Here is a 115,343-nt window from a genome sequence, read left to right on the forward strand (position 1 = left end):
GTGCTGGCGCCCGTACCGCCGGTGGTGCTGGCGCCCGTACCGCCAGTAGTGGAGGCCCCGGTATCGCCGGTGGTGCTGGTTCCTGTGCCGCCGGTGGTGCTGGTGCCCGTGCCGCCGGTAGTGGTGGTGCCGGTGCTGCCGGTGGTGCTGGTGCCCGTGCCGCCGGTGGTGCTGGTGCCTGTACCGCCAGTAGTGGAGGCCCCGGTATCGCCGGTGGTGGTGGTGGTGCCCGTACCGCCGGTGGTGCTGGTGCCCGTAGCGCACCACCATGTCGTCACGATCGTTGATGGCGTCATAGCCGGCACCGAGGTGGGTGCTGATCTGCGACTCAGGCGAGAGCGCGTAGTTGAGGCGGGTTTCCACGCCCAGCACCAGCGCTTGCGCAGTCTTGCCCTCGACCTGCAGGTTCAGGGCATCGGCCCCCTTTTCCGTGTACGCACGGCTTTGCAGTCGCGTGTAGTCGAGTTGCAGGGCGGGAACCAGGCTCAGCTCCTGCGTCAGCGGCAGCGCCTGTGACAGGCTGGCTCCGGCGTGCGTGCTCAGGCTGCCGTAGTCCGCGCTGGCACTGCGGTTCAAGCCACCGAAGCGCAACTCCCGCTGGCTGCGGCTGACGTTCCAGCCGGCATCCACCTGCAAGCCCAGCGTCATGCTCTGCACCGGCAGGCTGGCGTACAGGGCGACGACATTGGATTCGATGCGCGACTTGCTACCGGTGCCGGATAATGCAGTGTTGCCACTCACGTTGGTATTGCCGTAGGCATAGGACAGGCCCAGGCGTGCCATTCCCAGATCACCTTCGATGCCACCGGCCAGGCCCCAGGTATTGGCGCTGAAGCCGGCCGAACCATCGCGGTCGCCCTGGTTGACGCGGGCGTCGAAGGGCATGATCCAGGCTTGACGGTCCGCCGATTCACCGGAAGACAGGCCCGAGGCCGGACCGCTTTGCGCGACCGTAGCCGGTGCGAAACGGCTGGCGACGATACGGTTCTCCACATGCAGGTCCAGCGCATCGGCGCCCCTTTCGGTATAGGCGTTGCTTTGCAGGCGCGTGTAGTCCAGCTGCAGGGCCGGTGTCAGGCTCAGGCTTGGCGTCAGCGGCAGCACCTGTGCCAGGGCGGCGCCGGCATGCGTGCTCAGGCCACCGTAATCGCCAACGGCGCTGCGGTTGAGTCCACCGAAACGCAATTCACGCTGGGTGTGGCTGAGATTCCAGCCGGCATCCAGTTGCAAGCCCAGCGTCATGCTGCCCACCGGCAGACTGCCGTAGAGACCCAGGATGCTGGCGTCGATGCGCGATCGGCTGGCAGTGCCGGCCAGGGCCGTGTTGCCGCTCACGCTGGTATTGCCGTAGGCGTAGGACACGCCCACGCGCGCCTCCCCGATCGGCGCCTCGATGCCACCCACCAGTCCCCAGGTATTGGCACTGAAACCGGCGCTCCCTTCGCGGTCGCCCTGGTTGACGCGGGCATCGAAGGGCATGATCCAGGCCTGGAAATCTGCCGATTCGCCGGAGGAAACACCCGACGCCGGGCCCCCCTGTCCCGCTGCAGTCGGCGCGAAGCGGCTGGAGACAATGCGGTTCAGCGAGGACAGGCTGCCCATGATGGCCGCGGTATTGGTATTGCGCGGCAGGGTCTGGCTGGTGGCACGGGCCACGCTGGCCGCATCGGGCAGGTGCCCCATGGCGGAGATCACGGTGGCCATGTCGCTGAGAGGCGTTCTGCCGACCAGGCGGATCTGATTGTCCAGCGCGGTGGCCGCAGCATTGGCAGCGCCACGCTGGCCATCCTTGACCACCTGGCTGATGCTGACACCATCGACGATATCCAGACTGACCGCGTTGCCGCTGATGACCGCCTTGAAATCGAACAGCAGCGAGTTGTCGCTCACGCTGAAGCTGCTGGCGTCCAGCGAGCCGGCGCTGATCACGGTATCCAGCGTCTGCCCCTTGCCGAGCGTGTTGATGCGGGCCACATCGACTGCCAGCTTCGCTTGCGGGACAAAGCTGGCACGGCCCTTGACCTGCAGCTTGCCGTAGCTGACATCGCTGAACGCGCCAAAGCGCAGGGTCTGGTCCGCCGTCTGCCGGTAACTGGCCATGGCGAGGGTGCCTTCGGCGATGGTGGTGTTGCCGGAGTAACGTGGAGCACCGGTCAGGGTCAACCTGCCCCGGCCGCGCTTGGTGAGGCTGCCGGCGCTGGCACCATCGCTGATGGCACCGGAGAGCGTCATGTTGTAGGCCTGGGTGTCGATATTGCCTGTGCCGCTGAGGCTGAGCGCATTGGCCAGCGCAAGCCCATCGGCAGCGGCGCGCAGCGTGGTGCCATCCGACATGGACAGCGATCCGCTGCCCAGCGCGGTGTTGGACCCCACGCCCAGCGTACCGCCCTGCAACAGGGTGCCGCCGGAATAGCGGTTATCTCCCGTCAGCGTCAGGCTGCCAGCGCCGCTTCGGAGATGTTGTTGCTCCAGGTATCTTCGGCGCCGGCAGGAAGATGCGCATTGAACCGGCCCAGCAACTGCGCCGGACCGTTCAGGGCCTTGCCCAGGTCGGGGATGCCCCAACCAAAGACCTCGTTGGGCGCATCGGCTGCTCCCTTGCCCAGGTGCTTGGCGGTGGTGAGCAGGATGGTGCGGATGGCCTGGTTGTCCAGGGTGGGATAGCGTTCCATCAGCAGGCCGAGCGCGCCGGTCACATGGGGCGCGGCCATCGAGGTGCCGTTCTCGCTGTCGTAGGCAGTGTCGGATTTCCCTCCCAGGCTGTTGATTGCCGCCCCCGGGGCCGACACGCACCAGTACTTGGCCAGTCCGCAGCGATTGCTGAAGCTGGGCTGCACCAGTTCCTTGGTCAAGGCAGTGACTGTCAGCCAGTTCTGCTCCAGGTCCGGCTGGAAGTACGGCAGCGCCGAACGCACGTTGACGTTGTCGCGTCCGCTGTTACCGGCCGCCCAGACATGTAGCACATTGGTCTCGCGCGCCACATCGGCGGCGGCTTGCAACCAGGATTTCTTGTCGCTGCCCATCAAGCGCAGATGGGCGGCATAGACGCCGGCGACGGTGTTGACGTCGTCGCGTGCATCGGGGTTGCCCCAGCTACTGTTGATGACCCGCACACCGGCGTCGGCCAGGTTGCCGTAGGCCGCCCTGAAGTAGTTGTAGTCCATGTTGATGCCATACACGGAGGCATCGGTGCCGTTGCTGTTGGTGATGTGGTAGTCGCTCTCGAAGGCCACGCCCATCATGCCCACGCCGTTCCTGGCGGCGGCAATACTGCCCGACACATGGCTGCCATGATTGTCGTTGCGCGACGACTTGGCACCGGTCGTGTTGAAGGCATCGCCGGCTCTCCAGGCTTGTCGCCCACCGGACATCTGGAAGCCATCGTTGGCGTAGATGCCGCTCACGATCAAGGCCTTGACATTGCGTTTGGCGAACTCCTGGTGAGTCAGCGAGAGGCCGGAGTCCACGGCGCCCAGCTTGATACCACGGCCACTCAAGCCCGCTGCATAGGCCTGCTGCGCATTCATGGCGCTCAGGCCCCAGTCGCTCTTGAATTCGTCGGCGGCGGCCCAACTGGCCGCGGCTGCGTCGCGGTCGTTGCTGCGCGTTGCGTCGTAGTGGACGAAGCTCTGTGCGCTGGCCGGCAGCACCAGTGCCGGGGCCAGCGTCATCAGCACGGCGCAGTACAGTTGATGTCTGCGGAAGATGGGCGCGGCTGCACGCGCACGGGCTCTGCCCGCGTTTTTCTTGATATTCATTCCCTGCCCTGAGGTATTTTTTTGATCGAGACTCACTCGCCGCAGAAGGCCGCGACGGCTGTCCTTGTTATGTGATGGGTCTGGTGGCCAGGTGGCTGGCGAGCAGGCGGCGGCGACCGGCAGCCGACGGCATCGGGCCTGTCGGTCCAGGCGACATGCCGCGGCGCCTTTGATAGGACGCATCCCTCTCTCATGGAGTCTCCCTGACGTCCTGATTTCTGGTTTTCCGGGAACGCGATATGCAGCGGCCCGATGGTTTTTTGGGAGGGGATTGTCCGGTTGTGATCCGATTCTTAATATTGTCCGATGGTGCAGGGCGGACGATGTGCCGGGCTTGCGCCAGCGCTGAAAAGCAGCCGAAGAGCGACACCGCGACTGTCATGCATGACGTCGCGTCTATTTCCAGGGTCGATGCTCAGAACAATAAAAAGTGAAGTGTTGTGCAGAGGAAGAACAGCGGACGCACATGCCCGCCGGCACACAAGGAAGGAAGGTGAAGAACTGCGCGGAAGTTCTGCAGAAATGGAAAGGACGGCGGCGCGGTGAGGGAGAAATGCAGCGGAGACAGGGGCTGCGAGGGACTGCGAGGGATTGCGAGGGAGACGGAACGAGGCCACCGCGCCCCGTCCCCCTACCGCGCAGGATCAGTGCGCGGGATCAGCTTTCGGCCTCTCCCCAGCCCAGTCCCAGGGCTTTCTGGATGCCGACGAAACTGCGCGTCAGGTTGGCCTCGGCCTGCAGCAGGTTCTGCTGTGCGCTGATCTGCTGACGCGTGGTATCGAGCACCTCGATCAAGGTGCCGGTGCCGGCCTGGTAGCGTTGCCTGGCCAGCTCCAGCGCACGGTCGGCGGAGGCCTTGCTGCGCGCCAGGGTGGCGACCGTGATGCGGCCGTAGCGGAAGCGCGAGAGCGAATCCTCGGCGTCGCGCAGGGCTTCCAGCACGGCCTGGCGATACTTCATCTCGGCTTCGTCGCGCACCTGTTCGGCTTGCGTGACGCGTGCCTTGGCACGGCCGAAGTCGAGGAAATTCCAGCTCAGCATCGGCGCGCCCAGGGCCACGAAATCATCCAGCCGGGTCAGATCGGAGGGATGGGTACCGCCCAGGCCGATCACGCCGAAGAGCTTCAGGCTGGGATAGCGCGCGGCCTCGGCCTGGCCGATCTTGGCGGTGTCCGCGGCCAGGGTGCGTTCGGCAGCACGCACGTCGGGACGCCGCCGCAGCAGCGCGACCGGATCGCCGACCGCGACCTGTTGCGGTGGCAGGGGCAAGGGTGAGGCCGCGTTCAGTTCGGCATCCAGCGTGCCGGGCTCCTGTCCCAGCAAGGTGGCCAGCTGGTTGAGGTAGGCCTCGCGTTCGGCCTGCAGCGGCAAGAGCTCGGCGCGGGTGGCGTCGAGCTGGTTCTGCACGCGGATCTGGTCCAGCGAGGATGCGGTGCCGCGCTGCACGCGCTGGCCGGTCAGGGCGAGCATGTCCTGCTGGGCCTGTACCGATTGCTCGCCCAGGGCCAGGCGCTGCTGGCGGTCGCGCAGGTTGATGTAGGCGTTGACCACTTCGGCGGTGAGGCTGACCTGGACATCGGCCAGCGAGGCTTCGGCGGCCTGCGCGCTGGCACCGGCAGCCTGGATGGCACGACGATGGGCGCCGAAGAGGTCGGCCTCCCAGCTGGCGTCCACGCCCAGGTTGTAGAGATTCACGCTGGAGGCGGACGAACCGCCGGAGCTGGAACCGCCGGTCAGCGCACCCAGGTTGGCCGGTGGCAGGCGCGCGTGCGCGGCCAGTGCGGAGGCGCCGACGCTGGGGGCGGCGTTGGCCTGTTCCAGGTCGAGATTGGCACGCGATTGCTGCAGCCGGGCGCGGGCGCTACCGAGGCTGGGATTGGCTTGCAGGGCTTGCTGCACGAGGCGGTTGAGCTGGGCGTCGTTGAGCGCTTCCCACCAGCGGTTCAGCGGTGCGGCAGCATTGGCGAGATCGCCGGCGCGCACGAACTGCCCGCTGCGCTGGGCCTGCGGCGCGGCGTCGGGTGGGCCGGCGTATTCCGGCCCGAGGGCGCAGCCAGCCAGCAGGGCGGCAGCGGCCAGGGCGACCAGGCGTACGGGAGTAAAGAGAGGGAGAGTCTTTTCCATGTTCATCATCAATGAGAAGCCACCGGCGCGGCATGGGTGGGCAAGGGGCGCAGGAACAGCACCAGCGGCGTGACGCAGAGGATGGCCACGCCCAGCATCCAGAACAGGTCGGCATAGGTCATGGTCAGCGCCTGGGCCTGGATGGTGGAGCCCAGCAACTGGATGGCGGCATCCTGGCCGCCCAGCAGTTGGGCTTGCGCGCCGATGCCGGATTGCACCAGGTCGGAATTGGCAGAAAGGCTTTCTTCCAGGCGGCGGCTGTGCAGCCACAGGCGCTGGTCCTGGATCACCGCGATGGCGGCCAGCGCCAGCGAGCCGCCCAGGTTGCGCGCCGCGCTGTAGAGACCGGAAGCGTCGCCGGCCTGCGAGGCCGGCACCGAGCGGATCGCCGCCTGGTTCAGGAACAGCATGGCCAGCACGGTACCGACACCGCGCATCAGTTGCGAGGCCACGAAGGAACCGCCATAGGACAGCGGGCTGAGATCGGTCTCGATGAAGGCCGACGCCGCCAGCAGCAGGAAGCCGGTACCGACGGCGATGCGGATATCGACCAGCCGCATCAGCAGCGGCGTGAACGGCATCATCAGGATCATCGGCACCCCCGAGAGCAGCACGATCCAGCCCGACTGCAGCGAGTTGTAGCCGGCAATCCCGGAGAGGAACTGCGGAATCACATAGGCCGTGCCGTAGAGCGCCACGCCGACGATCATGGCCATCATCACCACCGAGCCGAACTGGCGGTCCCGCAGCAGACGCAACTGGATCACCGGGTGGCGCGAGCGGATCTGGCCGATGGCCAGCAGGAGGAAGCCCAGTAGCGAGGTGGCCGCCAGCCAGCGGATGTCGGGCGAGGAAAACCACTGCTCGCGCTCGCCCTCTTCCAGCACCACCGTCAGGCCACCCAGGCCCAGCGCCAGGCCGGCGATGCCGAACCAGTCGGCCTGGGCCAGTTGCTCGAAGCGGGGACGCTCATAGGGAATCGCCACCAGCAGCAGCGTGATCAGCGCCGCGCCCACCGGCAGGTTGATGAAGAAGGCGTAGTGCCAGCTGACGTTCTCGGTCAGCCAGCCGCCCATCACCGGCCCCAGCACCGGGCCGAGAATGGCGGTGGCGCCGAACATGGCATTGCCCACCGGCTGCTGGGCGCGTGGCAGGCGGGTGGCGATGATGGTCATGGCGGTGGGGATCAGCGCGCCGCCGGTGAAGCCCTGCCCTACCCGCCCGACGATCATCATCGGTAGCGTGGTGGACAGGCCGCACAGCACCGAGAACAGGGTAAAGAGACTGGCCGCCGTCAGCAGCAGCACGCGCAGGCCAAGCAGGCGTTCCAGCCAGGCCGACATGGGGATGATGACGATCTCGGCCACTAGGTAGGCGGTGGCGATCCAGGTGCCTTCGGTCCCGGAGGCGCCGATCTCGCCCTGGATGGTGGGCAGCGAGGAGTTGACGATGGAGATGTCCAGCGTGGCCATGAGCGCGCCCAGGGTGCCGGCGGCCACGGCCAGCCAGGCGCCGGCGTCGGCCTTCTCCGGGTTGGCACCATTGGCCTTCACCGCAGGGGTGGAGGCGGCGCTGCTCACTGCGGCTCCTTGCGGGTGGCGTTGGCTTCGCTGGTGCGCTCGCGCAGCGCGCGCAATTCATCCTTGGCGGCGATGGTGTTGACCTCCACCGTCACCGACAGGCCGGCCACGAAGGAGCGGGTTTCTTCCGGGGTGGCGTCGATGGCCACGCGCACCGGGACGCGCTGGACGATCTTGGTGAAGTTGCCGGTGGCGTTTTGCGGCGGCAGCAGCGAGAATTGCGCGCCGGTACCGGGCGAGAGGCTTTCCACATGACCGTGGAATTCCACGCCGGGCAAGGCATCGACCTTGATGCTGGCCGGCTGGCCGATGCGCATCAGGCCGATCTGGGTTTCCTTGAAGTTGGCGGAGACGTAGAAGCGGGTCGGCACCACCGTCATCATGCGCGTGCCGGCCGAGACGAACTGGCCGACGCGCACCTGCTTGTCGCCGATGCGGCCATCGACGCTGGCGCGGATTTCGGTATAGCCGAGGTTGACGCTGGCGGCGTCGTACTGGGCCTTGGCGGTTTCACCCTGGGCCTGGGCCTGGCGTACCTGGGCCTGCAGCGAACGCACCCGCAGCTGGGCTGCATCCAGGGCGGCACGACGCGCCGCCACCGTGGTGCGGGCCTGGGCCTGCTGGTTGCGCAGGGTGGTCAGGCGTTCGCGGGTTTCGGCGCCGGAGGCGGCCAGGGGGGTGTAGCGCTCCACTTCGGAAGAGGCAAAGCGCGCATCCTCTTCAGCGGCGGCCAGTTGCGCCTTGGCCTGGGCGATGGCGGCCTGCTGTTCGGCCAGTTGCGCATTGGCCGCTTCCTGGCTGGCACTGGCGGCGTCGATCTGGGCCTTGGCTTGCGCCGCCTGGGCGGAATAGTCGCGGGCGTCGATGCGTACCAGCGGCTGGCCGGCCTTGACGATCTGGTTGTCGGCCACCAGCACCTGGTCCACGTAACCGGTGACCTTGGAGGATACGGTCACGCTATCGGCATGGATGAAGGCATCGTTGGTGCTTTCCAGGTACTTGCCGCGGAACTGGTAGTACAGCACCCAGGCCACGACCACGACCAGCACCACCAGCCCGAGGGCGCGCAGGATGAAGCGGGCGCGCGGGCTCATGCGCTTCTTGGGTGGGTTGTTCTTGTCGCCGTTGGTGTTGGCGTTGGGGTTGGTATTGGCATTGGCGCCGGGGGCGGAGGTGGATGGCTCCGCTTGCTGCTGACTGGGCTGCTGGTTTGACTGCTGACTGCTGGGTGTGGCATCGGTCATCTTTTTTATCCTAATATCGGGGCGATGATGGCGTGGAGTGACGTTGGGGAATTGCCGGGGACTTCAATGTGGCGTCATCAAGATTTCTGATCAGCAACACTACGCTTCACTTTTTGTGAGCGAAAATATTAATGAGGTACCATATGATATGGTATCCAGGAAAATCATGTCTACAGGCTTTTCAAACGATTACAGCGGGGCCGCCGAGGCGCTGCGCGACTTCTACATCCGCTCGCACCGCACGCTGGACAAGCTCATGGCCGGCGAAGGGGCTTCGCTGGCGCGCAACAAGATGCTCGGCCACATCGAGCGCAACAGTCCGGTGCGGGCGGCCGACCTGGCCACGGCCTTCGGCTTCGCGCCGCGCACCATCACCGAGGCCATCGATGCGCTGGAGCGCGACGGGCTGGTACAACGAACCGGCGACATCAGTGACCGGCGGGTCAAGCACATCGCTTTGACAGCCGCCGGCAAAGAAGTGCTGCGCGCCTCGGAGCCGGTCAAGAAAACCTTTATCGATGGCTTGTTCGCGGCGCTGGAGGAAGAGGAAATCGCCACGCTGACGCGGGTGCTGGGCAAGCTCAACGGGCGGCTGGCGGAACTGGAGGAAAGTTATTCGGCACAGGCTGCCAGCGCCGCCACCGTGGCCGGCGCCACGGATGAGCCAGCCGGCAAGCGCGGCCGCAGGAAAGACTGAGGCGTAAAAAAAGCGCTCCCCGTGAAAGGGAGCGCTTGCCGCCGCGCAGGTTGGAGGGTCTGCCGGTCCGCCGGTCCGCCGATCAGCCGCCGGCGAAGCGGTCGGTGGCGGCAACCAACTGGTCCAGGATGCCGGGTTCGTTGTAGGCGTGGCCGGCGCTGTCGATCAGGTGCAGCTGCGAGCCGGGCCAGGCCTGGTGCAGATCCCAGGCCGACCTGGCCGGCGTGGCGAGGTCGTAGCGCCCTTGCACGATCACGGCGGGAATACCTTCCAGACGCGACACATTGGCCAGCAACTGGCCCTCTTCCATGAAGCCCTTGTGGAAGAAGTAGTGGTTCTCGATGCGGGCGAAGGCCAGTGCGAACTGGGCATCGTTGAAGGAGTCGATCAGGCGTTCATCGGCCACCAGCGTGATGGTGCTGGCTTCCCAGCGGCTCCAGGCACGTGCGGCCTGCAGCTTGGCGGCTTCATCGTCGCCGGTCAGGCGCTTGCGGTAGGCATGCACCAGATTGCCGCGCTCGGCGGCGGGGATCGGCGCGAGGAACTCGTCCCAGCGGTCCGGCACCATCCACGATGCGCCCTCCTGGTAGTACCAGTCCAGCTCGGCCTGGCGCAGCAGGAAGATACCGCGCAAGACCATTTCGGTCACGCGCTGCGGATGGGTCTGGGCATAGGCCAGTGCCAGGGTGCTGCCCCAGGAACCGCCGAAGACCTGCCAGCGCTCGATGCCCAGCATCTCGCGCAGGCGTTCGATATCGGCCACCAGGTCCCAGGTGGTGTTGGCTTCCAGGTTGGCGTGCGGCAGCGAGCGGCCGCAACCGCGCTGGTCGAACAGGACGATGCGGTATTTCTCCGGATTGAACAGGCGCCGGTGCGACGGGCCGCAACCGCCGCCGGGGCCGCCATGCAGAAACACCACCGGCTTGCCGGCCGGGTTGCCGCACACTTCCCAATAGATCTGGTGACCGTCGCCGACATCCAGCAGGCCGTGATCGTGGGGCTCTATCGGGGGGTAGAGGCCGCGCAAGGAGGTGCTGGAGGTGGAAGTGGTCGAGGTCATCGGGAATCCTTGAAGGTGAATGCAAGACGGGAACAACGTTCAGACGTGAAACGCAAAGGTGAAGAAAGGTGAAGTATAGGACTGGAATCGAGATCCTTCATTCGACCACGAGTTCCGGATTGTTCTTCACCTCGTTGAGGACGAAGAAGGAACGCAATTGCCGCACACCCGGCAGGCGCAGCAGCGTATTGGCGTGCAGCCGGTTGAAGGCCTGCAGGTCCTTGACCCGCAACTTGATCCAGTAATCGAATTCACCGGCCAGCAGCAGGCACTCCTGCACGGCGGCGATATCGCGCACTGCCTTTTCGAATTCGGCAAAACTCTCCGGCGTGGAGCGGTCCAGCACCACGCCCACCGTCACCAGCACCGGCAGGCCCAGTTTTTCGGGGTCCAGGATGGCGCGCACTTCCTTCACATAGCCCTCGTCCATCAGGCGTTTGGTGTGGTTCCAGCAGGCCGTGGCGCTCATGCCCAGCTTCTTGGCCAGCTCGGCATTGCCGATGCGGCCATCCTTCTGCAGCGCCTTGAGGATGCGCTTGTCCATGCGATCTAGCGTCATGATGATTATTCCGATAATTCCTGCAAAGTCGAATGGATATTTTCACGAAATAATTTACGTCACTTCTTTCGACCGAATCATGCCATAAATTCGGAAGCACCATTTAAATGAGGCGGCGTAAAGTTGATCCCGGCGATTCGATGTGAATCGGACCACTTTTCCTGAATCCACCTGAACCGGAGCAACCCCATGCTGGCACTCGACAAACTCTTCCCGCGCAAGACGCTGGGCTTCTTCCCCTCCCCCATTCACAAGCTGGAACGACTCTCCGCCATGCTGGGCGTGGAAGTCTGGGCCAAGCGCGATGACGTGTCCTCGGGCCTGGCCTTCGGCGGCAACAAGATCCGCAAGCTGGAATGGCTGGTGGCCGATGCCCTGGCCAAGGGTTGCGACACCCTGGTCTCGATCGGCAACATCCAGTCCAACCACACGCGCCAGGTCTGTGCGGCGGCGGCCGCAGTCGGCATGAAGTCCTATACGGTGCAGGAAACCTGGCTGGAATGGGATGACCCGGTCTACGACAAGGTCGGCAACATCCTGCTGACCCGCATCATGGGCGGCAACCCCATCATGGGTGGCTACGGCTATTCGACCACCGAGAAGGACACCTGGGCCCGCGCCCTGGAAGAAGTGCGCGCCAAGGGCGGCAAGCCCTACGCGATTCCGGCCGGGGCCTCGGATCACCCGCTGGGCGGCCTGGGCTATGCCAACTTCGCCGACGAAGTGGCGATGCAAGAGCAGCAGCTGGGCATCTTCTTCGACAACATCGTGGTGGCCACCTGCACCGGTTCCACCCAGGCCGGCATGGTGGTGGGCTTCGCCGCGCAGGAAAAGCGTCGCCGCGTGATCGGTATCGATACCGCCGACGACGAAGCCATGACCCGCCGCGCCGTCACCAAGATCGCCAACGACACCAGCGAGCTGATCGCCTCCAAGGGTGGCCAGCGCGTGGTGGTGCGCGATACCGACATCGAGATCATCCCCGACTACAGCGGCCCGGCCTATGGCCTGCCGAGCGAGCAGACCATCGCCGCCATCCGCACCGCGGCCGAGATGGAAGCAATGCTGACCGATCCTGTCTATGAAGGTAAATCCATCGACGGCCTGATCGACATGGCCAAGAAGGGTCATTTCAAGGGCCAGCGCGTGCTGTATGCCCACCTGGGCGGCGCACCGGCACTGAATGCCTATTACAAAGCCTTCGAAGATCCGGAAAACCTGACCAAGCTGGCCCGCGAAGCCCGCTTCAAGGAGTAAGCCCGGGCGCGGCCTGCGGGCCGTACGCTATCCTATGGCCGTCAACAGCCCGACCTGTGTATGCAGGTCGGGCTGTTGCGCTTGCTGTCATGCTTAGTGTCATGCTTTATGTCACTCTTTCGTGACTCTTTCGTCACTCTTGCGCCCGCAGATCTGCTGTTTCCACACCTTGTGCCGACCCGCTTGATCGGCATCAAAGCCCGCCAGCCGCTTCACGCGTACCTTTCGCACATCCTCACTCGACAGGTAAAAACCGTGAAAAAAATCGTCACAATCACTGCCGCCGTGGCAGCCCTGGCATCCTCGTTTGCCGCCCCCGTCTTCGCACAGGAAGCCCAAAGCCCGTGGCTGGTGCGCGTACGCGCCGTCAACCTGAGCCCGGAAAACAAGTCCGACCCCGTGCTTGGACAAGGCGCCTCGGACCTGATCACCATCAACAACAAGGTGATCCCCGAATTCGACATCAGCTATTTCTTCACCCCGAACATCGCCGCCGAGCTGGTGCTGACCTATCCGCAAAAGCAGGACGTGCGCCTGTCCGGCACCAAGATCGGTACCTTCAAGCATCTGCCGCCGACCCTGACCCTGCAATACCACTTCATGCCTGAAGCAGCCTTCAGCCCCTACGTCGGCGCCGGTATCAACTACACCCGCATCTCCAGCGTCAATATCGACGGTGGCCTGCGTCTGGACAGCAGCAGCGTGGGCGGTGCCCTGCAGGTGGGCGCGGACTACAAGATCGACAAGAACTGGGTGCTCAACTTCGACGTCAAGAAGGTGCAGATCTCCAGCGACGTGAAGACCGCCTCCGGCACCAAGATCAGCAACGTCAAGATCGACCCGTGGCTGATCGGCGTTGGCGTGGGTTACCGTTTCTAAGGTATTCTTGCCGCACCCAAACGGCGCGATCCGTCATCCCTGATGACCGGTCGCGTTGTTTTTTGGGATCAGCGCTAACGTCCCCGCCATCGGTCCCGAGCCGAACGCCCACACCTTTGCAAACGCCATCCGCCATTTGCAGCGTTAGCAGGAGCAGTCTCATGCGGCATGCTCCCCCGTCCACCGTTTGAAAGTAGGAAGAGGTAAATTCGATGTCGACGACTTCGCACCCCAACACACCGGTCGCGCCAGGCGCACCGATGCCCCATCGCAAGATCATCCGATCGTGGGTGATCCCGATCAGCCAGCGCAGCACCGCCATTGCGCTGGCGCTGTCGGTACTGGATTTCGGCCTGTTCGGCGCCAGCCTGGCGGCCGTGATCTGGGTCCCCTGGCTGCTGGCCAAGATCGCGCTGGGCGTGGTCAATGGCTTCATCATCGGGCGCCTGTTCATCCTCGGCCACGATGCCTGCCACCAGGCCTTCACGCCCAACCGCAAGCTCAATACCTGGCTGGGCCGCATGCTGTTCATGCCCTCCCTGACCCCCTACAGCCTGTGGGCCGTCGGTCACAATGTGGTGCACCACGGCTATACCAACCTGAAGGGTTTCGATTTTGTCTGGCAACCGCGTTCGCTGGAAGAGTTCCGCGCCCTGCCGCGCTGGCGCCAGCGCCTGGAGCGCATCTACCGCAGCGGCTTCGGTCCCGGCCTGTACTACATGATCGACATGTGGTGGAAGCGCATGTACTTCCCCTCGAAGAAGCAGATGCCCACCCGTCGCGCCGAATTCATGTGGGATGGCGTGCTGGTGACCATCGTGGCCGCCGTCTGGGTCGGCGGCCTGGCCTGGGCCGCGCAAGCCACCGAGCAATCCTTCTGGACCTTGCTGGTGACCGGCTTTGCGATTCCCCTGCTGTTCTGGAAGGCCATGATCGGCTTCGTGGTGTATGTCCACCATACGCATACCTCGGTGGCCTGGTATGAAGACAAGATCACCTGGGCCGCTGCCCAGCCCTTCGTCTCCACCACCGTGCACCTGACCTTCGGTCGCTACTGGGGCGCGCTGCTGCATCACATCATGGAACACACCGCGCACCACGTGGACATGAGCGTGCCGCTGTACCGCCTGAAGCAAGCCCAGAAGAAGCTGGAAACCATGCTGCCGGGCCGAATCGTGATCCAGCGCTTCTCGTGGCGCTGGTACTTCGATACTGCTCGCCGCTGCAAGCTGTACGACTTCAAGCGCCTGTGCTGGACCGACTATCGCGGTCGCCCCACCAGCACCCCGCTGCCGCTGCCGGACATGAGCAAGAGCACGGCAGAGGCGTGATCGGCAATCAATGGCACTGCCTGTGCCATCCGTTCAGGTAGCCACGATGTAGCTGAAGCTTCAATAACAAGACGGTCGCATGGAAGGGCATTCGCGGGTCCCCGGTAACCCCGCGATACCGCCCACTTTCCCCCATCAAGGCCGCTCCTCCCTTCTTGCACTTCTCACGCCAAAAGCAGACAACTGTCGCTTTTCAGCGGAGTTCCAGCCCGCAATGCCCGCCTTGCAGCCCGATGCGGCGATTAGAACTCATTTCATAAATAGTCGCGAGATGCGTTCTGCCCAGAAAGGGCGCTGGCAAGGCGCGCGACGCGTCGTGTGGTGGTGCCACACGCAAGGAGCGCAACGCGGCCAGCGCCCTTTCTGGGCAGAACCCGGAGGGAGCGGCCCGTTTGGGCGAATTGCTGCGTTACGAATTTGGGTCAAGACGCCCAGTCTTGACCCAAATTCGCGCCTTGCACTTCATCCCAAACGGGACTCGCTCGCACTCGCGCCTATTTATGAAATGAGTTCTACTTTGTTCATGTTTGATCTGGGACAAGAAATGCCGTCTGATTCGGGAATACTGTGCTGCTTATCTTGTTCCGCGCACTTAAAATCGAGTCATTCGATTGCCACATGTCCGCCGGGAACATCGTATGAACCAGTCTTGTCACTCCGCTCCACTTTCCGCATCGGCCAATGCCGCTGCTCCCCTGTCCCAGTGTTCGTCGTTGACGGCTGCACGTGAAGCGGCCGCCAGCTCGGCACTGCGTAGCTGCACCGCATGCGGCATGCACCAGCTGTGCCTGCCCATGGGCCTGGACGAATCCGACATGAAACGCCTGGACAAGATCATCGGTCGCCGCAAGGTGGCCCGCGATGATTTCCTCTACCGCATTGGTGACCAGTTCACGGCCTTGTACGCAGTACGCGTGGGCCACTTCAAGACCTATCAGGAAAACCTCGACGGCGATCGCCAGATCACCGGCTTCCAGATGCCTGGCGAACTGCTGGGCATGGATGCGATCAGCACCGAGACGCATCAATGCGATGCGGTGGCGCTGCAGGACAGCGAAGTCTGCGAGATCCCGTTTGCCCGCCTGGAACAGCTGTTCGGCCAGATCCCGCACCTGCTGCGTCACTTCCACCGGATGATGAGCCACGAGATCACCAGTGAACAGAACGTCATCATGCTGCTCGGTAATATGCGTGCCGAACAACGCTTTGCCGCCTTCCTGGTCAACCTGTCTTCGCGCTATGCAGCCCGTGGGTATTCGTCCACCCGTTTCCAGCTGCGCATGACACGCCAGGACGTGGGCAACTATCTCGGCCTGACCATCGAAAGCATCAGCCGACTGATCTCCAAGTTCCGCAAGCTGGGCTTGCTGGCCGTGGAGCAACGTGACGTGGAAGTGATCGATCTGCCGGCCCTGAAGCGCCTGGCGGCCGGGGTGGAGTCTTCCACCCCCGCACCTGCCGCGACCGCACGCGCAGCGGTCTAGGGGTCTAGGCCCGACCTCGTCCGGGGCGTTCAGCCCTGGACGAAATGACGCAGGCGCTCGCGAGGCAGCGCCCGGGTCAGCCGTACGGCCAGCAGGCCGCACACGGCAAAACTCCCCCAGAAGCAGAAGAAACCGACCGTGTAGGCGCCCATCGCTTCCCATTCATGGCCTGAGACCATGGCCAGCTCGTCCGGGTTGAACAGGGAAAAGAACACGCCTTCGGCCGCGATGGCCATCAGAAAAGCCACCCAGAGGACGATGGCGATATTGCGTTGCTGTTTGCGCATGGCTGTCTCCTTCAGTTATTTCATCCGTAGACTGACCGGTCTTGCAGCCGGTTTGATTGCAGCTTAGCGCATTATTCGGCCGGTGCGTAGGCCTCTGCATTCATTTCGATGCTGCGCTGTTGCGGCCACACCCAGTTGCCGTGCAACCGCCAGGCATGGCCGCCATCTTCGGCCACCAGGCGCCAGCGCGCCTGCTCCAGCTCCGCCAGGGGAACCGAGAACGTTCCGTCGGCGGCAGGACGGACCATCAGGGTCCGGTCCTTGGAAGGCTGGGTCGGATGCACCAGGCTGATGATCAGGGTCTGCCCTTCCTGGCCGACCACCGGCACTTCGCGCATCTGCAGACGGCCGCGCAGCACGGCAGCCGCCGGGTCGTAGCCGATGCCAATGGCCGCGCCCAGGCGCTGCGCCTCATGGTCACGACGCAGGTCCTTGTTGATGGCCTTGCCCTGCTTGTAATAGTCGTCAGCCACCAGCGCATCGGCGCGCGAGATGGCCAGCCAGGCGGTGAAGATGCCGGCGACCACGACCACGGCCGGACCGGACATCAACAGCCACGGCCAGCGATGACGATACCAGGGTGTGGCGGGGGCCAGCTTGGGGGATAAGGTTTGCATGATTTCCTCTCTACTCTCTGAACGGATGGGGACAGGTCTTGGCTCAGCGTCGCGGCACCAGGAACACGGCCTTTTCGCTGACCTGCACTGACGGCTGGTCTTCCGCCTGCAGGGCGATGCGAATCTTGTTGGAGCCGACTTCACCCGCGCCATGCGGCGCCCGCACGCGGATCGGTACCATCAAGGTCTGGGTGGCGGCCATCTCGATGGGTTCAGCCGGATCGACCGTCAATCCATCGATGCCGCTGGCGCTGATGCGGTAGCGATGGCCGCGTTCATCGGTGTTGATGACCTGCAGGCGGTAGACGTTCTCGATGATGCCGTCTTCCACCTCACGCCCCATGGAGCCACGATCACGGATCACATCCAGCTTCAGCGGCGTGCGTATCCACAGCGAGCTGGCAAACAAGGCAATCACCACGCCCAGGATGGCGGTGTAGATCAGGATGCGCGGACGCAACAGGCGACGGCGGATTTCCGAGGTCGAGAAGCCCTGCTCGACGGCGTTTTCGGTGGAATAGCGGATCAGGCCACGCGGGCGCCTGATCTTGTCCATCACGCTGTCGCAGGCGTCGACGCAGGCGGCGCAACCGATGCACATGTACTGCAGGCCCTGCCGGATATCGATGCCGGTGGGGCAGACCTGCACGCACATCGTGCAATCGATGCAGTCGCCGGCCTTGCTGCCAGTCTCCAGCTTGGCAGCCCTGGCTGCCGGCATGCGCGGCTCGCCGCGGGCGGCGTCGTAGGTGATGATGAGTGAATCGCGGTCGAACATGGCGCTCTGGAAGCGTGCATAGGGGCACATGTACTTGCAGACCTGTTCGCGCATCCAGCCGGCATTGCCATAGGTGGCGAAGCCATAGAAGCCGATCCAGAACATCTCCCACGGTCCCAGGGCCAGGCTGCCGATCTCCGGCAGCAGGTCACGGATGGGCGAGAAATAACCGACAAAGCTGATGCCCGTCCACAGGGCCAGCGCGCCCCAGGCCAGATGCTTGGCCGACTTGCGCCACAGCTTGTCGAACGACCAGCCCTGGCGGTCCAGGCGCATGCGGGCGCTGCGATTGCCTTCGATGCGGCGCTCGATCCAGAGGAAGATTTCGGTATAGACCGTCTGCGGGCAGGCATAGCCACACCAGACACGGCCGGCCACGGCCGTAAACAGGAACAGGCTGAATGCACAGATGATCAGTAATGCGGCCAGCCAGATGAAGTCCTGCGGCCAGAGCACCAGGCCGAACAGGTAAAACTTGCGGGAAGCGAGGTCGAACAGCACGGCCTGGCGCTCGTTCCAGTTGATCCACGGCAGCCCATAGAACACCAGCTGCGTCAGGAACACGCAAAGCCAGCGCAGGCTGGCAAACCGTCCCTGGATCTCGCGCGGGTAGATCGGTTCACGCGCGGCATACATGCGTATGACGGCGTATTCCTCCTTGCCATCCTTGCTGTCGGCGCTCTGGGGTGGCAGGTCCCCCTCCTTGTCCTGCCCGGGTTTCGTTACGGCCTTGTCCATGGTATTGCCTGATCTGCTTTCACTCTCTGTGCGCTTCCAGACTGTGGTGAGAAGCGCCTTTCACGAAACCGCCGGGAGCGCGCAGATCTTTGTCTGCGTCAGTCCCGGCGGCGGATGACGTCACGTCGTCAAGACGGCTTACTTGGCGGCTGCATTGCTGGGCTTGTTGGACAAGCTCCACACATAGGCGGCCAGGACATGCACCTTGGGTTCGCCGAGGAACTCGCCAAACGATGGCATGGTGTTGTCACGGCCCTTGTTGATGGTTTCCTTGATGGTGTCGATGCTGCCGCCATAGAGCCAGATCTTGTCCGACAGGTTGGGCGCGCCCAGCGCCTGGTTGCCCTTGCCGCCGGGACCGTGGCAGGCCATGCAGGCGGCGAACTTGGACTTGCCCAGTTCAGCCTTGATCGGGTCATGTGCCGAATCGGACAGGCTCAGCACGTAGTTGGCCACGTTGTCGACATCCTTGTCGCTGCCCACTGCGGCGCCCATCGGAGGCATCACGCCATGGCGACCCTTGAGGATGGTTTCCTTGATGATCTCCGGGGTACCGCCATGCAACCAGTCGTTGTCGGTCAGGTTGGGGAAGCCCTTGTTGCCGCGGGCATCCGAACCGTGGCACTGCGCGCAGTAGGTCAGGAACAGGCGCTCGCCGATGGCATGGGCTTGCGGATTGGCGGCGACCTCTTTCAGGTCCTGCTTCATGAAGCCCTCGAACAGCGGACCGTACTTGGCCTCGGCGGCCTTGACGTCGGCATCGTGCTCGCCGGTCGAGCGCCAGCCCAGGGTACCGGGCAAGTTGCCCAGGCCCGGATAGGCGACCAGGTAACCGACCGAGAAGAAGATGGTCAGGTAGAACAGCCACATCCACCAGCGCGGCAGGGGGTTGTTCAGTTCGCTCAGGTCTTCGTCCCAGACGTGGCCGGTGGTGGACCCGGCGACCGGCTGGTCGCCCTTCTTGACCTTCCAGTTGGACTGCTGCCAGAGCAGCAGCGCGCAACCGGCAATGCCCAGCACGGTCAGGACGATGATCCAGATATTCCAGAAACCATTGGTGAAATCAGCCATGGCGCACCTCCTTGTCGACGCCTTCCGCAGCCGGCTGGCCGATATCGCCGTCGGCAAAGGGAATCATCTCGGCTTGCTTGAAATCGGCGGGCTTGTGGCCGACGTAGGTCCACCACAGGATGCCGGCAAAGGTGATGAAACTGATCAGCGTGATCAGGCTGCGTGGATCGGTAATCATTTCAATCATGGTCTTATCTCTCCGCCTTGATCAGGATGCCCAGGCCCTGCAGGTAGGCGATCAGCGCATCCTGCTCGGTCTTGCCGACCAGTTCGGCCGGGGCGTTCTTGATGTCTTCTTCGGTGTACGGGTCGCCGATGCGCTTCAAGGCCTTCATGCGCGAGACGATGTCGTAGTTGTCCAGCTTGGTCTGTTCCAGCCACGGGTAGGCCGGCATGTTGGACTCCGGCACCACGTCACGCGGGTTGTGCAGGTGGGCACGATGCCATTCATCGCTGTAGCGGCTGCCGACGCGGGCCAGGTCAGGACCGGTCCGCTTGGAACCCCACTGGAAGGGATGGTCGTAGACCGATTCGCCCGCCACGGAATAGTGGCCATAGCGCTCGGTCTCGGCGCGCAGCGGGCGGATCATCTGCGAGTGGCAGTTGTAGCACCCCTCGCGGATGTACACGTCGCGGCCCGCCAGGCGCAGCGCCGAGTAGGGCTTCAGGCCGGCGATCGGCTCGGTGGTCGATTTCTGGAAGAACAGCGGCACGATCTCGGCCAGGCCGCCGACGCTCACCACCAGCAGCACCAGGCCGATCAGCAGCCAGGGGTTCTTCTCGATCCATTCATGCGAAAACTTCATATTTCCCCCAAATCAGTGCGCAGCGTTGGTCACGGCAGGAATCGGTGCGACGGCCAGTTCGGTGCCGCGCATCGTGCGCCAGGTGTTGTAGGCCATCACCAGCATGCCGGACAGGTACATCAGTCCACCCATCAGACGGATGACGTAGTACGGATAGGTCGCCTTGACGCTTTCCACGAAGGTGTAGGTCAGGGTGCCGTCGCTGTTGACGGCGCGCCACATCAGGCCTTGCATGACACCGGCGATCCACATCGCGGCGATGTACAGGACGATGCCGATGGTGGCGACCCAGAAGTGGATCTCGATCAGGTCCTTGCTCCACATCTGGGTCTTGCCCGACAGACGCGGAATCAGGTAGTACATCGCACCCATGGTGACGAAGCCGACCCAGCCCAGGGCACCGGAGTGCACGTGGCCGATGGTCCAGTCGGTGTAGTGGGACAGGGCATTGACGGTCTTGATGGCCATCATCGGACCTTCGAAGGTCGACATGCCGTAGAAGGACAGCGACACCACCAGGAACTTCAGGATGGGATCGGTGCGCAGCTGGCTCCAGGCGCCCGACATGGTCATCATGCCGTTGATCATGCCGCCCCAGGACGGTGCCAGCAGGATCAGCGAGAACACCATGCCCAGCGACTGGGTCCAGTCAGGCAGTGCGGTGTAGTGCAGATGGTGCGGACCGGCCCACATGTAGGTGAAGATCAGCGCCCAGAAGTGCACGATCGACAGGCGGTAGGAATAGACCGGACGGTTCACCTGCTTGGGGATGAAGTAATACATCATGCCCAGGAAGCCGGCGGTCAGGAAGAAGCCCACCGCATTGTGCCCGTACCACCACTGGATCATGGCATCCTGCGCGCCGCTGTACATGGAGTAGGACTTGGTCATGGTCGCCGGCATGGTCATGCCGTTGACGATGTGCAGGATGGCCACGGCGATGATGAAGGCACCGTAGAACCAGTTGGCCACGTAGATGTGTTGCACCTTGCGCTTGACGATGGTGCCGAAGAACACCACCGCGTAGGCGACCCAGACCACGGCGATCAGGATGGTCAGGGGCCATTCCAGTTCGGCGTATTCCTTGCCACGGGTGAAGCCCAGCGGCAGCGAGACCGCTGCACCGACGATGACCACCTGCCAGCCCCAGAAGGTGAAGGCGGCCAGGAAGTCGGAGAACAGTCGTACCTGGCAGGTACGCTGCACGACGTAGTACGAGGTTGCCATCAGCGCACTACCGCCGAAGGCAAAGATGACAGCGTTGGTATGCAAGGGACGTAGCCGGCCGAAGCTCAGCCAGGGAATCCCCATGTTCAATTCGGGCCATGCCAGCTGGGCGGCGATGAACACGCCGACCAGCATGCCGACTACGCCCCACAGGATGGTCGCCACGCTGAACTGGCGCACAACCTTGTAGTTGTAGCTATTTTCTTTGCTCACGAAACTCTCCCCACTATGTTGAGTACTGATCAACGCGAGCTTACGGGGCGAGTTCCCCTGGGGCATTGACGTGTATCAAAGCGGGGAGAAGCATGAAAACAAAGACGGATAAACAACAGGAAAAACGCAGGAAAAAGACGATATCTGCCCCCAGGTACAGGCTTGAAGGAAGGACTCAGGGCGCGCCTGGAGCATCCTTGCCGGGGACGGCATCGTCGTCATGGAGGATGCGCATGGCCGGACCTTCCAGGTCATCGAACTGACCACTATCGGAGGCGCGGAAGAAGATCCAGATCGCCACGAACACCAGCAGGGTGCTCAAGGGAATGAGCAGGTAGAGCGCTTCCATCAGACACCTCCTGCCAGTGCCGGCGCGGGCGCGGCGACGTCGCTGGAGGCCTCGTCGACAACGCGCCCGGAGCCGCGTGCGCAGCGGCTCAGACGCAGGGCATTGCCCACCACCAGCAGCGAACTGAGTGACATACCCACCGCTGACATCCACGGATCGAGCAGGCCGAAGGCAGCGGCCGGAATGGCCAGGAAATTGTAGAGGGTGGCCCACACCAGGTTCTGCCGCACGATGCGCATGGTCCGCTGCGCCATGCCGGCGCAATCGGCCACGGCCTGCAGGTGGTCGCTCATGATCACGGCATCGGCACTGATCTGCGCCAGCGCCGCGCCCTTGCCCATGGCAAAGGAGACATCGCCGGCACGCAGCATGGCCGCATCGTTAATGCCATCGCCGACGATGGCCACCACCGCCCCGCCCTGCTGCAACTGACGCACGTAGTCCAGCTTGCCTTGCGGCGTACATCCGGCGACCACGTCGCTGATGCCTGTTGCGGCAGCGACGTCGTTACACACCTCGGGCTGGTCGCCGCTGAGAAGAATGGTGCGCAACCCGAGCCTGCGGAACGCGGCCACGGTGGCCACGGCATCGGGCCGCAGTGCATCGGCCAGGTCGAAGCGCGCCAGCCAGCCGGCACTGCTGCCCAGGTACACCGCGCCGGCACCGGCTGCCACCGGCTGATTCAGTGCACCGGGCAGGGCGTCACCCGCGATGTCGGCGACGAAGCGGCGCGCGCCGATGCGGTGGATCACGCCGTCGATCTGGCACTGCATGCCGGCGCCGGTCACCGATTCCAGCATGGTGACGTCGACCGGCCGGATCTGTTGCTCCATCGCTTCCTGCACCAGCGCGCGCGCCAGCGGATGCAGGCTGCCACGCTCCATGGCGGCGGCCATCGCCAGCATCCGCGACTGCGGCCCTTCACTCCAGAAGGCGGTGAGTTGCGGCCGCCCCTGGGTCAGGGTGCCGGTCTTGTCGAAGACGATGGTATCGGCGCGTTGCAGGGCTTCCAGCACATTGCCGCGCACCACCAGCGTGCCTTCGCGCAGCAGCCGGTCGGTCGCCGCCGCCAGCGCCGAGGGCGTGGCCAGCGACAGTGCGCAGGGACAGGACACCACCAGCACCGCAATGGCCGTGGCCCAGGCGCGCGAGGGATCGATCAGATGCCAGGCAAGGAAGGTCGCCGCCGCCAGCAACAGCAGGGCGACCACGAAGCGCGAAGCCACCAGGTCCGCCCACTGCGCCAATGCCGGCTTGCCCTGCCCGGCCTGTTCCGCCAGTCGCGTGAGGGCGGCCAGGGTACTGTCGCGGGTAGTGCGCACCACCCGCAGCAACACCGGCTGGCTGAGGTTGACGGCGCCACCGGGGGCCTCCTGGCCAGGCTGGAAAGATTGCGGGCGACTCTCGCCGGAGAGCAGCGCCAGGTCCAGTTCGGTCTCGCCTTCGATCAGGCTGGCATCGGCCGCGATGGTGTCACCCGGTCGGGCCAGGATGACATCGCCGGGCTGCAGTTGCGCGGCTGCCACCAGCGTGGTGTCGCGTTGTTGCGGATAGCCACCCAGCACCAGGGCCGACGCCGGAAAGGCTTGCTGCATGCGTTCCAGCGCCGAAGCCGAGCGACGCCGCGCCGCCGTCTCCAGATAGCGGCTGGCCAGCAGCAGGAAGATGAACATGCTCACGCTGTCGAACCAGATCTCTCCCTCGCCGCGCCAGGTGGCGATGGCGCTGCCAGCGAAGGCGGCGGCGATGCCGATGGCCACCGGCAGGTCCATGCCCGGTGCGCGCGCACGCAGGCCGGCCCAGGCACCGGTGAAGAAAGGCAGGGCCGAATAGAACACGGCAGGAATGGTCAGGAACAGGCTGGCCCAGCGCATCAGCGACATCATGTCGGGATCAATGCCTTCATGCGTCATGTAGACCGGCACGGCGTACATCATGACCTGCATCATCGACAGCCCGGCGATGAACAATTGCCGGAACAGGCGACGCGAGGCGCGCCTGGCCTGCTCGCCCTGGCGCAAGGGGTCGAAGGGATAGGCGGTGTAGCCCAGGCCACGCAGGCCGCGCAGGATGACGGAGGTGGGGCACAACGCCGGATCACGGCGGATATGCAGACGGGCGCTGGCGACGTTCATCTCGGCCATATGGATGCCGGGCAGACGCGCCAGGTATTTTTCGATCAGCCAGACGCAGGCCGAACAGCGCAGGCCATCAATGGAGAGCACCAGTTCTACGGCCTGGTCCTGGCTATCGGGGGCGTCGTGATGCTGCGCCTGCAGGGGCAGGTCCACCAGCGCCAGTTCCGGTGGCAGCAACTGTTCAGGATCGACGCGTGCCGAGGGCACCGTGCGACGCAGGTAGAAATCTTCACACCCGCTATCGACGATCAGACGGGCCACGCTCTGGCAACCCACGCAGCACATCGCGCGCGTATGGCCACCGATTGGCAGCGGCCAGGTCTCCCCGGCCGGTACCGGCTGACCGCAGTGGAAACACGGTTTCCCCTCCCCGCTCCCGTCGCCCTTATCGCTGCCGTTCATGCTCAAGCTCCATGTCCTGGCGTGATGCAGAACACATCGATCCAGCCACGGGCGATGCCCATGCCGCCGATCTCGGCGGCACGCAGCAAGCCCAGTATGCCGAAAGCCAGCACGATCACGCCGGCCGCGCGGCGGACTGCCGGCCGTGACGCCAGTTGCCACAGGCGTGCCCCGGACAAACCCGCCGCCAGCAACATCGGTAGTGTGCCGGCGCCGAAGGCCAGCATGGTCAGCGCACCCTGCACGGCGCTACCGGCCATCAGGGCAGTGAGCAAGGCGCTGTAGACCATCCCGCAAGGCAACCAGCCCCACAGGCTACCCAGCAGCAAGGCCTTCCGGGGCGTATCGACCGGCACCAGGCGTGCCGCATGCGGACGCAGGCGCACCCAGAGGCCGCTGCCCAGCTGTTCGATGCGGGTCATGCCCGTCCACCATTGGGTCAGGTACAGCCCAAGCAGAACGAGGACGAGATTGGTCATCACATAGGCGGCCGTCTGCGCCGGTGCCAGCCAGCCGAGCACGTCCGCACCCCGCAAGAGCCCGGCTGCGATGCCACCAGCCAGGGCACCTGCCAGCGCATAGCTGGAGAGGCGACCGAGGTTGTAGCTCAACACACGTACCAGGTCCTGCGTGAAGACCGGGACGGTGCCAGTGCTACCGCCCGCAATTTGGATGGGAATGACACGGCGAAGAGCCCCGGGCTCAACCGCGCCGAGTGCGGAGGCCGACAGCGTGACCGGTGTACGCGCCGACGCGGCCCGGCCCGGACCTGCCGAACTGAGCGCACCGACGATGCCGCCGCACATGCCGATGCAATGGACGCTACCCATCAGGCCCACCAGGAAGATCGGTAGCAGGTTCACGTCGACTCCACTCAGACCGTCTGCGAATAGCGCTGTGGTGCGTCCTTGTTCTGGCTCGCGGCCTTCTCGCGATCCTGCGTCAGGTAGCGGTCGAAGACCATGCAGATATTGCGGATCAGCAGGCGGCCCTTGGGTTCGACGGTGATCCACTCGGGTTCGATCTTGATCAGACCGTCTTCTTCCAGCTGCTTCAGCTTTTCCATCTCGGTAGCGAAGTATTCGCGGAAGACGATGGGATAGGCGATTTCCAGCGAATTGATCGACAGCTCGAAGTTGCACATCAGGCGCTGGATGATCAGGCGACGCAGCACATCGTCCATGCCCAGCTGGATGCCGCGGGCGATGGGCAGGGTCGAGTTTTCCAGACGAGCGTAGTAGTCGTCCAGGGTCTTTTCGTTCTGGCTGTAGCTGCCGCCAACGGCGCTGATGGCCGAGACGCCGCAGGCCACCAGGTCGGTTTCGGAATGGGTGGAATAGCCCTGGAAGTTGCGGTGCAGACGCCCCTGCTGCTGGGCGATGGCCAGGTCGTCGGTCGGCTTGGCGAAGTGGTCCATGCCGATGTAGACATAGCCGGCTGCCGTCAGCTGGCGGATGCACAGGGACAGCATGTCCAGCTTGCTGTCGGCGCTGGGCAACTCGTCTTCCTTGATCTGGCGCTGGGTCTTGAACAGCTGCGGCATGTGCGCGTAGTTGTAGACGGCGATGCGGTCGGGGCTGGCGGCGATCACCTTGGAGAGCGTGCGCGACATCGACATCACGTTCTGCCTGGGCAGGCCATAGATCAGATCGATGCTGACCGAACGGAAGCCGGCGTCACGCGCGGCCTGGATGATCTGCAGCGTCTGTTCTTCGGATTGCACGCGGTTCACCGCCAGTTGCACTTCCGGATCGAAATCCTGCACACCCAGGCTGACGCGATTGAAGCCCTGCTGGCGCAGCTTGTGGATGCGTTCCACCGACACGGTGCGGGGATCGATTTCGATCGAGTATTCCCCCACGTGATCAGGTGCCAGAGCGAAGCAATGACGAATGTGGTCCATCAGGTCCGACATCTGTTCGTCCGAGAGATAGGTCGGCGTACCGCCGCCGAAATGCAGCTGCTCGACCTGGTTCATGCCCGAGAACAGCGAGCCCTGCATGCTGATCTCGCGCTTGAGGTAGCTCAGGTAGAGCGCCGCCTTGGAGCGGTTCTTGGTGACGATCTTGTTGCAGGCGCAGTAGTAGCAGATGGTGTCGCAGAACGGAATGTGCAGATAGAGCGACAAGGCGCGCCAGGCGCTCATGCTGCGACGGTCGGAGACCGCATGCAGGTAGTCAGTCACGGCGAAGTCGTTGGAAAAACGATCGGCCGTGGGATAGGACGTATAACGCGGGCCACGCTGGTCCATTTTGCGCAGCACGCTCTTGTTCATGCCGGCGAGACTGGCGGAAGGATGCAGGGTGGACGGATGGGCGACTTGCATGCGATGCTCCTGGCCGGCCGCCACGCCGGACTGACGCGGCGCGCACATGCGCTGGGCCGCGAGCCCACCGGGCGAGCTGGTATTGACTGGAGCTTGCAGGATAGTCACTTCATACCCGGACTACATTGATATGCATCAAAGGGCTGGCCGGGTCCTGCTTCTCCCCTCTCTTTCTGACGTGGCATGGCCACGGGTTATCATCCTGCCCAGCATAGTATCGCCCTGCAATCACGATAGGGCACAGACCAAGGAGACTCCATGACCACCCCTTCGCTCGCCGCTTCGCCCACCTGCTCCCCCCTACCGTCCGGCCTGCCGGCCACCCCCTACGAACATTGCGATCCCCGCTTTTCCGGACTGATCGTCCCGAGCGCCCGCCTGGACTGCCTGCACGGGGGCAGTCGCTGGACCGAGGGCCCGGTCTATCTGCCGGCCACCGATGAACTGATCTGGAGCGATATCCCCAACAATCGCCTGCTGCGCTGGTCGGAAGGCGCAGGGGCCGGCGTGTTCCGCCAGCCCTCGGACTACAACAACGGCAATACCCTGGACCGCGAGGGCCGCATCGTAGGCTGCCTGCATGGCGCGCGTGCCGTGGTGCGCACCGAGCACGATGGGCGCCGCACGGTGCTGGCCTCGCACTGGCAGGGCAAGCGTCTCAATTCCCCCAACGACGTGGTGGTCAGGTCGGATGGTTCGATCTGGTTCACCGATCCGGCCTATGGCATCGACAGCGATTACGAAGGCCACAAGGCCGACAGCGAGATCGGTGGCTGCCACGTCTATCGCATCGACGGCCGGAGCGGTGCGCTGACGCTGGTCAGCCATGATTTCGAGCGCCCCAACGGGCTGGCCTTCTCGCCCGATGAAAAGCGGCTCTACATCGCCGACACCGGCCGCACCCATCGCGCCGACGGGCCGCACCATATCCGCGTCTTCAACGTCGGCGACGATGGTCAGCTCAGCGGCGGCCGTGTCTTCGCCACGATCACGCCCGGCCTGGCCGACGGCTTCCGGGTCGATGCGCTGGGCAATGTCTGGACCAGCGCGGGCGACGGCGTGCACTGCTACGCGCCGGACGGATGCCTGCTGGGCAAAATCCGGGTGCCGGAGGTGGTATCCAATGTCTGCTTCGGCGGGCCGCGTCACAATCGCCTGTTCATCACGGCCACGACCTCGCTGTATGCGATCTACCTGGCCGTCAATGGCGCCCGCCGGCCGGGTTGACGAAGCGACATCAAGCCGGGGTGAAGCGAGCCCGCACTGTGGCGTAAAGGGAACGCGACCGTTTGCCGGGGCCTCCCTTTCATTGCTTTTCGGCACTGTCGCGCTTTACACCCTCTCCCCCTCAACCATAGGCTGCGATGGTCAGGTCTGCATCTGCCTGAACCATCACTTTTCTATTATCCCGGGGGATTCTTCGTGCACCGTCTTCATCTTTCCTGTGCTTGCCTCATCGGACTGGGCGCCGCCAGCCTGGGCAGCGTTCATGCCGCCAACATCGGCCTCAGCGGCGAGGTCGGCACCACCGGCGTGGGCGTTCACCTGAGCGTCCCGCTGGCCCAGCAGCTCAATGCGCGCTTCGGTGTCAACTACTTCGATTACTCGTTCAATTCCAGCACCAATGACGTCAATTACGACGCCCGGGCCAAGCTGCGCACCTTCGATGCCTTGCTGGACTGGTTCCCGTTCGACAACGGCTTTCGCCTCTCGGGCGGCGTGATCTACAACGGCAACAAGATCGACGCCACCGGCAAGCCCAAGGCCAACGGTATCTACACCATCAACGGCAATGTCTATACGGCGGCCCAGGCCGGCCAGGTGGATGGCCGCATCGATTTCAAGAAGTTCGCGCCCTACCTGGGCCTGGGCTATGGCAATGCCGCAGCGCCCAACCGCGGCTGGGGCGTGACGGCTGATCTGGGGGTCATGTTCCAGGGCAATGCCTCGACCTCGGTCAGCAACTCGGGATGCAACGCCACCGCTGCCCTGTGCGCCCGGCTGGCCACCGACGTCGCAGCGGAAAACGCAGAACTCAGCGACAAGGTGCACGGCTACAACCTGTATCCGGTCGTCCGCATCGGCGTGAGCTACAGGTTCTGATCCGGACCTAGGCCACACCAGCCTGGCTGCGCGTGGCCCGCCAGCACAGGATGGAACCGGCACAAACCAGCGCCGCGCCGACCCAGAACGAGGCCGGCAGCGGTGCCTGCAACAGCAGCGCCGACAGGGCCGACGACAACACCGGGATGAAATAGGACGCGCCCGCCAGCACCGTCACCTTGCCGTGCAGGATGCCGACGTTCCACGCCGCATAGCCCAGTCCCATGGCGGCCGCCGCCAGCAGCAGGTAGACCAGCGCCGGCAGGCTCAATGACATCTCCCCGCCATGACCGCCCAGCAGGAACTTGCCCCACAAGGCAAGCGCCACCAGCATGAAAAACGGCGTCACGCCGTTCTGGCCGCCGGCCATGCGGGTCGTCACGGTGCAGTAGGCGGCCCAGATGACAGCGCCGGCGAAGGCCAGGCCATAACTGAGCGGATTGTCCTGGATGTTGACCAGCATGCCGGCCACGTCCAGCCCCTGGTCGCCACCCAGCACCCAGCAGATCCCCAGCATGGAAAGAAGAAAGCCCGGCACCACCAGCAGGCTGGCCCGCTGCCCGCCGAACAGGATGGCCGCAATCATGGTGAAGGTCGGCCAGAGATAATTGACCATGCCCACCTCGATGGCCTGGCGCCCGCTATGGGCGTAACCGATCGACAGTGACAGGCATAACTCGTAGGCCACGAACAGCACGCTACCCCACAGCAGGTATTTGCGTGGAAAGCTGGACAGGCGCGGAAAACCCACAGACACCAGCAGGATCACCGAGGCCACCGTATAGATCGCTGCCGCCCCGCCGGTGGCGCCCAGATGTTCGCTCACGCCACGGATCAGGCCGACGATGGCGCTCCAGAGAACGACGGCGGTCAATCCGATCAGGGTTGCCTTGTTGCTGTTCATTGCACCTGCCCAAAAGCGCAGAAGTGTACCTCAAGCGCGCCGCCATGCGGCCAGGCCGGCGGGCAGAGGCGGCACTATGCTAGAATCTTGCCCCTTCCGTGTCTGGTTCAGCCGTTTTAATTTAGGGCCAGGCCCCTGTTCCATGGGTTCCCTCACCCCCATCCATCAAAAAGGTTCTGATGACGACTCTCGACTTGCGCCGCCACGCGGCCGTGCTGACCTGGCTTTCGCTGTTCCACCTGCTGGTGATCACTTCCAGCAATTACCTAGTGCAATTGCCGGTGTCCATTTTCGGGCTGCACACCACCTGGGGTGCGTTCAGCTTTCCCTTCATCTTCCTGGCCACCGACCTGACGGTTCGCTTCTTCGGCGCTGCCCTGGCGCGTCGCATCATCTTCGCGGTGATGCTGCCGGCGCTGTTCATTTCCTACGGCATCTCCGCGCTGTTCTACATGGGCCAGTGGCAGGGTTTCGGCGCGCTGGCGCACTTCAACGTATTCGTCGCACGCATCGCGGCAGCCAGCTTCATGGCCTACGTGCTGGGCCAGGTACTGGACGTACAGGTCTTCAACCGCCTGCGCGCCTCGCGCCACTGGTGGCTGGCGCCGTCGGTGTCGATGATCTTCGGCAATGCCAGCGATACCGTCGCCTTCTTCTCGATTGCCTTCTGGCGCAGCAGCGATCCCTTCATGGCCACGCACTGGGTGGAAATCGCGCTGGTCGATTACGGCTTCAAGATCGCCATCAGCCTGTTGTTCTTCCTGCCCGCCTATGGGGCACTGATGTCGGTGTTGAAGCGCTGGTTCGCCCGTCCGCTGGCGGCCGATCCGGCGTGAGTCCTGCAGGCGATCCCATAGGACGGTAAACTGGCGGCTTTGCGCGACCTCCACGTCGCGCCCTTTCTTCACCCCTCCCACCTGGAATGCGCATGAACTGGCCCCTGTTTGCCCTTGCTGTTGCCGCCTTCGGCATCGGCACCACCGAATTCGTCATCATGGGCCTGCTGCCCGACGTGGCACGCGACCTGGGCGTATCGGCGCCCGCAGCCGGCATGCTGGTGTCAGGCTATGCTCTGGGCGTGGCGGCCGGTGCGCCGATCCTGGCCATCCTCACGGCAAAATGGCCGCGCAAGCAGGCGCTGGTGGGATTGATGTGCCTGTTCATCCTCGGCAACGTGCTGTGCGCGGTCGCCCCCAACTATGTGTTCCTGATGGTGGCCCGGGTGGTCACGGCCTTCTGCCACGCGGCCTTCTTTGGCATCGGCTCGGTGGTGGCGGCCGAACTGGTTTCGCCGCAGAAGCGGGCGCAGGCGGTGGCGCTGATGTTTACCGGCCTGACCGTGGCCAATATCCTGGGCGTACCGCTGGGAACAGCCTTCGGCCACGCAGCCGGATGGCGTTCCACCTTCGGCGTGGTGACCGGCATCGGCGTGCTGGCCGCCATCATGCTGTGGACCATGCTGCCCAGGAAAATCCCCATGCAGGGTGGCAATATCTTCCAGGAGTTCCGCTCCATCATCGATACCCGCGTACAGCTGTCATTGCTGACCTCCACGCTGGCCTCGATCAGCATGTTCAGCGTGATCACCTACATCGCCTACATCCTGCTGGACGTGACCGGCTTCACCACGCAACAGGAGAGCTGGGTGCTGCTGCTGTTCGGCGCCGGCATCACCGTCGGCGGGCTGGTCGGCGGCAAGCTGGCCGACTGGAAACTGATGCCGGTCATGTGCGCCGTGTTCCTCTGCATCGCCATCGTGCTGGGCCTGTTCTCCTTCACCAGCAATTACAAGTGGCCCACGCTGGTCACCATGTTTGCCTGGGGTGCATTCGCCTTCGCAGTAGTACCGGGCGCGCAGATCCGGGTGCTCGATACCGCCCGCGGTGCCCCCAATCTGGCCTCGACCCTGAATCAGGGTGCCTTCAACCTGGGCAATGCCACCGGTGCATGGGTGGGTGGCCTGGCGATCTCGGCCGGCCTGCCGCTGACCGACCTGCCCCTGATCGGCTCGGTCTTCGCCTTGCTGGGTCTGGCCACCGTGGCCTTCTCCGCCTCGCTGGACAAGCGCGTGCGCACCGCCACCTGAGCACGCTCGCCACGCAAAAAAAGCGCTTGCCCACCGGGCCAAGCGCTTTTTTTTCGACGATGCCGGATGGTTCAGACTGGCGCCAGATGCGCTGAAGCGATGAAGTTGTCGAAGAAACTCTCGCAACGCGCCAGTTGTTCCAGCGTGACGAATTCATTGGGCTTGTGGGCATGGACGATGTCGCCCGGCCCGCAGATCACCGCCGGCATCCCGGCCTGGCCGAACAGGCCGCCTTCGGTCCCGAAGCCCACCTTGCGCGCCCGCTCGCTGCCGAGGATGCTCAGCGCCGAGGTCACCAGGGGATCATCGGCCGGCGTACTCATGCCGGGATAGGCGGTCAGGGTCTCGAACTCGATACGCCCCTGCGCGCCTTCGATATGCATCTGCGGCAGCACTTCCTGCTCGGCATAGCGCTTCACTTCGTCGAAGACCTCGGCCGGATCGATGCCCGGCAGGAAGCGGTGCTCGAAGACGAACTCGGCCTTGTCCGGGATGATGTTGGGCGCATTGCCGCCATTGGACAGGGTGGTCACGATGGAGGAATACGGCACATCGAAGTCGTAGTCCTGCACCTCGGAGTTGCGCACCCGCAGGGCGATTTCACGAATCTTCAACTGCATCATCGCGGCGTAGTCGATGCTGTTGATGCCCAGATGCGGACAGGACGAATGCGCCGCATGTCCATGCACGCAGCAGCGGTAGGAACGCTTGCCCTTGTGCGCGATGACCGGCTGCATCATGGTCGGCTCGCCAATGATCACGCCAGTGGGCTTGATGTCATTCTGCTGCAGGTCGGCCAGCAGTTCGCGCACCCCCAGGCAGCCCACCTCTTCATCGTAGGAGAAGGAAAAGTGCAATGGCGTCTGCAGGCGGCCCTGGTCGATGGCGGGCAGGCGTGCCAGGCAGACGGCGATGAAACCCTTCATGTCACACGCGCCGCGACCGAACAATTTGCCATCCGCGACGTGTACCACAAAGGGATCGGTATCCCAGTTCTGCCCCTTCACCGGCACCACATCGGTATGCCCGGAAAAGACGGTCCCGAAGCGGCCTGGCCCGGCATCGCCAATGGTGGCGAAGAGGTTGGCCTTGCGCCGTTCGGCGTCGTAGGTCAGGCGGGTGACGGCGCCGTGGCGTTCGAGGTAATCGCGGACCCATTCGATCAGGCCCAGGTTGGATTCACGACTGATGGTATTGAAACCGATGAGGGTCTTGAGGATATCCAGCGTCTGCTTCGTCGGTTCCGAAGCGGCTGTTTTCAATGGTGCGTTCATGATGATGTTTTGCCTGTTCAAATCCGGAACACCGGGCTGCCTGCAGGAAGGACAAGCGGCCTCCGGCGTCCCATTGAAATGCAGCAAGCCCCGTGCCACCACGGGCCGCCACTGGTCCGGCGCCCTGCGCACTGGAGCCGGGGCGTTTGCGCCACACCGCGCCTCCCATAGCATGGGACTGGCTTGATCGACGCAATCGTGAGGCGTCGCTGCTCGGAGCGAACAGCTTACACTGCAATCGCGGCCTTGGCTCGCCACCCGAACATCCTCGCTTTCCCACAAGCCGGGAACCACGCGGCACTGGTTGGCCAATGTCATCGCAGCGACAGAGACGCCTCATCAGGAAAATCATGATATGAGTTTCCCTTCATCTTTGTCAGACTGCAGTTGAAGTTAGACGCCAGGAGAAACGCCCGCAGAGGCAACCATCATTCCTTGGCGCAGCAACGGTGATCAGGGTCACTTGCAGAGAAGGACGAGATCATGAAACCGCCGATCATACTGATGATAGAGTCGAACGGCGAAGCAGTAGAGCTGGCGCGCTTTGCGCTCTGGCGCAACAATTTCCATTGCGTGCTGCAATGGTATGACGAGGCCGACGCCGCCATCGAGCGCCTGTTGTCGGGCGGCCGACGGGAAAGTGACCGCGTACTGCCGGGCATGATCTTCCTCGACCCGGCCATGATGGAAAACAATGGTCTGGATTTCATCCTGGCCATGAAGTCGGGGCGGGCGACCCGCGCCGTACCTATCGTGGTCTTCCCGGACAGCGACTACCCACCCGGAATGCCTGACCTGATCGAAGCCGGCGCCGTCGAATACCTGCTCAAACCCGAGACCAGCCAGCAATACATGGAAGTCGTGGTTGACCGCGCCCGCCGCTGGAGCAAGCGACGCCGACGGCGCTCCACCCCGACCTGCAGTGCCAGGGAAGATGATGCGCTCAAGTCCTGAATCGGACCAAGGCAGAAACGAAAACGCCGTGACGAGGTATTGTCACGGCGTCCGTCTGGGCCAGGCCTGGCTGCGCAGCTTGGCGCAGGAGTCAGCTTATTTCTTCACACGCGAACTGATGTGCGCATCGAAGTCACGCTGCGCCGCTTCCAGCTTCTTCAGGGCTTCCTGCCAGGGCTGGTAATCCTGCTCGGTCAACCACGAACCGCCGGGATTCTGCTTCCACTGTTCGAGCTTGACCGTCATCTGTTCATATTCCTCAAGCTGCGCCACCAGCAGCGCTTCCATCTGCGTCTTGAGCTCTTCGGCGCGGGTGATCCAGGGATCCTGTTCCGACATGGACATCTCTCTTTCGTGAAGAATGAAGGTTAAGGCATGCTAACACGAACATGAAACACCTCACTGCACGGGAAATGCAATCCGGGATTCTTTGCGTTACCGAATTCCAAAAGTCTGACTGGCCACCCGACCTCTGCTTTTGCTGAAGGGAGCAGTTCATCATCACTTCGACGGTGGTGCCGCAACCGCCTTTCTCGCATTGCAGCTCGCCATCAGATCAGGAAATGGAGTGATGACGTTTCAACCATCCGCTTGAAATACTGAAAGTAGCTTCACATCCAAGCTTCCACTATGATGTGCGCTTTATTGTCAGTCATCTTCATAGATTGCTATGCAAAAGCGAATAGAATTTTTGGACGGTCTGCGGGTGTTCGCTTTTGTCAGTGTCCTGATTGGTCACAAATTCTACGGACAGCTTGAACTAGCTTCAGCCAACCTTAACATCCACGCGACAATCCGCTTTGTGATCGATCTCATCCGGCCGTTGGCGTGGAGCGGTGGCGCCGGCGTCGTGGTCTTTTTCCTTGTTTCAGGCTACATCATCAGTCACGTATTACAGACTGAAAATACGCCAACATTCTTGATCAAGCGGATATTCCGCATTTATCCGCTTTATATGTTTGCAGTGCTGGCAGAAGTCGGAATGAGCCACTGGGTCGCACAGACTCCGTTCCCGCCCTATCCGGTCCTGCTGCAGCGCTTGTTGTTGATTGGCGACTTGTTTTCCACACCGTATGGTCTGGGGGGCGTCGAATGGACGCTCAGACTGGAGATGTCTTTTTATCTGCTCATGGGTTCGCTCCGCCTCCTCAATTTGCTCAAAGACACAACGCGCCTTCCCCTGATCTATTTCATTCTTACCTTGGCAATCCAACTGGCACCGGCATTTCCCCGGACAGGTGCGTTTACCGATGGTTACCTGACTTTATTCTTTCCCTTCCTGTTCATTGGCTCAAGCATCTATTTGATGGAGCATCAACTTGCAAGCCGGCCTGCCTGCTGGGGATATGTACTGTATGCGATCGTTTCCACCCTAGCGCTGTGGCCGGGCCTCAACCCTGCCAATAAAGATACCCACTTTCAGATTCTGGGCTTCCTGCTTTTTGCTTCCGTATGGGGCCTTCGAAATCATATCAAAGCATCATCAACCGTAACTTTGCTCTCAAACCTGACGTATTCCGTTTATCTGTTTCACAACTGGATCTGGGCCTATCTGCTGGCTGCGGTATCACGCTGGCATGCAATCCGCCCGGAGCACCGCTGGATGGCCATCCTGATGCTCTTGTTCCTGATCTGCCTGGCCACGCATTACACAGTGGAAAAATGGGGAGTCAAGCTTGGCGCAAATATCATCAAAAAGTTGAAGAGACTGCGAGACGCAGGACATTTTCAGAAGGTTGCGTGAGCGCTTTGTGACAGCGGCAAAGCCAAGCACCGAAACGGTGTCAAATAACACGCCGTGCGAATCATCGTTAGCCATGAGTTACCCACCGTGCAGATAAGATAGCCTGCAACTTATATCTTCATCAGACGCGAACTAACGGGCCGTCATCTCCTGCTTGGCACCCGGTCTGACAGTGTCATGTTGTGCGCCAGGATCTGCTCGATGGCACCCCTGACCTGAGACGAATTTTGTAGCCACTAGATAAGTGAGTTCTTTATGCTAACGCCAAGGAGAACTCAATGAAGAAGCGATTTACGGACGAACAGATCATCAGCATCTTGCGAGAGGCAGAGAGCAAGGAGATTGCGACGGTAGATCTGTGCAAGCGCCACAACATTACTGAGCAGACCTTTTACCGCTGGAGAAACAAGTTTGGCGGTATGGATGTCCCGGACGCCCGGCGGCTCAGAGAGCTTGAATCCGAGAACGACAAGCTCAAACGCATGGTGGCGGAGCAGCTGCTGGTGATTGATGGCTTGAAGGAGTTAAGCCGAAAAAAATGATGACCTCCGCGGGCCGGCGCGAAGCGCTGGAAGTCCTTACTCGTCGGGGGCTGTCGCAACGCAAGGCATGTCGTTATCTGGAACTGCGCCGGCGGGTAGCGGGTTATCAGTTGCTACAACCTGAAAAGGATCGGAGCCTGACGCAGCAGCTCATCGCGGCATCGCAAGAGGTCCCTCGCTTCGGCTATCGGCGTATGTCTGCCTGGCTGGCCTTGGGCGAGTCCCGAGTGCGACGGCTCTGGAGCGCGCTCAAACTGGGCATTCCACGAAAGCGGCCCCGCAGGCGTCGATGCGGCAATGATATTCGGTTACCTGGAGCAACCAAGCCTAATTCAGTCTGGAGCTACGACTTTGTTCATGACCAGATGGTGGATGGACGCTCGTTGAAGATGCTGTGTGTGATCGACGAATACACCCGGGAATGCCTGGCCATCGAAGTTGCTGCCAGTTTGCGCTCCCAGGATGTCATCCTGACGCTCTCGCGATTGATGCGGTTACATGGAAAGCCGGCCTACGTTCGGTCGGACAATGGAGCCGAGTTCACAGCGGCCAAGGTCATGCGCTGGCTGCGGGATGCCTCAGTTGGTCCGGCCTTCATTGCGCCAGGCAGGCCGTGGCAGAACGGATTCGTGGAAAGCTTCAATGGCAAGCTGCGTGACGAACTGCTTAACCGGGAGTGGTTCCGCAGCCGGGCAGAGGAAAAAGTGCTGATTGAAAGATGGCGTCAGTTCTACAACGAGCGCAGACCGCATAGCGCACATCAGTACCAACCTCCAGCTACGATCCGTCGAGCCTGGCTGGAATCGAATATGATCGACAACCGACTCACTGCCTGACTGGCTACAAATTACCGACGCAGGTCACCCCGACTCAGCTTGTCGGTCTTCCAGATGAAGATGGGGCGGATCCGGTTATCGTTGTTGTCTGCGATAGCGGGCGCGCCAGCAACAGAGGGGATTTACGCGTTCAGTCATTTCGCAACCGCTACTCAGGATCAGCAGCGGGCATAGCAGCAATCACGTTTTGCGTGTTTTCTGGCTCTCCTGCGGCCTGGGTGGCCTTCCCGGCGACGGTTTCAACCAGGCCGCGCACCTATAGAAAGATCTTGAACCGCAACGCAATCATTCGGGACTTCGGATTCGGATGGTGACTGGCGCGGCATTGGTGCGCGGCTTGGCGAAGAGCGGTTGAAGGCGACCTTGCTCACCCTCTTGGTGGTGACCTGAGACCAAGCTGCAGGAGGAATTTCAGCGTCGTTTCCTTTCTCAGCCTGATCCGGCGTCTTTAGCTATGCCGCGCCACAAAACACACAAGAGTGCTTCCGGCGATACCCTGCCCTATACAGATCGGCAAGGTACTGCCCGGGCCTAGGGCGGGCCAAAGTTGCATTTCACAAAAGATATCTACCAAAACTCCTTTACAATCCGTGATTCACGACGGGGAAGCACTAAGCATGAGAATAATGAGTGCGACGAGGGCAAGTTCTACGAACGTTTGGTCCGCAACAGACTATTTGAAGAGAAAATTTGGTCTAGATGAGACGCGATTGGGAGGTCTGGATGGCCTCAGGGCGATCGCGCTTCTTATGGTCTTTAACGTCCATTTTTTCGGCTTTTACACCGGAACGAATTTCTTTTCAGAGAAGACCTCGCTTTTCTACCAAGTAATCTCAGTTTTACGCGCTGGGCATCTCGGAGTTGATCTGTTTTTCGTCGTCAGCGGCTTCCTGATAATTCGTTCCATGCAGGGCACGCGCCCAAGCGCGAGCTTCTTGAAGAAACGCGCTTACCGGCTAGGGCCAATGCATTTTTTCGGCGTATTTCTATATATTTTTGCGGTGAGCGCGTCTCCATCCGTCATAGACATGCTGGCCAACTTGTTTTTGTTAGCGCCGTTGATCAAGAACATGCCCGTGTATGGCCTGATATGGACACTTACCTGGGAATGGATCTTTTACCTATTTATATTCCTGATCGCCCGAGTTGCATCAGGTCAACCACTTCGCGCAGCACTCCTATTGACAGTGCTTACGGTCTTTTCGTGCGTCGCTATGCAAAACGTGACTAGTGTTAAATGGATTGAGCCTGGGCGATTTTTTGGATTCGTTATAGGAATCGTCCTTTTTGCGGAAATGAATCGCGCTGTTGGGCAATCAAAAAAAACATCAATGTCCAAATGCTGGTCAGATATGGCCGCCGTGGCTGCAATAATCGGCATCGTCGCAATGCAAGTGATCTGGAGCCGATATGCATTAACCATCCTTGATTTGCCATTACAAGGTGGATTTTATGTTCTGGTAGATATTTTTTTCGCGCTGTTGATTAAAGCGAGCTTTTCCACAGATGGCATCATTGCGAGGCTCCTTTCCTCACCGTTTTTACGATTCCTAGGGAAAATCAGCTATTCCTTCTATCTTGTTCATATCTCTCTTAATTGGCTTCTGCTCAACTGGCTTGCGCCTGTCACTTCCAAAATAGGAATGTTGGCCTATTACGCAATAACACTAACTTGCTCAATCGTGGTTTCTTCGGTGACCTATCTTCTCTTGGAACAACCGTACTTCAATAAAAAAGCGAATATCCGTCAGTGACAGATTTCATATTGCGTTGCGGAGACTGACTTCCCGGGCTTTTTGCGGTCTTGAGAAGGAAGTCATACGCACCGCAGCGGTCAGGTACATCCGAGGGGCTTTGATCTGAGGCATAAGGTGGCTCACGTGGTAAGCACACCGCCCGAAAAGCAAAAAACCGCTATCGGCTTTCGCTGATAACGGCTTTCTGGTATTTGGTTGCGGGGGCAGGATTTGAACCTACGACCTTCGGGTTATGAGCCCGACGAGCTGCCAGACTGCTCCACCCCGCGTCTGAAGAAAACAATTATAGGGCAGGTAAAATCGGAATGCAAACATTTTCTGCAATCTTTTTACAGTGATACACTCCTAACCGCATTGGCACTCCTCCCGCAGCAGTTCCAGCAGACCGCCCGGGGCGCTGCCGATGCCACGGGATGCCGCTGCCGGCGCTATACATACCTATATATACAGACACCAGAACCGAGCCTCTATGAAATTCTGTTCCGAATGCGGTCAGACAGTATCCCAGCAGATTCCTCCCGATGACACGCGCCTGCGCTATGTCTGCGGCAATTGCGGGGCGATCCATTATCAGAATCCCAAGATGGTCGTCGGCTCGATCCCGGTCTGGGAACAGGACGGTGAGGTCAAGGTGCTGCTGTGCAAGCGCGCCATCGAGCCACGCCTGGGTTACTGGACGCTGCCGGCGGGTTTCATGGAAAACGATGAAACCACCGAAGACGCCGCCCGCCGCGAGACCGAAGAGGAAGCCGGCGCCCGCATCCAGCTGCATGAACTGTTCTCGCTGGTGAACGTGCCACATGTGCACCAAGTGCACTTGTTCTATCGCGCCACCCTGCTGGACCTGGATTACCAGGCCGGTATCGAGAGCCTGGAAGTCGATCTCTATACAGAAGAGCAGATCCCCTGGCAGGACATCGCCTTCCCCACGGTGGAGTTCACCCTGCGCGCCTTCTTTGCCGATCTCAAGAAGCTGCGCAGCGGTGAAGGCAGCTTCACGATGCACACCGAAGACATCCGCCGCCGCATGATCTGATCCGCAGGAGCACACGGATGATCGCCTGGCTGGATCCCGATACCCCCTTCCCCGATGTCTCGCGCGCCCTGGCCGATCCGCCGGGCCTGCTGGCAGCGGGCGCCGACCTGTCGCCGCAACGCCTGCTGGAGGCGTATCGCCACGGCATCTTCCCCTGGTTCTCGGAAGGCCAGCCCATCCTCTGGTGGAGTACCGATCCACGCATGGTCTTATATACAGATCGCTTCGTCGTCTCCGACAGCCTGAAGAAGACCCTGCGCCGCATTGAACGCAGCCGTCACGGCGACGGGCTGTGGCAGGTCAGCTTCGACACGGCCTTCGAACAAGTCATGCAGGGTTGCGCGGGGCCGCGACGACATGAGCATGGCACCTGGATTTCCCCGGAGATCATGCAGGGTTATACCGGCTTGCACCGCGCCGGCTACGCCCACTCCTCCGAGGTCTGGCTCAATGGCGAACTGGTCGGCGGGGCCTATGGCGTATCGATTGGCCGCATGTTCTATGGCGAATCGATGTTTGCCCGGGTCAGCGATGCCTCCAAGGTGGCGTTGGCGCATCTGGTGTTCTTCTTGCGCAGCCACGGCGTGGACATGATCGACTGCCAACAGGAAACGTCACATCTGGCCTCCCTGGGCGCACGTCCGATCGCCCGCAGCGACTTCCTGCGCCACCTGCGGGCGGCCATCCAGTGGCCGCAGATTCGCGGCTGGACGCCTCTGGACCTGCTGGAAAGCGGCATCCCCGCGACGCGACGCGATTGAGCCGGTCGCGGCTGTTCACTGTAGCCGGCAAAATAGTGTAAATTGGAACCTGACTCCAGGGACCGGCCGGCTGTCGCCACTGCGCCGCCGCTTCCCGCAAGACAGGACAGGACGCACATGACGCATCTCAAAGACTTGCCGTTCTCCACGTTGCAGTTCTATGCAACCGCGCCCTATCCATGCAGTTATCTCGATGACCAGCAGGCCCGCTCGCAAGTGGCCACCCCCTCCCACCTGATCAATGCGGATGTCTATTCCGAACTGGTGAAGACGGGTTTTCGCCGCAGCGGCATCTTTACCTATCGCCCTTACTGCGACGGCTGCACGGCCTGCACGCCGGTGCGCATCCGGGTCGCCGATTTCCAGCGCAACCGCAGCCAGCGTCGCGCCTGGGAGCGCAATCGCGGCCTGCAGACCCTGGTCACCAACCTGACTTACGCCCACGAGCATTACGAACTCTACCTGCGCTACCAGTGTGCCCGTCACGCCGGCGGCGGCATGGACCAGGACAGTCGGGACCAGTACGCGCAATTCCTGCTGCAGAGCAAAGTGAACACCCGCCTGGTCGAATTCCGCGAAGCCGATGGCACCTTGCGCATGGTCAGCATCATCGATGTGCTCAGTGACGGGCTGTCATCGGTGTACACCTTCTTCGATCCGGACATGCCCTCCGCCTCCTTGGGTACCTATAACATCCTGTGGCAGATCGAACAGGCACGCCAGCTGGACATGCCCTATGTCTATCTGGGTTACTGGATCAAGGAAAGCCCGAAGATGGCCTACAAGACCAACTACCAGCCGCTCGAAGCGCTGCAGGATGGTCAATGGCAGCCACTGGAAGGCTGACCTCAATGTGGTGCAAAGCCCGCAAACCCGCGCTTAGGGCGGCAAAATCGGGCTGGAAAAGCGCCTGATTCGAGGAATTGACAGGCTGGCGCGTTAGAATAGCGGCACTTTTTCATCGCCATCCGCCCTCTTCCATCGTGTCCGACAAATTCCTCTACGCGCTCGCGCGTCCGCTGCTCTTTTCCCTGGAACCCGAAACCGCGCACCACCTGGTGCTGCCGGCGCTGCGCTGCGCTGCGCACTACAGCCTGACCGACTTCATCACCCGCCGTCCGGCCGCTGATCCACGCACCGTGATGGGCATCCAGTTCCCCAATCCGGTGGGCATGGCGGCCGGGCTGGACAAGGACGGCGCCTATATCGATGGCCTGGCGGCACTGGGCTTCGGCTTCATCGAAGTGGGTACGGTCACACCGCGTGCGCAGCCGGGCAATCCGCTGCCGCGCATGTTCCGCCTGCCGGCCGCCAATGCCGTGATCAACCGCATGGGCTTCAACAATGGCGGTGTGGATGCCTTCGTGGCCAATGTGCAATCCTCGCGCTTCTTCCAGGAGCGCCAGGGCGTGCTGGGCCTGAACATCGGCAAGAATGCCGACACCCCCATCGAGCGTGCGGCCGAAGATTACGTGCATTGCCTGGAAAAGGTCTATCCCTATGCCAGCTACGTGACCGTCAACATCTCGTCGCCCAATACCAAGAACCTGCGCCAGTTGCAGGGCGCCTCGGAACTGGATTCCCTGCTGTCGCAGCTGAAATCGGCCCAGCGTCGCCTGGCCGATCGCCACGGCCGCTACGTGCCGGTGGCGCTCAAGATCGCGCCGGACATGGACATGGAACAGGTCAAGAATGTCGCCGACGCGTTGCTGCGCCACCAGATCGATGGCGTCATCGCCACCAACACCACCATCACCCGCGACGCCGTGCAGGGCATGCCGCATGGCGAAGAGGCCGGTGGCCTGTCGGGCAAGCCGGTGCTGGAACTGTCGAACCAGGTGATCCGCGGCCTCAAGGCCGAAGTGGGCGATGCCCTGCCCATCATCGGGGTGGGTGGCATCTTCAGTGGCACCGATGCGCGCGCCAAGATCGAGGCCGGCGCGTCGCTGGTCCAGCTCTACACCGGCCTGATCTACCAGGGACCAGCGCTGGTGCGCGAATGCGTCGAGGCGCTGCGCGTGCCCGAGGTCGCAGCGGCTCACCACTGACCTGCGGAACCGTACCGATTGTAGAAATGAAAACGGCAGGCCCTGTGCCTAATGCCGTTCAGTTAAGCTTGTTACCAGCCCGAAAACCTGCTCAGACTTTGCTTGCGCCACCGCTGACCGTTCGTCCTGAGTAGCGGCGTAGCCGCGTATCGAAGGCGCGCCACAAGCTGAGCAGCGCCCCTTCGACAGGCTCAGGACAGGCTTCGATACGGCCCTAAAGGGCCTACTCAGTCCGAACGGTTTCAAATGGTTTGAAGAGAACCAAGCAAAATCGCCGCGCCAAAGTCATCTGGCGCGGCGATTTTTTCTTAACTGAACGGTATTAAGGCCCGGTGCCTGCTGTTTTCATTAGTGCGCGCCGAACGGACGCGGCCAGCCCCGCGTCTTGGTGCGCGCTTATTGCTTGGAAGACTCCTTCTTCAAATTGAAGATCCGGCGCGCATTGGCATCGGATTCGGACTTCTTTTCGAAATCGGTCTTTTCGCAACCGGCCAGCACTACACCGACGACCAGCGTCAGCAGCATGACGACGACACGCATGATATTCCCCTGAAGATTCAGATGCGCCCTGGCAGCCAGCCCGTGCGGGGCCCGGGCCAGGGTCAACGCGGCGCGAGCCCCCGCCCGCTGCCAATAGGCGCCATTTTATGCGCAAATGCCGACAGCGCGACCAGTTGGCACGGAAAGATTTCGCCCGCATTCGCCTCTATAATGGCAGGCTTCGGCCGCTTGGCGCGGCGCTGCAGCCAGTCCCATGTCCGTCAATACCATCGCCCTCAACCGTCAGATGAGCCATTTCGATGACCACGCCAGTGTCTGGCTGTTCGGTTATGGCTCCATCATCTTCAAGGCCGACTTTCCCTATCTGGAACGTCGGCCGGCCCACATCAGGGGCTGGGCGCGCCGCTTCTGGCAAGGCTCGCACGATCACCGCGGCACGCCCGATGCGCCGGGACGCGTGGTCACGCTCATCGCGCAGGAGGACGCTGTCTGCGCCGGCATGGCCTACCTGATCACGCCGGAAGTCTTCGCCCACCTGGATCACCGCGAAAAAAACGGTTACCTGCGGCTGGCCACGCCGATGTTCTTCGACGACGGGCAGCAGACCGAAGGGCTGATCTACATTGCCGCCGAAGACAACCAAGCCTTCGCCGGCCCGGCCAGCGAATCCGACATCGCACGCCAGATCGCGCATGCAGTCGGACCGAGCGGCCGCAACAGCGAATACCTGCTCAAGCTGGCCCAGGCGCTGCGCGAGCTGGAGGTCGATGACGACCATGTCTTCGCCATCGAACGCCATCTGCTGCAACTGGACCCACAGGCCGCCATGCTATCGTCTGCCCGGCGCGCCTGAAGTCCACGCCATTCACGACACACAATAAGGATGAGGAACATGATCAAAGCCCTTGCAGCAAGCCTGACCGTCGCCCTGGCCCTGGCGGCCTGCGCAACCCCGGTGCAACGTACCGCCACCGGCGACATCCCGGCCTCGCGCGTCTATATCAAGAGCATGACCGAACAGGCTGCCGGCCTGTCGCAGATCGAATTCACCCGCGTGGCCGGCATGCTCAACAACGAAATGCTGGAGCTGTCGATCAACGACGTGGTCCTGGCGCAGATCACCGGGGGCGAACATCTGTCGATCTGGCTCAAGCCGGGCAGCTACGACTTCAGCATCAAGCGGGTCCATACGCTGACCTCGGCCGGCCCCAATCCGCAGGACCGCCTGACAGTCCAGGTGGCGCAAGGCGGTGCGTACAAGGTACAGATCACGACCGAATTGCGCGGTCTGAATATCCAGCTGGTGAAGTAACAAGCCGTCAAAGCGGCGCGAGGCCAACGCCTGCGCATGCCTCTTTCATCAAAGCCCCTGTCGTACGGAAGACACACCGTGCGCCAGGGGCTTTTTCCACGAGAGGCCATCAAATTTGTTAAGTCATTGATTTATAAGGATAAACACCAGAAACCACCCCTCAGGTTGCGCAAAAACACCAAGTTATTCACGAAAGAGATAACTGGTATTGGGATTCAAAAGTGGAAGCGTCGCGGTGAAGCGAATATATTGCAATGCAACAGATCAATTTTTCCTCACGGAGCTCACCATGAACATCGTCGCCGACATCCTCCCGTACACCCTGCTCATCGGCGCCATGGTCGCGCGCTACCTGATTTCGGTCAAGTAAGCAGCCCTCCTGGCCGGGTTGTCGCCAGCCCCTTGCGGTATTGGCAGACACGAAAGCAGCAGTCCTGAAAAGCGGTGATTGTCGCGTTGCAACGCTGACAAGCCGCTTTTTCTTTTTGTCCCTCCTCCGTGCATCCAGGTCCATTTTTGGGCATGGTTTTGCACCATTATCATCATTGTTGATATCTTCCCGCCGTCGATAAATGGCTGCCCCGGCACTTTCCGGCAGCCGACGCGGCAGCGCCGCCTCACTTGCAAAGTGCTCGCAGCCCATTACACTCGCAAGCTTTGCCAACGGAACGAAAGTGAAGCATGAAGCGTCTCGCCTCCCTCCTAGCCGCCTCCTCCCTGCTGCTGGCCGTGCAAGGCTGCGCCTGCGCGCCGGGCTTCGTCGGGTTCGATAGCCGCTGTCAGTTCAGCAACGTTCCCAGCGGTCAGCCCTGAACGCAAAAAAGCGTCGCACCCTTGCCTCATCGGGCTGGCTGCGACGCTTTACAGACGTAATTCCAGGTTAATTTTCCCACCCTCGGGCAGCCTGCCGATGCTCGTTTCAGGCAGCGCGCCCCCGGCACTCTTCAGTCGGCGGCTGGCAACTGCGCCAGCCAGGCACGCAAATCGTGCATGACCTGCTCACGCAGCCCGACTTCCTCGTTGAAAATCTCATGATAGGCGGCGCCATACCAGTGCAGGGTCTTCTGCGGCCCCGGCAAGGCATCGAAGAAGGCACGACTGCCACGCGGAGCGACGAAAGCGTCGTCTCCGGCCACCTGCAACAGCACCGGCCGGGTGAACTGGGCCGCATCGCGGGCCACCTGGTGCATCGCATCGAGCATGAAATTGAGCATGCGCGGGGCGATCTTGCCGTGGTTGAGCGGGTCCCGGCCGTAGGCCAGGACCTGGTGCGGATCGTGCGAAATGCGGCTGGCCGGCAGGGCCGTGGGCAGCGCCAGGCCAGGGGCGATGGCCGAAGAGACCTTCAGCAGCAGCCTTTGCCAGCCGCTCAGGTCCAATGCCAGCGCCGGGGACGACAGCGCCAGCGCGCGCACCGGGCTATAGCCACCGGTAGCGAAGCGCGCTGCCACCAGACCGCCCATGCTGTGACCGAACAGCAGCGGCGTGCACTGGGTGCGGCGGCTGAAATCATCGAAGCTTTGCTTGAGGTCGCGCAGCAGGTCGTCCGCCTGGATCAGGCTGCCCTGGCGGCCGCCGGAATTCCCGTGACCGCGATGGTCGCAGATGCGCACCGACATGCCCGCCTCGTTGAACAACTGCGCCAGCGCCGCATAGCGCCCGCCATGTTCGCCCAGCCCATGCACCATCTGCACGGCCGCCGTGGCGCCCGGTACCAGCCAGTCGCGGCAGAACAGCCGGGTCCCGTCGGCGGCATCGATCCAGTGCTCCTGCACGGGGACGAGTGCGCTCATGATTGCCCGGAACCCGGGTTTTCGCGCTCGGCATAGCGGCGCCGTGCGCGCCAGCCCTGGCGCAGGCGGCGGCTCTGGCGCAACGCCAGCTGCAGCGAGGCCGCCCAGGACAGCGGGCGCGGGTGCACCACGGCGCGCAGGGCGCGGGCATAGTCCAGCACCATGCCGGGGGTCCAGGCCATGGTCACGGCGCGTTTGCGGATCTGGCTGGCGACCCAGATTTCGGGGGTGAACATCATCCGCACCGCATTGAACCAGTGACGGTCGCGACCACCCATGACGCCTTCCAGCGCCGCCTCCAGGGCATTGGCCACGGTGCTGGAGCAATTGCGGTGGGTCAGGTTGTAGATTTCGGTGCGGCGATAGTGCTGCCAGAAGCGATCCAGCGAAGCCCGGCGATAGTCGCGGAAGACGATCTTCTCGGTCGATTCGCACCAGGCCGCTGCTTCGCTGGCGTAGTCGGTCAGGTAGCGTCCCTTGACGTCGTTCTCGGCGGTGGCCCGCAACAGGCGCGCAAACTGGTCTGGCGAGCGGTCGATTTCCTCGGCCGGATAGAGGCTGATGTAGAGATCGGGCTGAATCTCCAGCGCCGCATGGCCGGTGGAGATGACGCCATTGAGGTCGACGGCGGCGATGTAGCGGTCGATCACCGGCTGTCGCCGCGCCGGTCCCTTGGCGCTGCCGGTCGGCGTCCAGACGTGTACGGTCAGGGGGGCCAGCGGCCCGGCCTGGGGCGCTGGCACGCTAGACGGACGCAGGCGCGACTGCAGGTCGGCCGCACCGTCATGCAGCCCGGCGTCGAAGGGTCGGTCGTCGCCGCTGTTGCGCTCCACCAGCACATCGGCCGAGGCCTGCTGCGGCAGCATGCGGCTGCGCAGCGCCAGCCAGATCATGTTCCAGCCGCCGAAGATCAGGCCCAGCGCCAGACAATAGGGTACGGTCCCCTTGTAGTGGGTGGGATAGGGCTGGAAAAAGAAGATCGCCAGCACGATCTGCACCAGTCCCCCCAGCATGGCAGTTCGCCAGCGCGGGAAACGGACCACCAGTGCCGAGGTGATCTGCAGCGAGCCGCCGATGGTGAAGGCGATGCCGAACAGCATGGCCAGCGCCATGTTGCTGGCCTGGTGCTGGGTGATGACCAGGATGGCAATGAGCAGGAACAGGGTCCCCTTGACGTAACGCAGGGTCTTCTGCGCCCCCATACCGCTGTTGGCCACCCACAGCGTGACCAGGCTCTCCAGCAACAGCAGGTAGCCGAACAGGGTCAGCGGAAAATTGAGCACGCCGTCCAGGGCATCGATCATCAGCGATACGCCGATGGCACCCCAGGCCAGGCCGGCCACAGCCAATGCATGCCAATTGCGGCGGATGAAATCCGCCCCCAGCAACAACAAGACGAGTCGTATCACGGCGTTCCCCGGGGCGCATGCCCTTCCCTTTAGCGATCCCGCATTTTCAGGGATTACGTGCCGCGAGGCAAATTGTGCATTTTCAGCGACGGCAACACAGGTGACGCGGGGCTGCACAATGCCGCACAATGCGCGCTCATCCTGCTTTGCGTGCCGCCCATGTCCTTTTCCGTCCTGCTCTCGGCCGTGGCCAGCAGCCTGCTGCTGCCACCGGTCTCCCCCCTGCTGCTATGCCTGGCCGGCTGGCTGTGGCGGCGCCGGGCACCGCGCGCCGGCGCGGCGCTGGTGCTGTTGGGGGTGGCCAGCCTGCTGGTGCTCAGTACCCGGATAGGCGCGCTGTGCCTGATCGCCCCGCTGGAAAACCAGTACCCGCCGCTGGCAAGTGTGGGGGATGCCCAGGCCATCGTCATCCTCGGTTCCGGCCGGATCGACCAGGCGCCGGAATACGGCGGGCTGGACGACGCCACGCCGATCGGCATGAAGCGGCTGCAATACGGTGCCGCCCTGCATCGCCAGAGCGGCCTGCCCATCCTGGTCACCGGGGGCAGTCCGGACGGCTCGCCGCAGAGCGAGGCCGAACTGATGGCGCGGGTGCTGCAACGCGATTTCGGCGTGCCGGTGCGCTGGCAGGAGCGCCATGCCGACACCACCGCCGACAACGCCACCCTCTCGGCGGCCATGCTCAAGGCGGAGGGTATCGAGCGCGTCCTCGTCGTCACCGACAGCATCCACATGCCGCGTGCCATGCGCGCCTTCGCCCGCACCGGGCTGCAGGCCAGGGCTGCGGCCACGCTGTTCCTGGTGCCGGCACGTGCGCGCGTGACCGATTACCTGCCCGGCGCCAGCCACCTGCAGATGGCCAGCTACGCCCTGCGCGAGTGGATAGGCCAGGCCTGGTATCGCCTGCGTACTGCCGTCAGCCCATGAAGTGACCCCCCTTCCGCCTCCTGTTCGCGCCTTCGCCCTTGTCATCCATCGGTAAAGTAACAAGGTCACCCAGGCTGCTGCGGTTTCGCCGTCCGGATGAGTTTCAGGGTGTCATTGTTCTTATCGTGCTCACAGAAAGTGATGTGTCCGGGGCCAGCGTCCCGATGCAATCGCTCCGGCGCAAGGATGCCGGGGAGCCTCCACCAACCAATGGGAGATCTACATCATGGGCCAGTTGTCCTTCAGCAAGAAACTTTGGCTGCCGCTCGTACTGAGCCTCATCGCACTTCTGGCCATTTCCGTCTTCAGCGCCTTCATGGTGCGTCAGGTCCGTCTGGAAGAACGCAAGGCCGACCTGACCAACATCGGCCAGACCGCGCTGTCGCTGGTCAAGGGCTACGGCGCCCTGGCCGAGGGCGGCACCATGAGCAAGGAAGAAGCACAAAAGCGCGCCAAGGCCGCCATCAAGAGCCTGCGCTATGGCAGTGATGGCTACTTCTCGATTTCCACCTCGGCCCAGATCATCGTCATGCACCCGATCAAGCCCGAACTGGATGGCAAGGACCTGACCAACTTCAAGGACCCGGCCGGCAACAACCTGTTCGTCGAGATCACCAAGGCCGGCAGCCAGCCCAATGGCGGCTTCGTCCACTATCTGTGGCCCAAGGTCGGCGCGGCCGAACCGGTGGCCAAGACCTCTTTCGTGATCTCCTATCAGCCCTGGGACTGGCACCTGACCACCGGCGCCTACATGGATGACATCAATGCCGCCTTCATGCGCAGCCTGTGGCAGATGGTGATCCTGTTCGCCGTGGTGGCTGCCGCGCTGGTGGGCCTGGTGATCGTGATCAACCGTGGCATCCTGCGTACCATCGGCGGCGATCCGGCCAAGGCAGCCGACGTGGCCAACCGCATCGCCCAGGGCGACCTTACGCCCAACATCGAGACCGCGCCGGGTGACCGCAGCAGCCTGCTGTTTGCGGTGCGCAGCATGCGTGATTCGCTGCTCAATACCATCACCAATATCAAGACCTCGGCCGACACGATTGCCACCGCCTCGCAGGAAATCGCCAGCGGCAACCTCGACCTGTCCGGCCGCACCGAACAGCAGGCCGGCTCGCTGGAAGAAACCGCCTCGGCCATGGAACAACTGACGGCCACCGTCAAGCAGAACGCCGACAACGCGCGCCAGGCCAACCAGTTGGCCGAATCGGCCTCGGACGTGGCCATCCAGGGCGGCAGCGTGGTCAGCCAGGTCGTGCAGACCATGGAAGGCATCACCGACAGTTCACGCAAGATCGCCGACATCATCGGGGTGATCGACGGTATCGCCTTCCAGACCAATATCCTGGCCCTGAACGCGGCGGTGGAAGCAGCCCGTGCCGGCGAACAGGGACGCGGCTTTGCGGTGGTGGCTTCGGAGGTGCGCTCCCTGGCCCAGCGTTCGGCCTCGGCGGCCAAGGAGATCAAGGCCTTGATCGATGACTCGGTCGCCAAGGTCGATACCGGCAGCAAGCTGGTCGAACAGGCCGGCGCCACCATGACCGAAGTGGTGGCCAGCGTACGCCGGGTGACCGATATCGTGGGCGAGATCAGCTCGGCCAGCCAGGAACAGAGCGCCGGCATCGCCGAGGTGGGGCGCGCCATTACCCAGATGGACGAGGGTACCCAGCAGAATGCTGCGCTGGTGGAACAGGCTGCCGCGGCCGCCCAGTCGCTGCAGGATCAGGCGGCGACCCTGGCCGGTCTGGTGGGCGGCTTCCACATCGACGGCAGCCATGCCCGCGTGGCGCAGACTGCGCCGGTCGCTCCCAGGGCGCCGGTGCGTCCGGCCGCACCGGCAAGTACGCCGGCCTCTGCGGCTACCCCTCCCAAACCGGCTGCAGCCCGACCGGCAGTACCCGCCCCCAAGGCTGCCGCGCCTAAGCCGGCCTCACCCAAGCCGGCCGCACCGAAGGCGGCTGCACCCAAGCCCGCAGCCGCCAAGGCCGAGGCGCCCGCGTCCAAGGCGGCAGGCGGCAAGTCGCCTTCGCGCCTGCCGGCCGGTGAAGATGAGGGGGATTGGGAGACCTTCTGAACCCCGGCGCCTGACGCACGGTTCACGGTTCACGGTTCACCACCAGCCCGCGCCCTGCGCGGGCTTTTTCATATCGGCGTCAGGCGATGGCCGCCAGGTTTTCACCGACCAGCCGCCCGATCAGTGCGCTGTCGGGCGCCACTGCCAGGGCACGGGCCGTATCCTGCCGGCCGGTGGCGACCAGTCCCTGGTCGTGGGCGGCAATGGTGTATTCACTATGGCAGGCCGGGCAGTACAGGGTATCGCCCGCCACCGCGTGGCGCGGACGCACCACCACCGGACCGCACGACACGCAGCGCTGCAGGGGGATACCCTCGTCGCTGTGGCCGACGATATGGGCCAGCTCGGGATGCTGTTGCAAGCCGATGAACAGCGTCCCCAGGGCCGCGTCGAATTGCCGGCCCAGCTCACCCTGGATGATCTCCATGGCCCGCGCAATGGGCATGCCGCTGCGATAGGGCCGCGTGCTGGTCATGGCATCGAAGGCGTCGCAGATGCCCACGATGCGGGCTGCCAGCGGAATGTCCTCGCCACGTCGTCCGAAGGGATAGCCCCGACCGTCCGGCGTTTCATGGTGCAGCAGCACCGCATCCTCGGCCAGCGCCGCCAGCGGATGTCCGGCCAGCATGCGATGACCGATTTCCGGGTGGGTCTTGATGACCGCGTATTCGGTATCGTCCAATTTGGATTTCTTGCCCAGTACCGCGTCGGGAATGCCGATCTTGCCCAGGTCATGCAGGAAAGCGCCGATGGTGATGCGCGCTACCTGCCCCTGGTCCAGCCCGGCCGCTTCGGCCAGCAGCCGCGACAACCGCGCCACCCGCCACAGATGCCCGCCGGTATAGGGATCACGCGCTTCCACTGCCCAGGCCAGCAGGAACAGGCTGGTGAGCAAGGGCGCGTCGTCGGCAGCGTGACGTGCCGGGGTCTTGGGGGTGGCGCGTCGCCACAGGTCTGACAGTCGCATGTTCCTGGTTTCTCCGTTTTTCCGGCTTGTTTTTCAGATCACTTTTCAGCTTGCTTTCCGGCCTACCAGCGCAACAACCGCGGTCCCAGCAACAGACCGGCAAGCGCCGGCACCAGCATGCCCAGGAAATACCACAGGCCCCAGAAAGGCGCCTCCATCTCCGGGCAATGCAGGCAATACACCATGGTCGCCGCGGCCCCTGCCAGCAGCCCGGCCACCGCACCGGTCAGGCGCAGGCGGGTTGGCGCCATGCCGCGCACGGCCCAGAAGATGCCGATGAACAGCGGGACCGACAGCAGCGCGATATTGAAGGGGCAGCTGCGCCAGGTGCTGCCCATGAGCAGCGGCAGGCGTTGCGCCGCCGGACTGGAAAGCAGCACCAGCGCACCACCGGCCCAGATCGCCAGGCTGGGCAAGGCGATGCCGGCCCAGGTGGCGCCCACCCGCAGGCCCGGGCGCACCAGGCGCCGCAGCACCAGCATGGCGCCCACGGCCAAAGCGCTCGGGAAGGCCAGCTTGATCCAGAACATCGGCACTTCCAGCATCACGCCCAGGTCGGGCCGCAGGCCGTAGATCTTCAGCATCAGCAGCAGCGACAACACCGCGCCCAGCGTCAGCGCCTGCACCATCTGCCGCAGCGGCAGCCGGCGGTCCACGGGTGCCACGCCGCTGGCCATCATGGCAATGAGTTCATCGGTCTTCATGCTTGCAATTTCTCCCTGATCTTGAGTGCTAGCGCCTTGAGGCCACGGTGGATACCGACCTTCACGGCCGACTCCGACATCCCCGTCAGTTGCGCCGTCTCGGCCACCGACAGGCCTTCCAGCTTCACGTGCAGGATCGGCAGGCGCTGCTTCTCGGGCAATTCCTCCAGCAGCGCACCGACATCGCGCCGGGCCTGGGCCGGTTCGTCGTCGCAGGTGGCCAGCAGGTCGTGTTCTTCGTCCAGCGGATCGTTGAAGGCTTCCCGGCGCGAGCGGGCACGCAGGAAATCCATCAGCTTGTAGCGGGCGATGGCATGCACCCAGGCCGTCAGCGGCTGGTCGGGCCGATAGGTATGACGAGCGTTATGCACCGCCAGCAGGGTTTCCTGGACCACGTCCTCGACTTCGTCCTGCATGTTCTGCAGACGCCTGCGCAGGAAGGCCCGCAGCCGCCCGCTGAGTTCGGAAAGGAAATCCCGATAGGCCACGGCGTCCCCGTCCAGCCCGGCCAGCAGCAAAGCGCGCAGGCGTTCTTCGGTGGGGTGCGAGGGCTCCTTGCCGGCCAATGGCTGGCCCGGTCGGACGGTCCGGTCATCCGGCAAGGCCGGTGCGGCATGAGCAAACATGAATAGGCTTTCAGTCATGGAAGAGCCGCCAGATCACCAACGGAGCAGCCAGGGACCGGACCAGGCACCGGCCAGCGTCGGCAGCGCCACCCCCAGCACATACCAGACACCCCAGAAGGGCGGTGCCATCTCCACGCAATAAAGTGAATAGACTAGCACGCCCTGTGCGCCTGCCACCAGCCCGGCGACCGCGCCGGCCGCGTGCAGTCGGGTGGGTGCCAGACCGCGCATGAACCACAGCATGGTGGCCAGCGTAGGCAGCGACAACAAGGCCACGTTGAGGGAACAGACTTCCCAGCTGCTGCCCAGCAAGAGCTCCAGCCGTTGCGAGGGCGGCGCCAGGGCCAGCCAGCTGCCACCGGCCAGCCACAGCACCAGGGGTGGCAGCAGCAGCGCCGCCGCCGGTCCCGGGCCGATGCGCACACCCGGTCGTGCCAGCCGCGCCGCCGCCATCTGTCCGGCCAGCAGGGCCGCCAGCGGGAAGGACACCTTCATCCAGAACAAGGGCGCCTGCAGCAACTGCCGCACATCACTGCGCACCCCATACAGCGCCGCCAGCAGCAGCAGCGCCCCCAGCAAGCCGAGCGCCAATGCCACCGCCATGCGCGCGGTGACATGGCGCAGCATCACAGGTCGGCCGCCGGCGGCCTGTCCTTCCGTGCCGGCGGCCAGCATATTGACCAGTTCCATCGTTTTCATTGCATCCCCTTCTGGCTCATGCGAGCAGGTACGCGCTCCAGGCGCTCTCCTATGTATTCGTCTGAACCCTGCCCCCGGTTACAGGCGGCGCAAAAAATATTTATCCGAAAAATTTTGCGACGGCTGTAACCGGCGCCCGACTGCCGGCGAATTAACCATCAGATCGGCAGCCACGACATTCCCCGCCGGCGGACTGCACCGGTCGCTATCACTTTCTTCACTTTCCAATTTCAAGGAGTCCACCATGAACGCACGTATCGTCGCCACCGCCGCCCTGACCCTCGCCACCCTCGCTTCGGGCGTGGCCATGGCACAAGACAAGCAACCGATGAACAAGACCGCCGTCGAGAAGTGCTATGGCGTCTCCATGGCCGGCCAGAACGACTGCAAGGCCGGTGAAGGCACCACCTGCGCCGGCACCGCCAAGATGGACTACCAGGGCAATGCCTGGAAGAACGTGCCGGCCGGTACCTGCACCTCCATCAAGACCCCGCACGGCATGGGCTCGCTCAAGCCGATGTAAGCGAGGCAGTCATGACCACCCACACCATCTCGGCCGGACTCGGTCTGAAGCCCCAGCATTTCGATGCAGCGCTGGCCTGCGGGCAGGCAGGCCTGTGGTTCGAAGTCCATCCGGAAAACTACCTGATGGACGGCGGCCCCCGCCTGGCCTGGCTGCAGGCCATCCGCGAACGCCATCCCCTGGCCTTGCATGGTGTGTCGTTGTCCCTGGCCGGCCCCGATGCCCCCGATCCCGATCACCTGCGCCGACTGGCGCATCTGATCGACCGGGTGGAACCGGTGCTGGTCTCGGAGCACCTGGCATGGTCGCGCATCGCCGGTCACTATCTGCCCGACCTGCTGCCGGTACCCCGCACCAGCACCACGCTGGCACGCGTGGCGGCCAACATCAACCGCACGCAGGATGCGCTCAAGCGCCGCATCGCTCTGGAGAATCCTTCACATTACCTGCACATGGAACAGCACGCCTGGAGCGAACCGGAGTTCCTGCAGGAACTGGTCCGCCGCACCGGTTGCGCCCTGCTGATCGATGTCAACAACGTCCATGTCAGCGCCTGCAACCTCGGCATCGATGCCCGCGCCTACCTGGACCAGCTGCCCGCGGCCGACATCCATGAAATCCACCTCGCCGGCCATAGTGCCGACGCCAGCCTGCCCGGGCTGCTGGTGGACTCGCACGATGCCCCGGTGGCGCCGGTGGTCTGGGCGTTGTACCAGCACCTGATCACGCGCATCGGCGCGCGCCCCACCCTGATCGAACGCGACGGCAATGTGCCGGCCTTCGAGCAGTTGCTGCAGGAGCGCGCCATGGCCGCCGATCTGCTGGCCAGCGTTGCTCAGGCCGATGCGGAGCAGGCAGCATGAGCGAGCTCACCACGGACGATGTCCACTTCCACTACTACCCGGCCTTCCTGCAAGCCCTCCTGGAAGACCACAGCGACGACGCCACCGTCGCCGCCCTGCTGCGGCAGCCGGCCTTCGCGGTCTATCGCAATACCGTCTTCAAGGGCTGCGTGGACGCCCTGGCGGCCAACTACCCGGCCGTGCAGCGGCTGGTCGGCAGCGACTGGATGCACGCGGCCGCCTTGGCCTACGCCCGCGACCACCTGCCCCGGCAGGCCAGCCTGATCGCCTATGGCGAAGGCTTTGCCGCCTTCCTGGCGGCCCTGCCCGCCGCCGATGAACTGCCCTACCTGCCCGGCGTGGCCATGCTGGACCGCTGCTGGACCGAAGCCCACCTGGCTGCCGACCAGCCCATGGTGGAGAGCACCGCGCTGCAGAGTGCGCTGGTGGCCGGACAGGACGTGCGCCTGGTGCCGCATGCCGCCACACGCTGGCACCACGATGCGCAGCATCCGGTGACCACCATCTGGTCCGCCAATCGCACCGACCCCGCGATCGATCCGGGTGATATCGACTGGCACGGCGAAGCCGCACTCTTCACCCGGCCGCAGGCCGAGGTGCAATGGCAGGCAATCAGCCATGGGGCATGCCGCTTCCTGGACGCCTGCCGCGAGGGCCAGCCCGTCACCCAGGCCGCCGCGCTGGCGCTGGCGCAGGAACCTGATCTGGATGTCGCCGCCCTGCTGGGCCGGCTACTGCTGGCCGGCGCCTTTACCGCATTCACCTTCAATTGACGGAGAACACCATGCAACATCGCAGCGCCCTGCCGGCCACCACGGTCGACCAAGTCCGCCCCACGCTCTGGAACCGCGCCGCAGGGCTCGCCCAGGGTCTCATCAGCGACACCCTGCTGGCCCTGGTGGCACGGGTGGCGATCGCGGCGATCTTCTTTCTCTCCGGCCGCACCAAGGTCAGCGGCTGGCTCACCATCAAGGACAGCACCTACGTCCTGTTCCAGGAGGAATACCGGCTGCCGCTGGTGCCGCCCGATCTCGCCGCGCACATGGCGGCCTATGCGGAACACCTGTTCCCGCTGCTGCTGGTGCTGGGCCTGTTCACCCGCGGCGCGGCGCTGGCCCTGCTGGGCATGACGGCGGTCATCGAGATCTTTGTCTATCCGGATGCCTGGCCGACGCACCTGTCCTGGGCCGGCCTGCTCCTGCTGCTGGTGGCACGCGGTGGCGGCACCTGGTCGCTGGACCATCGCCTCGGTCTGCGTTGAACAGCGCAGGAGCCGAACATGCTGGCAAGAATGAGCTTACGCAGCGCATTGCTGCTGGTGGTGGGTATTTTCTCCCTGGCCTTGTGGATCGCAGTGGGCATCGCCTGGCAAGGCGCACGGGCGGCGGCCCAGGCCACCACCGCCCTGATCGTGCTGTCGGACCAGCGCATCCAGCCCCTGCACGATACCGAGCGGCTGTTCCTGTCGACCCTGATCAACATGGACAACGCCTACATCAACCTGGTCAAGGCTGACCAGATCAAGTCCAACGACTACACCCGGCGTGCCTCGGCCGCCCTGCAGGCGGCCCGCAAGGCCTTCGAGGGCTACCGCAAGACACTGCCGGCCGAGGCGATGGCCGAGGCCCAGGTCGTCCGCGTGAACCAGGCCTACGAGGCCTATACCAAGGTCCTCGGCCTGCGCGAGGTCGCGCTCTATGACGTCTCGCTGGACGACTATGCGGCTGCGACCGTCAGTGCAGAAGCCGCCGACCGTGAATTCGCCGCCACCCTGCGCGAGGTGATCGCCCAGGCCGAAACCGTGCGTGACGGTCTGCGCCTGGCAGCCGAGCGACGTATCGCAACGACCACCTACCTGGCCGTTGCGATGCTGGCTTGCTCGTTGTTGCTCGCCGGCCTGTGCTGGTGGCTGTTCGGGCGACTGGTGCTCAAGCCGCTGAGGCAGGCTGCACAGCATTTCGACCGCATCGCCGACGGCAATCTCGGCCATCCGGTACAGGGCATTTCCCGCAATGAGATCGGGGTGCTGCTGGCGGCGCTGGCGCGCATGCAGGAGAGCCTGGGCGCCACCGTCGTCGACATCCGCGATGCCACCCGTGATGTGCATCAGGGCGCGCGCGACATCGCGCAAGGCAATGGTGAACTGGCGCAACGCACCGAAGCACAAGCCGCCGCACTGGAAGAGACCGCCGCCACGCTGCGGCAGTTGTCGGCAGCCGTCGGCAACAACGCCCAGAACGCCGAACGCACCAATGCCCTGGCCGCCACCGCCGCCCACGACGCCCAGCGCGGTGGCCAGGTCATGGGCGGCATCGCCGGCGCCATGGCGCGGGTCACCGCCAGCGCAGGACGCATTTCAGACATTGTCAGCGTGATCGATGGCATCGCCTTCCAGACCAACATCCTGGCCCTCAACGCGGCGGTGGAAGCGGCCCGCGCAGGCAGCCAGGGGCGTGGTTTCGCGGTGGTCGCCGCAGAAGTCCGCTCATTGGCACTGCGCAGCGCCGAAGCGGCGCGCGAAGTCAAGGAACTGATTGCGGATTCGATCGGTTCGGTAGGCCAGGCGGCTGATCAGGTCAGGCAGGCGGACCAGGCCATCGGGCAGATCGTGGTGTCGTTCGGTCACGTGATGAGCACCGTCCATGACATCGCCACCGCCACCCGCGAACAAGCCGAAGGCATCGACCGGGTCAGCCGCACGCTGGTGGACATGGACCAGGCCACCCAACAGAACGCCGCGCTGGTGGAGCAGACCTCGGCAGCGGCCCACGGCCTGACCGCCCAGGCTGTCGCCCTGACCACATCGGTAGCCGCTTTCACGCTGGCGTCATCGGCCACAGAGGCCGATCCGCTGCGGCACTCCAGCGTCGCCAGCGCCGCCATTGCCGCCACCCCCGGCCCGACCCCGGTCCTGCTATCCCGATAAGGAGCCCCACTTGGCCCATTCAAACGCACTGCAAGACCTGCTCGAACAAAGCTTCACTTCTGCATTCGCCCATCACGCCGCCGGCCGCCTGGATGACGCCGAAGACGACTATCGTCTGCTGCTGGAGCTCGACCAGCACCATGCAGCGGCGCTGCATTACCTGGGTGTATTGCTGCACCAGCGCGGCCAGCATGATGAAGGTCTGGCCCTGATGCACCAGGCGGCCGACCTGGCCGCGCCCGATCCCGACTGGTGCAACGACCTGGGCAATGTGCTGTTCGCCTGCCAGCAATTCGCAGCGGCGGCCAAGGCCTATGACGACGCCCTCGCCCTGCGACCGGACGACGCACAGCTGTGGAACAACCTGGGAGCCGCCCTGCGCGCGCAGGGCAAGAACGAGGCAGCCATCGGCGCCTGTGAACGGGCGCTGGCCATCGACCCGCAACTGCAGCCCGCCATGCACCAGCTGGCAGAACTGCACGGCCAGGCCGGCGAGCGCATGCTCAGTTCGCGCTACCAGTGCATGGCCTATGTGTTGCCGCCGCATGAAGGCAAGTCACGCGAGCTGCTGGCCATCTCCCACTACTTCCTGGGGCAGCCGCAACAGGCGGCCGAGGTCTGCCGCCAATGGCTGCTGGAAGAACCCGGCCACCCCATTGCCACCCACATGCATGCGGCCTATGCCGGCCTGCCCAGCGATACGGTACCGCGTGACTACATCGTGCGTCGCTTCGACGACTATGCCGATCACTTCGACAGCAACCTGGTGTCGCATCTGGAATATCGTGGCCCGCAGGTACTGGCGGCGGTATTGCAGGCCGAGCTGCCACCGCCGCAGGCGGTGCTGGACGTGCTGGACGCCGGCTGTGGCACCGGCCTGTGCGCACCGGTACTGGCGCCCTATGCGCGCCGGCTGGAAGGGATAGACCTGTCGCCCAACATGCTGGGCCACGCCGCCCGCCATCACGACTATGCCCATCTGGCACAGGCTGAAGTAAGCGAATGGATGAGCGCGCATGCACACCATTACGACCTGATCGTGGCGTGCGATGTGCTGATCTACTGCGGTCAACTGGAGGCGTTCTTCAGCGCCGCCGCGCAATCGCTGCGTCAGGGCGGACATCTGTTCTTCACCGTGGAACTGGCCGACAGCGAACACGCGGCCCCCTACCATCTCCACGCCAGTGGTCGCTTCCGCCACCAGCGCGCCTACCTCGAAGGCTGCCTGCGCACTGCCGGCCTGCATCCGCTGCTGATCCGCGAAGAAAGCCTGCGCGTGGAAATGCAGCAGGCCGTGCCGGGCCTGGTCGTGCTGGCCCGGCACTGACACCATCCTCCGATCAGAGCGCCGCCTGGCGAATCGCCGGCAGCATGTCCGACGGATCGGGACGGCGCGTGTAGTCGGGATTGACCTCGGCGTAGACGATGACGCCATCACGACCGATCACATAGCGCGCCGGCATCGGCAGGGTCCAGCCCGGGTCGCCATTGATGGCCGGCAGGTCGTTCTTGAGCGACTGATAGAGCTGCACCAGATAGTCAGGCAAGGTGAAGCGCAGGCCAAAGGCGGCCGCCACTTCATTGTGGCTATCCGACAGGATGGGGAATTCCAACGCATTCTGGCGCAATGCCTTACGGCTGTTGGCCGGCAACTGCGGCGAGATCGCCACCAGGCGGGCACCCAGATCGCGCATGGCCGGCAGTGCTTCCTGCAGCGCCTGCAATTCCATGTTGCAGTAGGGGCACCAGACGCCGCGATAGAAGCTCAGCACCAGCGGCCCCTCGGCCAGCAATTCGGTGGACGACACCGGCTTGCCCTCGGGGTCGGGCAGGACGAAATCGGGTGCGCGGTCACCGGCCTTGAGCGCTCGTTGCGCCGCGCCCGAGGCGATCAGTTCGTCGGTGGCGCGTTGCATGGTGGCGATCACGGCGGGTGGCACGTTGTAGGGCGGCTTGCCGGCCGCGAAGTCAGCCTTGAATGCGTCGAGTCGGTCTTGCAAAGTCATGATGAAGCTCCTGTTTCCTGTTTTCTGTTGCTGGGGTTGAGTGGGTCCTGCAGTGTGGCGGCCGGTGGTGTGTGCGCCAGCCGATGGAATGCATTCTGTTCCCCCATCGACAGGAATGGCAGATAGCTGCCAGCTATAATGCTCATTCCAAACAGGAATGGGTGAGACATGGATCGCTTGCTGGCAATGACGAGTTTTGTGCGGGTGGTGGAGGCTGGGTCCTTTTCCGGCGCGGCGCGGGTACTGGGCGTGGGGCAACCGGCCGTCTCCAAGACCGTGGCGCAGCTGGAAGACAAGCTGCAGGTCAAGCTGCTGCTGCGCTCCACCCATGGACTCACGCCGACCGAGGCCGGGCTGCGTTTCTACGAGCGTGCCCGCGTGGCGATCCAGGAGGCCGACGAAGCCGAACTGGCGGCCCGGGGCGCCGGTGCCGGGCTGTCCGGGCGGCTGCGCATTTCTGCCGCGCCGACCTTTGCGCGACTGTTCGTGATTCCCCATCTGCCGCATTTCCTGGCACGCCACCCCGGGCTGGAGGTCGATGTGATTCTGGACGACCGCACCATCGACCTGATCGCCGAGGGCATCGATGTCTCGCTGCGCATGGGCAGCCTGGCCGACTCTGGCGTGGTCGCGCGCAAGCTGGCCACCAGCCGACGTTCCGTGCTGGCCAGCGCCAGTTACCTGAAGCAGATCGACGCCCCACGGGTGCCGGCCGACCTGGCGGCCCATGAAACATTGGTCTTCAGCCAGTTGAGCAATGTCTGGACCTTCACGCGGGAAGGCAGCGAAGTGTCGGTATTGGTAAGTGGACGGGTACGTTTCAACGCCGCCGAAGGCATCCGTGCGGGGGTACTGGCCGGCATCGGCCTGACCATCGTCTCCGACTGGATGTTCGCCCCCGAACTGGCCGATGGTAGCGTGCAGCGCCTGCTGCCTGACTGGTCGCTGCCCGAGATCGCGCTGTGGGCGGTGTTTCCCACCGGACGCATGGCCTCGGCCAAGGCCAGGGCGTTTGCCGGTTTCGTCGAGGAAATCATGTTGCAGCAGGCGCTCGCCGCCTGAATCCGCTGGGGCGCCAGCGCCCCGGTATCGCACGACGGCAAGGCGTCATCGCGCTCACATGCCGTTGCAGCAACGCTGAGCGCGGCTTCATGTCCACAGCACAACAAGCCTGCACTTCGCAGGCAGATTTGTCGCACTTTTATTCAGGCCGGTGGTCGTACCTGCATTCGGCTTGACTTAGAATAGCCAAAGCTCACGACGTAATCGATTGGTACGCACCAGCCTGCATGCGCGATGAACCTGCCCCGGGTCTTGCACAGCAGTCACAGTGCGACATCTGAAAGGAAAACGGCATGACGCAGTCCCCCAAAAACATCTCGGCCCTGATGTGTGAGCTCAGCGTGGCATTGGCGGAGTTATCGGAGAAGATGAGCAATCTTTCGGTGACACTGGAAAACTCCTACCTGGAATCCAACGCCCCTGAACCAGCCGCCCTGATGGAAGCTGCCCGCGAAACCATCGCCAAGGCCCGCGGCAACTGAAGCGCGAAGCCAACTCAAGCGGTGGCCGGTGGCACTTCGGCCGGCCCCGCTCCCCAGAATTCCTCCCCCAGGGCTGCCAGCCGGTCCACGATGAAGTCCGCCACCACCTGTACCCGCAACAGATCGCGCGCATCCGCATGCGTGACCAGCCAATAGCAGCGGGACAGCGCAATCTCTTGCGGCAGCACCCGGATCAATCCCGGCTCGCGGCGTGCCAGGAAGCAAGGCAGCACGCCCATGCCGACACCTGCCTTTACCGCCTGCACCTGGCTGATGACATTGGAGATGCGCACCTGCGGCCGGATGGCCGGTGAAATCTCGGCCAGGTAGTCCAGTTCAGGCGACCACATCAGATCCTCGATATAGCCGACCCAACGCTGCCCCTGCAGCTGCTGCCGCTGCGTCAGCGGGCCGTGGCGCGCCAGGTAATCAGCACTGGCGTAGACCCCCAGCGAATAATCATTGAGCCGGCGTGCAATCAGCCGGCCCTGCTCCGGTCGCGTCATGCTGATGGCGATATCGGCCTCGCGCCGGGACAGGCTGAACATGCGGGGATTGGCCACCAGCTCCACCTCCAGCTCGGGATGCCGCTGCGCCAGCGCCTGCAGTTGCGCAGCCAGGAAGTAGGTGCCCCAGGCCTCGGGCGTGCCGATGCGCACCGAGCCGGTCAGCCCCTGGGCCGGGTCATCCTGGCGGGCGCCGATGCGCACAGCCAGGTTTTCCATGGCCTCGGCATCGGGCACCAGTCGCTCGCCTTCGACAGTGAGCGCGTAGCCGTTGGCGCGACGGTCGAACAGGGTCTGGCCGATGGCACCCTCCAGCGCCACGATGCGGCGGCTCAGCGTGGAATGATCCACCCCCAGCTTGCGCGCCGCGACCGTCAGGCGGCCGGCGCGTACCACGGCGAGAAAGGCTTGCAGATCGTCCCAGTCGAAGCTGTGCATAGGTTCTCTTGATGGGCGTGGTATGTGAATTTTCACACGAGCAGTGTGCAAATCTCGACATTTACGCGACAAAACCCCAATGCTACTCTTTTTTCACTGGCCGACCGGCCGATGTGACTAGGAGAAACCCGTGGCAAGCATGTTCCATCAACTCAAGGCGCTGGCGGCACAGGGCAAGCCTGTGCGAGTCGGCCTGATCGGTGCCGGCAAGTTCGGTTCGATGTTCCTGTCCCAGGTGCCGCGCACGCCGGGCGTGCATCTGCTGGGCATTGCCGATCTCTCGCCGGCGCGGGCACAGGCAGCGCTGCAGCGGGTGGGCTGGGTGGCCGGACAGTATGGCGCCCGCTCCTGGGAGGAGGCGCTGCGCCACGGCAGTACCTTCATCCAGGACGATGCCGAAGCCTTGATCGCGCAGCCCCAGATCGACATCATCATCGACGCCACCGGCAGCCCGGCCGCCGGCATCCGTCACGCCCTGCTGTGCTGTGCGCATCGCAAGCACATCATCATGGTCAACGTCGAAGCCGATGCCCTGGCCGGGCCGCTGCTGGCACGGCGCGCCGCCGAAGCCGGGATCCTCTATTCCATGGCCTACGGCGACCAGCCGGCCCTCATCGCCGAGATGGTCGATTGGACGCGTACTTCGGGTTTCGACGTGGTCTGTGCCGGCAAGGGGACCAAGTACCTGCCGCAGTACCATCAGTCCACGCCCGATACGGTGTGGGGCCATTACGGCTTTTCCGAGGAACAGGTGGCCGGCGGCGACTTCAACGCGCAGATGTTCAATTCCTTCCTCGACGGCACCAAGTCGGCGCTGGAGATGGCGGCCGTGGCCAACGCCTGCGGCCTGCATCCGGCCGACAGCGGCCTGGCCTTCCCGCCCTGCGGCGTGGATGACCTGCCGACCCTGCTGCGTCCGCGTGCCGATGGCGGGCTGCTGCCGCACGCCGGCACGGTGGAGGTGGTGTCCTCGCTGGAGCGTGATGGCCGGCCGGTATCGCGCGATCTGCGCTGGGGCGTCTATGTCACCTTCGAAGCCCCCACCGACTACGTGCGCGACTGCTTCGCGCAGTACGGCCTGAAGACCGATGCCAGCGGCCGCTACGCCTCCATGTACAAGCCCTATCACCTGATTGGCCTGGAACTGGGCTATTCGGTGGCCAGCATCGCCGTGCGCGGCCAGCCCACCGGCAGCACGCTGGGCTTCAACGGCGATACGGTAGCCGTGGCCAAGCGCGACCTGCAGGCCGGAGAAAGACTCGATGGCGAAGGCGGCTACATGGTCTACGGCAAGCTGATGCCAGCGGCGGCATCGCTGAACCACGAGGCCCTGCCCATCGGCCTGGCGCATGGCATCGTCCTGCGGCGCGCCGTGGCGGCCGGACAGACGCTGAGCTGGGCCGATGTGAGCATCGATGACAGCCGCGAAGCCATCCGCGTGCGGCGTGACATGGAAGCGCTGTTCCGCAGCGAGATGGGCTTGTTGCCACCACCATCGGAGCAGGCTGCATAAGCGGCTTGCTCGGCCTTGCTGGCGGGAACAAAGGCGGGAATAAATAAGAAATAAAAAAGGGCTGCAGCAAAAATTGCCGCAGCCCGCAAATACAACAGAGAGGAGTTGAGATTGGACCTGAATTTGGCAAGCCGACCCTTAATCCAAATCAAACCCGCTGCGCGCAATGCGCGCCAGGCCTGACTGGCAGCGGCTTTCCGGGCAGTGCATCACAACAGGTTTTCCATCGCCCACAATAGCAGCAGGACCGGCAGTCCGAACAGGACGCCCCGCGTCAGCGCCGGCCCGCGGGTGGGCCAGTAGGTCAAGGCCAGTACCTGCAGCAGTGCAGACAGGGTCAATACGCCCAGGCCGGCCACCATCCCCACGCTCCAGCCTTGCATGCGCATTGTCACCGCCAGGCTGGCCACCAGACCCAGCCCACCCAGTTGCCGCAGGCGACGACGTACCGGCGGTGCGGGCTCGGCGCCGCGTCCGTGCAGCTCGGCATAGTGGCGGTCCATGGCCAGTGCCAGGGCGCTCCAGGCGCAGTAGGCCAGGCCCAGCGCGAGCAGGAATCCGAAGGCTGTCATGCTGTTTCCTCCACGGGGTCGCGCTCGACCCTGGACTTGGCCGGCGCGGCCTGCAGGCCATCCTGGCGCTTGCGCTGGCGCCGCGCCAGTACCCGCTCGGCCATCGCCAGAGCAATCCCCAGCGCTAGCACAGTGAGATCAAATGCCGCCACGGGCCAGGGACCACGGCCCAGCAGGAGCGTCACACCCAGGTGGGATTGCGTCGTGAACACGTTGAGCAGCGGAAGGCCGATGAACAGCGCCGCGCCCAGCCCCAGTTGCAGGCGCCACATGCGCAGGTCCGGTCGCACTTGCGCCAGCACCGCCGCCACCGCCCAGGCAGCGAAGAAGAGGTTGATTTCCATCTGCGCGCGCTGGTGCAATTCCAGCGGCAGCAAGCGGTTGGCCCAGAAGTAACTGGCCAAGGCGATCGGCAGGCCGGCGATGGCGCCGATGTTGAGCGCCTCCACCAGTCGCAGGCCGAAGCTGGCGCGTGCGCCGCCGGCGATGGCCTTGGCCTCTTTCTGGCGCGTCTTGACCGCCCACAGCAAGGCGCCGCTGGCCACCATCAGGTAGCCCGACAGGCCGCACAGGAAGAACAACGCCCGCAGCCAGGGATCGGCGAAATGCGCCAGGTGCAGGCCATACAGCGCACCCCGGGTGACGGCGGTCGCACTGGGATCGTCGCCATAGGCGGCCAGCCGTTCGCCTGTGACGCCCTGGTACATCAGCCCCGGTTGCAGGGAGGACAGCGTGCTCATCTTCTGCCGCGTGATGACCACGGTGGCCTTGGCGTCGCCCGGGTTGTTGACCACCAGCACGGCCAGTGGCGCGCCCTGCCAGTGCTGCTGCGCCTGGGCCGCCAGCGGCGCCAGCGCGGTGAGGGGCGCCGCCACGCCGGCCGGCTTGACGCGACCGGCAGTGCCGGGGAACACGGTCTCGAAGAAGGCGGTCTCGCCGCCCTTGTCGCGATAGGCGCTTTGCACGCCCCAGGGCATGATCATGAACATCAGCGTGACCAGCCCGGTATAGGTGATCATCAGGTGGAATGGCAACGCCAGCACCGCCGTGGCGTTGTGGGCATCAAGCCAGGAACGCTGCCCCTTGTGGGGGCGGAAGGTGAAGAAATCCTTGAAGATGCGTTTGTGCGTGATCACCCCGCTGATGATGGCCACCAGCATGAACAGCGCACAGATACTGACGATCCAGCGCGCCCATTGCACCGGCATGTAATGCAGGTCGAAATGCAGGCGGTACAGGAACTCGCCGCCGCGTGTGTCGCGCACCTGTGCCAGCGGCTGGCCGGTGGCGGCGTCGATGCGCTCGCTCTTGAAGCGGCTGCGCGCGCTGCCGCCGTTGCCATCGCCAGCCGGCGCCACCCAGCCCACCCGCATGGCCACGCTGCGCTCGGCCGGCAGGGTGATGAACCAGCGCTCGGCCCGGGGTGCCTTCTGCTGCAGATAGGCCACGGCATGCTCGATGGCCTGGGCCTGCGGCACCGGTGCCGAACGGGTAGCGTGCAGCTCCGGCATCATCCACAGGCTGATCTCTTCCTTGTAATAACTGGCGGTGCCGCCGGCAAACACCAGCAGCAGCACCCAGCACACCAGCAAGCCGCACCAGGTATGCAGCCAGGCCATCGATTGTCGGAATCCCTCCCTCACGGCAGCACGCTCCCGGTTCCGGTCAGCCAGGCCAGCAAGGCCAGCAGCAGCGACGGCAGCGCCAGCCCAAGCCAGGACCGCGCAGCGCTACGTGCTGCAAAGACCCAGATCACGGCGCAGGTGAAGATGGCGAAGGACAGCATGGTCGCCGTCATCACCGCGTCGGCCGGCGCCATCGGCAGCAGGCGCGCCAACACCATCGTACTGAGCGTGCTGATCACATAACCGCCACCGACGGCGGCCAGGGCGCGGGAGAACACGGCCAGGCGATAGTGCAAGGTCGGGCCGCTGGAAGAAATCGGTTTCATGCTTGCCATGGAAGGAGGACGCCCGGCTTACTTGTTGGGCGTGGCTGCAGGTGCCGCCGGCAAGGCCTTCAGGCCCTTGGGCTGGACCAGCGACAGGGTGGTCACGAAGCTGGCGATGTCATAGGGCTTGCCGTCGCGTTCACCGGCGGTCTTGTCGGTGTGGTGCACCTCGGCAACGTATACACCCTGCCACGGCAGGTCGAACTGCACCAGGCCCTCGGCATCGGAGTGGGCTTCCTTCATCCAGCCCGAGGGCGTCACCAGACCGACCTTGGCCTTGGGCAGCGCGGCGTTCTTGTAGCTGACCTTGAACTGGCCGGGCTTGCCGGTGGGGACGATGTCCAGCGCCAGGCGCGGCTCCTGGGCCTGCTGCGAAGTCACCAGACGTGCTGCCGGGGTCCAGGCGGTGCGGGTGGGCGGGGTGGCGTGCTTGTTCTCGAAGACCGGGTAGTGGGCATCCTCGGCCACGATGGATTCGCCCTTGCCGGCGCTGGCCGACAGATTGAAGGCATTGGCCGCCTTGCTCAGTTCCAGGGTACGGTCGCCCTGGGGGCCGATCAGCACTGCGCTGGGCGAAACGAACTTGTCCAGCAGCCCGGGCGAGACTTCGCGCAGGTTGTCGCCGAATTCGCCGAAATACAGTTTCGCCTGCTTGCCGTCCTGCTGCAGCCAGACCTGGTGCGCCCCCGCCGGCAGGGCCAGCAACAGGGAGGTGAACAGACCGGAGACGATCGCCAAACGCTTCATGAAGGAATTCCTTTCGAGTGATGTTGTGTAGGTGGGCAAGCGGCGCATAAGCATGAGCATGAACATGAGCGTCAGGATCAGCGCAGTCTGCGAACAGCGGCCGTTCGCCCTTGCATTTGGCGCAGGGATGGTCCGACAGGACTGGTTATTATTTGAGAATGATTATCAATTATATTACCTACGATGCCGCAGGACAAGTCCCTGCCCGCTGGTCGGGTGGGCGGGCGGGGACAAACAGGGTATGATCGCTCCCCGCTTGAACGCGCCGCTGCACCTGCCTGTCCCGGGCCGCGCCGGCGCCCCGCACCACCGCATCCCCAGGAGAAACCGATCCATGCTTCGCCGCAACCCATCCGGCCACCGGCCCCAAGTCCACGAATCCGCCTATGTCGACCACACCGCCATCCTGTGCGGCAAGGTGATCGTGCATGAGAATGTCTTCATCGGTCCCTACGCCGTGATCCGCGCCGACGAGGTCGATGCCCACGGCGACATGGAGCCCATCATCATCGGCGCCCATTCCAACATCCAGGATGGCGTGGTGATCCACTCCAAGTCGGGCGCCGCCGTCACCATCGGCGAGCGCACCTCCATCGCCCACCGCGCCATCGTGCATGGCCCCTGCACGGTGGGCGACGATGCCTTCATCGGCTTCAACAGCGTGCTCTTCAATTGCAGCATCGGCGCCGGCTGCGTGGTGCGCCACAACGCCGTGGTCGATGGCTGCGACCTGCCGCCGGGCTTCTACGTCCCCTCCACCGAACGCATCGGCCCCAAGACCGACCTCTCCACCATCCCCCGTGTGACAGTAGCGGCATCGGAATTCTCGGAAGACGTGGCGCGCACCAACAATGAACTGGTGCTGGGCTACAAGAAATTGCAGAACGAGTTCTGATTTCCGCGCGCCCGGCGCGCTGGTCTCCCTCGAAACCACGCGCCCAACAAAAAATCCGGCTTCTTGCGAAGACCGGATTTTTTATCGACTGCATGGATGAATCGGCTTCTGCCGATCAACTCCCGCGATAAGTCGAATATGCCCACGGCGATACCACCAGCGGCACATGATAGTTCTGCGTCGCATCGGCGATGCCGAAGGCGATCACCACCTCATCGACAAAGCGCGGTTGCGGCAGCTCCACGCCCTGGGCCGCGAAGTAATCGCCGGCCGCAAACACCAGTTCATACTTGCCGACCTTGAGTGCGTCGCCGGCCAGCAGCGGTTCGTCGCAGCGGCCATCGCTGTTAGTGACGGCCTGCTTGAGCAGGGTCTTGCTTCCCTCCGCCACCGCATACAGCGCCAGCTTCACGCCCGCGCCGGGCTTGCCCCTGGTGATATCCAGCACGTGCGTGCTCAGTTTGCCCATGTTGCCGTCCTTTCCCTGTCTGATTTGAATTGCGATGCCGGCCGATGATATACCGCCGGGCGGCGATGCCTATACGAGTGCGCTTATACCCGCCATCGATGCAGCGGACATAATGCCTTACCGCGCTGCCGCCGCCAAATCGGGGAAGACACCCGATGCAGGCCACAGCGCCGACACCCCGCCGCCATGCCAACGCTCCCAACAGGAGCGCCCTGCCAGGCCGGCCTGCCGGCCCATCCATGCCGGTGCCGTACCTCACGACGACACTATCTCTATAAAAATTTTATCCACTTACTGGAGGAGACTTCATGCCCATCCCATTCCTGTCCCGGCGCACCTCACTGGCCAGCATCCTGGCGCTGTCGGCGAGCGCCGCCCACGCCGCCGACTGGTCCGACAATGCCATCGGCTATCGCTACGGCACCCGCTTTGCCGAACCCTACAACAGCCAGGACATCAGCAAGAACATCCTCAACTTCACCCACAGCAGCGGCTACCGGTACGGCACCAACTTCCTCAATATCGACCTGCTGATGTCCGACCGCAAGGACGACAACGCCCAGGAAGCCTACCTCACCTACCGCCACACCCTGGACCTGGGCAAGATCAGCGGCCGCGATCTGGCCTTCGGCCCGGCACGCGGCGTCGGCCTGACCCTGGGCCTGGACTGGAATACCAAGAACGACAACAGCTACGCCTCCAAGAAGCGCATGTGGGTCATCGGCCCGACCCTGATGATGGATGTCCCGGGCTTCCTCAACGTGAGCCTGCTGGCCCTGTTCGAAAGCAACCAGCCCAAGGGCATCAGCAGCCGCTACAGCTATGACACGCACCCCATGCTGAACCTGGCCTGGGGCATCCCGCTGGGTAGTTCCGGCTGGGGCTTCGAAGGCTACCTGAACTACATCGCGGCCAAGGGCAAGAATGAATTCGGCGGAGCCACCGCGCCCGAGTTCAACATCGATACCCAACTGATGTATGACCTCGGCAGCCGCCTGGGCATGGGCAAGAACAGCCTGCGCCTGGGGCTGGAATACCAGTACTGGCGCAACAAGTTCGGTAATCCCTCCAATGTCCCCGGCTCGCTGGCCAAGACGCCGATGGTGCGGGTGGAATACCACTTCTGATCACCCTGCCGCGTCAGGATGTTCTTCGCACTTTAAGACGAATCTGATTGAAGAAGATCGACGTCGGAAATCTGCTCTCGCCAATCAAGAACCGCCGCAAAAACTCCTGCAAAAAATCGAAATTTGCAGGAGTTCCTTTTCCCTCCCCGCTTCCTATACTCGCCCGTTCCGGCTTGCCATGACCCGTGAGGTCTTCCAGCCAGCGGCCGGACATCCCTGATATCTGATCGCCAGCCACACGTCGGCAAGCGCGCAGGAGCGGCGTCGACGCCTGCCCCGCCCGCCCCCCCCTCATCGCCAGCCAAGAGATTTCGCAACCCCTCTCTCGGAACCTGACATGAGCCTGATCAAGAGTCGCAAACACCCCACCCCTACCCGCCTGCGCACCGCACTCGCCAGTGCCCTGCTGCTACCCGCCGTGGCCGCCCATGCCCAGGCCGGCGGCAGCCAGTTGCCGGGCCTGCAGGTCGATGCCGCGCGGGAATCGCCCTACAAGGCCGAGCGCTCGGCCTACCGTTTCACGCCGGGCGCTCCACGCGCCTTTGCGCTGACGGGCAACTTCAAGTTCTAGGTGCCGACATCGCGCTGAATCGGGGCAGGATAGTTCACTCTGGATTAATTCCAACTGAAGCAAACTAACTAGCAGCCCCTAAGCTTCCGGTGACGACGTTCTGTCGTCACCGCTCTCCCTCCGCTCACTCCTTCGCCCCCTTCCCCTTCCCCGCCTCCGAGACTGGCGGAAATGCCTTTTCAAGCCGGATTACCGACGCTTGCCCATTGCTGACCAATCCTGTCCGTATTCTTTGTACAACAGCGTGCATAAGCGCTTTCATTCGGAAAATGGCGCTATCACAAGGCCTTCCGGACGATCCTGCCGCGCAGGCGGGAGACGCCGCCTAGAAATTTTTAGAATAAGAATCACTTTTATTTGGAGAGTCTTTATAATTGTAAAAATCTTGTATCAATTCGAAATCCAACGAGCGATACCGGATAACAAAAAAACACGTACTCGCCAGCCATTGCGGCGGTGCAGGCCGGGTCCCCGCTGACCGACCGGCCGCCCGTCCGACTCATAGCCAGCCAAGAGAACCCAAAACAACTTCTCTCGGAACCTTGCCATGAGCTACATCAAGAGCCGCAAGCACGCGCAGCCCGCGTTCGCTTCGACCCGCCTGTCCGCCGCCGTTGCCGGCGCCCTGCTGCTGCCCGCCGTCGGTGTCCACGCCCAGACCAGCACCCTGCCCAAGGTGGAAGTGACCGCCGCCCAGGAATCGGATTACAAGGCCGACAAGGCCTCCTCCACCAAATACAGCCAGCCGCTGGTGGATACCCCGCAGACCCTGACCGTCATCAAGAAGCAACTGATCGACCAGCAAGGCGCCACCACCCTGACCGAGGCGCTGCGCAACAGCCCCGGCGTGGGCACCTTCTATCTCGGTGAGAACGGCAACACCAGCACCGGCGACGCCATCTACATGCGCGGCTTCGACAGCTCCAGCGCCATCTTCGTGGACAACGTGCGCGACCTCGGTTCGATCTCGCGCGACATGTTCAACATCCAGCAGGTGGAAGTATTGAAGGGTCCGGCCGGCACCGACAACGGCCGCGGCTCGCCGACCGGTTCCATCAACCTGGTCACCAAGCAGGCCGAGATGAGCAACTTCTTCAACGCCTCCACCACCTATGGCAGTTGGAACCAGAAGCGCGGTACCGCCGACTGGAACAAGGTTCTGGATGAAGACCGCGGCATCGCCCTGCGCCTGAACCTGATGAAGCAGGACAGCGGCGTCCCCGGTCGCCACGAAGTCAAGAATGACCGCTACGGCATCGCGCCTTCGCTGGCCTTCGGCCTGAACGGCCCGACCCGGGTGTTCCTGAACTACCTGCACATCGACCAGGACAACGTCCCCGACGGCGGTGTGCCGACCATCGGCCTGCCCGGCTATACCTCGCCGGACCCGGCCCGTCCGTACATCTCCAGCGCCCCGCGCGTGGGGTCCAGCAACTTCTACGGCAACGTGAACGACTACGACAAGGTCACCTCCGACATGTTCACCGCCCGCGTGGAACATGACTTCTCGCAGGACCTGAAGCTGCAGAACACCACCCGCTACGCCAAGACCAGCCAGGATTATTTCCTGACCTCCTTCATGGCGAGCGGCACCGCCACCAGCACGCGGGCCGCCGGCCTGCTCACCCCCTCGGCGACCAATCTGTCGACCTGGACCCTGGCCCGCAACCTGCCCACCCGCAAGGACCAGTCCAATGAGATCCTCACCAACCAGACCAACCTGACAGCCAACCTGAAGACCGGTTCGCTGCAGCACACCCTGGTGGGCGGCGTGGAATTCACGCAGGAAAAACAGCACGCCACCTCCTTCACCACCAGCGGCACGCTGCCGGCGGCCAACCTGTACAGCCCGAACGCCAACTTCGGCAACGGCAGCTTCACCATCACCCCGACCGGCTACAACGACGGCAAGACCGATACCATCTCGGCCTACCTGTTCGATACCGTGAAGTTCAACGAGCAGTGGTCGATCAACGGCGGCATCCGCGAAGACCACTATCGCACCACGTATTACTCCAACGCCGCCGGCACCATCACCAACCTGTCGACCTCGGGCAACCTGTTCAACTGGAAGCTGGCCGCGATCTTCAAGCCGACCGACTACAGCAGCATCTACGCGTTGTATGCGACTTCGCAGCAGCCGCCGGGTGGCGCCAACTTTGCGCTCTCCAGCGCGGTCAACAGCGCCGCCAATTCCAACTACGCACCGCAGAAGACCAAGACCAGCGAGCTGGGCACCAAGTGGGATCTGCTGAACAAGAAGCTGGCCATGACCGCCGCCGTGTTCCACACCGAAGTGAGCAATGAAGTCGAGCAGGACGGCACCTCCGGTCGCTACTTCCAGACCGGCAAGAAGACCGTGCAGGGGATCGAACTGGGCGTGACCGGTGACGTCACCAACAACCTCTCGGTGGCCGCCGGCTACACCTGGATGGACACCAAGGTCGACAGCGGTGCCATCACCACCGCGTCGGGTGAGAACAACCTGGCCTACACCCCCAAGCAGGCCTTCACCTCCTGGGCCACCTACCGCCTGCCGCAAGGCTTCACCATCGGTGGCGGTGCGCGCTACGTCAGCTCGCTGCTGCGCGGCACCGACGGTGCGGTCGGCACGCCCAAGTACGCCAATTCCTACTGGGTGGTGGACAGCATGCTCGGTTATGTCGTGAACAAGAACGTGGACCTGCAGTTGAATCTCTACAATATTTTCAACAAGGACTACGTAGCGGCAATCAACAAGAGCGGCTATCGTTACACCCCGGGGTCGCCACGCGCCGTGGCGCTCACCGCCAACTTCAAGTTCTGACCCTGCCCATGGCGATGATTTGATCTGCCTCAGCCCCGGCGCCATGCACTTTGCCTAAAGTGGTGGCGCCCGCTGAGTCCTTCATGGATCAGCCAGACTTGACGGCCCCTCCCGCGTGGAGGGGCCTTTTCATTCGCGACAGGAGAGGTTCATCATGATGCTGCACATTCCCGAAGTCCTCAGCGCCGAGCAGGTGCGCCACATCCGCACCGAACTCGACCGCGCCGACTGGATCGACGGCCGCGCCACCGTCGGCGACCAGGGCGCACGGGTGAAGCGCAACCGGCAACTGCCGGAGCATTCGCCGCTGGGCTTCCAGCTGGGCGAGATCATCCTGGAGGCGCTGCGCAGGAATCCCCTGTTCTTCGCTGCCGCCCTGCCCAAGAAGACCATGCCGCCGCTGTTCAACAGCTACGAAGGCGGCGAGCATTACGGCCTGCACGTCGATGGCTCGGTGCGCAACCTGCCCAATGCCGCCGGCAGCATCCGCACCGATGTTTCCACCACGGTGTTCCTGTCGGACCCGGACGAGTACGAAGGGGGCGAGCTGGTGGTGGTCGATACCTACGGCACCCACGAGGTCAAGCTGCCGGCCGGCGACATGATCGTCTATCCCTCCACCAGCCTGCACCGTGTCGAACCGGTCACCCGCGGCGCCCGCGTCTGTTCCTTCTTCTGGACCCAGAGCATGGTGCGCGACGACTGGAAGCGCAGCATGCTCTTCGAACTGGACCGCAACATCTACAGCCTGCGCCAGCAGATCGGCGACACCGATGAAGTGCTGGGACTGACCGGGCATTATCACAACCTGCTGCGGCAGTGGGCCGAAGTGTAATTCCCGAAGTGTAAATTCTTTATATTGTTTAAGCAGAAAGGCCGTCCGGCATGACATCGGACGGCCTTTCTGTTTTCTTCCCCCAGGGTGGGATCAGACGAAACGCCCAATGGCCGCCGTCACCGCCTCGCGCACCGACCCGCTGACCACAAATCCCTGCGCGGCCTGCACGTCGTCATGGAACCAGCGGTCCCCCTCCAAGCAGGCCGGGATCTGCCGGCGGATCTCGTCGTAGGCCGCCTGCGTTCCACGGCCCAGGACGAAGTCCTTGAGCAGTTCTTCGGTCATCGTCAGCGCCTGCGCTGCCAGCAGCATTTCCACACCCACGATGTATTGCGTGTTCTGCACCACCGTCAGGGCCTTGCGCGCGCACCAGGTGGAGTTGGAGATGTGATCCTCGCTATTGCCCTTGGAGGGGATGCTGTCCACGCTGCCCGGCATGCACAGCGTGCGGTTTTCCATCACCAGCGCACTCATCGAACACTGCACCACCGGATAGCCGGTATTGACGCCGCGCACGCCACTCATCAGGTTGCGCGGCAGCCCCCATGACAGCGTGGGATCGATCAGCCGCGCAATGCGACGCTCGCAGATGCTGCCCAGGTCGGTGATGGCCATGGCCAGCAGGTCCATGGCCTGGGCCAGGTACTGGCCGTGGAAGTTGCCACCGGAAATGATCTCGAAACCTTCGCCCTCTTCCTTGTTGAAGATCAGCGGGTTGTCGGTGGCGGAATTGGTTTCCTTCTCGATGATGGTGTCGATGTAGTCCAGCGCATCGAATACCGGGCCATACACCTGGGGCGCGCAACGCAGCGAATACACATCCTGGATGCGTGAGGTATAGGGGATATCGGTGCGCCGCAATTCGTCCGGCAGTTGCACCGCACGCGCTGCGTGGGTGGTGCGGGTGGAACCCTGCAGGAGGGTGCGGATCACGTCCGCCGTCTTGATCTGCCCCGCATGCGGCCGCGCCTGCTGGATGCGTGGATCGAAGGCCGACATCTCGGCGCGCATGGCCTCCAGCGTCAACCCCAGGGACAGGCAGGCATCGGTCAGCAGGTGGCGCGCATCGTGCGCCGCCAGGATGGCCACCGCCAGCGAGGCGGTGCAGCCATTGATCAGCGCCGAGGCATCCTTGGCCTTGAGGTCGAACTTCACCGGTGCGATGCCGGCCTGTTCGATGGCTTGCGGAGCCCGCATGCGCTGCCCCTGGAACATCACCTCAGCCTCGTCGAAGCCGGCGATGGCGGCAGCCAGATAGGCCAGCGGCGCCAGGTCGCCGGAAGCGCCGACCGAGCCCTTCTGCGGCATGACGGGGTGGATGCCGGCATTGAGGAAGGCCAGCAGGCGATCCACCACCTCCACCCGGGGCGCGGAATAGTTGGAGGCGAACGCGTTGGCACGCAACAGCATGGTGGCCCGGCTGACTTCCTCGGAGAAGGGTTCGCCGATGCCGGCGCTGTGGGCGCGGATCAACTGGGTCTGGAACAGTTCGATATGTTCCACCTTGATGCGCGTGTCCTTGAGCAAGCCCACGCCGGTATTGAAGCTGTACATCATGGGCGCTTCATCGTGCATCCAGGTGCTTTCGATGTAGTCGCGGCTGTGCTTGAGGGCCGCGCGCGAGGAATCGGCCAGCGCGACCTTGAGATGCGGTGCGCGGGCAACGCTGATGACTTGCGCGGCGCTGAGGTTGAAGCCGTCGATGGTGATGGTATGCATGTGTCGTATCTTCTTTCTGACGTGATCGGGCCTACTTGGCGCCGGCCTGGAACCAGGCGGCCACGTCGGCGCGTTCTTCGTCGGTCATCTGGGTCATGTTGGCCAGCGGCATGTCCTTGGTCTGGACGGCGCGCTGGAAGATCTTGGCGGCGTGCTGGTGGATCAGCTCAGGGGTCTGCAGCATCATGCCAGCCGGCGCCGTGGCAAAGCCGGCCTGGGTCGGTTTGTCCGAATGGCAGCTGGCGCAGCGCTGGGTGATGATGGCCTGGATCCTGGTGAAGTCTGGCGCTGCCGCTGCAACCGGGGCGCTGCCTGCGGCAGCGGGTGCCGAGGTAGCCACCGGCGCCACCGGACGCGGTGCGATCGCCACCGCCACGGCCAGCAGCAGGGCCACCCCGGCGATGGGATAGCCGATCGACACCCGGCCCTTGTGCCGCAGATTGAAAAAGTGACGGATCAGCACACCCGCCGCCATGATCGCCGCCAGCACCAGCCAGCTATGGGCATGGGTATAGGTCATCGCATAGTGGTTGCTGATCATGATGAACAAAATGGGCAGCGTGAAGTAATTGTTGTGCACGCTGCGCTGCTTGCCGCGACGACCGTGGATGGGGTCGGGCGAGCGGCCCTGCTGCATCGCCTCCACCAGCTTGCGTTGTCCGGGGATGATCACCATCAGCACATTGCCGACCATGATGGTGCCGATCATGGCACCCACATGGATATAGGCGGCCCGTCCCGACAGCAGGTGCGTGAGCAGATAGGCCACGGCCACGATGAAGACGAACATCACCAGCCCCAGCAGGCCCTCGCGCTTGCCCAGCGGCGAGCGGCACAGCAGGTCATAGACGATCCAGCCCAGCACCAGCGTGCCGATGCCCACGCCCACCGCTTCGATGCCGGAGAGATTGGCCACCGACTTGTCCACCATCATGGCCGAGGCATTGAAGTAATAGACGATGAACAGCATGGCCACGCCGGTGATCCAGGTGGCATAGGCTTCCCACTTGAACCAGTGCAGTTCCTGGGGCAGCTCGGCCGGCGCCACCAGATACTTCTGCGGATTGTAGAAACCGCCGCCGTGGACTGCCCACAGCTCGCCGGAGACGCCCTTCTTTTCCAGGTCGCTGCCCGGCTTGGGCGGACGGATGGAGTTGTCCAGCCAGACGAAATAAAAAGAGGCGCCGATCCAGGCGATGCCCGTGATCAGGTGCAGCCAGCGAACCAGCAGATTGGCCCAGTCGATGCCATATGAAACCAGGAGTGCTTCCATGTCTTCCCCACGCAGGATTGCTGTCCGCCACCGCGACCTACTCCGGACAGGCGAGGCATTGCCTCAGGAATGGGCCGCCATGAAAGCCCTCCCCCGCCATGCATGCCGCATGGAAACTGCTGGATGAGTGGGAGTGAAGGCTTTCCGCGCGCCGGGACGCGCACGAAGCCTGGAAGTGGCGTCGCTGCTGGTCTCCCGTCGTGCTGCCGCTACGACCCGATGGCTGCTGCCATCTGTTGTCTCGGTCCTCGTCCTGCGGCGCTGCCCTCGTGAGGCTGGCAATGGCTGGCGCGGACCGGTTGCACGAACGATAAACGCGGGGACCGTCCAAAACATGGTCGACAACATATATTTGACATACGAAAGTCCATATACAAAAATGCCCCCTGGATGTGGGACGCTTGCGCTCGCATCACGCCAGGCCGCCGCCGCGAGCCGGTCCTGACGAATAACAACGACAAGGCACCCACCCGATGCGGTGCCATCAGAGTGAACGAAAAACCGTCACCTGCCCCACGCTAGAACAAAGACCCCGGAGACATCCCCATGTCCAGGCTGCCTGACCACCTCGATATCCACCTCATCCGCATCCTCTATCTGTTGCTGTGCGAAAAGAATGTCTCGCGCGTGGCCCTGAAACTGAACCAGCCGCAACCCTCGATCTCCGCTTCGCTGCGCAAGCTGCGTGAGCTCACCGGTGATCCGCTGCTGGTGCGCGGCGCCCGTGGCATGGTGCCGACCCAGCACGGCGAAAGCCTGCTGAAACCGGCCAAGCGCATCCTCGATGAGACCGAGCGCCTGTTCGTGCCCAAGACCGCCTTCGTGCCGCAGGAGGAAGAGCGTACTTTCCACATCGCTGCGCCGGACTACATGAACACGCCCTTCTTCACCGAGGTGATCGCGCGCCTGCGTCGTGAATCGCCGCGCAGCCACATCGTGATCCACGCGCTGGGCCCGGATACCGACTACGTGCGCCTGCTCTCGGACGGCGAACTGGACCTGGTCATCGCCAACTGGGACGAGCCGCCGCCGCACCTGCATCTCTCCAAGCTGTTCGACGACCCCATCGTCTGCCTGATGCGCGCCGATTGCGCCTATGCCAAGCGCACCGCCCGCGACGCCATGACCATCGAGGACTATCTCTCCCTGCCCCACGCCGCGCCTTCGCAGATCCTGCCCGGCTATCACGGCACCATCGACAGCTTCCTGGAGAAGCAGAACCTGCATCGCAACGTGGTGGTGGAGTCGGCCCACTTCCGCATGCTGCCCTACATGGTGGCGCAGACCGACCTAGTGCTGACGGCCGGCCAGCAGTTCGCCAGCTTCTACGAAAAGCTGCTGGCCCTGAAAAGCTATACGGTGCCCATCAAGTTCCCGCCGCTGCGCTTCTACCAGCTCTGGCACGAGCGCGTGCACCAGGCCACCGAGCACAAGTGGCTGCGCGCCCAGGTCAGCGCGGCCGCCAAGCTGCTGGCCCAGGGGCGGGCATGAGGGACATGGCTGGCATGGCGGGCATGGTGGACATGGCCGCAGCCCGCCAGGACGCCGGCCAGCAAAGGGAAATGACACCCGTCCATATATCGCCCGGACGTGTAGCGGTATGCCGGGGCCACTATATCGCCCCTGCCGGATTGCTTTAGTATCGCCAGCATCAGGCCGGTATCCACCTCCAGAGCGCACAGGAAGGCAGAACACGGCACTGAGCCGGAACCACATTCAAGCGACAAGGCCGGCCCCGTTCCAGACAGCCGGGGCAAGGTCACATGTCAGGTTCCTCCATAAAAAATACCAGGAGACAGCCCATGCAAGCCCCCAGCCATCCAGTGGATGAACGCCTACCCGTATTCAAGCTCTTCGCGCTCGGCATGCAGCACGTGCTGGTGATGTATGCCGGTGCGATTGCCGTGCCGCTCATCATCGGCGGTGCCCTGAACCTGCCCAAGTCCGAGATCGCCTACCTGATCAGTGCCGACCTGTTCTGCTGTGGCGTGGTCACCATCATCCAGAGTGCCGGCATCTGGAAGTTCGGCATCCGCATGCCGGTCATGATGGGCGTGACCTTCGCCGCCGTGGGACCGATGGTGGCCATGGCCAACAATCCCCAGCTCAACATCCTGCACATCTATGGCGCGGTGATTGCCTCGGGTCTGTTCTGCATCCTGGCCTCGCCCTACATGAGCAAGCTCATGCGCTACTTTCCACCGGTGGTGACGGGTACCGTGATCACGGTGATCGGGGTCTCGCTGATGGGCGTGGGCATCAACTGGGCGGCGGGCGGACAACCGGTGATCGGCAAGCTGGTCGACGGCGTCTTCGTCAAGGTGCCCAATCCCGACTATGGCTCGCCGCTGTCGCTGTCGATTGCGGCGGTGGTGCTGGTGGCCATCCTGCTGATCACCAAGTACACGCGGGGATTCATCTCCAACATCTCGGTATTGCTGGGGATGGTGGTGGGCTTCGTGATCGCCTTTGCACTGGGCAAGATCAGCTTCGACGGCCTGGATGCAGCCGACTGGTTTGCCTTCATCCAGCCCTTCCACTATGGCCTGCCGCAGTTCGACCTGGCTTCCATCATCAGCATGTGCCTGGTGATGATCGTGACCATGATCGAATCGACCGGCATGTTCATGGCCCTGGGCGACATCGTCGGCCGCCGGATCGACGACCGCGCGCTCGCCAGCGGCCTGCGTGTGGATGGCCTGGGCACCGTGATCGGGGGCCTCTTCAACACCTTCCCCTATACCTCGTTCTCGCAGAACGTCGGTCTGGTGGGCGTGACCGGCATCCGCAGCCGCTTCGTCTGCGTGGCCGCCGGGGTGATCCTGATCGCCTTTGGCCTGTTCCCCAAGATGGCGCACGTGGCCGCCTCGATCCCGCAATTCGTGCTGGGCGGCGCCGGCATCGTGATGTTCGGCATGGTGGCCGCGACCGGGATCAAGATCCTCTCCAAGGTCGATTTCCACAATAACCGCAACAACCTCTTCATCGTTGCCATCAGCATCGGTGTGGGCATGATCCCCATCGTCGCCCCCACCTTCTTCGACAAGATGCCGCACCTGCTGGGCACCATCTTCCACAGCGGCATCCTGCTGGCCTCGGCCATGGCAGTGGGGCTGAACCTGTTCTTCAACGGTCGCGGCAGCGAGGAAGACGTGGCCCGCTATGCGGTAGCGGCGGCACAAAGCTCGGATCACTGAGCGCAGGCGCGGTCTTGCCATCGACAGATATGCCAAAACCGATACGCGCCAGATGAAACCGTTGATGCCATCCGGGCCAAGATGTTTTAAAGTCTCACCTGCGCCCGGATGCCCGCCGGGCGCGCCCGCAGCCCTCCCCGGACGGCAGCGGCAACCCACAATCACAGACAACAATCGGCGCCGACAATACTGATTTTCAGATCGTGGGCGCCGGTGTTGATCGCAACAGCAACGAACCAGCGAGGGAGCCGGCGCAGACCGACCGGCCAGCACATGACGACGACACTGCAACAATTGAACGAGGCCGATGCCTCCGCCTTCATCGCCGCCCTGCACGGCATCTACGAGCATTCGCCCTGGATTCCCGAGCGCGCCGCGCTGCAGCGTCCCTTTCGCAACATCACCGCCCTGAAACTGGCCCTGCAGAACGTCGTCACCGACGCCAGCCGCGCCGAACAACTGGGCCTGATCCGCGCCCACCCCGAACTGGCCGGCCGCGCCGCCATCGCCGGCGAACTGACCGCCGAATCCACCGGCGAGCAGGCCCGGGCCGGCCTGAACCAGTGCAGCCCGGAGGAATTTGCCCGCCTGCAACAGCTCAACACCGATTACAACGCCCGCTTCGGCTTCCCCTTCATCCTGGCCGTGAAAGGCCCGACCGGGGCTGGCCTGACGCGTCAGCAGATCATCGCCACCTTCGCCCGTCGCCTGCGCAACCAGGTCGAAGACGAACTGCGCGAAGCCCTGCGCCAGATCGGCCGCATTGCCGAGATGCGCCTGAACGACCTGCTGGGCCATCGCCCGCAACTGGGTGCCACCGTCATGCAATGGGCCGAGGAAATCGGTGCCCTGTCCGAAGACGAAGGCGCTCTCACCTGCACCTACCTGACCGACACCCACCGTCGCACCGCCGACCAGATCGCCCAATGGATGCGCGAAGCCGGCATGCACGTCCACATCGATGCGGTGGGCAACGTGGTCGGCCGCTACCTCTCCAGCGACCCGCAGGCCAAGACCCTGATGACCGGCTCGCACTACGACACGGTGCGCAACGGCGGCAAGTACGACGGCCGCGAAGGCATCCTGCTGCCCATCGCCGTGGTCAGGCACCTGCATGAGCGGGGCGAGACCCTGCCCTTCCATTTCGAAGTCATCGGCTTCTCGGAAGAGGAAGGCGTACGCTTCAAGAGCACCTTCCTGGGCAGCAATGCCGTCACCGGCCAGTTCGACATGAAGCTGCTCGACCTGCAGGACAAGGACGGCATCAGCATGCGCGAGGTCATCACCCAGGCCGGCCACGACGTCACCGCCATCCCGCAGATCGCCCGCGACGCCGCCGATATCCTGGGCTATGTCGAAGTCCACATCGAGCAGGGCCCGGTCCTGTTGAACCGCGACCTGCCGGTCGGCATCGTCACCTCCATTGCCGGCAGCTCACGCTACCTGGTCGACCTGAAAGGCGTGGCCAGCCACGCCGGTACTACGCCGATGGACATGCGCAAGGACGCCGCCGCCGCCGCCGCCGAGATCATCCTCTATGTGGAACAGCGCTGCTCACAGGACCAGCATGCTGCGCTGGTCGGCACGGTCGGCCAGCTGCAGGTACCCCGCGGCTCCACCAACGTCATCCCGGGCGCCTGCCAGCTCTCGCTGGACATCCGCGCCGCCCGTGACGACATCCGCCTGGCCGCGGTCAAGGACATCCTCGCCAAAATCGAAGACATCGGGGCACGGCGCAGCATCGACATCAAGCTGGAAGAAACCCTGAGCGCCCCGGCCGCCCCCTGCGCCCCCTGGCTGATGGAACAACTGGCCGCTGCCACCGAACGCGCCGGCGTCCCGCCCTTCGAACTGGCCTCCGGCGCCGGCCACGACGCAATGGCCATCGCCCGCCTGACCGACGTCTGCATGCTCTTCACCCGCTGCGGCAACGGCGGCATCAGCCACAACCCGCTGGAGACCATGACCGCCGATGATGCCGAGGTATCGGGACGGATCCTGTTGGATTTCCTGCGCAGCTTCAGGGCGAAAAATTAATTATTTATATAATTTCAAAATCGGAAGTAAGCACTTCGCTACGACACTGCTGAGCTACCCAGTAACGGCGCGAAGCCGAAGGCGAGCCCCCCGCGAGGCCGAAGGCGAGCGACGCACCGCGAGGCCGAAGGCGAGCCGGACACGCTTTCCCCCTTGGGAGCCAGCCGCCGGAGTGAAGCGGCAAGTGGATCAGAAAAATAGTGGGAGCGAAGCGACTCTATTTTTCCCACTTGCTGCTTCACTCTGGCGGGCACCCTCCGCAGGAGGGCTGGCTCTTGGGGGCCGTTTTCTTTGCTTACTTTCTTTGGCGGGCCAAAGAAAGTGAGCGGCTGCCGGCTGAAGCAGTGCTTCAGCCCCCCGGCGCTCCCCTGCGACCGGAGAGAGAAAAGCATTAAGCTACAGCGCAAATAGTCAGCAAGACCAGACTACCCAAAAAACAAAACAAAACGAAACAACACAAAACGAAGCAAAGCAACAAGACAGAAGACAGCAAAGCACCCCCAAAAGCACAACCAACATCAAAGGAGCACACCCCATGGCCAAGCCCAAGAAAGTCATCATCACCTGCGCAGTCACAGGCGCCATCCACACCCCCTCGATGTCCCCCCACCTGCCCATCACCCCCGAGCAGATCAGGGACGAAGCATTGGCCGCCGCCGAAGCCGGCGCCGCCATCGTCCACCTCCACGCTCGCGACCCACACAACGGCAAACCCACCCAGGACCCCGACGAATTCCGCAAATTCCTCCCCCAGATCAAAGCCCGCTCCAACGTCGTCATCAACCTCACCACCGGCGGCGCCCCCACCATGGGCGTAGAAGAACGCCTGCAACCCGCACTGCAGCTCAAACCCGAAGTCGCCTCCCTCAACATGGGCTCCATGAACTTCGGCCTGTATGAAATGCTGAACCGCTTCAAGGACTTCAAATACGACTGGGAACGCCCCTACCTCGAAGGCTCCGACGACCGCATCTTCCGCAACACCTTCAAGGACATCGCCTACATCCTCGAATCCTGCAGCGCCAACCAGACCCGCTTCGAAATCGAGTGCTACGACATCGGCCACCTCTACACCGCCGCCCACTTCATCGACCGAGGCCTGATCAAGCCCCCCTTCCTGATCCAGTCCGTCTTCGGCCTGCGCGGCGGCATCGGCAACGACGTCGAAGACGTGATGCACATGAAGCGCACCGCCGACCGCCTCTTCGGCGAAGACTACTTCTGGTCCGTACTGGGCGCCGGCCGCGGACAGATCCCGATCGCCACCATGTCGGCGGCCATGGGCGGCCACACCCGCGTGGGTCTCGAAGACTCACTCTGGGACGGCCCCGGCAACCTGGCCAAGAGCAATGCCGACCAGGTCCGCCGCATCCGCACGGTCATCGAAGCGCTCTCCCTGGAAGTGGCCAGCCCCGACGACGCCCGCGCCATGCTGAAACTCAAGGGTGGCCAGAACGTCGGCTTCTGAGCGCCACTGCCCGCAGCGGGCAGGCCTTGGCGTTTCGTCATTGACGCCATGCCAAGGCTCCCCGCCGGTCGGGTGCTTGCCCTGTCGATGCGCTACAATCCCGCATCCCTCGGCCAGTGGCCAGCACCCGAAACATTGCAATGAAACAATACCAAGACCTCATCCAGGACGTCCTCGAGAACGGCTCCTGGCAAGACAACCGCACCGGCATCCGCACCCTCAGCATCCCCGGCGCGATGATGCGCTTCGACCTGCAGAAGGGTTTCCCTGCGGTGACCACCAAGCGCCTGGCATTCAAGTCGGTGGTGGGCGAACTGTGCGGCTTCCTGCGCGCCACGCGCAGCGCCGCCGACTTCCGCGCCCTGGGCTGCAAGGTCTGGGACCAGAACGCCAATGAAAACGCCGACTGGCTGGCCAATCCCTTCCGTACCGGCACCGACGACCTGGGCCCGGTGTATGGCGTGCAATGGCGCCAGTGGCCGGCCTACAAGCTGATCGATGCCGCGCATAGCGCGCAGATCGACGCGGCCCGCAGCAAGGGTTTCAGCATCGTCTCCACGCTGCAGGATGAAGGCGTGGACAAGGTGCTGCTGTACAAGGCGGTGGACCAGTTGCGCGACTGCCTGGACACCATCGTCAAGAACCCCGGCAGCCGCCGCATCCTGTTCCATGGCTGGAATTGCGCGGTGCTCGACGAAATCGCCCTGCCCGCCTGCCACCTGCTGTACCAGTTCCTGCCCAATCAGAACACCGGCGAAATCTCGCTCTGCCTGTACGTGCGCAGCAACGACATCGGCCTGGGCACGCCCTTCAACCTGGCCGAAGCGGCGGCACTGCTGCATCTGGTCGGGCGCCTGACCGGCTACAAGCCGCGCTGGTTCAGCTACTTCGTGGGCGATGCCCACATCTACGAAAACCATATCGAGATGGTCAAGGAACAGTTGACCCGCGAGCCCTACCCGCTGCCGCAACTGCTCATTTCCGACCGCGTGCCGGAGTTCGCCAAGACCGGCGAGTACGCACCGCAATGGCTGGAACAGATCGAGCCATCCGACTTCTCGCTGGAGAACTACCAGCACCACGCCCCCCTGACCGCCCCCATGGCGGTCTGAACCACCTGCGCATGCCGCCACCGGCAGTGCGCCGGTTGGTGCGCACTTCGGGAGAGATGCATGCCTACCCCCCTGCAGCAACGACTGGGCCTGGCCCACCCCATCATCCAGGCCCCCATGGCTGGCAGTTCCACCGTGGCCATGGCCGCTGCCGCCTCCAATGCCGGCGCCCTGGGTTCACTGGCGCTGGGCGCCTCCAGCGTGGCGCTGGCCCGCGAGGCGCTGGCACAGTTGCAGGCGCTCACGGCCAAGCCCTTCAACGTCAACTTCTTCTGCCATCAACCGGCGCAGCTGGATGCGACCCGGGATGCGGCCTGGCTGCAGCACCTGCAAGGCCATCTGGATGAATTCGGCGGCAGCATTGCGTTGCCCTTGAAGGAGATCTACCAGAGCTTCAAGGTCGATACCGGGATGCAGCAACTGATGCTGGAACAGCCGCCCAAGGTGGTCAGTTTCCACTTCGGCCTGCCATCGGCTGCGGTGATCCAGTCCCTCAAGCAGGCCGGGGTGTTCCTGATGGCCAGCGCTACCTGCCTGGACGAGGCACGCCAGATCGAGGCCGCCGGGATTGACGCCATCGTCGCGCAAGGCATCGAGGCCGGTGGCCATCGCGGCATCTTCGACCAGGACAAGGATGAGGAGATCGGGACCTTCGCCCTGGTGCGCCTGCTGGCGCAGCATAGCCGCCTGCCGGTGATCGCGGCCGGCGGCATCATGGATGGCAAGAGCATTGCCGCCGCCCTGCAACTGGGCGCGCAGGCGGTGCAGATGGGAACCGCCTTCCTGCTCACCCGCGAATCCGGCGCCAATGCCGCCTATCGCGCCCTGCTCAAGAGCGAGCGCGGCCGTCACACGCGTGTGACGGCCGCCATTTCAGGCCGCCGCGCGCGCGGCATCGTCAATCGTTTCATGCAGGAAATCGATACACCCGGCGCACCGCCGATTCCAGCCTATCCGGCCGCCTACGACGCCGGCAAGCAGCTCAATGCGATGGCTGTGGCCAGGGATGTCCACGAATTCGGCGCCCACTGGGCCGGACAAGCTGCGGCGCTCATCCGCGACGGACTGACCGTGGCCGAGCTGGTCCAGGTGCTGGTACAGGAGTGGCAGGCCACGGCCTGAGCCACTCCGTTCAGGAGACGGTGGCGGTACCGGTGTCGCCCGGTACCTGCTTGTCCTGCCAGCCGCCGCCCAGGGCCTTGTACAGCGAGACGGTCGCCTGCAGCCGCTGCAGCTTGATCTGGCCCAGCTGGTTCTGGGCTTCGGAGAGGGTGCGCTGGGTATCGAGCACCACCAGCAGGTCTTCGGCACCGGCGCGATAACGAATCTCGGCCAGCTCGAAGGCGAAGCGCGCCTGGTCCACTTCCCCCACCTTCAGGCGGTACCGTTCTTCCAGGCTGCGAATGGCGCCCAGGGCCTTTTCCACCTCGGACAGCGATGTGATCACCCGCTGCCGGTAGACCTGCACCAGTTCTTCCTTCTGAGCCTCGGCCAGGGCACGCTGGTTGCGCAGGTTGCCGCCATCGAAGATGGGCGCGATCAGGCCGGCGCCAAGATTGGCGAACAGGTTGGGACCATCGAACAGGGACAGCAAGGCATTGCTCTGCGCGCCCGTGGAGCCGGTCAGCGTGATGCTGGGGAACAGCGAGGCCCGGGCCACGGCGACGTTGGCATTGGCGGCCGCCAGATTGGCTTCGGCGCGACGGATGTCGGGCCGGCGGGTCAGCAGTTCGGACGGCAGGCCGGCCGAGATGCGCGGCATCTGGATGCCGGCCAGGCCTTTTTCCTCGACCTTGAAATTCTGGGGCGGACGGCCCAGCAAAATGGCCAGCGCAGTCTGGGCGTCCTGCTCCTGCTGTTGCAGGTCGGGGATCAGCTGTCGCTGGTTGGCCAGGGCCGAACGCTGGCGCGCCAGGTCCAGCGGCGAGGCCGAGCCGGCGCGGCTTTGCGCTTCCACCAGGCGCAGCACGCGTTCGGCGTTGTTGACGTTCTGGCGCGCAATCTCCAGCCGGTCGCGCAGCGACAGCACTTGCAGATAGGTGGAGACGATGCCGCTGGTGACGGTCAGGGCCACCGTCTCGCGGTCATAGCGATTGGCCCGCAGGGTGGCTTCGGCGGCCTCGACCCCGGCGCGATTCTTGCCCCAGAAGTCGATCTCGTAGCTGATCTGCAGGCTGGCGTTGGCGGCATTGGCCGGGGTGCCGCCTGAGATCGGCATTTCACGGCTGGCCCCGGCATTCAGGCTGACATTGGGCAACAGCGGCGCACCGGCGATGCGGGCCTGGGCCTCGGCCTGCTTGATACGGGAAAAGGCGGCGGCGATTTCGTAGTTGTTGCGCTGGCCTTCCTGCACCAGTTCGGACAATTCGCCACTGCCGAACTGCTTCCACCAGTCAGTATCGGGCCACAACTGTTCTGCGTGGGCCACGTCGGCCGAGGCGCCACCGCCCCACTTGTCGGGCACCTGCATTTCGAGGATGGGATCGGTCTGCACCTGGGGCGTGACGCAGGCCCCCATGGCAAGCGCCAGCGAGACGGCCAGCGCCACCCGCGCCAGGCGGGGCAGCAGATCGGAAACAGGCGGAGTCGGGCTAGGCAATCTCATGGGTCATGTGCATCGAAACAGGAAAAAGAGGCCGCCCTCCCCGGCGCAGCCTCTACTGTACAGCATGCCTGGCGGCTAGCGTGAGGCTGCGCCGGCGGTGGCCGCAGGGGCCGGTGGATTGGCTGGCAACAGCACCTGCTCGCCTTCCTTCAGGCCCGACAGCACCTGGGCGCGCTCGCCATCGCGGATGCCGATCTTGATCTTGCGGCTCTCCAGCTTGCCGTCCTCCAGTACCACCTTCACGGTCTGGGTGCCATCCATGCCGGGCTTGGTCACCAGCGAGCGCGGGATGGTGGGCACACGCTCGGCCCGCGCCAGCACGAAATAGACATCGGCACTCATGCCGCTCATCAGTTCCCGGCTGGGATTGGCCACGTCAAAGAGCACGGTGTAGAAGGCCTTCTTGCCCTGCCGCCCGGAGTCGTCGGTGGGCAGCAGCATGATCTGGCGCAGCTTGCCGCTCCAGCGCTTGCCGGGATAGCCGGGCGTGGTGAAGTAGGCGGTCATGCCCTTTTGCAGGCGGGTGACGTCTTCTTCCGATACCGGTACCTGCACCGTCATGCGCGAGAGGTCGGCAATGCGCATCAGGGCTTCCTGGTTGGCGCCCACCATCTGGCCCGGCCGCGCGTTGAGGATGACGATGGTGCCACTGACCGGCGCTTCGATGCGGGTCTGTTTCTGCACCGCCTCATCTTCGCGGATGGAGGCCTCGGTCTGCTGGATCTGGGCGTTGGTGGCGTCCACCCGGGCCGCCGCCGCATACATGTTCATGCGGCTGGATTCATAGGATTCCTCGCGGGTGGCGTTCTCGGCCTTGAGCTGGGTCTGGCGCTGGAACTGCAGTTGGGCAAAGTCCAGCTGGGCGTTCTGTCCGGCCAGCTCGGCCTTGAGGCGCGCCAGCGTGGCGCGGTTGTTCTCGATGCGGCTGCTCTGCACGGCCGGTGCCACCGTGGCCAGCAGGCGACCGGCCTTGACGGCTTCACCGATGACCACATCGACATCCGACAATTGGCCAGCCACCTTGGAGCCGACATCCACATAATCCTGCGCCACCACATTGCCGGTGGCATTGACTACCTGTTCCAGGTCGGCCCGTTCGACGGTGACCGTCTCCAGCTTGACCGGAATCGGCTTGGGCGCCGCTGGCGGCGGCTGCTGGCGCGAATACAGCCAGTAACCGCCGCCCAGCACGAGCACCAGCGCCAGCCCGCTCCACCACGCCTTCTGTCGTGCAGGGGCGTGCGAAGTCGGGATGGCGTGGGGCAGTTGATCTTGCGGCTCGGTCATGGTCGCTCGTGGCAAACGCGAAAGATGATGTCAGAAAATGATGACGGCCGAATTTCATCGGCCGTCTCCGGTCCTGTCCGCCCCCTCAGGCGGCCAGCATCGGTGCGTCCTGCCGGGCCAGGGCGACGCGCCAGTCCGGATGGACTTCTGGGACGCCGCTCCAGACCGCCTGGTGCAGCTGAGACAGCAGACCCGGCTCTTCCAGGATGCTGTTCTTCTGCTTGTCGTTGAGCGCGTCCGGCCCGTCCTTGAGGGCCGTGCGCACCAGCTTCTCGCGCAGGTGCTGCGTCAGTTGCGGCACCTGCGGATGGGCATGCGCAGTGGCACACACCAGGGCATTGAAGGCGGGATCGACCACCGCTTCCACGAAGCCGGGCAACGCCGGTGTTTCTTCATGGTGGCGCACGGTCTCGCGCAATTCGAAGGGTGGCGAGGTCTCTTCGGGAATCTTGAACAGACCGGCGCGACGGAAGCCACGGCCGAAGCTGACCCGCGAGGACAGCACCGACACCGGCACCGACACCGCCAGCGAACCGGCGATCGGGATCAGCCACCAGATGAAGGACGGGTTGAGCCAGTACACCAGCGCGCCCCAGGCCACGCCCAGCAACGAATGCCAGCCGTGGCGGCGCAGCGCCTCGCCCCAGCCGGTTTCATTGTCGGCGCGCGGCGGCGACTTCCAGCCGGCATTCCAGCCCAGGAAAGCGCCCAGCACGAAGCGGGTGTGGAACAGCATGCGCACCGGCGCCAGCGCCATCGAGAACAGCAGTTCGATCACCATGCTCAGGAACAGGGCCAGCGCGCCGCCGAAGCCACGCGCACCCTTCACTGCGAACAGCAATACCGCCAGGATCTTGGGCAGGAACAGGATGGTGGCGGTGGCCGAGACCAGCGCCAGGGCCTTTTCCGGATGCCATTCCGGCCAGATCGGGAACAACTGGCGCGGCGCCGTGAAGTATTGCGGGTCGATCAGCGTATGCGCGGCCAGCAATACCGTGGACAGGATCAGGAACAGCCCCCACAGCGGCGCCGAGACATAGGCCATCACGCCGGTGACGAACACCGCGCGATGCACGATGTGCATGCCACGCGCCAGGAACAGGCGGAAGTTCATCAGATTGCCCTGGCACCAGCGACGGTCGCGGCTCAGTTCGTCGAGCAGGTTGGGCGGCATTTCCTCGTAGCTGCCGTCGAGATCGTAGGCGATCCACACTGACCAGCCGGCGCGCCGCATCAGCGAAGCCTCGACGAAGTCATGCGACATGATCGGCCCGGACAGGTTGCCCTTGCCCGGCAGCGGCGCCAGCGCGCAATACTTCATGAAGGGCTGCAGACGGATGATGGCGTTGTGCCCCCAGAAGTGTGACTCGCCCAGTTGCCAGTAATGCAGGCCGGCAGTGAACAGCGGTCCATACACGCGGGTCGAGAACTGCTGGATGCGGGCATACAGCGTGTCACGTCCGGCCGCGCGCGGCGCGGTCTGGATGATGCCGGCGCCGGGATGGGCTTCCATCAGGCGGGTCAGCTTGGTCAGGCATTCGCCGGTCATGACGCTGTCGGCGTCCAGCACCACCATGTAGCGGTAATCGGCACCCCAGCGACGGCAGAAGTCGTCCAGGTTGCCGCTCTTGCGCTTGACGCGGCGGCGGCGGTGACGATAGAAGATGCGCCCGAAGCCGCCGGTCTCACGACACAAGCGATTCCAGGCGGCGGTTTCGGCCGCGCAGATATCGGCTTCGCCACTGTCGGAGAGGATGAAGAAATCGAAATGCGCGATCTGGCCGGTGCGCTCCAGCGACTCGTAGGTCGCCCGCAGGCCGGCGAAGACGCGTGCCACGTCCTCGTTGCAGATGGGCATGACGATGGCCGTGCGCGCTTCTTTCGCGATCTCGGTGTGACCGGCCTTCTCGTGCGAGATGAGGTACTTGTCGTCACCGCGCATGAGGACCAGGAAGCCCGTCATGGCCGTCCAGAAACCCGCCGACACCCACAGGAACAGCAGGCCGAACAGGAACAGCACCACCATCTCCAGCGGCTTGGTGCCGTGGTAGGGCAGCACGTCGCTCATGAAATAGGTGGCCATCGAGGTCTGCAGGACCATCAGGATCAGCAGCGTGATGCGGCGTACGTTGCCGGTGTGCTGCCAGTGCCCCTTGGGATCAGGCGCCTCCGACTGGTCGAGGTGATCTTCGATGTAACGCGGTTCATCATCCACCGCTGCCAGCACCGGCTCGGCCAGTTTGGCGCGGCCCTTGCGGGCGCGACGCCAGCGGCTGGGGCGACGCTCCAGCCGGCGGTTTTCTTCCTCCACCCAGCGCGAGAAGGGATTGAGTTCACCCCAGGGACGCGGGACCATGGACTTGCGGTGCATGGGCGGCCCGACCGGAATGTGCGGCTGGCCGCGCTCCTGGCTGAAGGGCGGCACGACGCTGCCGGCGTCGGCAGGGTCGGTGCTATCGGTCGCGCCGTCGGTACTGGATTGCGGATACATCAGGCGCAAGCGTGCGTCCACCGACGCCTGGGCGGCGGCTGCAACAAGTTGCACATCGCGCCCGGAAGCCTCGGCCAGCACGCGGTGCAGGTCGGCCACCGGATCACCGGAGCCGATCGCACCCGCCCGCGCCGCCAGGTCCTGGCGTTGTTCAGGCGACAGCGGCAGGCGCGCGAGGTAATCCTCGAGCGCCTGCGAGGCTGCCGAAGTCTGCCTTAGTTGGGGGGTAATATGTAGCTCCACGTTTCAGACAAGGTTGTGCCGCCATTGGCATTGCGCAGGAAACCGCGCAGCTCGACAGGCTTGTTTTCTTCCAGCCGGCGCAGCTTGACTTCCACGCGCCAGCCGCCAGTCATTTCATTCTTGCGTGTGGTCACGCTGGCCAGCTTGCCGTTGGCATCGGCCTCGACCACGCCTTCCACGCGCGCATTGGCCGGCAGCTTCTTGAGACTGCCACCGTCGAAATCGATGGCCAGTTGCTGCACCTCGTCGGCCTTGCCTTCCTGCTTGGGACGATAGCCGTGACCGAACAGGGTCTGCGTGACGAAGGCCAGCGGCGGACGTTTTTCATTGTCCTTCTGCCAGGACAGGCGGTATTCCACATTGAAGGGTTGACCCGGCTTGGGCAGGGTGTTCGGAATCCAGTAGGCCACGATGTTGTCGTTGGTCTCATCCGGCGTGGGAATCTGCACCAGCTCCACGCGGCCCGAACCCCACTTGCCCTTGGGCTCGACCCAGGCGCTGGGGCGGGCCTGGTAGTTGTAGTCCAGGTCTTCGTAGTGCGAGAAGCTGCGATCACGCTGCATCAGGCCGAAGCCCAGCGGGTTGTCGAAGGAAAAGGACGTCACCAGCAGACGCTTGGGATTCACCAGCGGACGCCACAGCCATTCGCCGGTGCCGGACTGCATCGACAGGCCGTCCGAGTCATGCACTTCCGGACGGAAGTCGTCGGCCGGGCCGGGCTGGTTCTCGCCGAACAGGAACATGCTGGTCAGCGGCGCAATGCCCAGCTTGGTGACATTGCTGCGCAGGTAGAGCTGGGCCTTGACGTCCATCACGGTATCGACGCCCGGCTTGAGCACGAAGCGGTAGGCACCAGTGGCGCGGGGCGAATCCAGCAGTGCATAGATCACCAGTTCCTTGGCATCACCCGAGGGACGCTCCAGCCAGAACTCGGTGAAGCGCGGGAATTCCTCCCCCGAATAGAGCGCCGTATCGATCGCCAGGCCACGCGCCGACAGGCCATAGCTCTGGCCGCGGCCCATGGCGCGGAAGTAGCTGGCGCCGTGGAAGGTCAGCACATCATCCTTGACCTTGGCCGAGTTCAGCGGGAAGCGGATGCGGAAACCCGCAAAGCCGAGATTGCGCAGGCTGCGCTGATCCACGCTGCGATTGGCGCTGTAGTCGAACAGGGCCGGATTGAAGTGGATTTCGCGCACGGCGTCGCCGACCACTTCATTGACCTTGACCGGCTCGGTGTAGCTGGCGCCGAGGTGGATGAAGGACAGCTCAAAGGGCAGCTTCTGGGCACGCCACCAGGACTTGTCGTCGCGGAAGTAGATCTGGCTGGCCTGCTCGTAGCTCAGGTCCTTGAGCGACTTGGGCAGGTCATCGGAGGGTTTCTTGTAGGACTTGCCGGCCAGCGCCTTGGCGCGTGCGGCAACGGTATTGAAATCGAAGGCCAGGGCGGCTTGCGGTAGGGCCAGGGCCAGCAGACCGGCGAGGGTCGCGGGCGCGGCCAGACGGCGCCACCAGGTCGATCGTGTGGTGCTGGACGGGGAGGATGGTCCCGCGCCAGGCCCGGAGGTGGTGTGAAGCAGCATTATTGTTTTGTCTGACATGCAATTTTCTGGTTAAGAGCCCCGGCTGACGCTCTGGGCTGCGCCGAACTGGAAAGCAGGCGCTAGTTTACCCAAATGTGGCGGGGATTGTTCGCAAGTTCGCAGGGCGTTGGCATGGTTCCGGCATTTCCGGACAATGCCAGCGATGTTTCCGGAATGAAAATATCACTGCTGGCTGGCAGGCCGCTGACGAGCTCGTTCGGCTGCCGGTGTCAGGTATAAGGGCAGGTGCAGGTGCAGAAAGTTCCGTGCCGCAGCATGGCTGCTGTAACATTATGCGTCTGAAGAAATCGTCACCGGCCCATGGCCGGCCCGCTGCGACCGATTCAGGGCCATCCAGGCCAATCAGACCAGTCCAGACTGATTTGAGCGGCCCCGACCACCTTCCACTCCATTCAGGCAAGAACGCATCCGCATGACCACACCTTCCGGCCAGCTCACCATCGTCGTCGCCACCGACCTCAACAACGGCATCGGCATCAACAACACCCTGCCCTGGCGCCTGCCGGAAGACCTGGCCCACTTCAAGCGCACCACCTCGGGGCATGCCATCCTGATGGGCCGCAAGACCTTCGAATCGATCGGTCGGCCGCTGCCCAATCGCCGCAACATCGTCATCACCCGCAATGCCGACTGGCAACACGACGGCGTGGAAACCGCGACCTCGCTGCAGGCGGCTGCAGCCCTGGCCGGCGATGCTCCGGCCTTCATCATCGGCGGTGCCCAGATCTATGCCGAGGCCCTGCCGCTGGTGGACCGCCTGATCATCACGCGCATCGCCGGCAGTTTCGACTGCGATGCCTTCTTCCCGGCCATCGACGAGCAGCGTTGGCAGGAGACGGCGCGTGAGGAACACCACTCCGAAACTTCCGGATTGGACTACGCTTTTGTGACGTACCAAAGACGTTGAATCGGGTCCGGACAGCGGCTGTTGTTTTTTCCCGTTTTTGCTTAAACTGCGCACCTCTTTAGCGCATATCTGCGACAATCCCGCTTTCATTTTTTCCGGCGCGCAAGCACTGCCAGCCCAGGCGCTCTTCTTTTCACCCCTGCGCGCGTCCGCCTACCCGGCGCCCCACGCGCGCGAAGCCTGGAGAATTCCATGAAATTCCGATTCCCCATCGTCATCATCGACGAAGACTTCCGCTCCGAGAACACCTCGGGCCTGGGCATCCGCGCCCTGGCTGACGCCATCGAAGCCGAAGGCATGGAAGTGCTGGGCGTGACCAGCTACGGCGACCTGGCCCAGTTCGCACAACAGCAGTCGCGCGCCTCGGCCTTCATCCTGTCCATCGACGACGAGGAAATGGGGGCCGGCTCCGACGAGGAAACCGACCACGCCCTCAAGGCCCTGCGCGCCTTCGTCAGCGAGATCCGCCACAAGAACGCCGACATCCCCATCTATCTCTACGGTGAAACCCGTACCTCGCGCCACATCCCCAATGATGTGCTGCGCGAACTGCACGGCTTCATCCACATGTTCGAAGACACCCCGGAGTTCGTGGCCCGCCACATCATCCGTGAAGCCAAGTCCTACCTGGACGGCCTGGCCCCGCCCTTCTTCCGCGCCCTGGTCGATTACGCCCAGGATGGCTCCTATTCCTGGCACTGCCCCGGCCACTCCGGTGGCGTGGCCTTCCTGAAGTCGCCCGTGGGCCAGATGTTCCACCAGTTCTTCGGCGAGCGCATGCTGCGCGCCGACGTCTGCAACGCCGTGGAAGAATTGGGCCAGCTGCTGGACCACACCGGCCCGGTGGCCAATTCGGAACGCAATGCGGCGCGCATCTTCAATGCCGACCACTGCTACTTCGTCACCAACGGTACCTCGACCTCCAACAAGATGGTGTGGCACTCCACCGTCGCCCCCGGCGACATCGTGGTGGTGGACCGCAACTGCCACAAGTCCATCCTGCACTCCATCATCATGACCGGCGCGATTCCCGTGTTCCTGATGCCCACCCGCAATCACCTGGGCATCATCGGACCGATCCCGCTGGAAGAGTTCACCCTGGAAAGCATCCAGCGCAAGATCGAAGCCAACCCCTTCGCCCGCGAAGCCAAGAACAAAAAGCCGCGCATCCTGACCATCACCCAGTCGACCTATGACGGCGTGGTCTACAACGTCGAAACCCTGAAGGACATGCTCGACGGCGAAATCGAGACCCTGCACTTCGACGAAGCCTGGCTGCCGCACGCCACCTTCCACGACTTCTACAAGGACATGCACGCCATCGGCAAGGACCGCCCGCGCGCCAAGAAGTCGCTGATCTTCTCGACCCAGTCGACCCACAAGCTGCTGGCCGGCCTGTCGCAGGCCTCGCAGATCCTGGTGCGCGAATCGGAAACCGTCAAGCTGGACGAGGATGCCTTCAACGAAGCCTTCCTGATGCACACCTCGACCTCGCCGCAATACTCCATCATCGCCTCCTGCGACGTCGCCGCGGCCATGATGGAAGCCCCCGGCGGCACAGCGCTGGTGGAAGAAAGCATCATCGAGGCGCTCGACTTCCGCCGCGCCATGAAGAAGATCGACCAGGAGTTCGGCGATGAGTGGTGGTTCCAGGTCTGGGGCCCCAACAGCTTCGCCGCCGACGGCATCGGCGAGCGCGAAGACTGGGTCATCAAGGCCGAGGACGACTGGCACGGCTTCGGCGACCTGGCACCGGGCTTCAACATGCTGGACCCGATCAAGGCCACCATCGTCACCCCCGGCCTGGCCCTGAACGGCCAGTTCGGCGAGACCGGCATCCCGGCCTCCATCGTGACCAAGTACCTGGCCGAGCACGGCGTGATCGTGGAAAAGTGCGGCCTGTATTCCTTCTTCATCATGTTCACCATCGGCATCACCAAGGGCCGCTGGAACACGCTGGTGACGGCGCTGCAGCAGTTCAAGGACGACTACGACAAGAACCAGCCGATCTGGCGCATCCTGCCCGAGTTCGCCCAGCGCAACCCGCGCTACGAGCGCCTGGGCCTGCGCGACCTGTGCCAGCAGATCCATGAGACCTACCGTGCCTACGACGTGGCCCGCCTGACCACCGAGATGTATCTCTCGGACATGCAACCGGCCATGAAGCCCTCGGATGCCTTCGCCAAGATGGCCCACCGCGAGATCGACCGCGTCCCCCTGGATGAACTCGAAGGCCGCGTCACTTCGATCCTGCTGACCCCGTATCCGCCGGGTATTCCGCTGCTGATCCCGGGCGAAATCTTCAACAAGACCATCGTCGATTACCTGAAGTTCGCCCGTGATTTCAACGAGAAATTCCCTGGTTTCGAAACCGACGTGCACGGTCTGGTCAAGCGCGAAGTCAACGGCCGCCGCGATTACTTCGTGGATTGCGTCAAGCAATAAGCCTCAGCGCTGAACGTAAAAAAACAGCCGATGCCTGCGAAGGCATCGGCTGTTTTCTTTTCGGGATCGACATACCCACTCCCGTTCGGACTGAGTAGCGGCTCTGCCGCGTATCGAAGGCGCAGGGACTCCGCGCCAGCCGCGCCGTCAGAAAGTGCCGAGATAGAAGAACCCCGCCAAGGCCCCGCCAAACAATAACCACAACGGATGGATCTTGGTCTTGAGCGCGATGATGGCGGTGGCCGCCGTGATCGCCGCCAGGAAGCCATGGGTGATCGAAGCCTGGGCGATCAGCAACGCCGATGCCGCCACCAATCCGCCGGTCACCGGGAGCAGCCCGGCCTGCACGTGACGCCGCCAGGGCTTGTCCTTGAACCTCTCCCACACGTGAAGCATGATGATGGTGATGATGGACGACGGCCCGAACTTGGCCAGGCTGGTCACCAGCATCCCCCAGAAGCCGGCCACATGCCAGCCCACCAGGGTCACCACCATCAGGTTGGGACCGGGCGCGGCCTGGCCCAGGGCAAACAGGGCACTGAAATCCTCGGCCGTCATCCAGTGATGCACCTCCACCACCTGGCGCTGCATCTCCGGCAGGATGGTATTGCCGCCACCGAAGGCCAGCACCGACAACTGCGTGAAGATGATGGCCAACGCGATCAGGGTCTGGCTCATTGCGCGCCCTCCTTCTTGGCGGTGTCCTTGCCGCCATCCTTGGCAGCAGCAACCTGCGGCCGGGCGGCGAAACGCTCGCCGTAGCGGGCGGTCAGGATCACGCTGATCGGCGTCATCACCAGCATAACCCACAGCAGCGGGATGCGCAGCAAGGCGATGGCCACGAAGCAGACGATGGCAACCCCGGCCAGCACCAGGTTCTTGCGCAGCGGCAGCGCGATCTTCACCGCCATCTGGATCAGCAGCCCGGCCGCGGCCGCGGCCAGTCCGGCGAAGAGGTGCTTGACGTTGGGGTCATGCTGGAAGTGCTGGTAGATCATGCCCAGCAGGATCACCACCATGGACGGCACCGCGATCAGCCCGGTGATGCCTGCCAGCGCGCCCTTCCAGCCGCGGAATTTCATGCCCAGCGCCACCGACAGGTTGATGATGTTGCCGCCCGGCAGAAACTGGCACAGCCCCAGCAGTTCCACGAATTCGGGTTCGGTCAGCCAGCGCCGCCGTTCCACGATCATGCGATGCGCCAGCGGCAGCGCCCCGCCGAAGGCGGTCATGCCCAGGCCGAGGAAGCCCAGGAACAGTTCTCTGGTAGTGGGGACAGGCCGCTCTGGGGCCAGGGGATCGGGAGTGCTCATCGTCGTCTCATGCAGGCGCGGCGTGATTGCCGCATGAATGAAAGGCTACTCTTGGGGAGGGTTTTTGTCTAATATATGTCAGATAGCCTATCCATATTCATACGATATGTCACCTGCCATCGACCTGCGCCTGCTGCGCTATTTCATCGCCGTTGCCGAAGAGGGCCACCTGACCAAGGCAGCCGAACGCATCGGCATCCAGCAACCGCCGTTGTCGCAGCAGATCCGCGTGCTGGAGCGCGAGCTGGGCGTGACCCTGTTCAATCGCCTGCCACGCGGCATGGAACTGACCGACAGCGGCGCCGCCCTGCTCGTCGACGCCCGCGCCCTGCTGACCCAGCTGGATACCACGGTGGCCAGCGTGCGCCGCATCGCCCAGGGCAAGATGGGGCGCATCGCGGTGGGATTCACCGAATCGGCCTCGCTGCATCCCTTCGTGCATTCGGTGATCCGCGCCTTCCGCGCCGATGCGCCGGACGTGATCATGACGGTGGAAGAGAGCAATACCAACGAACTGATCGAATCACTGCGCGGCAAGCGGCTCGACCTCGCCTTCGTGCGCTCGCCGGTGGGCGACGCCAGCGGGCTGACGATAGAAACCATGCTGGTGGAAGACATGGTCGCCGCGCTACCCATCGACCATCCGCTGGCCGACGGCGGCAAGCGCAAGAGCATCGCCCTGCACGCCCTGGCCGAGGAATCCTTCATCATGACGCGCCGGCCCAACGGCCCGGGCCTGTACGACACCATCATCGCCGCCTGCCACGCGGCCGGCTTCTCGCCACAGGTGCTCCAGGAGGCGCGCAAGAACCTCTCCACGCTGTCGCTGGTCGCCGCAGGGGTCGGTGTGGCGGTGATCCCGGCGTCGATGACACGGGTCAATGCGGAGGGGGTGGTCTATCTCAGGCTGACCGGAGCCTCGGACCTGAAAGCCCCGCTGCACCTGGCCTACCGGACCGGCAGCATCAGCGGCGCTGCGCGGCTGATGCGGGAAGAGGCGCTGAAACTAAGCGCCGGCCGCAAGCGCCGTTGAACATGTGCGACATATGGCAGAAGCGCCATCCATACAAAGAAGGCTTCCCGCAGGAAGCCTTCTTTATAAATCGTTTATCAGCTTGACGCCGCGACGCGCTCAGGTCTTGGGCAAGGTCACGCCATGCTGGCCCTGGTACTTGCCGCCGCGATCCTTATAGGAAGTTTCGCAGATTTCATCGCTCTCGAAGAACAGCACCTGGGCACAGCCTTCGCCAGCGTAGATCTTGGCCGGCAGCGGCGTGGTATTGGAAAACTCCAGGGTGACGTAGCCTTCCCATTCCGGCTCGAAGGGGGTGACGTTGACGATGATGCCGCAGCGCGCATAGGTGGACTTGCCCAGGCAGATGGTCAGCACGCTGCGCGGGATGCGGAAGTATTCGACGGTACGGGCCAACGCGAAGGAGTTGGGCGGGATGATGCAGACATCACCCTTGAAATCCACGAAGGACTTCTCGTCGAAGTTCTTCGGATCGACGATGGTGGAATTGATGTTGGTGAAGATCTTGAATTCGTCGGCGCAGCGGATATCGTAGCCATAGGACGAGGTGCCGTAGGAAACGATCTTGGCCCCGTCCGCCGACTGGCGCACCTGCCCCGGCTCGAAGGGTTCGATCATTCCTTCCTGCTCCGCCATGCGGCGGATCCACTTGTCTGACTTGATGGCCATGGTGTTCGACGTACTCGACTGATTCAAAGAATCACGCATTTTACGCGAAAATCGGTGGAAATTGGCTGAATCGCAGCGTGGAAGCGGTTTTCGGGCCGTGCCCCGCTGCCAATCACGTACCTAGCGCTGCATACTCTCCCACACCTTCTGCAAGCGCTTCACCGACACCGGCATGGGCGTCTTCAGTTCCTGCGCATACAGCGACACACGCAATTCCTCCAGCATCCACCGGAACTCGGTCATCTTGGGATCGGCGCGGCCGGCGCGGTCCTTCAGGGCACGCTGGTAAGGCAGCGCCACCGAGTTCCATTCGCCCAACAGGCGCGTATCACGGGCCGGATCGGCGCGCAGCTTGTCCAGGCGCACGTTGATGGCCTTGAGGTAGCGCGGATAGTGGCTGAGGTTGCCATAGTCGGTCTCGGCCACGAAGCGCTTGCCCACCAGTTGCGAAAGCTGCGCCTGCATGTCAGCCGCGGCCTGAGCGTGGGCCTTGATGCCTTGCAGCTTCTTGGGCAGGGCATGATATTCGGCCAGGATCTGGCCACACAGGCGGGCAATCTCGTTGACCAGCAGGCCCAGGCGGGCCTTGCCTTCGTCGCGCCGACGATTGAATTCGTCCGCATTGCGTGGCAGCGGGTCCTGCAGGAAGGCGCGTTCCAGGCCGGCATTCAGGATCTGCTCGCGCAATTCTTCCTGCGAACCCAGGGCCATGAATTGCATGCCCATCTGCTGCAGGCCGGGGATGTTCTTCTCCAGGTACTTCAGCTGCTCCTTCATCTGCAGCGCGAACAGGCGGCGCAGGCCGGTGTAATGGAAGCGCGCAGCCTCGGCCGGGTCGTCGAAGACTTCCAGGTCGCAATGCGTCTTGCGGTCCACCAGCGCCGGGAATCCGATCAGGGTCTGTGCCTGCTTGCCGCTGCCTCGGGTGATTTCCAGCAGTTCGGGCAGCTCGCCGAAGCTCCAGCCGGTGAGGTTGCTGTACTCGCCTGTGGAAGCCGGTGCAGCGTTTGTCGATGCCGCGGCGGTGGAGGTGGCGGCTCCCTTGGGCGCCGCCTTCTGTGTCGCCGGCACGGCAGCTTCGTCGTCGCCATCATCACGCGGTGCGATGGCCACCTGCTCGGCCAGCTTCTGGAACTGCTGGCGGGCCTGGCCGCCAAACTCGGCTTGCAGGGCGGCGAGGTTGCGGCCCATTTCCAGCTGACGACCATGTTCGTCGATGATCTTGAAGTTCATCGCGTGGTGGGCCGACAGCGTCTCCTGCTTGAAGTCGCTGGGCTTGACCAGGAGCGTGATCTGTTCGCGGATGTCGGCGATGATGGCGTCGATCAGGTTGCCGCGTCCGAAGGTCTTGCGTTCTTCCATGCGCTCACAGAAACGCGCTGCGTAATCGGGCAGCGGCACGCAGTGGCGGCGCAGTTTCTGCGGCAGGGATTTCAGCAGCAGATGCACCTTTTCCTTGAGCATGCCCGGTACCAGCCATTCACAGCGGTCCGCCGAGACCTGGTTCAGGGCATACAGCGGCACGGTCAGGGTGACGCCGTCACGCGGGGCGCCCGGTTCGAAGTGGTAGGACAGCGCCATGGCGATGCCGGCCACGTTCATGGTCTTGGGGAAGAGTTCGGTGGTGACGCCGGCCGCCTCGTGGCGCATCAGGTCGTCGCGGTTCAGGTAGAGCAGCTTGGGATCGGCGGCGGTGGCCTGCTTGTGCCACTTCTCGAAGTCCACGCCGTTGCAGATGTCGTGCGGGATCAGCTTGTCGTAGAAACCGATGATGAGCTCGTCATCCACCAGCACGTCCAGGCGGCGCGACTTGTGTTCCAGGTTCTCGATCTCGCGGACCAGCTTCTGGTTGTGCGCGAAGAACGGGGCGCGGGTGTCGAAGTCGCCACCGACCAGACCATCACGGATGAAGATCTCGCGGGCCTCGGCCGGGTTGATGTTGCCGTAGTTGATGCGGCGCTGGCTATACACCACCAGGCCGTAGAGCGTAGCGCGCTCGGATGCCGTGACTTGCGCGGCGCGCTTCTCCCAGCGCGGCTCGCCCCAGGATTTCTTCAGCAGGTGGCCGCCCAGCTTTTCCAGCCACTCGGGCTGGATGTTGGCCACGCAGCGGGCATACAGGCGAGCGGTATCGACCAGCTCGGCGGCCATCACCCAGCGGCCGGGCTTCTTGGTGAGGTGTGCGCCGGGCCAGATGTTGAACTTGATGCCGCGTGCGCCCAGGTATTGCGCATCGTCCTCGCTCTTGAAGCCGACATTGCCCAGCAGGCCGGTCAGCAGCGCGAGGTGCAGCTGGTCATAGGTGGCCGCGGCTTCGTTCAGGCGCCAGCCCTGTTCCTTGACGATGGTCAGCAATTGCGAATGGACGTCGCGCCACTCGCGCAGGCGCAACTGCGAGAGGAAGTTCTCGCGGCAGTGTTCCTGCAGCTGGCGATTGGATTTCTTGTGGGCGATGGCTTCTTCGAACCATTTCCAGATCTTCAGGTAGCTGGCGAACTCGGATTTCTCATCGGCGAATTTCTTGTGCGCGTTGTCGGCCGCGTTCTGCGCGTCCATCGGTCGGTCACGCGGGTCCTGCACCGAGACGGCGGCGGCGATGATCAGCAATTCGGTCAGGCAGGCATTGTCGCGACCGGCCAGGATCATGCGGCCCACACGCGGGTCCAGCGGCAGGCGCGCCAGCTGCTTGCCCAGGGGCGTGAGGCGGTTCACGCCGTCCTGCTCTTCTACCGCGCCCAGCTCCTGCAGCAGTTGGTAGCCATCGGCGATGGCGCGCCCCAGGGGCGGTTCGATGAAGGGGAAGCTCTCCACGTCCGTCAGGTGCAGCGACTTCATGCGCAGGATGACCGAGGCCAGCGAGGAGCGCAGGATTTCCGGGTCGGTGAACTTGGGGCGCTGCAGGAAATCCTGCTCGTCATACAGACGGATACACACCCCCGCCGCCACCCGGCCGCAACGGCCGGCGCGCTGGTTGGCGGCCGATTGCGCCACCGGCTCGATCTGCAGCTGTTCGACCTTGTTGCGATAGCTGTAGCGCTTCACACGCGCAAGGCCGGCATCGACCACGTAGCGGATGGCCGGCACCGTCAGCGAGGTCTCGGCCACGTTGGTGGCCAGCACGATGCGTCGGGCATTGCTGGTCTTGAAGACGCGCTCCTGGTCCTGTGCCGACAGGCGGGCAAACAGCGGCAGGATTTCCACATGCGGCGGATGGTGCTTGCGCAGGGCTTCAGCGGCGTCGCGAATCTCGCGCTCGCCGGGCAGGAACACTAGCACGTCGCCAGAACCGATGCGGGCCAGCTCATCGACGGCGTCGACCACGGCATCCATCAGGTCGCGTTGTTCGCGGTCCTTCTGGGCCTGGCTGGCACGCCCTTCGGCACGGGCGCGGGCCTGCGCCACCTCGGTGGAGACGCCGCTGCGGTCGGCATTGTCGATGGGCCGATAGCGGATTTCCACCGGATACAGACGACCCGAGACCTCGATCACCGGGGCCGGTACGATCTCGCCCTTGACCTCGCGGCCGAAATGGCGGGCGAAGCGGTCGGCGTCGATGGTGGCCGAGGTGATGATGATCTTCAGGTCGGGACGCCGGGGCAGCAATTGCTTGAGGTAGCCCAGCAGGAAATCGATGTTGAGGCTGCGTTCATGCGCCTCGTCGATGATGATGGTGTCGTACTGGCGCAAGAGCGGATCGGTCTGGGTCTCGGCCAGCAGAATGCCGTCGGTCATCAGCTTGATCCAGGCGCCCTTGGACAGGGTGTCATTGAAGCGCACCTTGTAGCCCACCAGCTCACCGGGCGGGGAATTGAGTTCCTGGGCGATGCGCTTGGCGGTGGACGAGGCGGCGATACGGCGCGGCTGGGTGTGGCCGATCAAGCCCTTTTCGCCACGGCCCAGCTCCAGGCAGATCTTGGGCAACTGGGTGGTCTTGCCGGAACCGGTCTCGCCGCTGACGATGACGACCTGGTGGCGGCGCAGCGCCTCGGCGATCTCGTGGCGGCGGCCGGAGACCGGCAGCTCTTCCGGAAAGGTGACCGGCGGCAGCGGGTTGCGCAGCGGCGGCGCGGCGTCAGCGGCGGGATCGGCGCGGCGCGGGGTGCGGCCAACGCGGCCATCGCGGCCATTGCGCTCATTGCGCGGGCGCTCCTGCTGCGGGTTCTTCTGCGGCTCGGCGCCGGGCGTGGTGGTGGGTGCTTTGGTAACGGACATGAGGCCGACATTATACCTGCCACGGCCCGCCCGGTCAGGCTGCAGGCGGCTGCCGGGCCCATGGTGCAAGTTCGGGCAGTCTGGCCAGGCTCCGCCGGTCATGCTGGTCGGGCCATTGGTCCCGCTTTGCAACATCCCTGCAAGAAATCTGGCCGCTGGTAGCGCGCAAGCCTACGCCCAGCGCCGACGCTGGTTATAATGCGCGTCATGGAAAAACAGACCGAATTCGTCAACTGGCTGCGTTCCGTCGCGCCCTATGTCCACGCCTTCCGCGGTAAGACCTTCGTGGTCGCCTTCCCGGGTGAGCTGGTCACGGCCGGCGACCTGCAGGTCCTGGCCCAGGACCTCTCGCTGCTGCACGCCCTGGGCATCCGGGTGGTGGTGGTACACGGCTCGCGCCCGCAGGTGGCCGAGCAACTGGCACTGCGCAACGTCGAGGCGCGCTTTCACAATGGCCTGCGCGTCACCGACAGCACCGCCCTGGAATGTGCCAAGGAAGCCGCAGGTGAGCTGCGCCTGGATATCGAGGCCGCCTTCAGCCAGGGCTTGCCCAATACGCCGATGGCGCATTCGGCCATCCGTGTCATCTCCGGCAATTTCGTCACGGCCCGTCCGATGGGCGTCTTCGATGGCGTGGACCTGCAACTGACCGGCGTGGTGCGCAAGATTGCCGCCGACGTGATCCAGCCGATCATGAATGCGGGCGGCATCGTCCTGCTCTCGCCGCTGGGATTCTCGCCCACCGGGGAAGCCTTCAACCTGACCATGGAAGACGTGGCGGTCTCGGCGGCCATCGCGCTGCGCGCCGAAAAGCTGATCTTCCTGTCGGAAACGCCGATGATGAAGGATGCCGCCGGGGCCGAGATTCGCGAACTCTCCTCGCACCAGGCTGAAGCCGTGCTGTCGGCGGGCTTCCTGCCATCGGATGCGGCCTTCTACCTCGCCAGCGTGGTCAAGGCCTGCAATGCGGGCGTCTCGCGTGCCCACATCGTGCCGTTTGCCACCGATGGCTCGGCCCTGCTGGAACTGTTCACCCACGACGGCGTAGGCACCATGGTCACCTACGAAAACCTGGAGAGCCTACGCCAGGCCACCATCGAGGACGTGGGGGGCATCCTGAAACTGATCGAACCGCTGGAAGCCGATGGCACGCTGGTCAAGCGCGGCCGCGAACTGATCGAGCGCGAAATCCACTACTTCTCGGTGATCGAGCACGACAACGTCATCTTCGGTTGCGCCGCCCTCTATCCCTTCCCCGAGGCACGCATGGGCGAGATGGCCTGCCTGACGGTCAACCCGGAAGTGCAAGGCCAGGGCGATGGCGACCGTATCCTGAAGCACATCGAGACCCGCGCCCGCGAAGCCGGACTGACCAAGCTGTTCGTGCTCACCACGCGCACCTCGCACTGGTTCCTCAAGCGCGGCTTCGTGCTGGCAGGCGTGAACGACCTGCCGCAGGACCGCCAGCAGATCTACAACTGGCAACGCAAATCGCAGGTGCTGATCAAGAACCTGTATTGAATTTTTTCGTCAGGACGTGAGCAGGCTCAACCGCTGACCCCCATCGCAGGCCCGCCCGTCCCAGGCATTTCATCTTAACGAACCAAGGAATCGACATGGCACGCATGGTCCACTGCATCAAACTGAACAAGGAAGCCGAAGGCCTGGACTTCCCGCCCTATCCGGGCGAACTGGGCAAGCGCATCTATGAAAGCGTTTCCAAGGAGGCATGGGCCGCCTGGCTGAAGCACCAGACCATGCTGGTCAACGAAAACCGCCTGATGCTGGCCGATGCCCGCGCCCGCAAGTACCTGGCGGCACAGATGGAAAAGCATTTCTTCGGCGAAGGTGCCGATGCGGCTGCCGGTTTCGTACCGCCCAGCGAATAAGCGCGGGGCCGGGCGGCTCGGATGGCTGCCCGCTCGCACAGCGCCGCCCTGGTCCGCCACGGCGGCGATTTTTTTGCCTGCGTGCATCGCATGGGGCCGTATCGCTGAGGCTACAATGCGGCTGGGTCTACCATTCCACCCTCGCATCCGTCTTCCTGCTGGAGTCCATCTTGTCCTTGCGTCATCTGCGCCTTGCCCTCCTCGCCCTCAGCCTGGGCTTGGCCCTCGCGGCCCCGGCTTCCTACGCTGCCACTGCCGCAGCCACCCCGGCCAGCGCCACCACAGCCGCTACCGGTGCGTCCCTGGCGTTGCCGCCTGGTGTGACCGCCGGGCCCAGTGCCGAGGGCATCAGCGAATACCGTTTTGCCAATGGCTTCAAACTGTTGCTGCTGCCGGACGACTCCAAACCCACCGTCACCGTCAACATCACCTACCTGGTCGGCTCGCGTCACGAGAACTATGGCGAGACCGGCATGGCCCACCTGCTGGAACATCTGATGTTCAAGGGATCGCCGCGCTATCCGGCCATTCCGCAGGAGTTCAGCAAGCGCGGCATGAACTTCAACGGCACCACCTGGCTGGACCGCACCAACTACTACGAGACCTTCCAGGCCGGCCAGGACAACCTGCAATGGGCCATCGCCATGGAAGCCGATCGCATGGTCAATTCCAGGATTGCGCGCAAGGACCTCGACAGCGAGATGACCGTGGTGCGCAACGAATTCGAAGCGGGCGAGACCTCCCCCTCGCGGGTGATGTTGAAGCGCATGCAGAGCGTGGCCTATGACTGGCACAGCTATGGCCGCAATACCATCGGTGCGCGCAGCGACATCGAGAATGTCCGCATCGAGAACCTGCAGGCCTTCTATCGCACCTACTACCAGCCAGACAATGCGGTGCTGCTGATCGCCGGCAAGTTCGCGCCGGCCGAGGTGCTGCAATGGGTCAACCAGACGTTTGGCCGCCTGCCCCGCCCCAAGCGCAAGCTGCCGGAATTCTGGACCGTGGAGCCGACCCAGGACGGTGAACGCCAGTTCGCCATCCGCCGGCGTGGCGACCTGCAACTGGTAGCGCTGGGCTACAAGATGCCTTCCGCACTGCACCCGGATGCGACCGCCCTCTCCTTCGCCAGCGACATCCTGGCCGACACGCCCAACGGCCGGCTGCACAAGTCGCTCGTGGAGACCGGACTGGCGACGGCGGTCTATTCGATGCAGCTCAGTGGCTTCGCACCGGGGCTGCAGATGATCGTGGCGCAGCTCAAGGCCGGAGCCGACGTCGAACCCGTCAAGCAGGCCATGATCGCGGCCGTGGAATCCTTCAGCACCACGCCGCCGACAGCCGAGGAAGTGGCGCGCCTGCATCGCGAGAGCGGGAACAACTTCGAGACCCTGCAGAACAATCCGCAACAGATGGCCGTGGCCATGTCCAATGCGATTGCACGTGGTGACTGGCGGCTGGTATTCATCGACCGCGACCTGGAGCAGCGCCTGGGCAGTGCCGACATCGCTGCGGCTGCCGCCAGGTATTTCCGCCGCGACAATCGCACCGTGGGCCTGTACCTGCCGGAGGATCACCCGCAACGCAGCGAGGTCCCCGCCGCGCCCAGCGTGGAGGCACTGCTGGCCCAATACCAGCCGCGCCCGGCCATCGCCTCCGGGGAAGCCTTCGACCCGGCGCCCGGCAACATCGAACAGCGGACCACCCGCATCGCACCGGAACAGCCGCCGCACACCTCGCTGAACCTGGCACTGCTGCCCAAGAAGTCGCGTGGGCAGACGGTATCGGTGAGCATGAACCTGGAATTCGGCGATGCCCAGGGTCTGTTCGGCCAGCGTGCCGTGGCCCAATTGACGGCTGCCATGCTCCTGCGCGGCACGGAGAAACTGGATCGTCGCCAGCTGGCCGATGAATTCACGCGCCTGAAGATCAATGGTAACGTCTATCGCTTCCAGACCACCCGCGACAACCTGGTCCCGGCACTGGCGCTGGCCGGCGAGGTGCTGCGCCATCCGCGCATGGACCCGGCCGAATTCACGCAACTGAAGAATGAAACGCTGGCGGCACTGGAAGCCACCCGCAAGGAACCGGACGCCCGCGCCGCCGAAGCCCTGCAACTGCACTTCGACCACTACCCCAGCGGCGACTGGCGTGCCGCGCAAACGCTGGAGCAGCGCATTGCCGCCGTGCAGGCGGTCACGCTGGAACAGGTCAAGGCCTTCCACCAGCGTTTCTACGGCGCCTCCCATGGCGAGCTGGCCATCGTCGGTGACTTAGACGTCCAGGCCACCCGTGCCGCCATCGACCAGGCCTTCGCCGGCTGGGCCAGCCCGGCCCCCTATGCACGAGTCTTGCACACCTGGGCCGATATCCCTGCCAAGCGTATCGTCATCGATACTCCCGACAAGGAAAACGGCGTCTATCTGGCGCGCCAGAACATCCGCCTGCGCGATGACGATCCCGACTATCCGGCGCTGGCGGTGGCCAATTACCTGCTGGGCGGCTCCAGCCTCAAGTCGCGCCTGGCCGACCGTATCCGCCAGCAGGATGGGTTGTCCTACGGCATCAACAGCGGGCTGCAGGTGGGCGCCATCAGTGATGCGGGCTACTTCAGCGTGCGCGCCATCGCGGCCCCGCAGAACCTGGACAAGGTCGATGCCGCCGTGCGCGAAGAAATCACCCGCCTCATCAAGGACGGCTTCACGGACGAAGAACTGCTGCGCGCCAAGTCCGGCATCCTGCAGCAGCGCAACCAGCAGCGCGCCGGCGATGGCGGCATCGCCACCAGCTGGACGGCGCTGATGAACCTGGACCGTAGCTTCCTGTGGCAGCAGCAGCTGGATTTGAAACTGGCCGACCTGACGCTGGCGCAACTCAATGCGGCGGTACGCAAGTATCTTGATCCGGCGCGCATGACCGTGGTCATTGCGCGGGACGAAGTCAAGGCCAAGGCTGCACAGCACTGACCCACAGCACTGGCAGCAACGAAAATGGCCGTGTCTCGCGACACGGCCATTTTTTCTTGCGTCTTGCAGGAACGCAGAAGCTGCTGCTCGTCCTTCAGAACAGGTGCCTCAGAACGCCAGCTTCTTGACGCCGTCGGCGGTGCCCAGCAAGCAGACATTGGCACCCTGGCGGGCAAACAGACCATTGGTGACCACGCCGACGATATTGTTGATCTTGTCTTCGATATCGGCCGGATCGGTGATGGCCAGGCCCAGCACGTCAATGATGTAGCAACCGTTGTCGGTCACCAGCGGCTGGCCGTCGCCATTCTTGTTCAGGCGCAGACGCGGCTCCCCACCCAGCGCAGCCAGCTTGCGGGCCACCACGGCATGCGACATGGGGATCACCTCCACCGGCAGCGGGAATTTGCCCAGCACGTCGACCAGCTTGGAACCATCGGCGATGCAGACAAACTTCTGCGCCACCGAGGCCACGATCTTTTCGCGGGTCAGCGCTGCACCACCGCCCTTGATCATGGCACCACCGGCATTGATCTCATCGGCGCCATCGATATACACAGGCATGGTCTCGACCTCATTGAGATCGAACACCGTGATGCCGTGCGACCGCAGGCGCTCGGCCGTCGCCTCGGAAGACGCTACCGCGCCCTTGATGCGATGCTTGATCTTGCCCAGTTCATCGATGAAGAAATTGGCGGTGGAGCCGGTACCCACACCGATGATTTCGCCATCGACCACGTAGTCGATGGCGGCCTTGGCCACAGCCAGCTTGAGTTCGTCTTGAGTCATTTTCTTTCGTCCAACGTAAATAAAACCCTGGGATCCGGTTTTCCGGAAGCCCTAAATTCCTATACAACGGGATGATTGCCGCTCAGTGCACATCATCCGGCTTCTCGTCCAGCGTCTCGAACAGCGCGATCTGCAACCGCGAATGCAGCTTGACCAGCTTGCTCCAGAGCAACCACAGCAGCCCGGCTGCGGCTGCCAGCACGAAGGCCAGCAGGTTCAGCGGCGGCAGGATGCTGGCGCTCAACACGAAGATCAGCAGCATGATGCCGACGATGGACATGATGGGCAAGACCTCCGAGACGACCTTGCGCACGCCGGAAGTATACGCTCCCGCGAACTCGGGCTTGACGCTGACCTCGGCCAGCAACATCGACAGGGCCTGCAGCTTGCGATAGGTGGCGATCAGGAATGGCAGGGAAAGCACCAGCGCGCCACCCCAGATAATGGCTTTCTGGACGTCGGAATCCGGCGTCCAGGCCGACAGCTGGCGCGAGAGGCCATCGACGAAGAAGGCACCGCCGATGAAGATGGCGATCACCAGCGCCAGGTTCACCATCACCTGCATCAGGATGCGGCGGATGATGCGCGTGAGTTCGGCGCGGTCGCCGGTCGGTTGCAGGCTTTCCAGCCAGTTGGAGTACATGCCCATCAGCCCGGATACGCGTGCCGGCACCAGCGTGACCGCCTTGGCCGAGAGCGGGTCGGCAGCCTTGATCAGGTAGGGCGTGAGCAATGCGGTCACCGCCGACACCGCCACCACGATGGGATAGAGGAAGTCGCTGGTGACCTTCAGGCTCTGGCCCAGTGCGGCGATGATGAAAGAGAACTCGCCGATCTGCGCCAGGCCCATGCCCACGCGCATCGGCGTACGCCCGCCCTGCCCGGCCACGAAGGTCCCCAGGCCGCAGCTGATGAGCTTGCCGAAGACCACGGCCAGGGTGATGACGGTGATCGGCATCCAGTACTTGACCAGCACGTTGGGATCGAACAGCAGGCCAATGGCCACGAAGAAGATGGCGGAGAACATGTCGCGGATCGGCTCGACCAGGCGTTCGATGCGATGCAGATGGCGCGACTCGGCCATCACCGCCCCCACCAGGAAGGCCCCCAGCGCCACACTGTATTGCAGCTTCATCACCAGCAGGCAGAAGCCGAAGAGGATGCCCAGCACCGCCACCAGCAGCATCTCCTGGCTCTTGAAGCGGGCGATGAAGCTCAGCAGGCGCGGCACCGCGAGGATGCCCACTACCAGCGAAACGGTCATGAACAGCACCAGCTTGCCCACGGTGGTGAAGACTTCGGTGGAATCGACCGAACCACTGGTGGCCACCCCGGAGAGCAAGGCGATCATGCCGATGGCCAGGATGTCTTCCACGATCAGGATGCCGAAGATGATCTGGGCAAACTTCTCGTTCTTCATGCCCAGCTCATTCAGGGCCTTGACGATGATGGTGGTGGAGGACACGGCCAGCATCGCGCCCAGGAAGATGGCGTCCATCCGCTTCCAGCCGAAATACAGGCCGATCTCGTAGCCGATCCAGATCATCAGCAGGATTTCTGCGGCGGCGGCAATGAAGGCGGTGGCCCCGACCTTGGCCAGTTTCTTGAGACTGAACTCCAGCCCCAGCGAGAACAGCAGGAAGATCACGCCCAGCTCCGAGAGGATGTGCACGGTCTTCTCATCCTGGATCAGGTCGTACGGCGGGGTATGCGGGCCGATGATCACGCCCGCGACGATATAGCCCAGCACCACCGGCTGTTTCAACTTGTTGAAGACAACGGTGACGATGCCGGCGATCAGCATGATGATCGCCATGTCCTGGATGAATAACTCGACTTCGTGCATCGTGCGGGTTTTCCTTTCTGTTCTGTGTGACGGAAGTGGTGGCTTGAGCCCAATCCGGCGGCAAGTCAGGCTGCCAATCCCCTGCGGCTGCCGGCAACAAAGACGGCAGGTCAGGCAATGCGGCGCCCTGCAGACTCAGGCCGCAGACGGTGGATGATAGGGATTGCTGGGTATTGCCGAGTGGCCGGCCTGGCGTGCGCCGACGCTGGATGCTGATCTGTGTCCGCTCTTGCTGCCTGTGACCGCGATGCCACCTTGGCGAGGATGCAGCGGCGGGCGGCCATCTTCAACGCACACCACTGGATATCCCGAAAATAACACAACTGACAACCGCCACGCAATGCAAACTACGTGCCAGCCCGATGGCAAGACGCGCTCTACAGGACGAAGAAGGGGAATGGTGAAACTAAGTAAACTTAGTAAATGCGAGGCCAGGATGCTATGAAGACGGCTCGCCAGGCCTAATGAAACGCCGATACACGCACACTCCGGCAGGCCAGATCAGCCTGGCACGCGCACCTGCACCTCGGCCGCCTTCTCATCGAAACTGATGCGAGTGGTGAATTTGGCGCGCTTCATCGGGAAGCGCGACTGGAAGTGACGCACGTTGCCGGAGCCAGAGATCACACGTCTGACGAACTGATAGTAGGCATCCATGTCGATCACATGCACCGCCAGGAAGTAATCATATTCGCCAGAGACGAAGTAGCACTGCATGACCTCGGCCTCCTTGGCCATGCGCTGCTCGAAGTCCTGCATGTGCTGGTCCGACTGGTTGTTCAGCGAGATTTCGAGGAAGGCCAGCATGCCGTAGCCGAGCGCAAAAGGATCGACCATCGCCACCTCGGCGCTGATGATGCCGGCCTCGCGCAGGTCGCGGATGCGGCGCAGGCAGGTGGGTTGCGAGATGTGCAGTTTTTCCGCCAGTACGCGCGTGGAAATCTGGTTGTCCTTCTGCAGCATGTTGAGCAGTTTGCGATCCACCTTATCGAGCGTATGAAGTTTGGCAGGCATGGGACAAATATGAGGATGATTTACAGGTAGGCCGCTCAAAAAAAACTTGGCTTAGCCGATTCTTATGTTGTACCGTCTGCATTATTCAGAAAGTCGGGGACGAAAGCAAAGCGGGACGCCAGGTCACCGCAACAGGGATCTGAATAAAGCTGTGTAGTGAGACAAAACATTAAAAGTGGTCAATCCAATCTACAGAGGAAATCTATGAAACTCAAGAGCGCCATTATTCCATTAACTGCTGCTATCGGTCTGGCATTCGCAGGCGCCGCGCATGCCCAGGAAGTGGTCAAGATCGCTCACGTCGGCCCGCTGTCCGGTCCTAACGCCCACATGGGCAAGGATAACGAGAACGGCGCCCGCATGGCAGTCGAAGAATTGAACGCCAAGGGCTTCACCATCGGCGGCAAGAAGGTCAAGTTCGAACTGGTCGGTGAAGACGACGCGTCGGACCCCAAGCAAGCGACTGCAGTGGCCACCAAGCTGGTCGACCAGAAGGTCGCTGCGGTGATCGGCCACCTCAATTCCGGCACCACCATCCCGGCATCCAAGATCTACAGCGACGCCGGCATTCCGCAGGTCTCGCCGTCGGCCACCAACCCCAAGTACACGCAACAAGGCTTCAAGACCACCTTCCGCGTGGTAGCCAACGATGCGCAACTGGGCGCAGCACTGGGCAAGTATGCGGTGCAGAAGCTGGGTACCAAGCATATCGCCGTGATCGACGACCGTACCGCCTACGGTCAGGGCGTGGCTGAAGAATTTGCCAAGGGCGCCAAGGCTGCCGGTGGCACCATCGTCGGCACCCAGTTCACCAACGACAAGGCCACCGACTTCAACGCCATCCTGACCTCGCTCAAGGGCAAGAAGCCGGACGTGGTCTTCTTCGGCGGCATGGATGCGGTCGGTGGTCCGATGCTGCGTCAGATGAAGCAGCTGGGTATCAACGCCAAGTTCATGGGTGGCGACGGTATCTGTACCGGCTCCCTGCCCAGCCTGGCCGGTGATGGCCTGGGCGAAGACCAGGTGGTCTGCGCCGAAGCAGGTGGCGTGGATGATTCCGGCAAGAAGGGCATGGATGATTTCCGCGCGGCCTACAAGAAGAAGTTCGGCATCGACGTCGTCTATAACGCCGCCTATGCCTACGACGCCACCATGACCGTGGCTGATGCCATGGCCAAGGCCGGCTCCGCCGATCCCAAGAAGTACCTGCCCGAACTGGCCAAGATCAGCCACAAGGGCGTGACCGGTGTGATCGCGTTCGACGCCAAGGGTGACATCAAGGACGGCTCCCTGACCCTGTACACCTACAAGGGTGGTCAACGTACCCTGCTGGCAGTGACCAAGTAAGCCAGATCGCATGCACCGTCCTGCCGCCTGAAGCGCTGATACGGCTGCAGACTGCAGGGCAAAACAGCAGCACGCAATAAGCAACGCCCCCGAAGTACATCGGGGGCGTTGTCCTTCCTGCCGGCGCAAACGCGAACGGCACGTGAGCCGTGGGCGGAAATCGGGTACCGCGCTAGGCCAGTGCCTTTTCCAGCTGCGCCTTGTTCATTCCCGAACGTCCCTTGATGTTGCGCGCCGCCGCCTCGGCATAAAGCTGCTTGAAAGTGCGACCACCACTCCCCTTGTGCGACCGCAGACCGCCCCGGCGCGAGGCGGGCATATCGTGCAGAGAGCTGGCACTGGCAGAACGGGATTCCCCGTGCTGAGCGCGCTCCTTGTTGACCGTACGGGCGGCGATTTCCTCTGCACGGCTGGTACTCGCGCCGCGCTTGAGGACGCCCGACTTGATGTGTTCATACTGACGTTCCCGCTTATTGCTCCATGCTGACTGGGGCATGATGACCTCCTTGACGCTGGCCCGCGAGTAAAGTACCTCGCCGGCGAGTTGAACATGACCGAAGCTGACAACGTCAGGATAGGACCCCGGCCCGCGCACCAGCCATACCACAACGACTGAACCCGCTGTAAGACATCTGGAAGCCAGCCTTCGGTGCGGGCAGATGGTGCCGCAAGGAAACAATTTTCCTTGCCCATATCGCCGCGCCGCCTGCATTGCGCGAGTCATGCCCCCTCTTCTGAGACCGTTCACAGGCAGACAACCTTTCCGCACCTGATCAGTCCAATCGCTCTCAATGACAAGATGAAGGGGAAGAAGCGATGAAACGGATCACGGCAGTATTTGGCGTTGTACACGGCACGATTGCCGTGCTTTTTGCGCTGGGCGCGCTGGCGCTCATCATCATTGCCGCCCGCATGGGCTACGAGGCGGTGGTCGAGGGGATGGGCTTGTCGCAAGCCCAGGCACTGATCGAGGCCATCGGTATCCTGGCGGCCGCGGTCGTCGCCTTCCAGATCGCCGAGACCATCACCGAGGAAGAAGTCGTCCGTGATGCCAACATCAGCGCCCCTACGCGCGTAAGGCGCTTCCTGTCGCGGTTTTTCGTGGTCGTGATCGTCGCCCTGGCCATCGAAGGCCTGGTCATGACCTTCCGCGCGGTACACGAAGAAGCCGCCGACCTGGTCTACGCCGCAGCCCTGTTGGCAGGCACGGGCGTGCTGCTGGCGGCATGGGGATATTTCATTTATTGCAACCGTTCTGCCGAAGAACTGGAGCCGGATGCCATGAAAGAGGCCAAGGAAGAGGATCGGAAGATCGATGGTTGATCCTTGACTCCCCGCCCTAAATAGCCGGTCCTGCCCCTTGGGGCGAAGGGGCGGGAATTTTCCGTGGGGAGTGGAATTGGCAGAAAGAAACCGCTATAATCGCGGACTTTTGCTGATGTAGCTCAGTTGGTAGAGCAACTGATTCGTAATCAGTAGGTCGACGGTTCGATTCCGCCCATCAGCACCATTTATAAGGCTTCCAGGCTAGCGCTTGGAAGCCTTTGTGCTATTGAACCCCTGCTGTGCTATTCGGTCCCAATTGCCAATGCGTTTGGCC

General features: G+C 63.6%; 99 protein-coding genes and 2 tRNA genes. 50 read left to right on the forward strand and 51 right to left on the reverse strand.

The genetic code is table 11. The features are described from left to right. From HWE04_RS13605 to HWE04_RS13630, 5 genes are all read right to left on the reverse strand, one after another. The coding region (locus tag HWE04_RS13605; protein ID WP_241812807.1) for an autotransporter outer membrane beta-barrel domain-containing protein at positions 1 to 2,373 on the reverse strand (2,373 nt) is incomplete at its 3' end. 59 nt (positions 2,374 to 2,432) lie between these two features. Further along, positions 2,433 to 3,758 (reverse strand): S8 family peptidase, encoded by a 1,326-nt coding sequence (locus tag HWE04_RS13615; protein ID WP_241812709.1) that lies wholly within the window; start codon positions 3,756 to 3,758, stop codon positions 2,433 to 2,435. 657 nt (positions 3,759 to 4,415) lie between these two features. Then, positions 4,416 to 5,891: an efflux transporter outer membrane subunit gene (locus tag HWE04_RS13620; RefSeq protein ID WP_241812710.1), complete on the reverse strand. Its 1,476-nt coding sequence runs from the start codon at positions 5,889 to 5,891 to the stop codon at positions 4,416 to 4,418. Beyond that, positions 5,891 to 7,462, reverse strand: coding sequence for an MDR family MFS transporter (locus tag HWE04_RS13625; RefSeq protein ID WP_233207627.1), 1,572 nt, complete (start codon positions 7,460 to 7,462; stop codon positions 5,891 to 5,893). Before HWE04_RS13625 ends, HWE04_RS13620 begins: the two co-directional genes overlap by 1 nt. After that, entirely contained in the window at positions 7,459 to 8,706 is a 1,248-nt protein-coding gene (locus HWE04_RS13630; protein ID WP_241812711.1) for an HlyD family secretion protein, read from the reverse strand. Before HWE04_RS13630 ends, HWE04_RS13625 begins: the two co-directional genes overlap by 4 nt. A 166-nt stretch (positions 8,707 to 8,872) precedes the next feature. Between HWE04_RS13630 and HWE04_RS13635 the strand changes: the two genes are divergently transcribed. Then, the gene (locus HWE04_RS13635) at positions 8,873 to 9,403 is read left to right on the forward strand and encodes a MarR family winged helix-turn-helix transcriptional regulator (RefSeq protein WP_241812712.1); all 531 of its coding nucleotides are present in this window, start codon (positions 8,873 to 8,875) and stop codon (positions 9,401 to 9,403) included. 82 nt (positions 9,404 to 9,485) lie between these two features. Here HWE04_RS13635 and pip read toward each other — a convergent pair whose 3' ends face one another. Together pip and HWE04_RS13645 are read right to left on the reverse strand one after the other, a co-directional pair. Next, positions 9,486 to 10,463, reverse strand: coding sequence for a prolyl aminopeptidase (gene pip / locus HWE04_RS13640; RefSeq protein ID WP_241812713.1), 978 nt, complete (start codon positions 10,461 to 10,463; stop codon positions 9,486 to 9,488). A gap of 97 nt (positions 10,464 to 10,560) precedes the next feature. Continuing rightward, entirely contained in the window at positions 10,561 to 11,022 is a 462-nt protein-coding gene (locus HWE04_RS13645; protein WP_039875916.1) for an Lrp/AsnC family transcriptional regulator, read from the reverse strand. Between the two features lie 189 nt (positions 11,023 to 11,211). On the opposite strand from HWE04_RS13645, the gene HWE04_RS13650 reads away from it, so the two are divergent. The 4 genes from HWE04_RS13650 to fnr all read left to right on the forward strand — a co-directional run bounded on the left by HWE04_RS13650 (position 11,212) and on the right by fnr (position 15,973). Continuing rightward, entirely contained in the window at positions 11,212 to 12,279 is a 1,068-nt protein-coding gene (locus HWE04_RS13650) for a 1-aminocyclopropane-1-carboxylate deaminase (protein ID WP_077236408.1), read from the forward strand. A 255-nt stretch (positions 12,280 to 12,534) separates the two neighbouring features. Then, positions 12,535 to 13,158: an OmpW/AlkL family protein gene (locus HWE04_RS13655; RefSeq protein WP_006464232.1), complete on the forward strand. Its 624-nt coding sequence runs from the start codon at positions 12,535 to 12,537 to the stop codon at positions 13,156 to 13,158. A 212-nt stretch (positions 13,159 to 13,370) separates the two neighbouring features. After that, on the forward strand, positions 13,371 to 14,489 hold the full coding sequence (locus tag HWE04_RS13660; protein ID WP_241812714.1) for a fatty acid desaturase: 1,119 nt from the start codon (positions 13,371 to 13,373) through the stop codon (positions 14,487 to 14,489). A 638-nt stretch (positions 14,490 to 15,127) separates the two neighbouring features. Continuing rightward, positions 15,128 to 15,973, forward strand: a complete 846-nt coding sequence (gene fnr, locus HWE04_RS13665; protein WP_241812715.1) for a fumarate/nitrate reduction transcriptional regulator Fnr — start codon at positions 15,128 to 15,130, stop codon at positions 15,971 to 15,973. Positions 15,974 to 16,002: 29 nt separating this feature from the next. Here fnr and HWE04_RS13670 read toward each other — a convergent pair whose 3' ends face one another. From HWE04_RS13670 to hemN, 11 genes are all read right to left on the reverse strand, one after another. After that, positions 16,003 to 16,260 (reverse strand): hypothetical protein, encoded by a 258-nt coding sequence (locus HWE04_RS13670; protein ID WP_006464229.1) that lies wholly within the window; start codon positions 16,258 to 16,260, stop codon positions 16,003 to 16,005. A gap of 71 nt (positions 16,261 to 16,331) precedes the next feature. Further along, positions 16,332 to 16,877: a FixH family protein gene (locus HWE04_RS13675; protein ID WP_241812716.1), complete on the reverse strand. Its 546-nt coding sequence runs from the start codon at positions 16,875 to 16,877 to the stop codon at positions 16,332 to 16,334. 43 nt (positions 16,878 to 16,920) lie between these two features. After that, on the reverse strand, positions 16,921 to 18,393 hold the full coding sequence (gene ccoG, locus HWE04_RS13680) for a cytochrome c oxidase accessory protein CcoG (protein ID WP_241812717.1): 1,473 nt from the start codon (positions 18,391 to 18,393) through the stop codon (positions 16,921 to 16,923). A gap of 138 nt (positions 18,394 to 18,531) precedes the next feature. Further along, a complete protein-coding gene (gene ccoP / locus HWE04_RS13685) occupies positions 18,532 to 19,464 on the reverse strand; it encodes a cytochrome-c oxidase, cbb3-type subunit III (RefSeq protein ID WP_006464226.1) in 933 nt (310 codons plus the stop codon). Then, the gene (locus HWE04_RS13690; RefSeq protein ID WP_006464225.1) at positions 19,457 to 19,651 is read right to left on the reverse strand and encodes a cbb3-type cytochrome oxidase subunit 3; all 195 of its coding nucleotides are present in this window, start codon (positions 19,649 to 19,651) and stop codon (positions 19,457 to 19,459) included. The genes ccoP and HWE04_RS13690 overlap by 8 nt, the downstream gene beginning before the upstream one ends. Positions 19,652 to 19,655: 4 nt before the next feature. Continuing rightward, the gene (gene ccoO, locus HWE04_RS13695; RefSeq protein ID WP_006464224.1) at positions 19,656 to 20,270 is read right to left on the reverse strand and encodes a cytochrome-c oxidase, cbb3-type subunit II; all 615 of its coding nucleotides are present in this window, start codon (positions 20,268 to 20,270) and stop codon (positions 19,656 to 19,658) included. A gap of 12 nt (positions 20,271 to 20,282) precedes the next feature. Then, on the reverse strand, positions 20,283 to 21,710 hold the full coding sequence (ccoN, locus tag HWE04_RS13700) for a cytochrome-c oxidase, cbb3-type subunit I (RefSeq protein ID WP_006464223.1): 1,428 nt from the start codon (positions 21,708 to 21,710) through the stop codon (positions 20,283 to 20,285). A gap of 175 nt (positions 21,711 to 21,885) precedes the next feature. Then, a complete protein-coding gene (ccoS, locus tag HWE04_RS13705) occupies positions 21,886 to 22,059 on the reverse strand; it encodes a cbb3-type cytochrome oxidase assembly protein CcoS (protein ID WP_006464222.1) in 174 nt (57 codons plus the stop codon). After that, positions 22,059 to 24,599 (reverse strand): heavy metal translocating P-type ATPase, encoded by a 2,541-nt coding sequence (locus tag HWE04_RS13710; RefSeq protein ID WP_241812718.1) that lies wholly within the window; start codon positions 24,597 to 24,599, stop codon positions 22,059 to 22,061. The genes ccoS and HWE04_RS13710 overlap by 1 nt, the downstream gene beginning before the upstream one ends. A gap of 2 nt (positions 24,600 to 24,601) precedes the next feature. Then, on the reverse strand, positions 24,602 to 25,462 hold the full coding sequence (locus HWE04_RS13715; RefSeq protein WP_241812719.1) for a sulfite exporter TauE/SafE family protein: 861 nt from the start codon (positions 25,460 to 25,462) through the stop codon (positions 24,602 to 24,604). Positions 25,463 to 25,473: 11 nt separating this feature from the next. Next, positions 25,474 to 26,925, reverse strand: a complete 1,452-nt coding sequence (gene hemN / locus HWE04_RS13720; RefSeq protein WP_006464219.1) for an oxygen-independent coproporphyrinogen III oxidase — start codon at positions 26,923 to 26,925, stop codon at positions 25,474 to 25,476. Between the two features lie 258 nt (positions 26,926 to 27,183). On the opposite strand from hemN, the gene HWE04_RS13725 reads away from it, so the two are divergent. After that, positions 27,184 to 28,152, forward strand: a complete 969-nt coding sequence (locus tag HWE04_RS13725; RefSeq protein ID WP_241812720.1) for an SMP-30/gluconolactonase/LRE family protein — start codon at positions 27,184 to 27,186, stop codon at positions 28,150 to 28,152. A 195-nt stretch (positions 28,153 to 28,347) separates the two neighbouring features. Continuing rightward, on the forward strand, positions 28,348 to 29,028 hold the full coding sequence (locus HWE04_RS13730; protein WP_233207630.1) for a hypothetical protein: 681 nt from the start codon (positions 28,348 to 28,350) through the stop codon (positions 29,026 to 29,028). A gap of 7 nt (positions 29,029 to 29,035) precedes the next feature. On the opposite strand, the gene yddG is transcribed toward HWE04_RS13730, so the two are convergent. Further along, positions 29,036 to 29,932 (reverse strand): aromatic amino acid DMT transporter YddG, encoded by an 897-nt coding sequence (gene yddG, locus HWE04_RS13735; protein WP_077236400.1) that lies wholly within the window; start codon positions 29,930 to 29,932, stop codon positions 29,036 to 29,038. A 179-nt stretch (positions 29,933 to 30,111) separates the two neighbouring features. On the opposite strand from yddG, the gene HWE04_RS13740 reads away from it, so the two are divergent. Together HWE04_RS13740 and HWE04_RS13745 are read left to right on the forward strand one after the other, a co-directional pair. Continuing rightward, positions 30,112 to 30,768, forward strand: coding sequence for a 7-cyano-7-deazaguanine/7-aminomethyl-7-deazaguanine transporter (locus HWE04_RS13740; protein WP_241812721.1), 657 nt, complete (start codon positions 30,112 to 30,114; stop codon positions 30,766 to 30,768). 92 nt (positions 30,769 to 30,860) lie between these two features. Then, entirely contained in the window at positions 30,861 to 32,018 is a 1,158-nt protein-coding gene (locus tag HWE04_RS13745; protein ID WP_241812722.1) for an MFS transporter, read from the forward strand. 71 nt (positions 32,019 to 32,089) lie between these two features. Here the strand turns inward: HWE04_RS13745 and argE are convergent, their stop codons facing one another. Beyond that, positions 32,090 to 33,292 carry an acetylornithine deacetylase gene (gene argE / locus HWE04_RS13750; protein WP_241812723.1) on the reverse strand — a complete coding sequence of 401 codons (1,203 nt, stop codon included), beginning with the start codon at positions 33,290 to 33,292 and terminating at the stop codon, positions 32,090 to 32,092. 483 nt (positions 33,293 to 33,775) lie between these two features. On the opposite strand from argE, the gene HWE04_RS13755 reads away from it, so the two are divergent. Next, positions 33,776 to 34,246, forward strand: coding sequence for a response regulator (locus HWE04_RS13755; protein WP_241812724.1), 471 nt, complete (start codon positions 33,776 to 33,778; stop codon positions 34,244 to 34,246). A 96-nt stretch (positions 34,247 to 34,342) separates the two neighbouring features. Here HWE04_RS13755 and HWE04_RS13760 read toward each other — a convergent pair whose 3' ends face one another. Next, positions 34,343 to 34,585: a hypothetical protein gene (locus HWE04_RS13760; RefSeq protein WP_006464211.1), complete on the reverse strand. Its 243-nt coding sequence runs from the start codon at positions 34,583 to 34,585 to the stop codon at positions 34,343 to 34,345. A gap of 331 nt (positions 34,586 to 34,916) precedes the next feature. Between HWE04_RS13760 and HWE04_RS13765 the strand changes: the two genes are divergently transcribed. The 3 genes from HWE04_RS13765 to HWE04_RS13775 all read left to right on the forward strand — a co-directional run bounded on the left by HWE04_RS13765 (position 34,917) and on the right by HWE04_RS13775 (position 39,122). Then, on the forward strand, positions 34,917 to 35,990 hold the full coding sequence (locus HWE04_RS13765; RefSeq protein ID WP_006464210.1) for an acyltransferase family protein: 1,074 nt from the start codon (positions 34,917 to 34,919) through the stop codon (positions 35,988 to 35,990). A 278-nt stretch (positions 35,991 to 36,268) separates the two neighbouring features. After that, positions 36,269 to 37,368, forward strand: a protein-coding gene (locus HWE04_RS13770; protein WP_241812725.1) for an IS3 family transposase whose coding sequence is annotated in 2 segments (ribosomal slippage) — positions 36,269 to 36,521 and positions 36,521 to 37,368 — 1,101 coding nt in all. Because the reading frame shifts where the segments join, the coding sequence is not laid out codon by codon here. 677 nt (positions 37,369 to 38,045) lie between these two features. Next, complete coding sequence (locus HWE04_RS13775; RefSeq protein WP_161625980.1) at positions 38,046 to 39,122, forward strand: acyltransferase family protein; 1,077 nt, start codon at positions 38,046 to 38,048, stop codon at positions 39,120 to 39,122. 195 nt (positions 39,123 to 39,317) lie between these two features. Here HWE04_RS13775 and HWE04_RS13780 read toward each other — a convergent pair. Then, positions 39,318 to 39,394 (reverse strand) — tRNA-Met (locus HWE04_RS13780). A gap of 200 nt (positions 39,395 to 39,594) precedes the next feature. Between HWE04_RS13780 and HWE04_RS13785 the strand changes: the two genes are divergently transcribed. The 4 genes from HWE04_RS13785 to HWE04_RS13800 all read left to right on the forward strand — a co-directional run bounded on the left by HWE04_RS13785 (position 39,595) and on the right by HWE04_RS13800 (position 42,970). Continuing rightward, complete coding sequence (locus HWE04_RS13785; protein WP_077236394.1) at positions 39,595 to 40,161, forward strand: NUDIX hydrolase; 567 nt, start codon at positions 39,595 to 39,597, stop codon at positions 40,159 to 40,161. 17 nt (positions 40,162 to 40,178) lie between these two features. Beyond that, positions 40,179 to 40,922: a leucyl/phenylalanyl-tRNA--protein transferase gene (aat, locus tag HWE04_RS13790; protein ID WP_241812726.1), complete on the forward strand. Its 744-nt coding sequence runs from the start codon at positions 40,179 to 40,181 to the stop codon at positions 40,920 to 40,922. 117 nt (positions 40,923 to 41,039) lie between these two features. Next, positions 41,040 to 41,768 carry an arginyltransferase gene (locus HWE04_RS13795; RefSeq protein WP_241812727.1) on the forward strand — a complete coding sequence of 243 codons (729 nt, stop codon included), beginning with the start codon at positions 41,040 to 41,042 and terminating at the stop codon, positions 41,766 to 41,768. Between the two features lie 137 nt (positions 41,769 to 41,905). Next, a complete protein-coding gene (locus HWE04_RS13800; protein WP_241812728.1) occupies positions 41,906 to 42,970 on the forward strand; it encodes a quinone-dependent dihydroorotate dehydrogenase in 1,065 nt (354 codons plus the stop codon). Between the two features lie 396 nt (positions 42,971 to 43,366). Here the strand turns inward: HWE04_RS13800 and HWE04_RS13805 are convergent, their stop codons facing one another. Then, complete coding sequence (locus tag HWE04_RS13805; RefSeq protein WP_006464155.1) at positions 43,367 to 43,510, reverse strand: hypothetical protein; 144 nt, start codon at positions 43,508 to 43,510, stop codon at positions 43,367 to 43,369. Between the two features lie 214 nt (positions 43,511 to 43,724). Here HWE04_RS13805 and HWE04_RS13810 point away from each other — a divergent pair, with 214 nt between their 5' ends. Beyond that, positions 43,725 to 44,324 (forward strand): gamma-glutamylcyclotransferase, encoded by a 600-nt coding sequence (locus tag HWE04_RS13810; RefSeq protein WP_241812729.1) that lies wholly within the window; start codon positions 43,725 to 43,727, stop codon positions 44,322 to 44,324. A gap of 39 nt (positions 44,325 to 44,363) precedes the next feature. Further along, the gene (locus HWE04_RS13815; RefSeq protein ID WP_241812730.1) at positions 44,364 to 44,783 is read left to right on the forward strand and encodes an NAD-GH domain containing protein; all 420 of its coding nucleotides are present in this window, start codon (positions 44,364 to 44,366) and stop codon (positions 44,781 to 44,783) included. Between the two features lie 187 nt (positions 44,784 to 44,970). Here the strand turns inward: HWE04_RS13815 and HWE04_RS13820 are convergent, their stop codons facing one another. The 3 genes from HWE04_RS13820 to HWE04_RS13830 all read right to left on the reverse strand — a co-directional run bounded on the left by HWE04_RS13820 (position 44,971) and on the right by HWE04_RS13830 (position 47,985). Next, complete coding sequence (locus tag HWE04_RS13820; protein WP_241812731.1) at positions 44,971 to 45,426, reverse strand: hypothetical protein; 456 nt, start codon at positions 45,424 to 45,426, stop codon at positions 44,971 to 44,973. Positions 45,427 to 45,727: 301 nt separating this feature from the next. Then, positions 45,728 to 46,576 carry an alpha/beta hydrolase gene (locus HWE04_RS13825; protein ID WP_241812732.1) on the reverse strand — a complete coding sequence of 283 codons (849 nt, stop codon included), beginning with the start codon at positions 46,574 to 46,576 and terminating at the stop codon, positions 45,728 to 45,730. Next, entirely contained in the window at positions 46,573 to 47,985 is a 1,413-nt protein-coding gene (locus HWE04_RS13830) for an HdeD family acid-resistance protein (RefSeq protein ID WP_241812733.1), read from the reverse strand. The genes HWE04_RS13825 and HWE04_RS13830 overlap by 4 nt, the downstream gene beginning before the upstream one ends. Before the next feature lie 159 nt (positions 47,986 to 48,144). On the opposite strand from HWE04_RS13830, the gene HWE04_RS13835 reads away from it, so the two are divergent. Both HWE04_RS13835 and HWE04_RS13840 read left to right on the forward strand, forming a co-directional pair. Then, entirely contained in the window at positions 48,145 to 48,912 is a 768-nt protein-coding gene (locus HWE04_RS13835; protein WP_241812734.1) for a YdcF family protein, read from the forward strand. A 226-nt stretch (positions 48,913 to 49,138) separates the two neighbouring features. After that, on the forward strand, positions 49,139 to 50,989 hold the full coding sequence (locus tag HWE04_RS13840; protein WP_241812735.1) for a methyl-accepting chemotaxis protein: 1,851 nt from the start codon (positions 49,139 to 49,141) through the stop codon (positions 50,987 to 50,989). 79 nt (positions 50,990 to 51,068) lie between these two features. On the opposite strand, the gene HWE04_RS13845 is transcribed toward HWE04_RS13840, so the two are convergent. The 4 genes from HWE04_RS13845 to HWE04_RS13860 form a co-directional block, all read right to left on the reverse strand. Then, positions 51,069 to 51,956, reverse strand: coding sequence for an HD-GYP domain-containing protein (locus HWE04_RS13845; RefSeq protein ID WP_241812736.1), 888 nt, complete (start codon positions 51,954 to 51,956; stop codon positions 51,069 to 51,071). A 62-nt stretch (positions 51,957 to 52,018) separates the two neighbouring features. After that, complete coding sequence (locus HWE04_RS13850; RefSeq protein WP_241812737.1) at positions 52,019 to 52,660, reverse strand: DUF1109 domain-containing protein; 642 nt, start codon at positions 52,658 to 52,660, stop codon at positions 52,019 to 52,021. Further along, positions 52,657 to 53,304 (reverse strand): sigma-70 family RNA polymerase sigma factor, encoded by a 648-nt coding sequence (locus tag HWE04_RS13855; protein WP_039877276.1) that lies wholly within the window; start codon positions 53,302 to 53,304, stop codon positions 52,657 to 52,659. The genes HWE04_RS13850 and HWE04_RS13855 overlap by 4 nt, the downstream gene beginning before the upstream one ends. A gap of 15 nt (positions 53,305 to 53,319) precedes the next feature. After that, positions 53,320 to 53,985, reverse strand: coding sequence for a DUF1109 domain-containing protein (locus tag HWE04_RS13860; RefSeq protein WP_234294162.1), 666 nt, complete (start codon positions 53,983 to 53,985; stop codon positions 53,320 to 53,322). Positions 53,986 to 54,229: 244 nt separating this feature from the next. On the opposite strand from HWE04_RS13860, the gene HWE04_RS13865 reads away from it, so the two are divergent. The 6 genes from HWE04_RS13865 to HWE04_RS13890 are packed head-to-tail and all read left to right on the forward strand — an operon-like array spanning position 54,230 to position 59,624. Next, positions 54,230 to 54,508 (forward strand): BufA1 family periplasmic bufferin-type metallophore, encoded by a 279-nt coding sequence (locus tag HWE04_RS13865; RefSeq protein WP_006465594.1) that lies wholly within the window; start codon positions 54,230 to 54,232, stop codon positions 54,506 to 54,508. Positions 54,509 to 54,519: 11 nt separating this feature from the next. Further along, entirely contained in the window at positions 54,520 to 55,371 is an 852-nt protein-coding gene (bufB, locus tag HWE04_RS13870) for an MNIO family bufferin maturase (protein ID WP_241812738.1), read from the forward strand. Further along, positions 55,368 to 56,144, forward strand: a complete 777-nt coding sequence (locus HWE04_RS13875) for an HvfC/BufC N-terminal domain-containing protein (protein WP_241812739.1) — start codon at positions 55,368 to 55,370, stop codon at positions 56,142 to 56,144. The genes bufB and HWE04_RS13875 overlap by 4 nt, the downstream gene beginning before the upstream one ends. A gap of 11 nt (positions 56,145 to 56,155) precedes the next feature. After that, entirely contained in the window at positions 56,156 to 56,632 is a 477-nt protein-coding gene (locus tag HWE04_RS13880; protein WP_241812740.1) for a DoxX family protein, read from the forward strand. 18 nt (positions 56,633 to 56,650) lie between these two features. Next, positions 56,651 to 58,297, forward strand: a complete 1,647-nt coding sequence (locus HWE04_RS13885; protein WP_241812741.1) for a methyl-accepting chemotaxis protein — start codon at positions 56,651 to 56,653, stop codon at positions 58,295 to 58,297. A 10-nt stretch (positions 58,298 to 58,307) separates the two neighbouring features. Next, positions 58,308 to 59,624: a tetratricopeptide repeat protein gene (locus tag HWE04_RS13890; protein WP_241812742.1), complete on the forward strand. Its 1,317-nt coding sequence runs from the start codon at positions 58,308 to 58,310 to the stop codon at positions 59,622 to 59,624. 13 nt (positions 59,625 to 59,637) lie between these two features. Here the strand turns inward: HWE04_RS13890 and HWE04_RS13895 are convergent, their stop codons facing one another. Further along, on the reverse strand, positions 59,638 to 60,303 hold the full coding sequence (locus HWE04_RS13895) for a peroxiredoxin-like family protein (RefSeq protein ID WP_241812743.1): 666 nt from the start codon (positions 60,301 to 60,303) through the stop codon (positions 59,638 to 59,640). Positions 60,304 to 60,471: 168 nt separating this feature from the next. Between HWE04_RS13895 and HWE04_RS13900 the strand changes: the two genes are divergently transcribed. Further along, a complete protein-coding gene (locus tag HWE04_RS13900) occupies positions 60,472 to 61,365 on the forward strand; it encodes a LysR family transcriptional regulator (protein WP_241812744.1) in 894 nt (297 codons plus the stop codon). Between the two features lie 293 nt (positions 61,366 to 61,658). Continuing rightward, complete coding sequence (locus HWE04_RS13905; protein WP_006465586.1) at positions 61,659 to 61,847, forward strand: hypothetical protein; 189 nt, start codon at positions 61,659 to 61,661, stop codon at positions 61,845 to 61,847. Between the two features lie 14 nt (positions 61,848 to 61,861). Here HWE04_RS13905 and HWE04_RS13910 read toward each other — a convergent pair whose 3' ends face one another. Continuing rightward, positions 61,862 to 62,791, reverse strand: a complete 930-nt coding sequence (locus tag HWE04_RS13910) for a LysR family transcriptional regulator (RefSeq protein ID WP_241812745.1) — start codon at positions 62,789 to 62,791, stop codon at positions 61,862 to 61,864. Positions 62,792 to 62,930: 139 nt separating this feature from the next. On the opposite strand from HWE04_RS13910, the gene HWE04_RS13915 reads away from it, so the two are divergent. Continuing rightward, entirely contained in the window at positions 62,931 to 64,304 is a 1,374-nt protein-coding gene (locus HWE04_RS13915) for an NAD(P)H-dependent oxidoreductase (protein WP_241812808.1), read from the forward strand. A 209-nt stretch (positions 64,305 to 64,513) separates the two neighbouring features. Here the strand turns inward: HWE04_RS13915 and HWE04_RS13920 are convergent, their stop codons facing one another. The 4 genes from HWE04_RS13920 to HWE04_RS13935 are packed head-to-tail and all read right to left on the reverse strand — an operon-like array spanning position 64,514 to position 67,574. Continuing rightward, positions 64,514 to 64,876: a DUF3325 domain-containing protein gene (locus HWE04_RS13920; protein WP_241812746.1), complete on the reverse strand. Its 363-nt coding sequence runs from the start codon at positions 64,874 to 64,876 to the stop codon at positions 64,514 to 64,516. Next, positions 64,873 to 66,495: a PepSY-associated TM helix domain-containing protein gene (locus HWE04_RS13925; protein WP_241812747.1), complete on the reverse strand. Its 1,623-nt coding sequence runs from the start codon at positions 66,493 to 66,495 to the stop codon at positions 64,873 to 64,875. Before HWE04_RS13925 ends, HWE04_RS13920 begins: the two co-directional genes overlap by 4 nt. 20 nt (positions 66,496 to 66,515) lie before the next feature. Further along, positions 66,516 to 66,827: a DUF3649 domain-containing protein gene (locus HWE04_RS13930; protein WP_241812748.1), complete on the reverse strand. Its 312-nt coding sequence runs from the start codon at positions 66,825 to 66,827 to the stop codon at positions 66,516 to 66,518. A 27-nt stretch (positions 66,828 to 66,854) separates the two neighbouring features. Next, positions 66,855 to 67,574, reverse strand: coding sequence for a cobalt ABC transporter substrate-binding protein (locus HWE04_RS13935; protein WP_180671118.1), 720 nt, complete (start codon positions 67,572 to 67,574; stop codon positions 66,855 to 66,857). A 334-nt stretch (positions 67,575 to 67,908) separates the two neighbouring features. Here HWE04_RS13935 and HWE04_RS13940 point away from each other — a divergent pair, with 334 nt between their 5' ends. Next, the gene (locus HWE04_RS13940; protein WP_006465219.1) at positions 67,909 to 68,469 is read left to right on the forward strand and encodes a gamma carbonic anhydrase family protein; all 561 of its coding nucleotides are present in this window, start codon (positions 67,909 to 67,911) and stop codon (positions 68,467 to 68,469) included. 115 nt (positions 68,470 to 68,584) lie between these two features. Here the strand turns inward: HWE04_RS13940 and uraH are convergent, their stop codons facing one another. After that, a complete protein-coding gene (uraH, locus tag HWE04_RS13945) occupies positions 68,585 to 68,938 on the reverse strand; it encodes a hydroxyisourate hydrolase (protein ID WP_006465218.1) in 354 nt (117 codons plus the stop codon). A 308-nt stretch (positions 68,939 to 69,246) separates the two neighbouring features. Here uraH and HWE04_RS13950 point away from each other — a divergent pair, with 308 nt between their 5' ends. From HWE04_RS13950 to HWE04_RS13965, 4 genes are all read left to right on the forward strand, one after another. Next, positions 69,247 to 70,065, forward strand: a complete 819-nt coding sequence (locus tag HWE04_RS13950; RefSeq protein ID WP_241812749.1) for an outer envelope protein — start codon at positions 69,247 to 69,249, stop codon at positions 70,063 to 70,065. Between the two features lie 337 nt (positions 70,066 to 70,402). Then, positions 70,403 to 70,636, forward strand: coding sequence for a hypothetical protein (locus HWE04_RS13955; protein ID WP_241812750.1), 234 nt, complete (start codon positions 70,403 to 70,405; stop codon positions 70,634 to 70,636). A gap of 547 nt (positions 70,637 to 71,183) precedes the next feature. Beyond that, entirely contained in the window at positions 71,184 to 73,442 is a 2,259-nt protein-coding gene (locus tag HWE04_RS13960) for a catecholate siderophore receptor Fiu (protein WP_241812751.1), read from the forward strand. A gap of 154 nt (positions 73,443 to 73,596) precedes the next feature. Continuing rightward, the gene (locus HWE04_RS13965) at positions 73,597 to 74,277 is read left to right on the forward strand and encodes a Fe2+-dependent dioxygenase (RefSeq protein ID WP_102663415.1); all 681 of its coding nucleotides are present in this window, start codon (positions 73,597 to 73,599) and stop codon (positions 74,275 to 74,277) included. Between the two features lie 93 nt (positions 74,278 to 74,370). Here HWE04_RS13965 and HWE04_RS13970 read toward each other — a convergent pair whose 3' ends face one another. Together HWE04_RS13970 and HWE04_RS13975 are read right to left on the reverse strand one after the other, a co-directional pair. Then, a complete protein-coding gene (locus tag HWE04_RS13970; RefSeq protein WP_006465213.1) occupies positions 74,371 to 75,999 on the reverse strand; it encodes an HAL/PAL/TAL family ammonia-lyase in 1,629 nt (542 codons plus the stop codon). Positions 76,000 to 76,030: 31 nt separating this feature from the next. After that, positions 76,031 to 77,272 carry a urate hydroxylase PuuD gene (locus tag HWE04_RS13975; RefSeq protein WP_077236369.1) on the reverse strand — a complete coding sequence of 414 codons (1,242 nt, stop codon included), beginning with the start codon at positions 77,270 to 77,272 and terminating at the stop codon, positions 76,031 to 76,033. 546 nt (positions 77,273 to 77,818) lie between these two features. Here HWE04_RS13975 and HWE04_RS13980 point away from each other — a divergent pair. The 6 genes from HWE04_RS13980 (at position 77,819) to HWE04_RS14005 (ending at position 86,208) form a co-directional block, all read left to right on the forward strand. Continuing rightward, on the forward strand, positions 77,819 to 78,763 hold the full coding sequence (locus HWE04_RS13980; protein ID WP_006465211.1) for a LysR substrate-binding domain-containing protein: 945 nt from the start codon (positions 77,819 to 77,821) through the stop codon (positions 78,761 to 78,763). A gap of 311 nt (positions 78,764 to 79,074) precedes the next feature. Further along, the gene (locus HWE04_RS13985) at positions 79,075 to 80,469 is read left to right on the forward strand and encodes a nucleobase:cation symporter-2 family protein (RefSeq protein WP_182992593.1); all 1,395 of its coding nucleotides are present in this window, start codon (positions 79,075 to 79,077) and stop codon (positions 80,467 to 80,469) included. 273 nt (positions 80,470 to 80,742) lie between these two features. After that, complete coding sequence (locus HWE04_RS13990) at positions 80,743 to 82,506, forward strand: allantoate amidohydrolase (RefSeq protein ID WP_241812752.1); 1,764 nt, start codon at positions 80,743 to 80,745, stop codon at positions 82,504 to 82,506. A 535-nt stretch (positions 82,507 to 83,041) separates the two neighbouring features. After that, the gene (locus tag HWE04_RS13995; RefSeq protein WP_006464368.1) at positions 83,042 to 83,974 is read left to right on the forward strand and encodes a 3-keto-5-aminohexanoate cleavage protein; all 933 of its coding nucleotides are present in this window, start codon (positions 83,042 to 83,044) and stop codon (positions 83,972 to 83,974) included. 140 nt (positions 83,975 to 84,114) lie between these two features. Then, entirely contained in the window at positions 84,115 to 85,086 is a 972-nt protein-coding gene (locus tag HWE04_RS14000; protein WP_182992711.1) for a thymidylate synthase, read from the forward strand. A gap of 60 nt (positions 85,087 to 85,146) precedes the next feature. Next, entirely contained in the window at positions 85,147 to 86,208 is a 1,062-nt protein-coding gene (locus tag HWE04_RS14005; protein WP_241812753.1) for an NAD(P)H-dependent flavin oxidoreductase, read from the forward strand. A gap of 10 nt (positions 86,209 to 86,218) precedes the next feature. Here HWE04_RS14005 and HWE04_RS14010 read toward each other — a convergent pair whose 3' ends face one another. The 4 genes from HWE04_RS14010 to HWE04_RS14025 all read right to left on the reverse strand — a co-directional run bounded on the left by HWE04_RS14010 (position 86,219) and on the right by HWE04_RS14025 (position 93,310). Next, the gene (locus HWE04_RS14010) at positions 86,219 to 87,691 is read right to left on the reverse strand and encodes an efflux transporter outer membrane subunit (protein WP_241812754.1); all 1,473 of its coding nucleotides are present in this window, start codon (positions 87,689 to 87,691) and stop codon (positions 86,219 to 86,221) included. Positions 87,692 to 87,766: 75 nt separating this feature from the next. Continuing rightward, a complete protein-coding gene (locus HWE04_RS14015; protein WP_174616917.1) occupies positions 87,767 to 88,978 on the reverse strand; it encodes an efflux RND transporter periplasmic adaptor subunit in 1,212 nt (403 codons plus the stop codon). Positions 88,979 to 89,063: 85 nt separating this feature from the next. After that, complete coding sequence (gene mdoH / locus HWE04_RS14020; protein ID WP_241812755.1) at positions 89,064 to 91,712, reverse strand: glucans biosynthesis glucosyltransferase MdoH; 2,649 nt, start codon at positions 91,710 to 91,712, stop codon at positions 89,064 to 89,066. Further along, entirely contained in the window at positions 91,685 to 93,310 is a 1,626-nt protein-coding gene (locus tag HWE04_RS14025) for a glucan biosynthesis protein G (RefSeq protein WP_039876015.1), read from the reverse strand. Before HWE04_RS14025 ends, mdoH begins: the two co-directional genes overlap by 28 nt. 415 nt (positions 93,311 to 93,725) lie before the next feature. Between HWE04_RS14025 and HWE04_RS14030 the strand changes: the two genes are divergently transcribed. Continuing rightward, a complete protein-coding gene (locus HWE04_RS14030) occupies positions 93,726 to 94,220 on the forward strand; it encodes a dihydrofolate reductase (RefSeq protein ID WP_006464375.1) in 495 nt (164 codons plus the stop codon). A 192-nt stretch (positions 94,221 to 94,412) separates the two neighbouring features. Further along, the gene (locus HWE04_RS14035; RefSeq protein ID WP_006464376.1) at positions 94,413 to 96,665 is read left to right on the forward strand and encodes an arginine/lysine/ornithine decarboxylase; all 2,253 of its coding nucleotides are present in this window, start codon (positions 94,413 to 94,415) and stop codon (positions 96,663 to 96,665) included. Between the two features lie 147 nt (positions 96,666 to 96,812). Here the strand turns inward: HWE04_RS14035 and HWE04_RS14040 are convergent, their stop codons facing one another. Both HWE04_RS14040 and HWE04_RS14045 read right to left on the reverse strand, forming a co-directional pair. Next, positions 96,813 to 97,343: a chromate transporter gene (locus tag HWE04_RS14040; RefSeq protein ID WP_006464377.1), complete on the reverse strand. Its 531-nt coding sequence runs from the start codon at positions 97,341 to 97,343 to the stop codon at positions 96,813 to 96,815. Continuing rightward, positions 97,340 to 97,978 carry a chromate transporter gene (locus HWE04_RS14045; RefSeq protein ID WP_241812756.1) on the reverse strand — a complete coding sequence of 213 codons (639 nt, stop codon included), beginning with the start codon at positions 97,976 to 97,978 and terminating at the stop codon, positions 97,340 to 97,342. Before HWE04_RS14045 ends, HWE04_RS14040 begins: the two co-directional genes overlap by 4 nt. A 106-nt stretch (positions 97,979 to 98,084) precedes the next feature. Between HWE04_RS14045 and HWE04_RS14050 the strand changes: the two genes are divergently transcribed. Further along, positions 98,085 to 99,011: a LysR family transcriptional regulator gene (locus HWE04_RS14050; protein WP_241812757.1), complete on the forward strand. Its 927-nt coding sequence runs from the start codon at positions 98,085 to 98,087 to the stop codon at positions 99,009 to 99,011. A 99-nt stretch (positions 99,012 to 99,110) separates the two neighbouring features. Here HWE04_RS14050 and dcd read toward each other — a convergent pair whose 3' ends face one another. Next, positions 99,111 to 99,680, reverse strand: coding sequence for a dCTP deaminase (gene dcd, locus HWE04_RS14055; protein WP_006464380.1), 570 nt, complete (start codon positions 99,678 to 99,680; stop codon positions 99,111 to 99,113). A gap of 120 nt (positions 99,681 to 99,800) precedes the next feature. After that, complete coding sequence (gene hrpA, locus HWE04_RS14060; RefSeq protein WP_241812758.1) at positions 99,801 to 103,892, reverse strand: ATP-dependent RNA helicase HrpA; 4,092 nt, start codon at positions 103,890 to 103,892, stop codon at positions 99,801 to 99,803. Between the two features lie 207 nt (positions 103,893 to 104,099). Between hrpA and argA the strand changes: the two genes are divergently transcribed. The 3 genes from argA to HWE04_RS14075 all read left to right on the forward strand — a co-directional run bounded on the left by argA (position 104,100) and on the right by HWE04_RS14075 (position 108,747). After that, entirely contained in the window at positions 104,100 to 105,413 is a 1,314-nt protein-coding gene (argA, locus tag HWE04_RS14065; RefSeq protein WP_102664680.1) for an amino-acid N-acetyltransferase, read from the forward strand. A 95-nt stretch (positions 105,414 to 105,508) separates the two neighbouring features. Next, a complete protein-coding gene (locus HWE04_RS14070; RefSeq protein WP_006464383.1) occupies positions 105,509 to 105,781 on the forward strand; it encodes an oxidative damage protection protein in 273 nt (90 codons plus the stop codon). A 170-nt stretch (positions 105,782 to 105,951) separates the two neighbouring features. Continuing rightward, a complete protein-coding gene (locus HWE04_RS14075) occupies positions 105,952 to 108,747 on the forward strand; it encodes a M16 family metallopeptidase (protein WP_241812759.1) in 2,796 nt (931 codons plus the stop codon). Positions 108,748 to 108,855: 108 nt separating this feature from the next. Here HWE04_RS14075 and rpiA read toward each other — a convergent pair whose 3' ends face one another. From rpiA to HWE04_RS14090, 3 genes are all read right to left on the reverse strand, one after another. Further along, positions 108,856 to 109,536, reverse strand: coding sequence for a ribose-5-phosphate isomerase RpiA (gene rpiA, locus HWE04_RS14080; RefSeq protein ID WP_241812760.1), 681 nt, complete (start codon positions 109,534 to 109,536; stop codon positions 108,856 to 108,858). A gap of 82 nt (positions 109,537 to 109,618) precedes the next feature. Beyond that, positions 109,619 to 111,382, reverse strand: a complete 1,764-nt coding sequence (locus HWE04_RS14085; RefSeq protein ID WP_182992722.1) for a cation:proton antiporter — start codon at positions 111,380 to 111,382, stop codon at positions 109,619 to 109,621. Positions 111,383 to 111,883: 501 nt separating this feature from the next. Then, complete coding sequence (locus tag HWE04_RS14090; protein WP_006464387.1) at positions 111,884 to 112,396, reverse strand: Lrp/AsnC family transcriptional regulator; 513 nt, start codon at positions 112,394 to 112,396, stop codon at positions 111,884 to 111,886. A 204-nt stretch (positions 112,397 to 112,600) separates the two neighbouring features. Between HWE04_RS14090 and HWE04_RS14095 the strand changes: the two genes are divergently transcribed. Further along, positions 112,601 to 113,743, forward strand: a complete 1,143-nt coding sequence (locus tag HWE04_RS14095) for a branched-chain amino acid ABC transporter substrate-binding protein (RefSeq protein ID WP_006464388.1) — start codon at positions 112,601 to 112,603, stop codon at positions 113,741 to 113,743. 172 nt (positions 113,744 to 113,915) lie between these two features. On the opposite strand, the gene HWE04_RS14100 is transcribed toward HWE04_RS14095, so the two are convergent. Continuing rightward, positions 113,916 to 114,239, reverse strand: coding sequence for a plasmid stabilization protein (locus tag HWE04_RS14100; protein ID WP_077238396.1), 324 nt, complete (start codon positions 114,237 to 114,239; stop codon positions 113,916 to 113,918). Between the two features lie 320 nt (positions 114,240 to 114,559). On the opposite strand from HWE04_RS14100, the gene HWE04_RS14105 reads away from it, so the two are divergent. Together HWE04_RS14105 and HWE04_RS14110 are read left to right on the forward strand one after the other, a co-directional pair. Further along, positions 114,560 to 115,066, forward strand: coding sequence for a hypothetical protein (locus HWE04_RS14105; RefSeq protein WP_006464390.1), 507 nt, complete (start codon positions 114,560 to 114,562; stop codon positions 115,064 to 115,066). A 111-nt stretch (positions 115,067 to 115,177) separates the two neighbouring features. Next, positions 115,178 to 115,253: transfer RNA gene (locus tag HWE04_RS14110), tRNA-Thr, on the forward strand. Positions 115,254 to 115,343 lie beyond the last annotated feature (90 nt).

The sequence above is a fragment of the Herbaspirillum sp. C7C2 genome (assembly GCF_022627865.1).
GTDB lineage: Bacteria > Pseudomonadota > Gammaproteobacteria > Burkholderiales > Burkholderiaceae_D > Herbaspirillum > Herbaspirillum frisingense.

Excerpts from the sequence above, each read along its gene's own strand:
- HWE04_RS13645 (WP_039875916.1), bottom strand. The coding sequence starts at position 11,022 with ATGACGCTAGATCGCATGGACAAGCGCATCCTCAAGGCGCTGCAGAAG.
- HWE04_RS13675 (WP_241812716.1), bottom strand. The coding sequence starts at position 16,877 with ATGCAAACCTTATCCCCCAAGCTGGCCCCCGCCACACCCTGGTATCGT.
- HWE04_RS13895 (WP_241812743.1), bottom strand. The coding sequence starts at position 60,303 with ATGACTTTGCAAGACCGACTCGACGCATTCAAGGCTGACTTCGCGGCC.
- pip (WP_241812713.1), bottom strand. The coding sequence starts at position 10,463 with ATGACCTCGACCACTTCCACCTCCAGCACCTCCTTGCGCGGCCTCTAC.
- hemN (WP_006464219.1), bottom strand. The coding sequence starts at position 26,925 with ATGCAAGTCGCCCATCCGTCCACCCTGCATCCTTCCGCCAGTCTCGCC.
- HWE04_RS13835 (WP_241812734.1), top strand. The coding sequence starts at position 48,145 with ATGTCCTTTTCCGTCCTGCTCTCGGCCGTGGCCAGCAGCCTGCTGCTG.
- HWE04_RS14070 (WP_006464383.1), top strand. The coding sequence starts at position 105,509 with ATGGCACGCATGGTCCACTGCATCAAACTGAACAAGGAAGCCGAAGGC.
- argE (WP_241812723.1), bottom strand. The coding sequence starts at position 33,292 with ATGAACGCACCATTGAAAACAGCCGCTTCGGAACCGACGAAGCAGACG.
- uraH (WP_006465218.1), bottom strand. The coding sequence starts at position 68,938 with ATGGGCAAACTGAGCACGCACGTGCTGGATATCACCAGGGGCAAGCCC.
- HWE04_RS14040 (WP_006464377.1), bottom strand. The coding sequence starts at position 97,343 with ATGAGCCAGACCCTGATCGCGTTGGCCATCATCTTCACGCAGTTGTCG.
- HWE04_RS13880 (WP_241812740.1), top strand. The coding sequence starts at position 56,156 with ATGCAACATCGCAGCGCCCTGCCGGCCACCACGGTCGACCAAGTCCGC.
- HWE04_RS13875 (WP_241812739.1), top strand. The coding sequence starts at position 55,368 with ATGAGCGAGCTCACCACGGACGATGTCCACTTCCACTACTACCCGGCC.
- HWE04_RS13940 (WP_006465219.1), top strand. The coding sequence starts at position 67,909 with ATGCTTCGCCGCAACCCATCCGGCCACCGGCCCCAAGTCCACGAATCC.
- HWE04_RS13795 (WP_241812727.1), top strand. The coding sequence starts at position 41,040 with ATGACGCATCTCAAAGACTTGCCGTTCTCCACGTTGCAGTTCTATGCA.
- HWE04_RS13905 (WP_006465586.1), top strand. The coding sequence starts at position 61,659 with ATGACGCAGTCCCCCAAAAACATCTCGGCCCTGATGTGTGAGCTCAGC.
- HWE04_RS13650 (WP_077236408.1), top strand. The coding sequence starts at position 11,212 with ATGCTGGCACTCGACAAACTCTTCCCGCGCAAGACGCTGGGCTTCTTC.
- HWE04_RS13995 (WP_006464368.1), top strand. The coding sequence starts at position 83,042 with ATGGCCAAGCCCAAGAAAGTCATCATCACCTGCGCAGTCACAGGCGCC.
- HWE04_RS13900 (WP_241812744.1), top strand. The coding sequence starts at position 60,472 with ATGGATCGCTTGCTGGCAATGACGAGTTTTGTGCGGGTGGTGGAGGCT.
- HWE04_RS13620 (WP_241812710.1), bottom strand. The coding sequence starts at position 5,891 with ATGATGAACATGGAAAAGACTCTCCCTCTCTTTACTCCCGTACGCCTG.
- HWE04_RS13810 (WP_241812729.1), top strand. The coding sequence starts at position 43,725 with ATGTCCGTCAATACCATCGCCCTCAACCGTCAGATGAGCCATTTCGAT.
- HWE04_RS13725 (WP_241812720.1), top strand. The coding sequence starts at position 27,184 with ATGACCACCCCTTCGCTCGCCGCTTCGCCCACCTGCTCCCCCCTACCG.
- HWE04_RS14045 (WP_241812756.1), bottom strand. The coding sequence starts at position 97,978 with ATGAGCACTCCCGATCCCCTGGCCCCAGAGCGGCCTGTCCCCACTACC.
- argA (WP_102664680.1), top strand. The coding sequence starts at position 104,100 with ATGGAAAAACAGACCGAATTCGTCAACTGGCTGCGTTCCGTCGCGCCC.
- HWE04_RS13740 (WP_241812721.1), top strand. The coding sequence starts at position 30,112 with ATGACGACTCTCGACTTGCGCCGCCACGCGGCCGTGCTGACCTGGCTT.
- HWE04_RS14025 (WP_039876015.1), bottom strand. The coding sequence starts at position 93,310 with ATGTCAGACAAAACAATAATGCTGCTTCACACCACCTCCGGGCCTGGC.
- yddG (WP_077236400.1), bottom strand. The coding sequence starts at position 29,932 with ATGAACAGCAACAAGGCAACCCTGATCGGATTGACCGCCGTCGTTCTC.
- HWE04_RS13855 (WP_039877276.1), bottom strand. The coding sequence starts at position 53,304 with ATGACTGAAAGCCTATTCATGTTTGCTCATGCCGCACCGGCCTTGCCG.
- ccoO (WP_006464224.1), bottom strand. The coding sequence starts at position 20,270 with ATGAAGTTTTCGCATGAATGGATCGAGAAGAACCCCTGGCTGCTGATC.
- HWE04_RS13690 (WP_006464225.1), bottom strand. The coding sequence starts at position 19,651 with ATGATTGAAATGATTACCGATCCACGCAGCCTGATCACGCTGATCAGT.
- HWE04_RS14030 (WP_006464375.1), top strand. The coding sequence starts at position 93,726 with ATGACCACACCTTCCGGCCAGCTCACCATCGTCGTCGCCACCGACCTC.
- HWE04_RS13825 (WP_241812732.1), bottom strand. The coding sequence starts at position 46,576 with ATGAGCGCACTCGTCCCCGTGCAGGAGCACTGGATCGATGCCGCCGAC.
- rpiA (WP_241812760.1), bottom strand. The coding sequence starts at position 109,536 with ATGACTCAAGACGAACTCAAGCTGGCTGTGGCCAAGGCCGCCATCGAC.
- HWE04_RS13635 (WP_241812712.1), top strand. The coding sequence starts at position 8,873 with ATGTCTACAGGCTTTTCAAACGATTACAGCGGGGCCGCCGAGGCGCTG.
- HWE04_RS13985 (WP_182992593.1), top strand. The coding sequence starts at position 79,075 with ATGCAAGCCCCCAGCCATCCAGTGGATGAACGCCTACCCGTATTCAAG.
- HWE04_RS13785 (WP_077236394.1), top strand. The coding sequence starts at position 39,595 with ATGAAATTCTGTTCCGAATGCGGTCAGACAGTATCCCAGCAGATTCCT.
- hrpA (WP_241812758.1), bottom strand. The coding sequence starts at position 103,892 with ATGTCCGTTACCAAAGCACCCACCACCACGCCCGGCGCCGAGCCGCAG.
- HWE04_RS13980 (WP_006465211.1), top strand. The coding sequence starts at position 77,819 with ATGTCCAGGCTGCCTGACCACCTCGATATCCACCTCATCCGCATCCTC.
- HWE04_RS13710 (WP_241812718.1), bottom strand. The coding sequence starts at position 24,599 with ATGAACGGCAGCGATAAGGGCGACGGGAGCGGGGAGGGGAAACCGTGT.
- HWE04_RS13910 (WP_241812745.1), bottom strand. The coding sequence starts at position 62,791 with ATGCACAGCTTCGACTGGGACGATCTGCAAGCCTTTCTCGCCGTGGTA.
- HWE04_RS14095 (WP_006464388.1), top strand. The coding sequence starts at position 112,601 with ATGAAACTCAAGAGCGCCATTATTCCATTAACTGCTGCTATCGGTCTG.
- HWE04_RS13850 (WP_241812737.1), bottom strand. The coding sequence starts at position 52,660 with ATGAAGACCGATGAACTCATTGCCATGATGGCCAGCGGCGTGGCACCC.
- HWE04_RS14010 (WP_241812754.1), bottom strand. The coding sequence starts at position 87,691 with ATGAGATTGCCTAGCCCGACTCCGCCTGTTTCCGATCTGCTGCCCCGC.
- HWE04_RS13820 (WP_241812731.1), bottom strand. The coding sequence starts at position 45,426 with ATGGGCTGCGAGCACTTTGCAAGTGAGGCGGCGCTGCCGCGTCGGCTG.
- ccoG (WP_241812717.1), bottom strand. The coding sequence starts at position 18,393 with ATGGACAAGGCCGTAACGAAACCCGGGCAGGACAAGGAGGGGGACCTG.
- HWE04_RS13960 (WP_241812751.1), top strand. The coding sequence starts at position 71,184 with ATGAGCTACATCAAGAGCCGCAAGCACGCGCAGCCCGCGTTCGCTTCG.
- HWE04_RS13915 (WP_241812808.1), top strand. The coding sequence starts at position 62,931 with ATGTTCCATCAACTCAAGGCGCTGGCGGCACAGGGCAAGCCTGTGCGA.
- HWE04_RS13845 (WP_241812736.1), bottom strand. The coding sequence starts at position 51,956 with ATGCGACTGTCAGACCTGTGGCGACGCGCCACCCCCAAGACCCCGGCA.
- dcd (WP_006464380.1), bottom strand. The coding sequence starts at position 99,680 with ATGGCCATCAAGTCAGACAAGTGGATCCGCCGCATGGCGGAGCAGGAA.
- HWE04_RS13990 (WP_241812752.1), top strand. The coding sequence starts at position 80,743 with ATGACGACGACACTGCAACAATTGAACGAGGCCGATGCCTCCGCCTTC.
- bufB (WP_241812738.1), top strand. The coding sequence starts at position 54,520 with ATGACCACCCACACCATCTCGGCCGGACTCGGTCTGAAGCCCCAGCAT.
- HWE04_RS13885 (WP_241812741.1), top strand. The coding sequence starts at position 56,651 with ATGCTGGCAAGAATGAGCTTACGCAGCGCATTGCTGCTGGTGGTGGGT.
- fnr (WP_241812715.1), top strand. The coding sequence starts at position 15,128 with ATGAACCAGTCTTGTCACTCCGCTCCACTTTCCGCATCGGCCAATGCC.
- HWE04_RS14085 (WP_182992722.1), bottom strand. The coding sequence starts at position 111,382 with ATGCACGAAGTCGAGTTATTCATCCAGGACATGGCGATCATCATGCTG.
- HWE04_RS13670 (WP_006464229.1), bottom strand. The coding sequence starts at position 16,260 with ATGCGCAAACAGCAACGCAATATCGCCATCGTCCTCTGGGTGGCTTTT.
- HWE04_RS13615 (WP_241812709.1), bottom strand. The coding sequence starts at position 3,758 with ATGAATATCAAGAAAAACGCGGGCAGAGCCCGTGCGCGTGCAGCCGCG.
- HWE04_RS13860 (WP_234294162.1), bottom strand. The coding sequence starts at position 53,985 with ATGAAAACGATGGAACTGGTCAATATGCTGGCCGCCGGCACGGAAGGA.
- HWE04_RS13975 (WP_077236369.1), bottom strand. The coding sequence starts at position 77,272 with ATGGAAGCACTCCTGGTTTCATATGGCATCGACTGGGCCAATCTGCTG.
- HWE04_RS13805 (WP_006464155.1), bottom strand. The coding sequence starts at position 43,510 with ATGCGTGTCGTCGTCATGCTGCTGACGCTGGTCGTCGGTGTAGTGCTG.
- HWE04_RS13970 (WP_006465213.1), bottom strand. The coding sequence starts at position 75,999 with ATGCATACCATCACCATCGACGGCTTCAACCTCAGCGCCGCGCAAGTC.
- HWE04_RS14005 (WP_241812753.1), top strand. The coding sequence starts at position 85,147 with ATGCCTACCCCCCTGCAGCAACGACTGGGCCTGGCCCACCCCATCATC.
- HWE04_RS14000 (WP_182992711.1), top strand. The coding sequence starts at position 84,115 with ATGAAACAATACCAAGACCTCATCCAGGACGTCCTCGAGAACGGCTCC.
- HWE04_RS13930 (WP_241812748.1), bottom strand. The coding sequence starts at position 66,827 with ATGAAACCGATTTCTTCCAGCGGCCCGACCTTGCACTATCGCCTGGCC.
- HWE04_RS13765 (WP_006464210.1), top strand. The coding sequence starts at position 34,917 with ATGCAAAAGCGAATAGAATTTTTGGACGGTCTGCGGGTGTTCGCTTTT.
- ccoS (WP_006464222.1), bottom strand. The coding sequence starts at position 22,059 with ATGGAAGCGCTCTACCTGCTCATTCCCTTGAGCACCCTGCTGGTGTTC.
- HWE04_RS13660 (WP_241812714.1), top strand. The coding sequence starts at position 13,371 with ATGTCGACGACTTCGCACCCCAACACACCGGTCGCGCCAGGCGCACCG.
- aat (WP_241812726.1), top strand. The coding sequence starts at position 40,179 with ATGATCGCCTGGCTGGATCCCGATACCCCCTTCCCCGATGTCTCGCGC.
- HWE04_RS13955 (WP_241812750.1), top strand. The coding sequence starts at position 70,403 with ATGAGCCTGATCAAGAGTCGCAAACACCCCACCCCTACCCGCCTGCGC.
- HWE04_RS14035 (WP_006464376.1), top strand. The coding sequence starts at position 94,413 with ATGAAATTCCGATTCCCCATCGTCATCATCGACGAAGACTTCCGCTCC.
- HWE04_RS13840 (WP_241812735.1), top strand. The coding sequence starts at position 49,139 with ATGGGCCAGTTGTCCTTCAGCAAGAAACTTTGGCTGCCGCTCGTACTG.
- HWE04_RS13815 (WP_241812730.1), top strand. The coding sequence starts at position 44,364 with ATGATCAAAGCCCTTGCAGCAAGCCTGACCGTCGCCCTGGCCCTGGCG.
- HWE04_RS14100 (WP_077238396.1), bottom strand. The coding sequence starts at position 114,239 with ATGCCCCAGTCAGCATGGAGCAATAAGCGGGAACGTCAGTATGAACAC.
- HWE04_RS13755 (WP_241812724.1), top strand. The coding sequence starts at position 33,776 with ATGAAACCGCCGATCATACTGATGATAGAGTCGAACGGCGAAGCAGTA.
- HWE04_RS14015 (WP_174616917.1), bottom strand. The coding sequence starts at position 88,978 with ATGACCGAGCCGCAAGATCAACTGCCCCACGCCATCCCGACTTCGCAC.
- HWE04_RS13630 (WP_241812711.1), bottom strand. The coding sequence starts at position 8,706 with ATGACCGATGCCACACCCAGCAGTCAGCAGTCAAACCAGCAGCCCAGT.
- HWE04_RS13920 (WP_241812746.1), bottom strand. The coding sequence starts at position 64,876 with ATGACAGCCTTCGGATTCCTGCTCGCGCTGGGCCTGGCCTACTGCGCC.
- HWE04_RS13965 (WP_102663415.1), top strand. The coding sequence starts at position 73,597 with ATGATGCTGCACATTCCCGAAGTCCTCAGCGCCGAGCAGGTGCGCCAC.
- HWE04_RS13950 (WP_241812749.1), top strand. The coding sequence starts at position 69,247 with ATGCCCATCCCATTCCTGTCCCGGCGCACCTCACTGGCCAGCATCCTG.
- HWE04_RS13745 (WP_241812722.1), top strand. The coding sequence starts at position 30,861 with ATGAACTGGCCCCTGTTTGCCCTTGCTGTTGCCGCCTTCGGCATCGGC.
- HWE04_RS14090 (WP_006464387.1), bottom strand. The coding sequence starts at position 112,396 with ATGCCTGCCAAACTTCATACGCTCGATAAGGTGGATCGCAAACTGCTC.
- HWE04_RS14050 (WP_241812757.1), top strand. The coding sequence starts at position 98,085 with ATGTCACCTGCCATCGACCTGCGCCTGCTGCGCTATTTCATCGCCGTT.
- ccoP (WP_006464226.1), bottom strand. The coding sequence starts at position 19,464 with ATGGCTGATTTCACCAATGGTTTCTGGAATATCTGGATCATCGTCCTG.
- HWE04_RS13760 (WP_006464211.1), bottom strand. The coding sequence starts at position 34,585 with ATGTCGGAACAGGATCCCTGGATCACCCGCGCCGAAGAGCTCAAGACG.
- HWE04_RS13925 (WP_241812747.1), bottom strand. The coding sequence starts at position 66,495 with ATGGCCTGGCTGCATACCTGGTGCGGCTTGCTGGTGTGCTGGGTGCTG.
- HWE04_RS13865 (WP_006465594.1), top strand. The coding sequence starts at position 54,230 with ATGAACGCACGTATCGTCGCCACCGCCGCCCTGACCCTCGCCACCCTC.
- HWE04_RS14105 (WP_006464390.1), top strand. The coding sequence starts at position 114,560 with ATGAAACGGATCACGGCAGTATTTGGCGTTGTACACGGCACGATTGCC.
- HWE04_RS13935 (WP_180671118.1), bottom strand. The coding sequence starts at position 67,574 with ATGAAGCGTTTGGCGATCGTCTCCGGTCTGTTCACCTCCCTGTTGCTG.